Source organism: Streptomyces barringtoniae (genome assembly GCF_020819595.1).
Taxonomy (GTDB): Bacteria; Actinomycetota; Actinomycetes; order Streptomycetales; family Streptomycetaceae; genus Streptomyces; species Streptomyces barringtoniae.
Genome location: NZ_JAJHNP010000005.1, coordinates 396,954 through 488,613, shown reverse-complemented (window position 1 = coordinate 488,613; position 91,660 = coordinate 396,954). Strand labels below are relative to the sequence as shown.

Below are 91,660 nucleotides of genomic sequence, written 5' to 3'. Positions count from 1 at the left end.
CCGGGGGTGATCTCGAGTGGTACCGCGTCGACGGCAGCGACACTGCGCCGAACTCGCCCCAAGCCTTCACACGACCCCGAACCCGAACTCGCGTCGCCGACCGGGTGACACCGCCCGCCAGGCGGAGTCGCCGCTGACCTACCTGATGAACCGCGCGGGCCGGGTGGCGACGTAGAGCAGGTACTCGAGGGGGCCGCGCCGGAACAGCCGCGTCCACACGGCCGCCAGGAGCACGGCAGCCGCCAGGAAGCCGAGGAGTACCGGCAATGCGCTCATGGTTTCCCCCTCGATCGCGGGCACGTACCAGACGTCGGCGAAGAACCAGAGGGCGACGATGTGCAGGACGTAGACGGTCAGCGCGATCATGCCGACCGCCGCGATGGGACTGGCCAGACGTGTGAGACGCGGCATCCGGTCGGCGACGGTCAGACAGCCGGCCACCACCACCAAGGCGACGCCCGTGTTGCCGAGGATCGAGAAGGACGTCTGGCTGTGCGGTGCGGCGACCAGCAGCCAGGCGGGCGGGACGCCGTTCTCGGGTTCGCCGACGGTGTCGGACCACCATGCCGACGACGCCGATCCGCCCGTGGCGGCCGCGATGGCGGAAAGAGCGTGCGGGACCAGCCGCAGGGCCAACCAGGAGCCGCCGTAGCCCATCAGAGCGAGCGCCCCGCCCGCAACAGCCAACCGAGACCGGATGCCCGACCGCGAGAGATCCAGCCGGGCCACAGCCATGCCCGCGACCAGGAACGGCATCCAGGTCAGAACCGGATACGAACCGGTGAACGCTAGTTCGAGAATGCCGTCTGTGCCGCTGATCCGGGCCAGCGGGTCCCAGGCCGTGACAGCGTCTGCCCAGGTCCCGTCCTCGATCGACCTCCGTACCGCGTACAGGGCCTGGGGCAGGATCAACGCGCCCGCGGCGGCGATGAGCGCCAGCGTCCGCGCACGCAACCGGTACAGCGGGAGAACAACCAGGAAGAGCAGTCCGTAGAAGCTGAGGATCACGTTCACCGCTGTGTCGAGAGCGGTCAGGGCGTATCCGAGCGCCAGGAGGACAACGGCCCGGATGACGATCCTGGCCACTGCCTGACGGCCGGAGCGCCCGGTGCGGGGGTGCGGCCGGCCGGTGATGATGACCAGCGAGAAGCCGGCGAGCAGCGCGAAGAGGGCGGAGGAGCGGCCCCGCGCCGTCTCCAGCAGGAACCCCACCGGCCCGCCCACTGTCACGTCGGGGCCGACATGGGCGGAGTACATGCCGAAGACTGCGAGGCCGCGGGCCAGGTCAATGCCGATCAGCCGTCCGGTCGACGGCGTCTCACCGGCAGGGGCGGAGGAGCGCTCCGCCTCAAGGTCATGCGGCGCCTGCGTGGGCGCAGCCAGCGTTGCGTTCTGCGTCATGTCTTCAGGTCTTGCCAGGCCACCGCCCCACATCACCCGACGCGTTTCCGAAAGCCCCCCGCCAACCTGCCGAAGCCACTCCGGCCGACTGGCTGGGGCCGCGCCGCCAATCGGCGGGAATCGCCTCCGGCCCGACGAGGGACGGCTGCCGCGGTGGTACGCATCGAGTGGCGAGCATGTGAGGAGCGGAGCGCAGGTGATCCGGGTACTGGTGGTCGACGACGAGGCTCTGATCCGCACGGGCTTCACGCACATCCTGACTGCGGCAGACGACATCGAGGTAGTGGCGGCGGTCGACGGCGGCCGGGCCCTGCCCATGGTGCGCGAGTCACAGCCTGACATCGTTCTCCTGGACATCCGGATGCCGGACGTGGACGGCCTCACTGTCCTGGCCGACATCCGCCGCATGCCGGATCCTCCCGTGGTGGCCATGCTCACCACCTTCGACACCGACGAATACGTGGCGACCGCACTGCGCTCGGGAGCCGCCGGCTATCTGCTCAAGGACACCGACCCCGAGCAGCTGCCCTATCTGGTGCGAGCCCTGGCCGAGGGCGGGACGGTGCTGTCTTCCAAGATCACTCGCACCGTGGTGGACGGATACCTCGACCAGGACGGTCGCGAGCCCGCCGCCCGCCTCACCGCCCGGCTGACCGAGCGCGAGCGGGCCGTTCTCATGCTCATGGCCGAGGGCCTGGCGAACACCGACATCGGCGAACGTCTGCACCTGAGCACCGGCACGGTCAAAGGCCACGTCAGCACCGTGCTAGGCAAGCTGCAGGTCAGCAGCCGCGTTCAGGCCGCCCTGATCGCCGAACGCGCGGGGCTGCTGGCACCTTCCCAAGGCTCGGACGCCCGGTGAAACCGAGAAGACTGCCGGCTGCGCTACTGGACGCCTCCCTGGTCCTGGTCGCGCTGGCGGACACGTGGGTTCATGTCGACATCGAGGCACGGCCGGCCATGGTCTGGCCGCTCCTGGCCGCCCTCGCCCTTGCACTGCGCCGCCACCGACCCCTGCTGGCCTTCACGCTCACGATCCCCGCCGCCATGACCACCGACGCGGTGTTCGCCACCACGGCCGCGCTGTACACCCTCGCCTCGTTCAGCCGCCACCGCGTCCTGCTGGCGGGCTGCGCCCTGACCTACGCGATCACCGACTTCCTGCCCTGGCCGTGGTCGTCCCTGAAAGCCAACGAACTCACCCATCCCGGCGCGCTGTTGCACCTCACCTACACGTTGGCCACCGCAGCCGCTCCCGTCTTTCTGGGCCAGCTCGTACAGGCCCGCCGCGACCTCTCCCAGCGGCTCGCCGAGATCTTCGAGGCCCGCGAACACGAACGGCTGCTCACGGCCCAGAGCGTCCTCGCGCAGGAACGCGCACAGCTTGCCCGGGAGATGCATGACGTGGTCTCCCACCAGGTCAGCCTCATCGCTGTCCAGGCCGGAGCACTCCAGGTGGGCAGCCGGGACGCCGAGACCAGACACGCCGCAACCACGATCCGGCAGCTCAGCGTGCAGACCCTCGAGGAGCTGCGGCACATGGTGAGCGTGCTGCGCGCCTCCGGCAGCCGCCACACAGAACTCACCCCCCAACCGTCCCTCGCCACCCTGGAGCGGCTGGTCGAAACCAGCGGCATCGACGCGGAACTGAAGACGGACCTGCCTGACGACCTTCCTCCCACCGTCCAGCGCGCCGTCTACCGCACCGTCCAGGAGGCCCTGACCAACGTCCGCAAACACGCCCCCGGTGCCAGGGCCGTCGTCCGCGTCTGTCACGCGGACGGCACCATCCGCGCCACCGTCGCCAACACCGCCCCCACCCGGCCCGCGCTCCTCCTGCCCGGCGCCCATCACGGCCTCATCGGCCTGCGCCAACGCGCCGAACTCCTCGGCGGAACCATCAGCGCCGGGCCAACGCCCGACGGCGGCTACGAGCTCAACCTGGAACTGCCGGCCACCAACTCGCCATGACCGCTGCATGCGGATGAAGGCGTGATGGTCGCGGATGGTGTCCAAGACCTCGGCGCGCCGGCCGCGGGCCGCAGCCGAGCGCAGGTGGTCCAGGTAGTCGCGGGATCAACGTGAACGTTGATCCCGGTGGGCCTACGCCCCTATGTCCTCCTCCCGTCGGACGGCAAGCCGGTTCGCCTGCCGGGGCCATCGACCGGGTCGACCAGTATGTGTCGTTCGCCGGCTTCTCCTCCAGCGTCTCAACGATGGCCCGCTCCACATCGGCATCGGTGTTCTTCCTGGGAACGCCTGGCCTGGGCTCGTCGGGCAGGCCGTCCAGACCGCGGGCGAGGAAGCGGCTTCGCCAGGTGCGGACCGTGTCCGGAGCGGCCTTCAGCCGCCGTGACACCTCCATGATCGAATGCCCTTCGGCACACTCCGGAACGATCCGGGACCGCAAGGCCAGAGCCTGAGCCGTCGACCGTCGACGCACCCATCCCTCAAGCACAGCCCGCCGGGCATCCGTCACCGACAACGGCGGGATCTTCGGTCCACGACGATTCGCAGCAAACCAAGGACGAACCTCTGACGCAGGTCACTGGGCCTCCCGGGCCAGGGTGTCCGCCTGTGCGGTGTCGGCAGCGTCAGCGGTGCCGGCGGTGTCAGCGATGTCGAGTATCTGATCGCCGTACAGGTCCTGCAGCCAGTTGGTCTGGTAGACGGTGTCGAGGTAGCGCTCGCCGAGGTCCGGCGCGATGGCCACCGCGGTGACGACACTCCCGTCATGTCGTGCGAGCCAGTCCGTCGCTGCGCTGACCACCGTTCCGGTGGAGCCGCCGAACAGGAAGCCGCGTCTGGCCATGCGCTGACACATGCGGATGGTGTCCGTCTCCTCCACCTGGATCACCTCGTCCACATAGGACTCGTCGAGCAGTGGCGGGCGCATGCTCATGCCGAGGCCGGGGATCATCCGGCGGCCCGGCTCACCACCGAACGCCACGGAACCCACGCTGTCCACGGCGACGATCCGCACCGGCCGGTGCCGCTGCCGGAAGTAGCGCGCGCAGCCCATCAGGGTCCCGGTGGTGCCCGCCCCGACGAAAAGGACGTCCACTTCCGGGAACTGACGGGCGATCTCCGGGCCCGTCGTGCGGTAGTGCGCCCACCAGTTGCCCTCATTGGTGTACTGACTGAGCCAGACGTACCGGTCGTCGGAGGCGCACAGCGCACGGACGTACTCGATTCGCGTGCCCAGGAAGCCGCCGTTGGAGTCCTGGTCGGCAACGATGTGCACCTCGCTGCCGACCGCTTCCATCAGCAGCCTGGTCGAGAGGTTGCACCGGGAGTCCGTCACACACAGGAACCGGTAGCCCTTGCTCGCGGCGATCACGCTGAGCGCGACCCCCAGGTTCCCGGAGGACGACTCGACGAGGACGGAATCCGGTGCCAGGATTCCGTCACGTTCGGCGCTCTCCACCATCTCCTTCGCGGCCTTCAGCTTGATGGAGCCGGCGAAGTTGAACGCCTCGCACTTCAAATGGAGCGGGTATCCGCAGATCGACTCCAGATCGATGAAGAGATCGCTCTGGTTGAATTCGTACGGAGCCGAAACGACAGGCACGACGGACCTCCTGGTGCCGGGCCGAGGACGACAGCCTCAGCCGTAACGGCGAAGTTCGTGGAAGAAGTCATCGATGAGACGGAGGTTCCCCTCCTGGGACACCTTGTCGTAGACGTACTTGCCGACGGCGAGGTCGAGGACGCCGAGCCCGAACGGTGAGAAGACCACCGGCCGGCCGGGTGGTGGTGTGGCGCGCCCGGCCATGACGTCGCTGAGCGTTCCGTTCAGGAAGTCTCGGTTGCCGGTGAGCTGTTCCACCAGGTGGGGCGACGTGTCGGCCTTCAGGCAGTGCTCGACGTCGTCGACGAAGTTGGCCGAGCCCAGCAGGACCTCGGGGGCGAGGTCGCGCAGGGACACGTGCAGGACCAGGGGGTTGTGGCTGAACCAGGCCGGGTCGGTGACATGTGGCCGGCCGGCGATGGTGGCGAAGACCACGAGGTCGCTGGCGCGGACGAGGTCCTCGGCGCTGTCGTGGACCGTGATCGCTGCTGTGGTGCCGGCCTGCCGCAGATAGCCGCAGAATCCGCTGGCGCTGCCGGCGGACACATCGTGCACGCCGACCGCCTCGAAGGCCCAGCCGGTGGCGCTGAGGAAGGTGTGGATGTATCGGGCGATCAGGCCCGTGCCGAAGAAACCGATGCGGGTGGGGCGGGGACGGCTGCGGCTGAGCCAGTCGGCCGCCAGTGCCGCGGACGCGGCGGTCCTGGTGGCGCTGATGATCGAGCTCTCCAGGCAGGCGAACGGGTAGCCCGTGTCGTGGTCGTTGAGGATGAGCACCGCGGAGGCCCGCGGCAGCCCGGCACTCACGTTCTGCGGAAAGCTGGAGATCCACTTCAGACCGTCCACGGGGACCGACCCGCCGAGGGAAGCCGGCAGTGCGATGATCCGCGCAGTGGGACGGTCGGGGAAGCGCAGGAAGTACGACGGCGGGTTGACCGTGTCTCCGGCGTCGTGCAGCCGGTAGGCGGCCTCGACCAGTTCCACGAGCTGCTTCTCGCGCCCGCTCAGTGCTTGCTGCACCTGTTCACCACTGATCACGGCGAAGGTCGGCAGGGAAGCCGGTTCGGGCGTGGCCGGCCGGGTGGCGGTCGGCAGTACGTCGGTCATCGCTCGCTCGCCTCCGAAGCCGGGCAGCCGTCCGCCGGCCGGAGGGGCTCGGCCATGCCGACCAGCACCTGCCGCTCTCCGGTGAAGGCCTCTCGGCTGTGCGCGGTGCGGATGTTGTCCACGAGCAGCAGGTCACCGGCCTGCCAGGGTTCGCGTCGGGTGTGCGCCTCGTAGGTGGAGTTGATCAGCTCGACGACGTCCGCGCCGATGGGGCTGCCGTCGCCGTAGCGGGTGTTGAACGGCAGTCCGTCCGCGCTGTAGACGTCCACCAGGTACTCGCGCACCTCGGGGGCCAGCGTCCACTCGTTGAGGAAGGCGATCTGGTTGAACCAGCAGCGCCGGCCCGTGAGCGGGTGACGGACGACGGCGCTGCGGCGCTGCTCGGTGCGCAGTGTCCCGTCGGACTGCCAGGTGAAGTCGATGGCGTTGGCCCGGCAATAGCGCTCGATCTCGGAGCGGTCGCCGGTGCCGAACGACTCCACCAGGCTCGCCCCGATCTCGTCGTTGTAGGTACGGGTCAGGATCCAGCCCTCGCGCTCGAACCGTTCGGTGAGCCCGGTGGGCAGGGCCCGCAGCACCTCTTCGGCATCGGCCACCGCCGTCGCCCCGCCCTGCTCGGGCGCGGCCAGGCAGGCGAACAGCATCAGACCGGGCACCTCGAGCAGGTAGCTGAGCTCGTGGTGCATGCACATCGGCTGGTTGGCGGGCCAGGTCGTGGACGCGTACAGGCCGAGGCCGTGGGCCTGACGGGGTGCGAAGGCCTCCCTCTCCGCCATCAGGCCGTCGGCCAGACGCGCGAAGACGGCACCGACCTGGTCGACGTCCCGCAGCCCGAGCCCACGGACCATCAACGCCCCGTGTTCGGTGACCTGCGCGCGCAGCGCCTCGCGGAACTCGGCCGCCCAGCTGGCGGCGTCGTCGAGTGGGTCGACGTGCAGCAGCGCCGGTCTGTCCGGTCGCAGCTCCACATCGAGTGCTGATGTCAGGGATGAGAAGGGCAATTCGGATTCCTTTCGGTCGACCGCCGGGGATGCGACGGGTCTCAGGAGGAGGCAAGAGGTACGACGGTGCTCAGGACGGCCTGTGCCGCCTCGGCCGGACGGGTGCGAAGGAAGTGGTGGCCGCCGTCGGCGAGCTCGTACAGATCGACGTGTTCGGCCAGGAGCAGCCAGTCCATGTGGTGGGCGGCGTAGCCGGCGGTGTGCGGGTCGTCGGCGGCGACGACCACGGTGACCGGCGTGGAAAGCCTCACCTGCGGCGGCGCTTCGAGGACCTCGCAGAAGTAGCGGTGTGCGCCGAGGCAGTCGTGCCGGTAGGCGGCACCGATGTGTTCGGCGTGCCGCTCGTTCAGCTCCGCAAGTTCCGTGTGGCCGGTGTCCGCGGTCAGCCGCGCCGCGATCTCGGCGTCGCTGCGGCTGTCGAGTTCGCCGATGGCGGTGTGCCGGTCGGTGGCCGTACCGAGCAGGTGCGCACCGAGGAACACCCGCGTCACGCGCACGCCTCGCTGCAGGAGTCTCCTGGCCGTCTCCATGGCCGGCGCGGCGCCCGAGGAATGGCCCCACAGCATGACCCGGGTCAGGCCGCGCGCCGTGATCTCGGCGGCGACCTGCTCGGCCACCTGCTCGATCGACGCGAACGGTCCGGGGGGTTCGGCCAGGTTGTGACCGGGGAGGTCCACGGCGAGGACCGCCACTCCGCCGGCCGCCAACGCGCTCGCCATCGGCTGGTAGTTGACCGCGTTGCCGCCTGCGTAGGGGAAGCACACCAACGCGCACTCCGGCACACCGCGGCCGTCCGACAGGGGCACCAGCAGCTCTGGGCGCTCCCGGGCCGTGCCGTCGATCAGGGCGGCCAGGTCGGCGAGCACCGGGTGCCGGGTGATGTCCTTCAGGGACACCACGCGGTCGAGCGCGAGGGTGAGTCTGACCGCGGTCAGGGAGGTGCCCCCGGAGTCGAAGAAGTGGTCCGTGCGGCGAATCTGCTGCTCGGGCACCCCCAGCAGCTCGGCCCAGGCCGCGGCCAGCCTCCGCTCGGTGGGGCTGAGCGGGCCGGCGTCGTTCCCCGCCTCCCTTTCCGGTGCCGACTCCTCGGCCAGTGCGGTCAGGGCCTTGCGGTCGATCTTGCCGTTGGCGGTCAGCGGGAGGCTGTCCTGCCAGTGGAAGGCCGACGGGACCATGTAGGCGGGCAGCGCCGCGCCGAGGGCCTCACGGAGTGCCTCCGGCAGCTGCCGGCTGCCGGAGTAGAAGGCGATCAGCTGCTTGCCGCCGCCGGACCGCTCGGCGACGACCACCGCGCCGTCCCGTACTCCGTCCACCCGCAGCAGGCAGTTCTCGATCTCGCCGATCTCGATCCGGAAGCCGCGGATCTTGACCTGGCTGTCCCGGCGACCGAGGAACTCCAGCTTGCCGCCGGGGTGCCAGCGCCCCCAGTCCCCGCCCAGGTAGAGCCGTTCACCCGGCCGGTACGGGTCCGTCCGGTACGCCTCCCGGGTCCGCTCGGGATCGTTGACGTACCCCCGGCCCACGCAGACACCGGAGAACGCGATCAGCCCCGGGGCGCCGAGCGGTACCAGGGACAGGTACTCGTCCACGACGTAGACGCGCACGTTGTTCACGGGCCGCCCGAGCAGCACCCGGTCGGGCACCCCGCGAAGGATCTCGTGGTTGGTGTCGTCCGACGTCTCCGTGAGCCCGTAGGCATTGAGCAGAGCGATGCCCGGCTGGACCGCGAACCAGCGCTGGACCAGCTCCCGTTTGAGTGCCTCGCCGGTCACCGACACGCACCGCAGGTCCGGCAGCGTACGCGGATGCTGCTCCAGATACGAGACCACGACCTCGAGATAGGACGGCACGACCTGTGCCACACCGACCCGGCCGCGCTCCAGTGTGTCGACGAACCGCTCCACGTCCGTGATCACGTCCTGCTCGACCAGCAGGGTCCGCCCGCCGGCCAGCAGCGGGGCCATGAGCTGCCACAGGGAGATGTCGAAGCACTGCGGGGCGGTCTGCGCCACCACGCACCCCTCGCCGATCGCCAGGTCCTCGATCTTGGCGTGGAGATGGTTGAGCATGCCCGCGTGCTCGCACATCGCCCCCTTCGGCTCACCGGTGGAGCCGGACGTGAAGTAGATGTAGGCGAGTTGGCCGGGGTCGACCTGAACGCCGAGGTCATGGTCGGCGTGCGGTTCGGCGTACGCCGTGTCGACCAGCAGCTTCTCGACTCCCGGCAGGGTGGCCAGCGCCTGGTCGAGGGTGTGGGTGCTGCCGGATTCGGTCAGGACCAGTCGGCACCCCGCTCGCGACAGCGTCGCCGCGATACGGCCGGCCGGGAAGTGCGGCTCGATCGGCAGGTACACGCCGCCCGCCTTGAACACCGCCAGCACCGCCGCCGGCCAGTCGAGGTTGCGCTCGGTGACGACGGCGACCACGTCCTCCCGGCCCAGGCCCCTCGCCAGCAGAGCTCGCGCCAGTCTGTTGGCGCGCCGGTCGAGCTCGCCGTACGTCCACTGCTGCTCGCCGTGCACGGCCGCCACGGCCTGTGGATGCGCCCGCACCCGCTGCTCGAAAAGTTCGTGTGCCCGCGCGTCGGGCAGCGGCCGGCGGGGCCCTGCCAGACCTTCCAGCTGCTCCTGAACCTCGTCGGCCGACAGCAGGCTCTGCCGCGTGTGGTCGGCGTCCGGATCCGCCGTCATGAGCCGCAGCGCCGTCAGGTGGTAGCCGCCGATACGTGCCGCCGCCGCGGCGTCCAGCACGTCCGTGCGGTACCGCAGGCGCAGCGTCAGGTGTCCGCCCCTGTCGGACCAGCGCACGTGCAGGACACCGTCGTCGGCGTGGGTCTCGTCGGCTCCGATGGGACCGAACACGACCTCGTACGGCGGCTCCGTCAGCCCGAGCTCCCGCCGTAGCTTCTCCACCGGGAACTCCCGGTGCTCCAGCACCTCCGCCTCAGCCTGCTGGGCGGCCGACAGCAGTGCCAGCCAGGACCCCGGGGGGACGGCCGCCCGGCACGGCAGCGGCTCGCCTCGCACACCGGTGGTGTTACCCGTGACCACGTCCGGCTCGGCGGACGATACGGCCAGCACCTTGAGGTGTGCGGCCAGCATCAGAGCGCTGAGCGGCAGTCCCCGGTGCCGGACCAGTTCCCGTACCGCCTCCGTCACCTCGTCCGGCACCGCCATCTCGTGCTCGGCCGCTCCCGGAACCGGCTCCCGAACCCAGCGCGGCACCGTGGTGCCACTGCCGGCGGTCAGTACCCGGCTCCAGAACTCCTGGTCCGCTTCCACGCGCGTCCCCATCGAATGGCCTTCCTCAACTCTTCGTCGCTGTGGTGGAGTTGGATGTTGACGTTCCCCGGCCGACACCGGTGGACCGGTTGCCGCTCTCCGGCATGTCCACCGCGGGATTGCCGCCCCAGTGTGCGTTCCGGGGGACTTCCTCACCCTTCATGAGGAAGGAATCGGGTGCCAGCACCGAGCCGTCGCCCATGGTCACGCCGTAGTGCACATGGGCGCCGACGCCCAGCGTGCATCCGGCGCCGAGCGTGGTGCCGTCGGACTTGAAGGTGCCGTCCTCCTGCGAGTGGCACTGGATCTTGCTGCCGGCGTTGAGGGTGCAGTCGTCGCCGATGGCGGCGAGCGTCCGCTCGGTCAGATAGCAGCCGTCGTCGAACACCCTGATGCCGATGCGCACGCCCAGCAGCCGCCAGACCAGGCTCTTGAAGGGGGTGCCGTTGAAGAGGTTGAGGAAGTGGTCCGGGACCTTCCACAGCCGCTCGTGCCACCAGAAGTACGGGTCGTAGATGGAGCACAACCGGGGGCGCAGCGCACGGAACGACGTGATGCAGCGCTCCACCAGGATGAAGTACACGGTGGAGAAGCCGAGTGTGATCGCCAGGTATCCGGCGATCACCACGTGTCCGATCACGCCGTACAGGTCCACCGAGACGAGACCGAACAGGGTGAGCGCGAAGGTGTGCAGCCATCGCACGAGCAGCATGAGCGCCATGGAGCGAAGGTTGTAGCGGTTCTTCGCGGCGAGCCGGCGGCGGAATGTGTGGCCTGTCCTCAGATGGTCGAACCGTGCGTCCCGGTCCACCGTTCGGGGGATTTCGAAGCACGGTGAGCCGAGGAGCCCCACGCCTTCGCGGACCTCGCCGTCGAGGGGAATCATCACCTTGGTCGCGAGCAGGCAGTTGCCCCCCGTCCTGCCGCCTGCGGGATAGGCGATGTTGTTGCCCAGGAAGTTGTGCGGCCCGATCGACACCCTGGACAGCCGGAAGGACGTACTGGAGAAGTCCGCGTTGACGATCGAGAGTCCGTCGGCGACCATCGTTCCGCTGCCGACGGAGACCAGAAGCGGCGTCTCGTGCTGCACCTCGGTGCCGAAGTTCGACCCGGTCTGCTCGACCCGCGACAGGTCGTACCCGAGTCCGCGGAGGTAGTGCACGATGTAGGAGCTGTCACCGAAGAGCCAGGCGAAGAACCTGACGTTCGTCATGCGAGCCGTGGCCCGGTGCAGCGCGTAGTGGAAGCCGTAGAGCGGATAGACCTGGTCGGGCTTGACGAACAGACCCAGCAGACGCGGCACGGTGCACAGGACCACCAGCCCCAGGGCGGCGCACCCGAAGAACAGCACGAGGGAGAGCACCAGCGCGTCGGGGAGCAGTTCCGACCGGGACAGTGCGGCCGTCCGCGGGTCGAGTCGCTTGCCGATCGCCGGTACCTCGGTGAAGAACATGTACGCACCGCCGACGACCAGTGGGATGTACAGGAGGAACAGCTGCACCAGGGTGCCGAGGCCGAACCAGGCCCGGCGCGCGGTGCCGCATCCGGCCGGAGCGACCCTGACGTAGTCGACCCGCGTGGGCTCCGCCGGAGATCCGTGCCAGTGCTCACCGTCCGGGACCGCCTGGCCGCGGTGCAGGGCGGACGCATGGCCGAGCTGGGCACCGTGGCCCATCGACGTGTCGATGTCGAGGACGGTCTTCTCGCCGACGAAGGCATCGCGGCCGAGCGTGATCCGGCCGGTCTGGATGTGTCCCGCGTGGGCCCGGTAGCCGAGGAAGAACGAGTCCTTGCGGATCACCGTGCCCGCGCCGATCGTCAGCAGGTCGGTGCAGACCGGGACGGAGTGGGAGAGGATCGTGACTCCCTTGCCGATGCGTGCGCCGAGGGCCCGCAGATACAGCACGTACAGCGGAGTGCCGGTGAGGAAGACCATCGGGTTCGCGTGGAGCAGCGCCTTGACGAGCCAGAAGCGCAGGTACGTCAGGCCCCAGACGGGGAACTCGCCCGGTCGCCAACGGCCGATGAGAAGCCATTTCGCGAGGACCGGGAACGCACACAGCGCGACGAACCCGATGCCTCCGAACAGCAACGACCGCAGGTAGATGTGGACCAGGCCCGAACCGGTGGCGATCCACTCGTAACCCGCGGCGGTGACGAATCCGGAGACGAGGGAGTAGCTCAGGAAGACCAGCAACTGGAACGTTCCGCAGAGAAGATGGTTCCACCGGCGCCTGGCCGGCCCCGGAGTCGGCGACGGCACGTGCGCCGGCGACGGCGGGGCGTCCACCGCATCGACGCGAGCGGGAGCAGCCTCTCCGAGAGCCGCCGCGAGGCTTCGGATCGTGGGGTGCTGATAGATGTCCCTCATGGACGGCGACGGCAGATCCGCTCTCTTCCGTATCCGCGCGCAGAACTGGGCCATGACCAGGGAGTTGGCGCCGAGATCGGCGAAGAAATGACTGTCGACCGGAACACGCTCAGCGCCCAATAGGCCGGCCAGCGCCTGCGCGAGCTCCCGCTCGGTCTCCGTCCCTCTGGGGGCGGCGCCGCTCAGGACGACCGCAGGTTCGTCCGGCTCCGACAGGACTTCGGAGGACTGATCCGCCATGCGCTCTCCTCTGGAACGTGGATGTTCCTGATCACGAACCGGCGGGTCCAGTCTGTCTGTATAGGTGGCGAGTTGCCACTTATCTCCCTGATTCAACCCTGCGAGCCTCGGGGCGGTTGGGTCCTTTTCCCTTGTTCCGGGCGAGGACAGGGAGCCCGCACGTCATCCACTTGGCGGTCCCCCAGATGCCCCGGACGGATCCGGTGAGCGCCGTGATCGGGTTGGGCGGCGGCGCTGATCGAGCCGGGCAAGGGGTGCCGGTCCGGTCCGCCGCCCGTAAGCCGTCGATCGCCTTGCGGCCGAGGCAACTCAGCCGTCGGCTGCCGGGCGCCAGGTGGAGGTGGCGCTCCAGGAGTGAGCGGAGGTGCCGCACCGAGGCGGCAGCCAGGTGGTGGCGTCAGAGAACTCCGGGCGACAGCCAAGCGCTCCCTCGCGGCGACCGATGCCGGCGTTTCGCTGGCCGGAAGCCGCGCCGAGCGGCACTGACCTGTGGAAACGGCGGCGGAATTCGATATGTGGTGGAACTTCGCCGGACGCACCCAGGACGATACCCAACAGGCCCGGCAGGACTGGATGAGCGGGACACGTTTTGGGGAGGCCCGCATGTCGGCCAACAGATGCCGACACGAAACCCGCCCCGGATGACCAGGGCCATTTCCAGTTCTCACCAATTCCCCTTGGAGAGATGCAGATTACCTGGAGAACCGACCGAAAACGTAGGCCAATGCTTGCAACTTCTATGGTTGAAGCCTGCAGCAATTACCTGGTGTGCGGTTCTCGGTGGTGCATTCCGAATTGGCCGTCCGCGGGTCCGGAACCGCGGTGGAAGCAGGCTGATTTGAGCAGGTACCTGTGCCGACGTTCTCTTCAAACGACGCAAACGGCGATAGCTGATGTCGTCGTGAACGAAAGGATGTGTGGCCATGACGTACGAGCGTCCGACCCTCACCAAGGCCGGCGGTTTACGCAAGACGACGGGCCTGGCCGGCGGTACCGCCATGGACCTCACCGGCGGTCACCAGCTCATCTGACCGCTAGGCGAACGGGCCCTTCTCTCGTCCTTTTGGCGTGAGGTGACCGGGGCCCGTGCATGGCGGCGGAGGGTGGTCACCGACTGTCCGCCGCCGCTCCCCCCGGCCTGTCCATCCCGCATCGGCGGGCGCGCCCTCGGCCGGAGGTACGTGAGTCCATGAACAGCCCTGCGTTGCTCGCCGCGGTGCCCACCTGGTTCGTGGTGCTGCCCGATACGGACGAAGCGGCAGCCGTGGCGGCCACGGCTCTTCCACACGCCGCCGAAAGCCTCCCGCATGCGTCCGGCCGGCCGTGGTTGATGGGACGCTGGAATCCGGGGGAGCTGACTGCCGGCGAGTGCGGCGGAGTGCGTCTCGCGGTGTTGGGTGGGTGGTGCCGGGCGCCGGGATGCTACGCGGCCGGGGCGAAGGCCCTGCGCAGAGCGGGCGAGTAGGCGGACCACAGCTGCCACACGAGGCGCAGGATGATCGCCTCAGCGAGCGCAACCACTATCTTCATTGCCACGGTTGCCAGTATCTCGGCCATGTCTGCTGACTTTCTGTTCTGGATACGGATGTCCGGAACCAGACAATGCAGCCTTTTCCTGCGCTGCAGGTGCCCCCGAGACGCACTTTGGACGGACCCCGGGTAAACATGTGGTGACTCCAGCTCCGCCGGTGTGTGGGGCGGCCGTCGTCGGGCGTGGTGGGGAAGGGGTGCCGTCACGGTCCGGGCAGCACGCCGGGACCGGGTGCAAGGCGGCTGAGGCGGGACAGCGCGCCGCCCAGCCAAGTGACCGGAGTCGCGGCCAGTGCGGCGGTGGCCGACGGCAGTGGCGCCGCCTCCACGTTCTCGTCCGGCCCATCGGCCACAGAGGGCAGCCAGCCCGCGGCAGCCAGGCGCCACGAGAGCGTCTTCAGCGCCGGATGGAGGAGAGTGGCGGTCGTGATCGCCGCCAGGGCGATGCCCCAGCCGACGGGGCCGAGGGGTGTGGAGCCGAAGAACCGGCTGATGCCCGGTGTCTGGATGATGCCGACGAGAACGGCGGCCGATCCGATCGTGGCGGCGAGCACCTGGCGGTCCGCGCCACCGCTGGTGAGTGTCTGAGCGAGCTGGGTTCCGACCACGGCGGCCAGCGCGGCGGTGGCGGCACGGCGCTGGGTGCCGGTGAAGCGGGCGGCCGTCCAGGCCAGCCCCGCGCCGAGAGCGGTGGTGAGCCCGCGTTGCAGCATCTCCTCGGTGAGTGCGGTGCCCAGCGACTGGTGGGGGCCCTCCTGGAGCAGTTGTTCCCCGGTGCTTTCGGCCGGAGTGCGTACGGCGATGGAGAGCGCGGGGGCGAGGTCGGTGAGGAGGTTGACCAGCATGATCTGGCGGGCGCTCAGCGGTGAACTGCCGGCCAGCGCGGAGGCGAGGACGCTGAAGGTGACCTCGCCGAGGTTGCCGCCGATCAGAATGGCCAGCGCGGTCCTCACGGAGGTCCACATCGCCCGGCCCTCGGTCAGGGCGGTGACGATCGTCTCCAGACGGTCGTCACCGATGACCAGATCGGCGGCGGCCGTGGCCGCGGGGGTGCCACGCCGCCCCAGGGCGATGCCGACGTCGGCGAGGCGGATGGCGGGGGCGTCGTTGGCACCGTCGCCGGTCATCGCCACGACGCGGCCCAGACGCTGGAACGCCTCGACGATGCGGACCTTGTGGCGCGGAGTGCACCGGGCGACCACGCTCACCATCGGCAGCAGCGCATCGAGCGCGTCGTCGTCGAGCTCGTCCAACTCCGGCCCGGTGCACACGGTCTGGTCCGGATCGCCCGTGACCGAGGCCGCGATGGCCTCTGCGGTGGCGGCATGGTCACCGGTGAGCAGGATCGTGTGCACCCCGGCCGCGCGCAGCCGGGCGGTGGCCGGTGCCGCCCCGGGGCGCACCGGGTCGGCCAGCACGAGGAAACCGGTGAAGACCAGGTCGTGCACCGCGTCATCGGTGAGTTCTTCGTCCGGCCGCAGGGTTCGTTCGGCGACGGCGAGGACGCGGCGGCCGGCAGCGGCGAGCTCGTCGGTCGCCCGGGTGAGCGCCTTGTGCCCGGCGTCGTCCAGCACGGTCTCCGCCCCCTCCAGGCGTCTGCGGCGGCAGCGGGCCAGCACCGTCTCCGGTGCGCCCTTGATGCTGAGCAGGGTGGACCCGGCGGTACGGCCTGCCGTGGCGTGGTAGGCGCGGGACGGGTCGAAGGGCAGGGTGCCGGTGCGCCGCCAGCGGGGTGCGCCGCGGCCGGGCGATACCCGTGCCCGGCGGGCCCCCTCGTCCACCGCCCGGTCGGTCTGGTGGGCCAGGGGTTCGGAGTGCCGGGCGGCGGGGGTGGCACGGAGCGCGGCGGCCAGGACCGCCTTGTGCCGCGGGCCGAGCCGGCCGAGGGGGAGGGTCCGCTCCCCGTCGCCGACGGCGACGAGCTGGAGATGACCTTCGGTGAGGGTGCCGGTCTTGTCGAAGCACAGCACATCGGCCCGGCCCAGCGCCTCGATCGTGCGCGGGTTGCGCACCAGCGCGCCGTGCTCGGCCAGGCGTCGCGCGGAGGCCAGCTGTGCCGCGTTGACCAGGAAGGGCAGCCCCTCGGGGACCGAGGCGACGGCCAGGTTGACCGCCGAGGTCAGGCTCTCCGCCAGCGGGCGCCCGTGCAGCAGCCCGGCCCCGGCCACCGCCGCCGCGGAGGCCGCCGCCACGGGCAGACTGGCCCTGGTCAGCGACGACAGCCGTGCCTCGACCCCGGTCACCGGGGCCGCCTCCCGCGCACTGGCCATGGTGCGCCCGACCTCGGTGGCCGCCCCGGTGGCCACGACCACGACGACCGCCTGCCCGGCCGAGACGGTGGTGCCCTCGTAGAGCATCGAGGAGCGGTCGGTGAGCTGCGCGGCGGCCACCGGAGCCGGATCCTTGGGGACGGGCAGGGACTCGCCGGTCAGCGACGACTCGTCCACCTCAAGCCCTTCGGTCTCCAGCAGTCGGCAGTCGGCGGGCACCACGTCCTCGGGCCCGAGGAGGACGACGTCCCCCGGCACCAGGTCCTCCGCGGTGACCAGCCGCACGCGTCCCCCGCGTCGCACCCGTGCCCCGACCGCGGAGCGGGCGGTCAACTCGGCGAGAGCGCGCTCGGTCCGCACCCGCTGCACCCCGCCGACCAGCGCCGACGCCGCGGTGATCAAGGCGACCAGCGCCGCGTCCGCGCTCGATCCGACGGCGGCCGCCAGGGCCGCCCCGCCGGCGAGCACCGGTGTCAGCGGGTTGGCCAGCTCTTCGATGAACGCCGACGGCAGGGTGGTCCGCGGCGTGCCGGTTCGCCACGGCCCCTTGGCCCGCGAGGCCGCTTCCTCCTCCGGCAGCCCGTCGCTGCTCGAGCGCAGTCGCTCCAGGACCCGCGCGGACGGCATCAGATGCCAGGGCACGGTCTCCACGGCGGGAGTGACGGGGCGTGAGACCAGCTGCCGGGCGCGCCAGGCGCCCAGGCAGAAGGCGATTCCCCCGGCGGTGTTGCACGCCGCCTGTCCCCGCGAGCACGCCTGTGCGGCCGCTGCCCGCATCGCCGCGACCGCCCCGATGCCGCTGCCGCTCGCGGCCAGCAGCGCACTGTCCCGGTCGACCTGGCGGGCCACGCCGGCTCCGGTCAGGATCAGGGCGACCGTGTCCAGGTCGGTGCCGACGAGCAGGTGTGCGCCCCAGGCCGGCGGCTCCCCCTCCCGGTGGACCCCGATGCCGCAGTCGGACGCCCCGAGGGCACGGCGGTTCCCCGATACCAGCAGCACCACGGCACCGTCCGCCTGCAACGCGCGCACCGACGCCACCAGGTGGCCCCCCGTGGGCACCATCGCATCGGCGAATCCCAGCTCCGGGCAGGGCTGGTCGCCTGCGAGGACGACGCGGAGACCGGACCTGCGGGCCGCCGCCGCCAGAGCCTGCGCCCCCGGAAGCGTCTGCATCTCCACCCCCGCCACGGCGACCAGGCGGCGCCGGAGGGCCAGGCCCAGCACCCGTTCACTGCCGCGCTGCCGCAGCCGGTCCGCGGCCCGGCGCCCGGTGCGGCCGGCCAGATCCAGCTCCTCCAGCGGGCCGAGCGCCCAGCCCTCGCCGTCGCAGTGGACCTGCGCAGGCGCGGCCGGGTCGAAAAGGGCGAAGAGCCGGTCGGAGACCTGCTCGGGTCCGGCGCCGTCGAGCAGCACCAGTTCGGTCGGTTCGTAGCGGCGGCTGCGCAGCACGTCCGCGTCCAGGAGCACGGTGTCCACCTGCCCCAGGCGGCGCAGCGCGCTGCGGTCCATGGCCACGACGCCACGCAGGGCGAGGAACCTGCCCAGGGTGGTGGCGAAGCCTTCCCGTCCGGCGTGCGGCGCCTTCGGCATGCTGGACAGGGCCACCGCCAGCGCACGCCGCGGCCCGGCGTACGGCGTGGTCAGGGCGCCTACGGCCGCGCCGGCCCCCATGGCCTGTCGGGCGTAGCGCAGGGTCACGTCCTCGTGAGCCTGCGGCCGTTCCACCACGATCGGCTCGGCGCGTGCGTGCTCCGGCCCCGGCACCAGCCGCGGCTCCGCCAGGGACCACGCCTCCAGGGCGGCGTTCGCCTCCCGCCACTGCGCCACGCGCTGCACGACGTCGAGCACCAGCCCTCCGCCGCGCGTGGCCACGCCCTGGACCATGGCGTTCAGCACCGGCAGCACCGACTCCGTGCGCTCATGCCCGGTGAGGGCCGGCGTCACCAGCCTGCGCAGCCACGGGTGGCACAGCGCGGCACTGGCCAGCGCCCCCACCTCCGCCGGCAGCGGAGTCCACGGCGACACGCGCGTGGCAGCCGTGAGCAGGAGCCCCGCGATGTCCGCCGCCAGGACCGGAACCGCCGATCGCCAGCGCGGACCTTCGCACGGATGGAGCGGTTGGGGGCACCATTCGTCGTACGCTCCCGGCTCAGCGGGGGCGGCGGCCTCACGGGCCTCCGCCCGGACGACGATCTCGATCAGCTCCTGCTGCGGCGGGGGCGGCGAGGCCAGCTCCACGACGACCCGCTCCGCCGCGGCGTTCACTCGCGCCCACAGCACACCGGGGTGCTCCTCGAGTGCACGCTCCACGCTCCGGCCCACCGACATCCCGCGAGGACCCCGCACCCCCCGCACCTCGATGTGGCAGCGCCCCGAACGGGACCACACATCCCTCCGCTCCAGCCCGAGCAGCTTCGCGGCCACATGCGCGGCCGCGCGCACACCGGCGGTCACCCCACACCCCGAACCGCCGGTGAGCGGCGCCGACAGCGGCAGCGGCAGACGCACCTCTGACAGCAGCGACATCCGCGTGCCACCTCCGGAGCAGGCCGATCCCTCTTCCCCTTGCGATCATCCTCACCCGCCCCGGACACACCCGCCCGGCATGCTGATCCGAACGGCTTCCCGCGACTCGCAGGGCCAGGTGTCCGCCAGTAGCGTGTGCCGCGTCGGGGGGCAAAGTCCCGGACCCACGAACGGATGTGAACCGTGACCACGCCGAAGACCGCTGGGAAACGCACAAGCACACGGGGCACAGAGCCGTCGCGCCCCGCCTCCCGTACGAAGACGACGCAGCGGTCCGGCGCCAAGCCGACGACGAATCCACCGACGCAGGTACCTGCCGCGACCTCCGGCGGACGTACGATCACCATCACCCTGCCGGCGCTCGGCGAGGCAGCCACCAGGGTTGTGACCGCTGCGACGGTCCCCGTGGCCACCGTCCGCCGCCTGCTGCCCGCCGACGGCGGCCTGCCTCTGTACGCCGGCCTCGGTGTTCTGGCGGTCGCAGGTGCCCTCGAATGGCCGGTTGCGGCGGGTGTCGGCATCGGTTACGCCGTCCTCCGGTCAAACGGCCTGCTCACACGGCCCGGCTCCACCGGGTGAGGCGCCGCGCGGCACCTCACCCGACGCATCCGGTGCCGCGGCGAGCTGCTCACGTCAGCGGTGACAGCAGGTGAGCGGGCAGGCGTCCGGCGTGCCCCGGAACATCGGCCCGGCAAAAGCCTGAGCCCCACCGTCCAGTCAGTCCTGTCTGCAGCGACACCGAAGTGGTCCTGCGTGGCTACCTCCAGTGGGGAGAAGAGGTAGTCGAGCGGCTGAACGGCATGTACGCCTTCGCGATCTGGGACACCCGCACGGAAGAGCTCCTGCTGGTGCACGACCGATTGGGTGTCAAACCACTCTTCTACTGCCAGCTACCGTCGTCCTCGTCGCGGCCGCCGTCACGGACGTGTCGGCCTGGGTGTGCCTGGCCGCCGTCATCGCGTACGCCCACGCCGCCGTGCCGGTGCGGCTCGCCCTGCTTCCGCTGTACGCACTGGTCATGGTCGGCGTCATCTTCGGGGCGTTCGCTTTCGGGGCGACGGTGCCGCGCTCCGTGCCGTCATTGCTGCGCACGGGCATCGCCACCCGGATGCGGCAGACCGGCGGCCTGCTGTTGCCGCTGTACTTCTTCGTGGCGGGCAGCAAGGTCGCCATCGCCGGGTTCAGCAGCCAGACCGTCCTCACGCTCGGCCTCCTCGTCACCGTGGCCACCGCCACCAAGACGCTGGGCGCCTACGCAGGCGCGCACCTGTCCGGCGCCGAACCCCGTCAGTCCCTGATCGCCGCGGTCCTCATGAACACCCGCGGTCTCACGGAGATCGTCATCCTGTCCACCGGTCTGGAACTGCACCTCATCGACCAGACCCTCTACTCCCTGATGGTCCTGATGACTCTGGTCACCACGGTGATGACGGTCCCGGTCCTGAACGTACTGGCTCCGGCGGCCCCACTGTCGAGGAGAGGGCCGAGTCCTCCCCTTGCTCCGCTTGCTCCGCAGGGAGAAGTTCACCCGGTCGGACGGTGCTGCCGTGCCAGCCCCCCGCCAATGGGTGAACGCTGAGGTGCCACAGGAGGCCCGGCGAAAGCGAGAACGGCATGACGGCAACGGTCCGAAGCTCACTGCGCCGCACACTGCCCCTCCGGTTCGCGACGGCGGGATGCGCCGTCGCCGCCCTGTGCGCGACGACCGCCACCGCCCCTGCCGTGCCGGGTGACGCCGGCGCGAGCGGCGAGAAGCCGACCATCGTCCTGGTGCACGGCGCGTTTGCAGACGCCTCCAGCTGGAACGGAGTGATCGAACGGCTCGAACGCCGCGGTTACACGGTCATGGCCCCGGCCAATCCGCTGCGCGGCCTGTACAGCGACTCCGCATACATCGCCTCGGTTCTGAAGTCGATCAAAGGTCCTGTGGTCCTGGTCGGTCACTCCTACGGCGGCGCCGTCATCAGCACGGCCGCGGCGGGCAACCCGGAGGTGAGGTCCCTGGTCTACATATCCGCGCAGATGCCCGACGTCGGAGAGAGCGGCATGTCGCTGGCCGCCCGGTTCCCAAGTGCCCTCGCCACCGCCACCACCTCCGTGCCCTATCGAACGGGTAAGGCCAGTGGGACCGACCTGTACCTCAAGCGGGACAAGGTGTACCCGCTCTTCGCTGCCTGCCTGCCCAGGAGCCGGGCGAACCTGCTCGGGGTCACCCAGCGCCCGGCCGCGACGACCGCGTTCTCGCAGACCGCCAAGGTCGCGGCCTGGAAGGACATCCCGTCCTGGGCTCTCGTGAGCCGCCAGGACATGACCATCAACCCGGACCAGGAACGCTTCCAGGCCAGACGCGCCAAGTCCCACACCGTGGAGATCAACTCCTGCCATGTGTCACTCATCGCCCATCCCGACGCCGTCGCCGACCTGATCCTGCAGGGCGCGGCCGCTGCCGGCTCGGCGCGCCCCGGCTCGCGGACACCGGTTCCGACGGGTACCCCGAGCGCGCTGCCCCGCTCGGCGGTGTCGCGAGTCCGTTCCTGGCTGCCTGCGCGGCAGCTGTCCGCCCCGGCCGACGCCTGGGGGCACCGCGCGCGATGAAGCACGGAAACAGTCAGCGGTCGGTGCTACGCACCGCGTCGGGTTCTAACGACCTGGGGGACCTGAGGGTCGCGAGGGGCCTGCTGATGATCCGCGCAGAGTGGCCAGTCGGCGGTGGTACTCCTCGTCGTCGATCTCGCCGCGTGCGTAGCGTTCGGCGAGGATCTGCTCGGCTCCGCTGCCCGGGGCCGGCTGCCAGGCACCGTGCTCCACCCCGCGCGGGGTGGGGCGGGCCAGGGCCCGGAAGAGCAGCACACCGACAGTGATGATCAGCGCCCAGAACAGCAGCGTGCCGAGGGACATCACGACCCAGCCCCAACCGTGCATGCCGTGGCCGTACCAGAACATCATCCGTACCTCACCTTCCCAGGTCCTCCCTGGACGAGGAGCGCGTCAGCGGATCTCTCCCCGTCCATCGTCGCTCGCCGCCGGGCACCGGGCTAACGGCCGCGGCGGAGCAACTGCAGACGCCGGCGCTGGTCCAGGCGGGCGTGGCGATCGACCCTGCCGCCTCTTCGAGCCGCCGAACCTCATGCCGGCCGGCGAAGGGCCGATGGGCTCGGGAAGCCGGCCCCGTCGTCCTGACCGGCGGGCGCCCCAGCGCCGGCTGGGGACTCCCACTTGTCGGACCGGCGCCGTGGAGGCCCTGCCTGTCACGACGGACGGCGGACGGGAATCCCTGGCGCTCCTCGGCCCGCCGGGGCCCGCTCGTACGAGGACGACGGGACACGTGGCCTTCGCGACCACGCCCAGCGCGACCGAGCCGGCCACAAGCCGGTCTGCTCGGTACTGCTCCTCGGGGTGGGTCAGTCGTGCGGGACGACGGCGACGGGGGCGGCGGCGTGGTGCAGGACGGCATGGGTGACGGGTCCGACGTGGGCACCGGCGGGGGCCCGGCGGATGCGCCGGCCGACGACCACCAGCGAGGCCTCGCGGGAGGCGTCGATCAGGAGATTCGACGGGCTGCCGAAGCGCGACTCCGCGACGACCTGGACGTCCGGGAACTTCTGCCGCCAGGGGCCCAGCACTTCGGCCAGGGCGTCGGCGTCGCTGTCCGCCAGCAGCTGCTGTACCCCGGGGTCGGGGGCCATGCCGTAGGCGTAGTACGGCGTCGGGTTCCAGCCGTGCACGACACGGAGCGGCGCGTTGCGGCGGACGGCGGCGTCGAGGGCGAACCGGATCACGGTCTCGTCGGGGCTGCCGAGGTCGAGTCCGAGGACGACCGGGCGGAAGGAGGTGGCGGCGGACAGGTCACCGTCCGCGTCCGACTCGTGCTCGTCCGCCGCCTGCTCGCCGGCCCGGACCAGGACGACGGGCCGCTCGGCGTGCGCCACGACCGCGAGTCCGACCGAGCCGACCAGGAAACCGGCGATTCCGCCCAGCCCGCGCGAGCCGAGGACCAGCAGTTCGGCGTCCTTCGCCACGCCGACCAGGGCTTCGGCGGGCGAACCGCTGAGCTGCTCCGTGCTCACCTCGGCATCGGGGTGGCGCAGCCGCAGGCCCTCGGCGGACTCCCGCGGAATCCGCTCGGTCCAGTGCTGGTAGGTCTCGGCGCCCAGGAACGGGACGTGCGCCGTCGGGGCCGGTGCCGGCTCCCAGACCTGGACGAGCTTCACGGGCAGTCCGCGCAGCTCCGCCTCGCGGGCGGCCCACTCCGCGGCGGCGCGGCTCTCGGGCGAGCCGTCGAGACCCACGGTGATGGTGCGGGGCATGATCTCCACCTCCTGAATCGGGGGACCCGATTCCAGCGTCGTGTTCCGGATTGCGCGGACAGGGGCCGCTGCCCCTCGTCCCTCACTCACTCTCGTCCGGTGCGCGGCGTCCCGCCGGATGCCGAAGGTCTCCTTCGGATGGGCTGAACGTCCCTGTCCGACGGGCTGTTTGGGACGGGAGCCGGACATCGCGTCGCATGGCACGGCAAGGCTCCCGGGAGCCGAACTCAGCCACGATCTCGTACGCGGCGTCCAGGGCGCCGACGCGGCGGGGGGCCGAGCGCCGCACGACCCGCTCGGCCCACGCCGGCGGGCCCGTGGTCCGGCCGGTGTCACAGCGGGGCCTTCGGACCCTGGCCTGAGGGCCGTTCGGCCCTCTTCCCGGCAGCCCGTCCCGGTTCCACTCTCGTAGGCAGCAACCGCGGCAGTCCTCTCCGGACGCGACGTCAACCAGGCTGCGGTGCCACGTCCTTGCGACTCCGAAGAGGTGGGGCGATTCCTTCCCGCGGTCCCCCACGAGTGGCGAGGACGTCCGCGCGGGTCTCGTGTCGGGGGAGGCACGACGCTCGCACGACGGCCGTCGCCCTCGTCGGCACAGGGCGACGGCCGTTGTCGTCGGCGGCGTACGGGCGAGGGCGGTCGTCGTCGGCCGGACCCGCCGGCTGGTCCCGGCCGTTCGCATCCCACGTGTGGCATCTGGGCGCCGAGGCGGCGACCGCGACGGACCGTGGGCCGCAGCCACGGTCCGAGCGGACCGCGGCGACGACGAGGTGCGCGCCGCTAGGCGTCCGCCACCGGCACCCGCCAGACGATCGTGGTGCCGCCGTCGGGCGGGCCGGTGAACGTCAGGTCCCCGCCCAGCTGTTCGGCCCGCTCGGCCATGTTGCGCAGGCCACTGCGGCGGCCCTCGGGCGGGATTCCCACGCCGTTGTCGGAGACGGTGAGGCAGAGTTCGCGGCCGTCGGTCGTCAGGGCGACCTCGGCGCGGTCGGCATGCGCGTGCCGGGCGGTGTTGGTCAGTGCCTCCGACAGGACGGCCACCACGTGGTCGGCGACCTCCTTCGGCACATGGGTGTCCAGCAGGCCCTCCATGCGCAGGCTGGGCGCGAAGCCCAGGACCGGTGCCGCCTCGCCGGCCACGCGCACCGCCCGGGCCCTCAGGCCGGGGCCGTCGGCGCCCTCCCGTGTCCGCAGCCCGAAGATCGTCGACCTGATGATCTTGATGGTCTCGTCCAGGTCGTCCACCGCGCGCAGCACCCGCTCCGAGGCCTCGGGGTGCTCGATGAACCGGCCCGCGCTCTGCAGGGTCATGCCGGTGGCGAACAACCGCTGGATGGCCAGGTCGTGGAGGTCCCTGGCGATGCGGTCGCGGTCCTCCAGCAGCCTGATCTGCTCGGCGTGCTGCCGGCGCTGCGCGAGCTCCATCGCGACGGCCGCCTGCGCGGCGAATCCCTGCAGCGGCTGGGTCTCCTTGCCGGTGAACTCCGTCTGACCCGCCGCACGGACCAGCAGCACCACACCCCGCACACCCTCGCCGGTGCCGATCGGGACGGCGACGGCCGGACCGAGTCCGGTGAAGCGTGGCGGGGCGGCCGAGTCTGCGTCGCCGCGGGACACATCAGGGCTGGTGACGGGCGCGGCGGTGGCGAAGGCACGGCCGATCAGGCTGTCGTCGACCGGCAGTACGAGGCCGCTGTGGCCTTCCGCCTCCTGTCCGATCGCGAGTTCCACCGTGAGAGCGCCGGTGCCCTCCATGGGCACCGCGACCACGGCGAGCACCGCGTCGGTGATCTCCAGGGCGCGTTCGGCGATCAGTCCGAGGGCCTCACCGCGGCCGCTGCCGGACATGAGGCCGTGGGTGATCTCCGCACTCGCCTGCAGCCAGCGTTCCCGCAGCCGGGACTCCTCGTACAGGCGGGCGTTGTCGATGGCCACGCCCGCGGCGACGGCGAGGGTGGACAGGACCGCCTCGTCCTCCTCGTCGAACTGTGCCCCGCCACGCTTCTCGGTCAGGTACAGGTTGCCGAACACCTGGTCGCGCACCCGGATCGGTACGCCGAGAAAACTGTTCATGGGCGGATGGCCCGGCGGGAAGCCGTACGAGGCGGAGTGCTCCGAGAGCTTGGCCAGCCGCAGCGGCTCGGGGTGCCGGATCAACTGACCGAGGATGCCGTGACCTTCCGGGTAGGGCCCGATCCGGGTGATCTGCTCCTCGCCGACGCCGACGGTGAGGAAGTCCGACAGGCGATTCCCGTCCGGTCCGATCACACCCAGAGCCGCGTACTCGGCCTCGACCAGAACGGCGGCCGCTTCCACGATGCTGCGCAGTGCCTGCTTGAGGTCCAGCTCCCGGCCGACCGAGAGGACGGCCTCCAGCAGGCTGTGCACCCGGTCCCGAGTGCCGCGGGCCGCGTCCAGGCGCGCCTGCAACTCCGCCAGCAGTTCGTCCAACCGCAACTGCGGCAGTCGCACCCGCGTGCCCTCGGTGCTTCCCACCAGCGTGTCCTCCCAGCCCCTCGCTCGCCGTCGGCCCGTCGTTCCGGCCTGGGGCCACGGTAGCGGCCCACGCGGGGAGGCGGTACGAGGCCGGGAGCACCGGCCGGCTCGAGGACGCGAGGTGGGACGGCCGGAAACGAAACAGGGACGGGGAGACGGCCGTCTCGGGACTTCAGGAGCTTTCCTGCCGCTGCCGGTCCTGGACCTGGGTGGCGATGACGGCGGCCTGGATACGCCGCTCGACGCCGAGCTTGGCGAGCAGCCGGGAGATGTGGTTCTTGACCGTCTTCTCGGCAAGGTAGAGCCGCTGACCGATCTGGCGGTTGGTCAGCCCCTCCCCGATCAGGGCCAGGATCTCCCGCTCACGTTCCGTCAGGCCCCGCAGTTCGTCGGGCTCCTGCTCCTGCTGCTCACCGCCGCGCAGCCGGGCCATCAGCTTGGCGGTGGCGCTCGGGTCGAGCAGAGACTGGCCACTGGCGACGGTGCGGACAGCCGATACCAGGTCGGAGCCCTGGATCTGCTTCAGGACGTAACCGGACGCGCCCGCCATGATCGAGTCGAGCAGCGCCTCCTCGTCGTCGAAGGAGGTCAGCATCAGGCAGGCCAGCTCGGGCATCCGGGAGCGCAGTTCGCGGCACACGGTCACGCCGTCGCCGTCGGGCAGGCGTACGTCGAGGACGGCCACCTGCGGGCGCAGCGCGGGGACGCGCACCAGGGCCTGCTCCACCGTGCCGGCCTCGCCGATCACGCTGATGTCGGGCTCGTCGTTCAGCAGGTCGCGCACGCCGCGCCGCACCACCTCGTGGTCGTCCAGCAGGAAGACCCGGATCGTGCTGTCCTGCTCGCCGTCCGCCATCGAAGACTCCTTGTTCCGCGTTGCGCACCGATGTCCGCCGGTGGACAGGACCGCCCCTGCCCACCGGGATCCTTCTCGTTCCCGGGCCCAAGGACCAGGGCCGGTCGGCCCTGATGTCACCTTGCCACGACGGACCCACGGGGCGTGGGACGCCCGGCGCCGCCGTCGGGCACCCGCGCGGGGCTGGTCGGCCCTCTTTCCTGATACGTCCGGCCCTGTCTGCCGGCGCAGCCGACTGCGAGGCTGAAGGGGCGCCGGAGCGAGGAGGGCGAGCCCCATGAAGACACACATCGTCGGCGAGGTCATGAACGGCGATGTCGTTTGCGCGAGCCGGGAGACATCGTCGCAGGAGGTGCTGCGCCTGCTGAACCGGCACCGCATCCGTGCGCTTCCGGTCGTCGATCCCGACGACAAGGTGGTCGGCGTGGTCTCCGGCACCGACCTCGCGCGCGGACGGCCGGCCCGGACACGAACAGGCCGGGGCCGCCGGTTTCCGTTGCCCGGTCTGAGGCGCTCGACGCGTGGATCGGCGGCCACGGCCGTGGGAGAGCTCATGACGAGCCCCGCGGTCACGGTTCATCCGGAGCAACGTGTGTCGGACGCCGCACGGATGATGGAGCGTCATCGGGTCGACCGGCTGCCCGTGGTGGACGAGGAGGACCGCATCATCGGCATCGCCACCCGTCGTGACCTGCTGCGGTGCTTCGTGCGTACGGACGAGGAGGTTCGCCGGCAGGTGATCGAGGAGGCCCTGCCCGGCGCACTCGGCCTGGCATCCGGTGGGGTCACCGTCTCCGTCCGGGACGGCATGGTCGTACTGGACGGGTGCCTCCCCCGGCGCAGTGACATCCCGTCGGTGATCCGGTCGACCTGGCGGGTGGACGGGGTCGTCGGTGTGGTGAACCACCTGGAGTTCGAGGGCGACGGCTGCCGGCCGTGGCCGCACGGCGAGTCTCCCTGAACCGGACACCGGCCGGCGGCCGAGCGGGGCGGCGGGTCGTGCCGCGGACCCCGCTCACGCAAAGTCCGCCCGGCGCAAAGCAGGGCCGAACGGCCCTGGTGTGCGGAGCCCCGGTGCCGTTCCAATGACCTGATCGATCTGTCCATGGCCTCGGGCTCGCCGGCGCCGCGGACAGGCAGCCGCCCGCGACCAGGAGGACAGCGCACATGCCGTACCGGTACACCGCTCGTCTCGACGGCGGCAGGGCGCGTGGAAACCCCGCCGCGTCGGCCGGGGACACACCGCAGTGAGCAGCGAGTCCGTACGGAAGCCCGCCATGACCGCCGACAACGTCGGGACCGTTCCCCCCGGGCCGCGTCGCAGCGTCGAGCTCGACAGCGACGAGGCGCTGCGGCTGCTGGGCAGTGTCTCCCTCGGCAGGATCGTCTTCACCCGTCAGGCGCTGCCCACCGTCCGCCCGGTCAACCACGTCCTGGACGACGGCGACATCGTCATCCGCACGCATGAAGGTGCGGCCCTGACCTCACGCACCCGGCAGGCGGGCGCCCCGGGCGTCGTCGTCGCCTACGAGGCCGACACCATCGACCCGCACACCCATCTGGGTTGGAGCGTGGTCGTCACCGGCTACGCCCACCCCGTGACCGATCCCGAGGAACTGGCCCACTACCAGGGGCTGCTCCAGCCGTGGGTGAACGAGACCATGGACCACGCGGTGCGCATCCGCCCCGACCTGATCACCGGTGTCCGGCTCACCACGGCCGAAGAGCCCGGATCCGCCTGACCACGGTCGCCTGCCGTCGCTGCGGCGCCCTGCGGGCACGCGAAGAGGTGCGAGCCGTACATCCTGGCGGAACGGCGGCCGGCGCGATGACCGCCTACGGGAGCACCGGGAGCGGACCTGGGACGAAGGTGAGGGAGCCCGCCGACGGCTCGCGTCCTCGTCACCGGTTCCCGGTCAGCCACTCCGCCAGGACAGCGGCCTGGCTGTGGTCCACGTCCTTGGTGGCGGTCAGCAGCATGAGCTTGCCGTGCGCCGCCAGGTCCCGCAGGTGTTCGGCCGCCTCGCGGTGTTCCGTGTCGCGCAGCTCCGACAGGTAGCGGCGGCGGAACTCGGTGAACCGGCTGGGCTCATGGGCGTACCACTTGCGCAGTTCGCTCGACGGGGCGACATCGCGGAGCCACTCGTGCAGATCCGCGTCCTCCTTGCGCATGCCCCGTGGCCAGACGCGGTCGACGAGCACGCGCTTCCCGTCCTTGGGCGGGGTGTCCTCGTAGACCCTGCGATAGGCGATCCGTTCGGCCATCGCGCTGCCCTTTCCAGATCGGCCGCCCGGCCCGGCCTTGAGCGGCTGGACTGCTTCGCCCCCTGCTGCTTCGCCTCCTGCGGCGGAGCAGACACTCCCGACCAGTCCATTTTATCGGGACCGGTCCAGCCTCCTCGGCCGCCGTCGCCTTGCCGGGACGTTTCCGGTCGTGGGGTGACCGATGGACCATGGAGGGGGAGAGACACGGCGGGGGGCCGTATGCGTCGCTCCGTCGGTGGTGAATTGGCGATGAACGGTTCGATCAGGATCGGGAGTGTGCGGAGTGTGACGGTGCGCGCACACTGGAGCGTACCGTTGATCATGCTGCTGTTCGCGTACGGTCTGGCCGACCGGACGCTGCCCGCGTACGCGCCCGGTCTGGCGCCCCTTGCGTACGCGACGGCCGGGGTGGCCGGCGCTCTCCTGCTGCTCGCCAGCCTGGTGGCGCATGAGACGGCGCACGCGCTCATGGCCCGGCGGGCCGGGGTGCCGGTGCGGGACATGACGCTGTGGGCGCTGGGCGGGATGACCCGGATGGACCGGCCGACCACGGCGCGGACGACGTTCGCGGTCGCCGTCAGCGGACCGCTCGCCAGCCTGCTGCTCGGCGGGGCCGCCGTCGGCGCCGCGGAAGGAGTCCACGCGACGCTCGGCTGGCGACTCCCCGTCGCCGTACTGGGCTGGCTCGGCGCTACCAACCTGCTGCTGGGCGTCTTCAACCTGCTGCCTGCCGCTCCACTCGACGGCGGCCGCGTGCTTCAGGCCGCGCTGTGGTGGCGCTCCGGCGACCGCGAGCGGGCCCAGCGCGCGGCCGGGCGCACCGGACAGGTCATCGGCATGGCCCTGGCCGTGGTGGGGTGGCTGGCGTTCGCCAGGGGAATGACGGGCGGACTGTGGCTGATGGTCGTCGCGCTGTTCGTGGCGGGCGCCGCCGCGGCCGAACGCCGGTGGGCCCAGCTGGCCCTGGCGCTGCGCGGCGTGCGGGTCGCCGACGCGATGACCAGTCCGGTGGACACCGGCCCCGACTGGCTGACCGTGGACCGTTTCCTCGCCGACGTGGCCGCCCGGACACGGCATTCGGTGCTGCCGCTGCTGGACTTCGAAGGCCGGCCCAGCGGGGTCGTACAGCTGCGCCTGCTGACCGTCGCTCCGTCCGGCGAGCAGCAGGCGCGTCCTGTGCGGGAGCTCGCGACACCCGTGTCCCAGTGCACGATCGCCGCACCGGACGAGCAGCTCACCGCGGTCCTCGCACGGCTCGGCACCGGCGGCGGGCTGCCCGTCCTGGTCATGGACGGCGCCCGCCTCGACGGCATCATCACCGCACACGACATCCAACGGCTCTATCAGCAGAACACGACGGGCAAGCGCCACGGGACGAGCCACGGGACGGCAGCGCCCGGAGAAGGGGCGGGCCACGAGGGGATCGCCACGTAGCACGCAGGCACGCGGGCACGCGGCAGGTGGCTGGCACACAGCCCACGATCCGACCCGCCGGCCCCGGATGGCTCAGTGCACCGACACAGACGTACCGCACGCAGTGCCACCGCCTTCCCGCACTCCAGCACCACCAGGACCCAGGCCTTTGCGCCGAGTGCGGGATCCACCCGCGCCTGCACCCGCTCCCGTACGCCGGAGCGGAGGATGCGGGAGTGGCCGGTTCGGGGCACGGTGGGGGCGGGGCCGGATTCCGGCCGATTCCTCCCGAGCACCGAGCATCCGAAGGAACCTTGATGTCCGTAGCCACAGACTTGCTCGTTCCGGCGCTGCGCGAGGTCCGTGAGACCAAAGCGGCGCTCGCCGACCGCTTCAAGGCCCACCTCGCCGTCACGCCCCCCGGTGAACACCGGGATGTCCTGGAGCGCCGCCTCGGCGACGCCCGCGGCCACGTCTACCGCATCGACGAACGCCTGGGTACGTTGCAGCCCCGCGGGCTGATGCACAACGTCCTCGGCGGCGCCTGGCAGCTCACCGGGCACGCGGCCCGGCTGCCCCTCGACATGGCGATGTCGGTTCCGGCCGCCGTGTTCCGCGGCCGGGGAACGGCCACCCAGCTGCGGCTGCTGAAGAACGCCGAGGACGAGTACGCGGTCACCGCGCTGGCCCTCGCCGTCTGCCGGGCCGCCGAACGCATCGCCCAGGAGTCCCGGGACGCCGTCACCACCGAGCTGCTCAGCTCCATCCGCCATGACGACGAGGAGGCGCTGGAGGAGCTCGCCGAAGCTCTTGAGCAGCACGCGGAAGCCGCGGTGGCGGCCAGCGAGACCACCAACGGATCCGGTGTGGGCGGTGCGGCCCTGGCGGTGCGCGAGTGGAGCAGCTGGCTGCGGGAGACGGCTGAGCGCATGCCGGGTGCGGACCGGCTCCAGGGCGCCCCGCGGGGAGCCCTCATCAGCGAGGTCGAGCTGCCGATCCCCGACTACCGCAGGCTCAGCACCAGGATGATCATCGACCGGCTGCCGCACCTGACGCAGACGGACCTGGCCATGGTCGGCGCCTACGAGCGGTCCCACGCGGGCCGCCCGGCTGTCCTGAGCCGGATCGCCGCCCTGCTCGGGCCGGTGCCCTGGCCCGGTTACGACGGCATGACCGCGGAGGAGGTCGTCAAGCGGCTCAATGACGCCGAACCCAGGCACTGCCGGCGGGTCCTCGAGTACGAGCGGCGCCACCAGGGACGTTCCACCGTCCTCAAGGCCGCGGAGAAGGCCTCCGAGCGAGTACTCGCCTGACCAGCGAGGGCCCGCCGGACCAGTGCCGCTCGCGCAGGGACACCCCGGTACCGCCACCCTGGACGGCCCCGCGGTCGCGACCGCCGGACTCACGCGGTCGGCAGCGGGGCTCGGTGGTGCTCCCGCCGGTAGGTCCACAACCGGTCGACAAGGGTGAAGCCGAAGGAGCCGAAGAGCCGGGCGGCGGCTTCGTTCTCCGGGGTCCGGGGCGGGACGTCGTCGATGACGAGGGCGACCTCGCAGGCGCCCTGTTCGGCCAGCAGGGCCAGGGCCTGGCCGAGAAGCCTGCGGCCGAGGCCCCGGCCACGGTGGGTGGGACGGGTCTCGATCCAGTACACGGTCGCGGCGCGGCCGGGTCCGGCACCGACCACCGCCTCCGCGACCGGCTCGATCCCGTCACGGATGATCAGCCGGTGTCCCGGGGGGACTTCGCAGGGGAAGACGTCGGCGACCAGCTTGGCGGGCCACGGCTCGCCCGGTAGCGCGCAGTACAGGTAGGCACCCTGGCAACGGCCGGTGAATCCGGCCTCCACCAGAGCGTCGTGGGTGGCGGCGCGGCGGGCGCGGGGCAGGCCGCCCGGCCCCAGAGGACCCGGCGGGGCGCCGACGAACGCGTCGATCTTCGGGCAGTGGGCCAGTTCGGCGCACGCATGGCCGAGGAGGGTACGCAGCACGGGCGGCTCCTCGCGGCCGTACGCCCAGCAGATCACGCCGGTGCGGACATCCACCCAGGACACGTACGCGACGACGCCGCGGGGGCGCTCGTCCGCGTCGGCCAGGACGCCGATACCCGGCCGGGCCGACGTGGCCCAGCCGGCCAGGGCAAGCCGACCGTGACGCGCGGCGGCCAGCTGTTCCGGTGTGCAGCGCTGCTGCCCCGGGAGCCGGTCCGCGTCGATCAGCTCTTGCACCCCTGGCTCGTCCTCGGGGCGATACGGACGCATGGTCGCGCCGCTGTCGGGGTTGGGTGAAGAGGCCATGGTGTGGGTCCGCACAGGTGCTGACGTTCTTACCGCCTACGTTCGTTCCTACCCGCTACATCCCAGCGTTCCCCGATTCGTCGCCGATGTCACGGGCGGGCGGAGCCGATGTCACGGGCGATGCGGAGATCATGCTGCGGCCACGGCCTGGCCGGCGGCGGTCAGCAGTGAGCGCATCTGGTCGATGACCGGCTGGTGCAGCGGGAGGGTCAGATGTCCGACACCGGGCACGAGCACGTTGCGGGCCTTGAGGTGGGGATGGTCGATGCGGCCCCTGGCGGCCGGTACGACGGCCTCGTCCAGGTCGCTGTAGAAGGCCACGAACCGGGTACGGCACCGGGTGGCGGGCCCGGCGAGCTCTGTCAGCACGTCGCTGCCCGGCCGTAGCTGGCGCAGCAGCGGATGGGGCGGAGCCAGCAGGGCCGTCGCGGTCCCGGAGTGCGGGGTCGCCAGGGTGATGAGCAGGGGCACGCACCGGTCCCCGCCGAGGCGCTGCACGTAGTAGCGGGCGATCAGCCCGCCCAGGCTGTATCCGATCAGGACCACGGGCCGGGCAGCACTGCGGGCATGCACCATCTCCACCTGGTCACCGAGGACCCGGGCCGCCGTGCGGATGTCCGGGCTGAGCGCGTTGTAGCTGACCGTGACGAAGGGGCCCGCGCCGCAGCCGTCCAGGCCGCGCCGGAGGGACGAGGTCACCCACTCCCGGTCGGCCAGGCCGTGGACCAGCAGTACCGGGATCGTCGCGTCGGCCGCCGGTGGCGTGCTCCACTCCGCCGACGGCGCGGGCCGGGTATGACCGATCCATCCGGTCAGCTGGCCCACGCCCTCCACGGCGATATCGACCGGCAGCCTGACCAGGCGTACCGCCGCCCGGCCGGCCTCGGCACCGAGACCGTGCACCGGCGAGAGCCCCGGCACCGACAGTTGCGTGCTGAAGGGAGTGCCCGTAGCCCTCACCTCCCGATGTACGCCCCCGTTGTGCTCCATCTATTCCCCATGTTCCCCCAAAACGTTGCACGCGCCTCTCTGATTCCCTTCCGCCACCCTGGCTCCACCGTCGGTGCCGGTCCGGACGGCGGGGCCGTGGCGGAGGAGGTCCATCCGGCTCCACCTCGGTCCTTCCGGCGCGGCTGTGCTGGTCGGGGACGGCTCAGGCACCGGATCGGGTCGGCATCGGGGCGGGGCTCGACACCGTGGCCCGGGAACTGGGCAGCGTGCTCGGTGTCGCCGTGGTCGGCACGGCCGTCGCGGCCGGCTTTCCCGCCCGTCTCCCGGCGCCGACAGCAGTCGCCGGAGCGACGACGGCACCGGCCCGGGCCTTCGCCGTGGCCGCACGTACGGGAGCGCCGGCCCGACCCGGGACCGGGGGAGGCCTCACCCCCGCACGTCGAAGCCGCCCCGCCCGTCGAACCGCACCTCCCGGACCTGGTCGAATCCGTCCGCCGGCGAGGGCTTGCGCAGCCGCTTCAGTGTGGCGAGAACGCCGGCGTCCGGGACGCGCTCACGGCCCTCACGTGCGGCGTTGCGTCGCAGCGAGTCGGCCGCGTCCGGCGGGAACCAGTAGGCCGTGACGGTCGCCCCGTGCAAGTGGGCCAGCTCCACCAGCGGGCCCCACTCCTGTGGCGAGGGGTTGGTGTTGTCGACCGCCACCGGCCGCCCCGCCGCGAGGTGCTCCTCCACCAGTCGCATCTGCCGCCGCTGCTTGTTCTTGGCGCCCCGCGGAAACAGATCCTTGCTGACCAGCGCGTACTGGCCGGACAGGCACCGGGTGTAGAAGGTGGACTTTCCGGAAGCCTGCAGCCCGACCAGGACGGCCACGTCCACGCCGATCGTCATGACCGCCACGATGACATGCGAGAACCAGCGCCCAACAGTCCACCTGTCCAAAGGCGCTCGCGGTGTCGGGGATGCCGCCCGGGGTACGCGTCGTGGTCCGAGCCGAACAGCCCGGATTCGTCCGAGCCACAGCCCGGATTCGTACGAGGGGAGCGAACCGTCATGCCCCGTCCGGTCGGTGATCGGCGCGCGCCCGGCAGACGGCTGCGGACACAGCCGCCGACAGGCCGGTCGCCGTTGCACCTGCCGCACCCGTCACGGGAGGCGGTCCGGCGTCCGGGCTGGGGAATGGCGATGGGAGCGCTGTCCGTGTCGGCCTCGGCCGTCCTGCTCGACCTGGCACACACCACGCCCGGAACGGCCTCGTTCTACCGGTGTGTCCTGGCGCTGCCCGCCCTGGCGGTGCTGGCCGGTGCGGAGCATCGGCGTGAGGGTGCCCCGCCGCGTCGGCGGTACGGGCTCGCGTTCGCGGCGGGCGTGCTGTTCGCCGGGGACATGCTGCTGTGGACACAGGCCATCGGAGAGGTGGGCGCCGGGCTGTCGACGGTGCTGGTGAACGTGCAGGTGGTTCTGGTGCCGTTGATCGCCTGGGCGGTCGACCGGGAGCCCGTGCCCGCTCGCTTCCTGGGGTGGCTGCCGCTGCTGCTCCTGGGCGTCGTGCTCACCGGCGGTGTGCTGGACCAGCGCGTGTCGGTCGGCACCGACCCGCGCTGGGGCACGGTGCACGCCGTACTGGCGGCCGTGTGCTACTCCGGGTTCCTGTACCTGCTGCGTCGCGGCGGCCACCGCGGGCAGGTGCGGCAGACGTACACGGTGGTCATCGCGGCGGCCGCGGTGGTGTCGCTCCTCGCCGGACTGGCGTGGTACGGGTTCGACATCGCGCCCGGCCTGCGGGTGCTGGGCTGGCTGCTGGCGGTGGCGGTCTGCAGCCAGGTCGTGGGCTGGCTGCTGGTCGCGACCGCCTCGCCGAAACTGGCCAGTCACGTCGGCGCGGTCCTGCTTCTGCTCACACCGGTGGGCGCGGTGGTGTTGAGCGCCGTGGTCCTGGGCGAACGCCCCACTCCGCTGCAACTCGCCGGGTGCGGACTGATCCTCATCAGCGCCTACTTCACCACCGCCCGCAGGCCCCCGGCGGCAAACGGCCGGGGCGGGGGCGGGAGGGCGACACGGCGGCCGGGCGGCTACCGCTCGGAGGATGCCCACGCCGCCCCGCGCCGCCCCGGGCGGCGTACGGACGCAGGGGGCTGAACGCCGTATCCGTCCGCCGCTGGTTCGCGGGAATGGCTGCGTTCCCCGGGGGTACGCAGCCGGGGTGGCCGGTGCCGCTGTGAGTCTGTTGCGGACGGTGCCCGGGGCCCGGAAGGGCGGCTCGCCGCGCACCGTACTGGTCGTGATGTGTGTCGGCTACTTTCTGGTGCTGCTCGACGTGACGATCGTGAACGTCGCGCTGCCGCGGATCGGTTCCGGGCTCGGCGCCGACGTGAGCGGCCTGCAGTGGGTGGTCGACGGCTATGCGCTGGCGCTGGCGTCGCTGATGCTGACCGCCGGCACGCTGGGCGATCTGCACGGCCACAAACGGATCGCGCTGATCGGGCTGATCGTCTTCGGGGCGGGCTCGCTCGCCTGCGGCCTGGCCCCCGGCGTCGCGGTGCTGGTCGCCGCCCGCGTCGTGCAGGGAATCGGGGCCGCGCTGCTGCTGCCCGGCACCCTGGCGATCATCAGTGACGCCTTCCCCGAGGGGGCCGGGCAGGCGAAGGCCATCGGCGTGTGGGCGGGCATCGGCAGCCTCGCCCTGCCCGCGGGGCCGCTGCTGGGCGGGGCTCTGGTCGACGGCTTCGGCTGGCGTGCCATCTTCCTCCTCAACGTGCCGATCGTGCTGGTGGCCCTGGCCTGGGCCGGGGCGATCGTCCGGGAGAGCAGGGAGCCGCAGGCCAGGGGTCTGGACCTGCCCGGATTGGTGCTGGCGAGCCTGCTGTTGCCGGCGACCACGTTCGCGTTCATCCAGGGCGGGCGCCCCGGCGGCGGGTCGGCGCCGGTCGTCGCGACCGCGGTGGTGGCCCTGGCGGCGCTCGTCGCGCTCGCCCTGGTCGAGCGGCGCCGCGGGGATGAGGCCATGCTGCCGCTGGCGCTGTTCCGGCGCGCGGGATTCAGCGTGGCGAACACGGCGGCCGGGACGATGAACCTGTGCACCCTCGGCACGCTGTTCGTCCTGATGCTGTTCCTGCAGTCGCTCCAGCACCGCCCACCTCTCGAAGCGGGCCTGGCGATCGTCCCCCTGTTCGCGCCGCTGGCAGTGCTGGCACCGTTCGGCGGGCGACTGACCGGCTGGATCGGGGCCCGCCTGCCGGCCGGTGCCGGGCTGCTCATCGCCGCGGCGGGGCTGGCGCTGCTGACCGGGGTGACGCCGTCGTCGGGCTACGGCGCCCTGCTGCCCGCGTTCCTGCTGTGGGGCGTCGGACTGGGCCTGCTGACCCCCGCTGTCGTCGCCGCGGCCATCGCCTCCGTGCCCGGCGAACGCTCCGGACTCGCCTCGGCCATCAACAACACCGCGCGCCAGGCCGGCGGCGCCATCGGCATCGCGGTGGCCGGTGCCATCGCCGGCCGGCCCGGCAGCGGCGCGCACTTCGTGCACGGCTTCCACACCGTCGCCCTGGGCTCGGCACTGCTCTACGTCGTCGCCGCCGTCCTGGCGCTCCGCCTGCTGCCCGGTCACCTGCTCCCCCGGGCGAGCCACGACCGGCGGCCCGCCGACGGACGGACGCGGCAGTCACCCCGCCGACGAACGGGCAGGCGGAACGGGGAAGTGACGAAGCGCCATGCCTGGCCCGGGAGGATGAGCGCCACCTGCGCCCGGCGGCCGAGGTCCTCTCCCCCAGGACGAAGCGATGGTGGACGTCCGGCGTGCGCTCGTCGCCGGCCAACCGCACCTGGTCGCCTACTCCGCCCGTAGAACGCGTCGAGCGGCTGGTGCCCGGCCGCGTGTGCTGCGTCGAGCCCGGCGACGACCACGTGGCTCACCCGAGGCCGCAGGCCCGCGTCCTCGTCGTCGAGCGCAAGGACAGCGCCTGACCGCCCTCAGCTCTTCATGTCCGGTCTTCATGTCCGGTCTTCATGTCCGGCGTCGCCGATCACTGGGAGCGCACCTCCAGGTCAGGTGGCGTGGTGGCTGAGTGCCGCGTGGGGGTCGCCGCTGTCGGCAGTGGGGTGCGGGTCGGTGTGTACGGTGGCGGCGGTCAGCCGGGGCACCGCATGGATCAGGGCGTGTTCGGCTTCGACAGCGATGGCGTGGGCCCGGGCGACACTGAGCCGCGGGTCGACGACGATGTCGGTCTCGGCGCGCAGGGAGTGGCCGATCCAGCGCATCCGCACCGAGCCGACGTGCTCGACGCCCTCGACGGTGCGCAGGGCCCGCTCGGCGCGGTCGACCAGTGCGGGGTCGACGGAGTCCATCAGGCGCCGGTAGACCTCGCGGGCGGCGTCCTTGAGCACCATGAGGATCGCGGCCGTGATCAGCAGCCCGACGGCCGGGTCGGCCCAGCGCCGGCCGAGAGCGGCGCCGCCGGCCCCGAGGAGGACGGCGAGGGAGGTGAATCCGTCGGTACGGGCGTGCAGGCCGTCGGCGACCAGCGCGGCGGAACCGATCTTGCGGCCGGTGCGGATGCGGTAACGGGCCACCCACTCGTTGCCGACGAAGCCGGCCAGCGCGGCGAGGGCGACGGCCCACAGGTGGCTGACGTCGCGGGGGTGCAGCAGGCGGTCGACGGCCTCGTAGGCGGCCAGCGCGGACGTGGCGGTGATGGTCAGCACGATGACGATGCCGGCCAGGTCCTCGGCGCGACCGTATCCGTATGTGTAGCGGCGATTGGCCACCCGCCGCCCGATGACGAACGCGATGCCGAGAGGTACGGCGGTGAGCGCGTCGGCGGCGTTGTGGATGGTGTCGCCCAGCAGTGCGACCGACCCGGATACGGCCACGATCACCGCCTGGACCACGGTGGTCGCCCCGAGGACGGCAAGCGACAGCCACAGCGTGCGCATCCCCTCGCGGGAGGTCTCCATCGCGGAGTCGACCTTGTCCATGGCCTCGTGGCTGTGCGGAGTGACCAGGTGAGCGAGTTGGTGGCGCACCTTCGGCCACCGCCCGCTTCCGTGCGGGTGTTCATGGCCGTGATGATCATGGTCACGGCCACCATGGTGGTGCCCGTGAGCGTGCCGGTGCCCGGGCGGCTGATGGGTGTGGGTCTGCTCGTTCACGGTGCACCTTTCGCGGACGGCGGGCGGGTCGGAGGTGGACGCCGGTACTGCTGCTCCCCCATTATGTGCACATGAACGCACGCATGCATCTATCAGGTGCGCACCCCTCGCAACAAGTGGACGAAGGCGAACGCCTCGCCGTCGCCGTGGAGGTCCTCGGCCTGCTGGCCGACCGCACCCGTCTGGCTCTGCTGCGGCGGCTCGGCGAGGGGGAGGCCGACGTCACGACGCTGACCGGGGCGACCGACGCCACACGGACGTCGGTCAGCCAGCATCTGGCCCGGCTGCGCCTGGCCGGACTCGTGACCACCCGGAAGGAGGGGCGCCGGGTCGTGTACGCCCTGCGGCACGGGCATCTGCGCCGCCTGGTCGACGAGGCACTGAACATCGCCGACCACCAGATCGGCCATCTCCCGCCGCACGACTGACCCTCCGCACCGCAGGGGGCGTCGCGTGAAATGTCAGGTGTGGACACAGGGCGGCCCCCGTATCCTTCGGGCAGGCGAACAGACTGCTGGGGGAGGCGGGTTCCGTGGCGGATGACCGGACCACCACCGTGAGCGTCGCCGGTCGGGCCGGTGCCGGGCGCGGGCGCACGGACGCGGTGGCGGGGTTCTTCCGGCCGCTGCCCCATCCGATACGGCGACGACCGCCCCGCGCCCTGGACCACTGCCCCCGCATACCCGGCGCACCGGGTCGCGCTTCGTGAGCGCGGCAGCGGACGCCGCCCCCGCCCCGGCCCCCGAGTCCACCCGGCGGCTGTTGCTCGAGTACGTGCGGCCGCACCGCGGGATGCTGCTGCTGGGTGCCGTGCTGTCGCTGATCACCGGGGGCACCGGGCTCGTCCTTCCCCTGGTGACCCGCTCCCTCATCGGGGCCCTCGCGGACCACCGCTCCGTCACCGGCGCGCTGCTCGGTATGTCGGTGCTGGTGGTGACCAACGCGGCGCTCGGCGCGCTGGGTTCCTACGTACTGCGGCGCACCGCCGAGTCGGTGGTGCTCGGCGCGCGGCGCACCCTGTCGTCGTATCTGCTGCGGCTGCGCGTCAGCGCGGTGGACCGCACCGAGCCGGGCGACCTGATGGCCCGCGTCACCTCCGACACCACGCTGCTGCGCGAGGTCACCACCGAGTCGCTGGTGGGCCTCGGCACCGGCGGGCTCACCCTGGTCGCCACGCTGGTGATGATGGGTGTCGTCGACCCCGTGCTGCTCGGTGTGACCATCGGCGTGCTGGGCGGGGCGGGCACGGTGATCGGGGTGATCGTGCCCCGCATCAACCGCGCCAGCCGGCAGGCGCAGGACGCGGTCGGGGCGATGGGCGCCTCGCTGGAGCGCGTCCTCGGCGCACTGCGCACCATCAAGGCGTCCGGTGCCGAGCACCGCGAGGAGCGGGCCGTCCACGACGCGGCGGAGCGGTCCTGGCGGGAGAGCGTGCGGGCGGCCAAGTGGTCGGCCGCGGCGGGCAACACGGCGGGGCTGGCCCTGCAGCTCGCCTTCATCACCGTACTCGCGGTGGGCGGCGCCCGGGTGGCCACCGGCGCCATCGGCGTCGGCACGCTGATCGCGTTCCTGCTGTACGTCTTCTATCTGATGTCGCCGATCCAGGAGGTCGTCGGCGCCGTCACGCAGTACCAGGCGGGAGCGGCCGCACTGGCCCGGATCCAGGAGGCGCTGCGCCTGCCCGCCGAACCTGCGGCGGAGCCCGCGCCGCTGCCCGAACCCGGTGCCCCACCCGCCGCCGTCGTCTTCGACGACGTCCGCTTCCGCTACGGGGACGACCTGCCCCATGTCCACCACGGCGTGAGCTTCGCGGTGCCCGCCCTCGGCATGACGGCCTTCGTGGGCCCGTCCGGCGCGGGCAAGACCACGCTCTTCTCGCTCATCGAGCGGTTCTACGACCCCACGTCGGGCCGTATCACCGTCGACGGCCGCGCCCTCGCCGACTGGCCCCTGCCCGAACTGCGGTCGGCCATCGGCTATGTCGAGCAGGACGCCCCGGTGTTGTCCGGTTCCCTGCGCGACAACCTGCTGCTCGGCAATCCGGGCGCGGACGAGGCGGAGCTGACCCGCGTGCTGAAGACCACCCGTCTCGACGGCCTCGTCGCCCGCCTCCCCAGAGGCCTGGACACGCTGGTGGGACACCGGGGCACCAAGCTGTCGGGCGGCGAACGCCAGCGTGTCGCCATCGCCCGTGCGCTGTTGCGCCGCCCCCGCCTGCTCCTCCTGGACGAGGCCACCAGCCAGTTGGACGCGGTCAACGAGGCGGCGCTGCGCGACACGGTCACCGAGGTCGCCCGCGCCACGACCGTGCTGGTGGTCGCGCACCGGCTCTCCACCGTCACGATGGCCGACCGGATCGTGGTCATGGACGCGGGCCGGGTCCGCGCCGTGGGCACCCACCGCGAACTCGTCGCCCACGACCCCCTCTACGCCGAGCTCGCCGCCACGCAGTTCCTCGCCTCCGGCTGAAGCAGAGGCGGGGACGCCCCTGCGGATGCCGTGTCGTTTCAGGCTCCGGCGGCGGTCACCACGGCGTCCGTGGCGAAGCCGAGGAGCAGACCGAGGAGGACGCACCAGGTGGTGAGCGTCTTCAGATTGGCCTTGCGGGCTACGGCGAGCAGTTCGATGACGACATAGAGGATGGAGCCGGCGGCCAGCCCCAGGAACGCGATGGAGAGGGTGTCGTTGACGAGGTGCTGGCCGACGAGGGTGCCGAGGAAGGTGGGTCCGCCGCCGATCAGGCCGAGCCAGAAGAGGTTGGTCCAGGTGGGGCGTTCGCCCTCGGCGGCGAGCGGCGCGACGATGCCGAAGCCCTCGGTGGCGTTGTGCAGGCCGAAGCCGATGATGAGCAGCACGGCGAGGGAGAGTTCGCCCTTGGCGGCGGAGTTGCCGATGGCCAGGCCCTCGGCGAAGTTGTGCAGGCCGATGCCGGTCGCGATCATCAGGGCGAGGGAGGCCGCCTGGCTGCGGGTCTTCGGCGCGAGCTCCGTCGCCGCGGCGGCACCGGGACCGGCGGGACGCCCGGCGGCGGCTCGGCGGCGGGCGGTCCAGGCGTCGTAGTACACCAAACCGGCGAGTCCGACCGTGAGTCCGGCGGCCAGGACGAGTCCGCCGGAGGCAACCGTCGCCCAGCGGTGGTCACTCAGCGCTTCGTCGACCGGTTCCCAGGCGTGGGTGAGCACGTCCCAGACGAGGAAGACGAGGATGCCGATGGCCACGGCGTTCAGCCCGGCCTTCAGGCGAGGCGTCGGGGTACGCAGCCGGCCGAGCGGGAGGCCAAGGTAGATGGTGAGGCCCGCGATGGCGCCGAGCAGGGCGATGTTGCCGCTGGACATGGGGAGAACTCCGGGTCGTGCTCTGATGGCGGCCTGGTGGGGGTGGGCTGCCTGGGGACGACCACAGCATAGGGTTAGGTGAGCCTTACCTAATAGATCCTCTGCGGCACTTGGGTGAATCTTGACGGATCCGTTGTCGGTCGGTGTCCCTTCGCCGCCGGGCCGATGCGGGCGGCGGGTCTTCGTCCGCCCTCGTCCCACGCCTCCCGTGAGCCGTCATTCGAGGCATCCGGTGAGCCGCTCGTAGGCGTGATGGGCGTCGCTGATCAGGTGCTCGGCCTCGGCGCGGGTGCCGCAGTCGATGACCTCGCCGACGGCCCGGCGCTGCAGGCGCGCCAGAACGGCGGCCCAGGCGTCGCCCTCGGCATGCCAGCGTGACAGGTCGTCCGTGTCGACGAGGCCGACGAAGGAAGGGTCCTCGGCCACGCACAACAGCACGGGGGCGGCGGGCACGGCCTGTGCCCCGATGCGGTGCAGGACGCCCAGCGGCCAGGCGGGCACGGTGGTGCCGGCCAGGGCGGGTTCGGGCATCAGGACCAGGGCGTCCAGGGGCAACCCGTCGGCGTCGAGGGTGTCGGGGACCCGTCCGTGTCCGACCGGCCAGCCCGTCGAGGTCAGGCGGCCGGAGGCGCCGTCGTCGGACGTACGGATGGTGGAGGAAGCGGTGGCGTCGATGTCGACGGTGATCCGGGGCATGGCCCTGACCTCCTCAGACGTGAGCACGGTCAGCGGGTAGAGGCCATCGGCACCGCGTCGGTGCGGTTGGCGGCGAGCCCCATCGCCGGATACGAGCAGTCTCCTGCCGGACGTCCGCCTCGGCAACCAGGCGGGACCGGACCCCCGAAGCCCGGCGGCCGGCCAGCCCCGGTGGCCGGCCCGGAACGGCTCGAGGAGCACACTGGAAGGGCACACCCCGTGCGGACATGCCGGTGATGGGGCTCACCGACGCAGACCCGCTGGAGGTCCGGACGCACCCGGACCGACCGCCGGTCTACGACCGATGGAGGACGACGTGGAGTTCTTGGTGACCGTGGAGATCCCCCAGGGTTCCCGCAACAAGTACGAGATGGACCACACCCTGCACCGCATCCGCCTGGACCGTCTGCTGTTCACCTCCACCAAGTACCCGGCGGACTACGGCTACATCGACGGCACCCTCGGCCGCGACGGCGACCCGCTCGACGCGCTCGTCCTGACCGGCGATCCCACCTTCCCCGGCTGCACCGTCGAGTGCCGGGCCGTCGGCATGTTCTGCATGACGGACGAACACGGCCCCGACGAAAAGGTGCTGTGCGTCCCCGCGCACGACCCGCGCTACGCGGACCTGCAGGACATCGGTGACATCTCCGAGTTCGACCGGCTGGAGATAACCCACTTCTTCGAGGTCTACAAGGACCTGGAACCCGGCAAGTCCGTCGAAGGCTCTCACTGGGAGGGCCGGGACGCGGCGTACGAGGAGATCGAAGCATCCCGGCGGCGCGCGGTCACGAGCGAACGGGCGTGAGCCGCCCCGGCCCTGCACGACAGGGTTCGCCACGGCAACTCCCCCGCCCTTGTGTCAGCGCCGGCTGCTCCTGGTGACCAGCAGCAACACCACCGCCAGGGCCTCGACGGCCACAACCACCGTGATCAGCACGGGGATCGAGTAGCCGTACAGCCCGCCGGTCAGCGCGCCGCCGGCCAGACTCGCCGCGCCGACCACGCCGGCGAACAGGCCGTACGCGGTCGCGCGTCGCCCGCTGGGCACCAGGTCCGCGACCGTGGCGCGCAGGGTGGACTCCTGGATGCCCATGGCCGCGCCCCATACCAGCGACCCGACCACCGCGACGACGACCGTGTCGGTGAACGCCAGCGCCACCACACCCGCCGTGAGGACGGGCAGGGCGATCAACACCCGTGGGCCGTGCCGGTCGTACAGCCATCCGGTGGCGAGCGCGGCGAGCGCGTCCACGGCCATCGCCGCGGCGTACAGCACCGGCACCCACGCGGTGGACAGCAGATGGCGCTGGACCAGGTGGTAGGAGAGCACGCCGAAGGTCGCGAACCCGCTCGTGGTCGCCGCGGTGAACGCGGCGTAGGTCCAGAACGCCCTCGGCAGTCGCCCGTTCTGCCCCTCCTGCCCGTCCGGTGTCGTGGGTGCTGCGCCCGTCACCTCGCGTTCGTAGGCTTCCGGGTCCGGCACCCGGGCCCGCAGCCGGAACAGCAGCAGCAGTACGGCAATGCCGGGCACGGCGAGCACACCGAGCGCGGGTCCGTAGTCGTTCCCGGTCAGCGCGAGCACGCCCGCCACCAGCAGCGGGCCGACGAGGGCGCCGATCTGGTCCATCGCCTCATGGACGGCGAAGCCGCGACCGCGCCCGGTGGCGGCGGTGGCATGCGACAGCAGGGTGTCCTTCGCCGGTGAGCGCACCGCCTTGCCGACCCGCTCGGCGATCACCAGGGCGCACGCGGCCCACAGCACCCCGGCGACGCCGAGCAGCGGGACGGAGACGACCGTCAGGGCGTACCCGGCGATCGCCAGGCCCCAGAAGCGGCGAGTGCGGTCGGCCAGCGGGCCGGAGACCAGCCGCAACCCCAGCGCCGCCGCCTCCCCTGCGCCCGTGACCACGCCGACGACGAGGGCGGACGCGCCCAGCGAGGCGAGCAGCGGGCCGGTGATCGAACGGGCGCCCTCGTACACGAAATCGGCGAGCAGACTGACCGTGCCGAACCAGACCACGAACCGCCACGGCCCCATCCGCAGCGACGACCGGTCCGCCTCCCGCTCTCCCACAGCGCCTCCGCAACCGACACCCCGACGAACGCCGCCCCCGGCCCGGCCATCACGCCGGCGCCGTGTACGCCGCCAACGTACTCAACGCGCCCAGGACTCCGGTACCGGAGAACTGCCGCACGAGCCGACGCGCCGACCGCACACCGGTGATCAGTCCCACGCACACGCCGATGACCACGCGCCCGACGGCATCGACCCGCCACACCATCCACCCCAATCCACCCGCCGCGACCCACCGGCCACCTGCGACACCAACGACCGCCTCCCCACCGCCGACCTGACCACCTTCCGCGCCACCGCAACCGACGAAGCCGGCCGGGACCCCGACGTCCACGCCCACGACACTCCGGCCCGCCGCCTCTTCGTCGCCGCCGAATCCGGCTGGGTCCCCACCGCCGACAACCGCAACCGGCACCCGACCGTCACCGGCCGCGCGCACCTGGCCGACGGCGCCCACGTCGTCGCCGTCGATCCCACCACCCACCGCTACTACCCCGTCCCCGACGGCTCCGACGGCCATCCGGCCCTGCATGTCCGCCGGCCGGCTGCGAGAATGCTCCGATGAGTGCCGAGACCGCCTACCACGGCGAGATGGGCGACCAGTTCGCCTCGCAGGCCACGGACAGCGCGTACAACGCGCATACGGATCGGCCCGCCATGCTGAGGCTCGCCGGTGATGTGACCGGACTTCGGGTCCTGGATCTCGGGTGCGGGGCCGGCCACTACGCCGCGGAACTCCTGGAACGGGGGGCTGCCCGGGTCGTCGGGGTGGACGGGAGCCAGAGCCTTCTGCACTCCGCGCGGGGGCGGCTCGGGGTCGACGCCGTCCTGCACCATCACGATCTGGAGGAGCCGCTGCCCTTTCTGGCGGACGAGTCGTTCGACCTGGTCGTCATGGCTCTCGTCTACCACCACGTCGACGCGCGCGGACAACTGCTCGGCGAGATCCGGCGCGTCCTGCGGCCGGGTGGCACCCTGCTCGTGTCCACGACCCATCCCACCGGCGACTGGGGCTACTTCGGCGGCTCCTACTTCGCTCACGAACGCGTCGAACTGCCCTTCGGCAACGGTTTCTCCCTCAGCTACTGGAGGATGACGCTGGAGCGGTTCCTCGGCGAGCTCCTGGGGGCCGGGTTCGCACTGGAGGCGCTGGAGGAGCCGCGAGCGCAGGAGGCGGCCCGGTCGGCCGATCCGCGCCGCTACGAGAAGACCCACCAACAGCCGCACTTCCTGGCCGTCAGGCTCCGTCGCCCATAAGGGGGCAGGCGCTTCCGAACCGGTTGGCCGGGACAGGGGGGAGGTGGTCAGCATCCGGGCGATGAGCAGCGGCACCGGCCAGGGCCTACGACGGATCGGGCGGCCGTGCTCCGCTCTTGACCTTGCCCCCAGGGGCAGGGTTTACGCTGCCACGGGCTGCCGGGGGGCGGGGGACGGCGGGCCCGACCATCAGCAACACGCCTGCCGAGCTGCCGATCCTGGAGTAAGTGTGTCCGACATGAACGCCGTAGCCCTGCGCGGCGCCACCCTCCACTACGACGACCTCGGGCCCTCGGCCGGGCTGCCGGTCCTGCTGATCCACGGACACCCCTTCAACCGCACCCTGTGGGCGCCCCAGGCCAAGGCACTGGCCGAAGCCGGGTACCGGGTCATCACCCCCGATCTGCGCGGGTACGGCCGCAGCAGCGTCACCCCGGGCAAGGTCTTCCTCTCCGACTTCGCCGACGATCTCGCCGCGCTCCTCGACCACCTGGACATCGGGCGGGCGGTGGTCGGCGGTGTGTCCATGGGCGGTCAGATCACCATGGAGTTCCGGCGCCGCCACCCGCAGCGGGTGCACGCCCTCGTGCTGTCCGACACCTCCGCCCCGGCCGAAACCGACGAGGGCAAGGCGTTCCGCAACCGGCTGGCCGACAGGCTCCTCGCCGAGGGGATGGACGGCTACGCAGGTGAGGTGATCGACAAGATGCTCGCCCCGTACAACGTCACCGCGATGCCGGACGTCGCGGAGCACGTCCTGGGCATGATGCGCGCCACCGACCCCCACGGCGCGGCGGCGGCACTGAGGGGACGGGCTGAACGACCGGACTACCGGGACACGTTGGCCGCCGTACGGGAGCCGGTCCTGATCGTCGTCGGCGCGGACGACGTCTACACGCCCGTCGCGGACGCCGAGGCGATCCACCGTCTCGTCCCCCACGCAACCATGGTCGTCATCGAGAAGGCCGGGCATCTGCCCGGCGCCGAGCAGCCCGAGCGCTTCAACTCCGCCGTGCTGGACTTCCTGACCACACAGGTGGCCACCCAGGGGTGACGCGTCGGTGTCGCGGCGCGAACCACGGTGGCGGACCGCGGCTCCCAGCCGGCCGCATCGCTCGCCCCGAAAAACAGTAGCCATGTACATAGTAGCCATGTACTGTATCTGCCATGAGTGAGGCTCCCGAAGGAGCCACACCCGGTTTCCTGGTGTGGCGGCTGTCCATGAAGTGGCGGGTCGCGGTGGACCGCGCCGTGGCCCCGCTGGGGCTGACCCACGCCCAGTACGCACTGGTCGCGTCGCTGTACGGCATGCACCGCTCAGGTCTGCGGCCCAGCCAGCGACGCCTCGCCGATCACACCGGCCTGGAGGCGCTCTACGTCTCCAAGCTCGCCCGCGGCCTGGAGTCGGCCGGCCTGGTCGAGCGCACCCGGGACCCCGCCGACCCGCGCGCCGTACAGCTCGAACTCACCGAGCAGGGCCGCGAGGTCACCCGGAAGGCGATCGATGTGGTGCAGGGGCTGCTGCGGCAGCTGCTGGCGCCGCTCGGCGGTCTCGGCAGTGCGCGCACACGCGAGTTCACCCGGGAGCTGACGGTCCTGCTCGACGCACCGCTTGACCCGTTCGGCACCACCGATCACGAGACGGAGCAGTCATGACCACCACCGCACCCCTTGTCGACCCTCGGACCATCGCCCTCGCCCACTACGCCGCGCGCGCCGTCCTGGAGCGCGTACTGGCCCGCCACGGCACCACGTTCCAGCAGAACGTCACCCTGCGCCTCGTCGCCGTGGCGGATGCGCCGGTCGAGCGCGCCACGCTGGTCGACGGCGTCACCGGCGCGTTGAAGGTCCACGCGGCGGACGCTCACGGGACGATCGACGAGCTGATCGCCGCCGGGCTGCTCGTCGCGGCGGAGGGGTCCCGTGTCGACATCACCGACGCGGGCCGGGAGTTGTACGCCAAGGCCTCGGCCGACACGGCACCGGTGACAGCGCGGATCTACGCCGGCATCTCCGAGGAGGACCGCGCCGTGACCGGCCGCGTGCTGACCCTGATCAAGGAACGCGCCGACACGGAGCTGGCCGCCCTGGAGACCCGACAGAGTTAGTGGAATATTGAACAAATGCGTTCCGTTGTGGCCGTCGAAGGAGGTCACGAGTGGAGACGCAAGTGGAGACCACGTACTACGACCACGGCACACCGGCCGAGCGCTGGGAGCGCGCGCGGCAGTTCTTCGACGCCAAGGACTACGCGGGCGCGGCGCGGGTGCTGACCGGGCTGGTCGAGGAGGTGCCGGAGCAGACCGGACCCCGGCTGCTGCTGGCTCGCGCCTACTACCACTCGGCCCAACTGAGCCGCGCGGAAGCGGAGTTGCGGATCATCGTCCAGCGTGACCCGGTGGAGCACTACGCCCGGCTGATGCTGGGCCGTACGCTCCAGCGGCAGGCCCGGCACGAGGAGGCGGAGCGGCATCTGCGGATCGCCTCGGCGCTCGCGGGCGACCTCCCGCGGGAGTGAGCCGCGGCGGTGGGCCGCAGTGGTCAGCCTCGGGGCGAGGGCCCGGTTCCCGTCAGGGGGCCGGGCCCTCGGCATGTCTCAGGCGGACGGCCGTACCGTGTGGGTGACCACCCAGTGGTTCTTGCCCAGCCGCCGGGCACGGGTGAAGCCCCGGCTCTCGAACAGGGCGACCGTGCCGTTGTGCAGGAAGGACGCGGACACCCGGGTGCCCTCGGTGTCCTGCGGGAAGCTCTCCACCGTGCCGCCGCCGAGCCGGGCGATCTCGCGCAGGGCGCCGTCGAGCGCGGCCGAGGCCACACCCGTGCGGCGTCTGGCACGGTGCACGAAGAAGCAGGTGATCCGCCAGTCGGGCGGGGACGGGGCGGCCGTCTCGTAGGCGCGGCGGTGTTTGATCCTGGGCAGCTCGGCGGGCGGCCCGAACTGGCACCAGCCGACGCAGTCGGGGCCGTCGTACACCAGGGCCGCGTGTGCCCTGCCCTCGCGGACCCTGGCCGCCTTCTCCGCCCGGTTCTGCTCGGGCGTCCTGGTGCGGCCGACGCCCTCCTCGTGGAACGCCATGCACCAGCAGCCGCCCCAGACCCCGTCGTGCTCGGCCACCAGCCGTGCGAAGTCGGGCCAGGTGTCCGGGGTCAGGGACCGTACCGAGAACGCCATCCGTGTCCTCCGGGTCGCAGTGGGGGCCGTGGTGCGCGCAACCTCGTCGCGCGGTACGGCACCCCCTGTCCGGGGGCCGGACCAGCCGCCCGGCGGCGGTTGCCGGGCGGACAGCGACAGCACCAGCGGCAGGAAGACGAAGACCGCCATGGGCCGTCAGTCTTCCGTACGGCCCTCCCCCGTGTCCGTGAACCGCGGCGGACCGGGGGGAGACGACGTCCTCGGCCGGCCGCCTGGTCGGGACGGTGACGACGACGGTGCGGGCGAGGTCGTCCCCGAGGCACTGCTGCTCCCGGGCCCGCGGCCACCTGCCCGTCCCCTCGCGCAGCGCGCCCAGAAGCCGGCCCTCCGGCTCGCACCGGACGCCAAAGCCGCAGCCGGCGCGCCGGACCGGGCCGCTTCGCGGCGTCCCGACCCGGTGTGTCCGTGGGCGGCCAGGTGGCGTGGCATGCTGGCGCGATGGCCCCTTTCCATGATCACGCGCCGCTGGCCGAGCGGGTCGAGGAACTCCTCGCCGCCGGCGGCCCCTTGCCCATCGTCGCGGCCGGGCAGCCGGTGCTGCGGCGCGGGACCGAGCCGTACGACGGTCAGCTCGGCCCCGCCCTGCTGGCCCGTTTCATCGAGGCCCTGCGCGCCACCATGCACGCCGCGCCCGGCGTGGGCCTCGCCGCGCCGCAGGTCGGAGTGCCGCTCAGGATCGCGGTCATCGAGGATCCGGCGCCGGTGCCCGAGGAGGTCGCGGTGGCCCGGGGCCGGGTGCCGCAGCCGTTCCGTGTCCTGGTCAACCCGGTCTACGAGCCGCTGGGCACCGCTCGTGCCGCCTTCTTCGAGGGCTGCCTGAGCGTGCCGGGCTGGCAGGCGGTGGTGGCCCGGCACGCCGAGGTACGGCTGCGCGCCGAGGACGAGCACGGGCGCGCGCTGGACGAGGTGTTCACCGGGTGGCCCGCCCGGATCGTCCAGCACGAGACGGACCACCTGGACGGCACCCTCTACCTGGACCGCGCCGAACCACGCTCGCTGTCCACGAACGAGGCGGTCGCCGCGCTGTGGAACCGGCCGACACCCGAGGCGGCGGCCGAGGCGCTCGGCTTTGAACTGCCGTAACTCCCCTTGACGGCTGGTCAGTTGTCCCGGAAGGCCTCCAGCAGTCGCAGCCACACCTCGCTCAGCGTGGGGTACGACGGGACGGCGTGCCACAGGCGGCTGACCGGGACCCGGCCCGCGACGGCGACGGTCGCCGAGTGGATGAGCTCGCCGACGCCGGGGCCGACGAAGGTGACGCCGCGCAGGATCTCGTCCTCCAGGTCGACCACCATGCGGGCGCGGCCCTTGTAGCCGTCGCCGTACAGGCCCGCGCCCGCGACGGCGGAGAACTCCACGTCGACGGCGCGGACGCGGTGGCCGGCCTGTTCGGCCTCGGCGAGGGAGAGCCCGACCGCTGCGGCCTCGGGGTCGGTGAACACCACCTGGGGTACGGCGTGGTGGTCGGCGGTGGCCACGTGCGCGCCCCAGGACTCGTCCGCCACGGAGTCGCCGGCCGCGCGGGCTGCGATCGCGGCGCCCGCGATGCGGGCCTGGTACTTGCCCTGGTGGGTGAGGAGGGCGCGGTGGTTGACGTCGCCGACGGCGTACAGCCAGTCGGTGCCGGTGACGCGGAGGGTGTCGTCGACGTCCAGCCAGGAGCCGGGTTCCAGGCCGACGGTGTCGAGGCCGATGTCGTCGGTGTGCGGGATCCGGCCGGTGGCGAAGAGGATCTCGTCGCCCTCGATGCGGTCTCCGTCGGCGGTGACGGCCACGACCGTGCCGTCCTTCCGGGTGACGGACTCCACCGAGGTGCCGGTTCGGACGTCGGCGCCCGCCTCGGTGAGCGCCTCGGCGACCAGTTCCCCGGCGAACGGCTCCATGCGGTTCAGCAGCCCCTTGCCGCGCACCAGCAGGGTGACCCGGGAGCCGAGGGCCTGCCAGGCGGTGGCCATCTCGGTGGCAACGACACCGCCGCCGACGACGATCAGCCGGGCCGGGGCGGCCTTGGCGCTGGTGGCCTCGCGGCTGGTCCACGGTTTCACCTCGGCGAGGCCGGGCAGGTCGGGCAGCTGGGCGCGGGTGCCGGTGGCGACTGCGACGGCGTGCCGGGCGGTGAGGGTGGTGACTGTGCCGTCGGGGGCCGTCACGGTGACCGTGCGGGGGCCGGCGAGCCGCCCGTGGCCGCGGTACAGGTCGGCGCCGATGCCGTCGAGCCAGCCGACCTGGCCGTCGTCCTTCCAGTGGGAGGTGTACTCGTCCCGGCGGGCGAGCACGGCCGGGGTGTCGAGCGGGCCCTGGACCGCCTGGGCGAGACCGGGCAGCCGGCGGGCGTCCGCCTGGGCGAGGACCGGCCGGAGGAGGGCCTTGCTGGGCATGCACGCCCAGTACGAGCACTCGCCGCCGACCAGCTCGCTCTCCACGACCGCGGTGGTCAGACCGGCCGCGCGGGTGCGGTCGGCGACGTTCTCCCCCACGGGCCCGGCCCCGAGCACCACGACGTCGTACGCGATGGATTCCGATTCCGTCGTTTCCGTCATGGGGTCAGTCTGGTGGGTGGTGTGCGCGACGGCCACATGGGTACGTGCGCGGAACACAGACGTGCACGTGTGGAATAGGCGGTCCGACGGCCGTGTTTCCGCCGTCGGCACACCCCACACCAGGAAGAGGGACTCACGCCATGAGCAGCACCGTGGAGCTGACCAAGGACAACTTCGACCAGACGGTCACCGACAACGACTTCGTTCTGATCGACTTCTGGGCTGCCTGGTGCGGGCCGTGCCGTCAGTTCGCACCCGTGTACGAGAAGGCCGCCGTGGACAACCCGGACCTGGTCTTCGGCAAGGTGGACACCGAGGCCCAGCCGGAGCTGGCGCAGGCCTTCGGCATCCAGTCGATCCCGACGCTGATGATCGTGCGGGACAAGGTCGCCGTCTTCGCCCAGCCGGGCGCCCTGCCCGAGGCCGCGCTGACGGACCTCATCGGGCAGGCCCGGAAGCTGGACATGGACGAGGTCCGCAAGAGCATCGCGGCCCAGGAGGCCCAGGGCGGCACCGCCCAGTAGCCCCTGGCGCGGGTAAGACCGCCCCTAGAAGGGGTACGGCGCCACGTCGCCGCGTACGGTCGTCCAGCGCAGCGCGGTGAAGGCGTCCAGGTTGGCCTCGCCGCCGAAGCGGGCGCCGGTGCCGGACGCGGCGACGCCGCCGAAGGGGGCCACCGCCTCGTCGTTCACGGTCTGGTCGTTGACGTGGACGATGCCGGTGGGGATCCGCTCGGCCAGGTCGAGGGCCCGCGCGGTGTCCCGGCTGACGATGCCGAGGGAGAGGCCGTACGGGCTGTCCGCGGCGAGCGCGGCCGCCTCGTCGGCGGTGCCGAAGGAGCGGACCGGCGCGACCGGGCCGAAGACCTCTTCGGCGTAGGCCGGGGTGTCGTCGCCCGCGTCGGCCAGTACGGTCGGCCGGTAGAAGAGCTGTTCGTGACTGCCGCCCGCGGCGAGTCTCGCGCCGCGGGCCGTGCTCGTGCGCACCAGGCCGTCGATCTTGGCGAGTTGTCCCGCGTCGATGACAGGCCCGAGGTGGACCTGCTCGCGGTGGGGATCGCCGACGGTCAGCGAGTCGGCCTTGGCAGCGAGCCGTTCGACGTACTCGTCGTAGAGCGAGGCGTGCACGAGATGACGGCCGGTCGTCATGCAGATCTGCCCCTGGTGGAAGAACGAGCCCCAGGCGGCCGTGGAGACCACGGCGTCGAGGTCGGCGTCCGCCAGCACGATCAGGGCCGAGTTCCCGCCGAGTTCGAGGTGGGCCCGCTTCAGGTGGCGGCCGGCCGCCTCGCCGACGGCGCGGCCCGCCGCGGTGGATCCGGTGAAGGAGATGACGGGGACGAGCGGGTCCTCGACCAGCGCCCGGCCCGCCTCCGCTGCGCCGGGCAGCACCTGCAGCAGGTCCTCGGGCAGGCCGGCGGCCGCGAAGACGGCGGCGAGGGCGAGGCCGCCGCAGACGGCTGTGCGCGGATCCGGCTTGAGGACCACGGCGTTGCCGAGCGCCAGGGCCGGCGCGACGGAGCGGATGGACAGGATCAGCGGCGCGTTGAACGGGGAGATCACGCCCACCACGCCGACCGGGACCCGGCGGGTGTACGACAGCCGGGGCGCCTCGCTGGGCAGCACCTGGCCGGTCGGCCGGGAGGCCAGGGCGGCGGCCTCGTAGCACTCCTGGGCGGCCACATGGAGCTCGAAGTCCGCCTTGCCCGGCACGGATCCGGACTCGCGCACGAGCCACTCGCGCAACCCGTCGGCGTGCTCGGTGAACAGGTCCCCCGCCCTGCGCAGCACCCGGGCCCGCTGGAAGTGCGGTGTGCGGGCCCAGTCGGTCTGGGCTGCGCGGGCGGCCTGCGCCGCGCGGCCGACGTCCTCGGGGGCGGCGAGGGTGACGGTGCCGAGCGCGTCGCCGGTGGCGGGCTCGGTGACGGTGTGGGCGGGTCCGGCAAGGCTGCGTTCCTGCCAGGTCTTCGGGTCGAGCAGCGGCATACGGCTCTCCGATCGATCGCCGGGCGGTACGGAACTGCCGCCTCGACGCTACTTGGTTGAGCGCGAAACTACATCGCTATGACGCCCCTCCGGAACCCCGTCACCACCGGGAGGTGTGTCCCCGTCGGCGTCGCCCGCGCTCCGGCTGCCACCGAGGTCCGCCGTCAGGTGGACTCGCGCCGGATCACCGAGGCGCCCAGGACCTTGTGCACCTCCGGCACGCCGCCGGGGTCGCGGACCGCCCGGTCGACCAGCTCGGCGAGCTCGCGGCCCGAGGGCAGTTCGATGTGCACCGTGCTGAGGCGAGGCCGCAGCAGCCGCCCGAGCATCAGGTCGTCGGCGCCGATCACGGCCGCGTCCTCGGGGATGCGCACACCCGCGTCCTGCAGGGCGCGCATCAGGAGCATCGCGTACTCGTCGTTGTAGGCGAACACCGCATCCAGTTCCAACTCCCCTACGCGCGCGGCCAGTTGCGTGGCCGACTCCTCCGTGTACGCGAGCGGAAGCTCGGTGACGACGGCGTCCGTGCCGTGCAAAGCCTGGCGCACACCGGCGAGCCGGGGCCGGGAGTACGCCTCCAGGCCGGACTCCTCGGGCACCACCACACCGATCCGGCGCCGGCCCCGAGCGTACAGATGGGCGCCCGCGCACGCACCGACGGCGTCGTGGTCCATGAGCAGGGCGTGCGCGCCGTCGACGCGTCCGGGGCCGAGGGTGAGCACGGCCCGGGCACCGGAGCGCTTGAGCACCCCGACGCCCTGCGGCCCGAGTCCCGCACCGGGCACCAGGACGGCGACCGGCCGCAACTCCGCCCAGGCGCGGGCGGCTTCGTCTCCATTGAGGCCGACGGTTCCGTACTGCACGACGGTGTAGTCGAGCCGGCCGAGCTCCCACTGCAGCTCGTTGAGGAACCTGCTGTAGAGCGGGCCCACGGGGATCGCCGGGGCGGGCATGAGGACCATACGGCTGTGTCCGGCGCGCAGGCTGCGGGCGGCGGCGTGCGGGACGTACCCCAGTTCCCGCGCGGCCTCACGCACGCGGCGCCGCGTCGGTTCGCTGATCCGGACGGCGCTGGTGTTGTTGAGGACGTAGGACACGGTCGCGCGCGAGACGCCCGCCAGGCGGGCCACATCGGCACTCGTGGGCGTGTTCGGTATCTGCACCATGACAGACCGCATCTTGGCAGAGGGGCGGAGGCCGGGAAGAGGCGGGGCGATGTGGTTCACCGTTCACCGTTCGACGAATCAGGCGCAGCGGCCTCCTGAGATCTCCTGAGTGAACCGGTGGACGGCCGGGACGAACATGTTCGTAACGTACTTGTTCGCGACGAACATGTTCGTTACCGTGGAGACATGAGCACTGCTCCCCGCTCGCGTCGCGCGCGCCCCGCCAAGCCCGCCCTGACCCGGGAGGGCATCGTCACCGCCGCCGTCGCGATCCTGCGCGCGGAAGGGCTGCGCAAGGTGACCATGCGCCGACTGGCACAGGAGCTCGACACCGGTCCGGCCTCGCTGTACGTCTACGTCCGCAACACCGACGAACTGCACGCGGCCGTCCTGGACGAGCTGCTCGGCACGGTCGCCCCGGCCCCGGCCGAGGGCGACTGGCGGGAGCGGCTGGAGAAGGTGCTCACCGCCTACACGGCGATGCTCCTGCAGCATCCGAGCCTGGCACGCTCGGCACTGACCGCGTGGCCGAGCGGCCCGAACTACCTGCGGCTCATCGAGACCCTGCTCGACCTGCTCCGGTCTGGCGGCGTACCGCGCGAACAGGCCGCGTGGGGCGTCGACCTGCTGTTGCAGCACGCCACCGCGACCGCCGCCGAGCACGCCGGAGGGGACTCCCAGGGCGACCGGCAGGCGCTGACCCGCGCCCTGCGCGAGGCGCCGGCCGACACCCATCCGCACATCGCCGCGAGCGCCGACGCGCTGCTCTCCGGCACCCCCGAGGCCCGCCTGTCCTGGGCCTTCCAGGCCTTGATCAACGGCATCGAGCACACCGCCGTACCCCACTGACCCGCCAGGAGGCCCCATGACCAGCCACCGCCCTCACCATCCGATCGCCGTCGTCGGCGCGGGCCTCGGCGGGCTCGCGCTCGCCCGCGTGCTGCACGTGCACGGCATCGAGGCCGCCCTCTTCGACCTGGACCCCGGGCCGACCGCCCGGACCCAGGGCGGCATGCTCGACATACACGACGACTCCGGGCAGGAGGCGCTGCGGGCGGCCGGGCTGCACGAGGACTTCCTGAAACGGGTCCACAGCGGCGGCCAGGCCATGCGTGTCCTCGACCGGCACGCCACCGTCCGGCGCACCGAGGACGACGACGGCTCCCGCGGCCGGCCCGAGATCGACCGCGGCGACCTGCGCGAGCTGCTGCTCGGCTCGCTGCCCGAGGGCACGGTCCGCTGGGACGCCAAGGTCACCGGCGCGCGCCCGCTGGGCAGCGGCCGGCACGAGGTCACGCTCGAGGACGGCACCGGGTTCACCACGGACCTGCTGGTCGGCGCGGACGGCGCGTGGTCCCGGATCCGTCCGCTGCTCTCCCCCGCCCGGCCCTCGTACACGGGCGTGTCCTTCGTGGAGGCCGACCTGTCGGAGGCGGATCTGCGCCATCCGGCGAGCGCGGCGGTCGTCGGCGGCGGGATGCTCTTCGCGCTCGGCGCGGGCCGGGGCTTCCTCGCGCACCGCGAGACCGACGGCAGTCTGCATGTGTACACGGCCGTCGAGGCGCCGGAGGACTGGCTGGACGGCATCGACTTCGGCGACACCGAGGCGGCGAAGGCGGCGGTGCTGAAGGAGTTCGACGGCTGGGACGAGAGCCTGCGGGCCCTGGTCGCCGACGCGGACGGGCCGCTGGTGCCCCGGCGGATCCACGCGCTGCCGGTCGGTCACCGCTGGGACCGGGTGCCCGGGGTGACCCTGGTCGGGGACGCGGCTCACCTCATGTCGCCGTTCGCGGGCGAGGGCGCGAATCTTGCACTCCTCGACGGCGCCGAACTGGGCCTCGCAGTGGCCGCGCACCCCGAAGACACCGAGGCCGCGCTCACCACGTACGAAGACCGGATGTTCCGGCGTGCGGAGGTGTCCGCGGCGGAGTCCGCCCAGAACACCACGCTCCTGTTCCGCGCCGACGCGCCACAGGGGCTGCTCGACATGTTCCCCAGCACGGCTGACGGGCGCTGAGCAGGGCGGCCATGGGCGGGCAGGGGTGGGTGGCGGAGCCAGGACCCGGCGAGCGACCGCGCGGTGACCAAGCCCGACGGTCGGTGGGGGCCATGCAGCATGGGGGACGGGGCGTGGGTCGCCGGTGGCGCCAAGCGGGCGGCTGACGCACAGTGGGCGCGATCGCGTGGTGGCCGAGCGGGGGCTCAGCGGGACGGCTGGGTGCGGATCACCGACCGGGGCCCGGGCCCACCCCCAGCTGGTCGGCTGCCTACGGATCGTCGGCCGGGGCTCGGCGAGTGCGCACGCGATGGCCACGGCGTCACTCGGCGAGGCGGCCATGGGGTTTCGGCTTTCAGGCCCAGCGTTCGGTGGGGCAACCACGTGATGGGCAGGCCGGTGCTCGACGGGGCAACCCCGGTGTGAGGCTTGTTCGGCGGCCGCACGTTCGCCAGCAGGGCCCGCATCCGGGTGGGCCGCGTGCGAGGCGTTGCTCGGGGCTCGAGGAGCGGCCGCGTGAGGCGCGCGGCCGGGGCTTGGCGAAGGATCCGGGTGGGTTGTCGAGAAGAGCTCAGCCTGGGGTTAGGCGCGGGTCCAGCGGGGGGTCCGGTGCGGGTCCAGCCGCAGGCGCGGGTGCGGGTCCGGCCGGAGGCGCGGGCGCGAGCTCAGCCAGGAGCCGGAGCGGGTACAGCCGCAGGCACGGGGGCGAGCTCAGCCAGGATCCGGTGTAGGTCCAGCCGCAGGCGCGAGCGCGAGCTCAGTCAGGAGCCGGTGCAGGTCCCGCCGGGTCGGGCACAGGCCAGCCAGAATCCGGAGCAGATCCAGCCGCAGGCGCGAGCACGAGCCCCGCCAGGAGCCGGTGCAGGTCCAGCCGCAGGCGCGAGCACGAGCCCCGCCAGGAGCCGGTGCAGGCCCCGCCGCAGGCGCGAGCACGGACTCAGCCAGGAGCCGGTGCAGGCCCTACCGCAGGCGCGAGCACGAGCTCAGCCAGGATCCGGCGCAGGTCCCGCCGCAGGCGCCAGCACGAGCCCCGCCAGGAGCCGGTGCAGATCCAGCCGCAGGCGCGGGGGCGGGATCAGTCAGGGGCGCGGGTGCCCGTGACTCGGGCGACCAGGTCGATCCAGCCGGACTCCAGCCGCTCCATCGGCATGCCGCACTGCCTGGTCTGGTGGTGGATCAGGGCCGGGTCGAGCGAGTTGAGCAGGGTCTGGGACAGCAGCTCGCAGTCGGCTTCCGGCACGATCTGCCGCAGCAGCATCGCGATGTGCGTGCGCAGCGCGGTGACCGCCGGGTGGGAGAACCGGCGGGTTGGTTCCATCTGGGCGGCCAGATGCAGGTCGAGCTGCTCGACGCGGCGGTACAGCACCGCCACGCCGAACGCCCGCAGTCGCTCCAGGGGCAGCGCTCCGGGCCCCAGCGGCGGAGGCCCGCCCAGGAAGTCGGCCTGCAGTTTCCGGTCGGAGTGGTCGAGCAGCGCCATCAGCAGCCCCGTGCGGTCGCCGAAGCGACGGAAGACCGTCCCCTTGCCCACCTGAGCCGCCGCCGCGACGGCCTCCATGGTGACCCCGGCCACCCCGTGTTCCGCGATCAGCCGCGCGGCGGCCTCCAGCAGCCGGGCCCGGTTGCGCGCGGCGTCGGCACGCAGGCACGGCTCCTCGGGCCCCATGCCGACCTCGAGCAACTGAGGGATGTCGAGGGGTTCTTGAGAGGGCGGGAAGGGCGGCAGAGCGCTGGACATGAAGCAAGCGTAAAGCATGGGGAACAAAACTGGACCGCGGTCCGGTTAAGGTGCTAGAAATTAAGCGGACCTCGGTCCGGATCGTAACGGCGATGTTTCAGCTTCTTGGAGTTCCCATGTCTGTTCGCATCCTCGCGCTCGTCGGCAGCCTTCGTGCCGGTTCGACCAACCGTCGCCTCGCCGAGGCCGCCGTCAAGCTCGCTCCGGAGGGCGCCGAGGTCGTGCTGTTCGAAGGCCTGGCCGACGTCCCCTTCTACAACGAGGACATCGACGTCGAGGGCAGCGTCCCGGCCGCCGCCGCCAAGCTGCGCGAGGCCGCGCAGGCCGCCGACGCCTTCCTGCTCTTCTCCCCCGAGTACAACGGCACCATCCCGGCCGTCCTGAAGAACGCCATCGACTGGCTGTCCCGCCCGTACGGCGCCGGCGCCTTCGGCGGCAAGCCGGCCGCCGTCATCGGCACCGCCTTCGGCCAGTACGGCGGCGTGTGGGCGCAGGACGAGGCCCGCAAGGCCGTGGGCATCGCCGGCGGCAAGGTCATCGAGGACATCAAGCTGTCCATCCCGGGCTCCCTGACCCGCTTCGCCGAGACCCACCCGGTCGACGACGCCGAGGTCGCCGCCCAGCTGACCGAGGTCGTCGCCCGTCTGCACGGCAACGTCGGCGAGGCCGCGGCCGCCTGAGTCGCAGCACCGGGAGCCGTACACACGTACGTACGCGCACGCACCGTGCAGAGGGGCCGGACGGCATCCGGCCCCTCTGCACGTTCGCGTGCCGCACGGCCCGGCCCGGGAACCGCCACGCACCCGGATCAGTCCAGGTCGGCCAGTCGCTCCACCGCCGGGGCCGCGAAGCGCTCCATCCACGCGGAGGTCGTGCCGAGCCGCGGGCAGAGGATCACCGTGTCGATGCCCAGCTTGGTGTAGCCCTCCATGTCCCGCAGGAAGGCGTCGAGGTCGCCGGCAGTGGCGTGCTCGCCGGTGTAGGCGACGGTCTTGCGGATGGTGTCGTGGTCCCGCCCCACGCTCTCGCAGTGCCCGCGCAGTACCTCCAGCTTGTGGCGCAGTTCCTCGGGCGAGGACGGGATGAGGTTGCAGGCGTCGGCGTACCGGGCCACCAGCCGCAGGGTCTTCTTCTCTCCCCCGCCGCCGATCATGATCTCCGGGTGCGGGGTGCTGACCGGCGCGGGGAACGCACAAGGTCTCCGCCAGCCGGTAGTGCCGGCCCTCGAACGGGCCGTTGTCCTGCGGGTCCCACATCCGCAGACAGATCCGCAGCGTCTCCTCCAGCCTCTCGAAACGCTCGGCGAGCGGCGGGTACGGCACGCCGAGACCGTGGCGTTCGCGGTCGTACCAGGCGGCACCGATGCCCAGCGTGGCCCGGCCGCCGGACAGTACGTCGAGGGTGGTGACGATCTTGGCGAGCAGTCCGGGATGGCGGTACGTCACCCCGGTCACCAGAGCGCCGAGCCGGACCGTGGAGGTGTGGGCGGCGAGGTGGCCGAGCGTGGTGTAGGCCTCCAGCATGGGGGCCTCGGCGCCGCCGTTGAACTCCATCTGGGAGCAGTGGTCCATCACCGACAGCCGGCTCACCCCGGCCGCCTCCGCGGCGGCGCCGGCCGCGGCGAGTTCTGCGCCCAGCGCGGGCCCGCTGCCGGGATGATCGAACCGGTTGATGTGCACACCCACGCGCATGGCCGCCTCCGTCCGTCCGGACCGTCTGTCGCCTGCCGCCCGTCGAGCCACCGACGCCAGGCGCTGGAGCGCGCTCGAAGTCAACCCGACACGGTGGACTCCCCCCGGCCGGACAGGAGCCGGACAAGAGCCGGACAAAGGCCGGATCCGCAGCCGGACAAAGGCGGCCTTCACGTGTGCCATGCACGCCCGTCAGCGCCCGACCAGGCGTTCCGCCAGTGCGCTGCGCCGGTACAGCACCCGTCGGCCGTCCCGGGTGCGGGTCACCAGGCCGGTGGCGTCCAGTACCCGCAGGTGCTGGGAGACGGCACTCGGGGTCACGCCCAGGCGGCGGGCGAGTTCCACCGTGGGCAGGGGTTCCGCGAGCAGCCGCAGCAGGGTGGTGCGGGGTGCGCCGAGCAGGGCGGTGAGCGCGGAGGCGTCGGGCGGGGGTTCGGGCTCCCACAGGGTGGCGGTGCCCCGGCCCGGGTAGGCGAGCATCGGCGGCGCGCCGGCGCTGATCGGGGGCGCCGGTTTGTGCGCGAACACCGAGGGGACCAGCCGCAGGCCCCGTCCGGCGCCGTCGACCGCGTGCCGGCCGATCATCTTGTCGATGGTCAGGACGCCGTCCCGCCAGCCGAGGTTCGGATGGAGACCGGTGAACAGCGACCGCGCACCGCCGGTGGCCAGCAGCCCCGCGCGGTGTGTGATGTCGGCCTCCAGCACGAGCCGGATCCGGGGCCAGTGGGGCTGCAGGGCCGTCTGCCAGTAGCGGTGCAGCAACGAGCAGACGGTGTCGAGGAGTTCGAGGACGGGATCGTCGCCGGGCGCGGTGGCCCGCCGCAGTGCGCCCGGGAGCGGGCGCGGGGCGTGCGCGGCGCGCAGGTCACGTCGTACGACCTCCGGGTGCGTGGCCCGTACGACGGTCAGCTCCTCGTCCAGCGTGGCGGCGTAGCGGGCGGGCCGGGGCGTCAGGAAGTCGGGAAGGGCCAGGGCCGGACCGACCAGGGCCGACAGCAGCGGCAGATCGGCGGGGTCGAGGGCGGCGAGCACGGCGCGGCGCCAGCCGCGGTGCAGGGGGTGCAGGGCGGGGGCCCGCAGGACACGCAGGCTCTCCATCAGCTCGCCCAGCGGGGAGATCGCGAACCGGGTGTCGGCGAGGTCGTCGACCCCGAGCCGGAAGCTGATCATTTAGCCCCCGTCTACATCCTTCGCCAATCGCCCGCACAGGGCGTGGACTTCGGTACATGACGGATCACCACACCGGGCAGCGTACCCCGCGGCTCGTCGCGCTGCTGGCGCTGGCCTGCGGGGTCGCGGTCGGCAATGTCTACTTCCCACAGGCCCTCGCCCCGCTCGTGGCGGCGGGTCTCGGCGTCTCCCCCGGCACGGCGGCCGGGGTGGTGACCGCGACCCAGTTCGGATACGCGGCCGGCATCTTCCTGCTCGTCCCGCTCGGCGACCGGCTGCCGCCGCGCCCGCTACTGGTCACCCTCCTCACCCTGACCGGCCTCGGCCTGTGCTCCGCCGCCGCCGCGCCCGCGCTGCCGGGCCTGCTCGCGGCGAGCGTGCTGGTCGGCGCGAGCACGGTGATCGCTCCGCTGGCCGGCCCGCTGGCGGCCGGACTGGTCCCGCCGGAGCGGCGGGGCGTGGTCGGCGGCACACTGCTGAGCGGGGCCCTCGCGGGCATGCTGCTGTCCCGCACGGCCGGCGGCGCCCTCGGCGACCGGCTGGGCTGGCGGGCGGCGTACGTCCTGGCGGCCCTGCTCTCCCTCGCGGTGGCGCTGCTCCTGGCCCGCACGCTCCCGAGCGCGGCGACGCCGTCCCGGCAGCGCTACCCGCGGTTGCTGACCGAGCCCGTCCGCCTCCTGTTCGCCGAACCGGCCCTGCGCCGCTCCTCCTTCTACCAGGCGACGGTGTTCGCCGGCTTCTCCGCCGTGTGGACCGCTGTGGCGCTGCTGCTGACGGGCCCGGTGTACGGCCTCGGCGCGGACGCGGTCGGACTGCTCGCGCTGGTCAACGCGGTGACGATGCTCGTCACGCCGGTCGCGGGCCGGCTGGTGGACCGGCGTGGCGCCGACGCGGTAAACCTCGTCTGCTTCCTGCTGGTCCTCGCGTCCGCGGCGATCCTCGCCCTCGGCGCCCTCGGCGGCACCCCCGGCCTGCTGTCCCTGGTGGCGGGCACGCTGCTGCTGGACGTCGGCATGCAGTCCGGCATGGTCGCCAACCAGGTGCGCGTCTACGCCCTCGCCGCGAACGTCCGCAGCCGCCTCAACACCGCCTACATGACCTGCGCCTACCTGGGCGGCAGCCTCGGTTCCTGGCTCGGCTCCCGGGCGTACGCGGGGTGCGGTTGGTCCGGCGTGTGCGCTGTGGTGGCGCTGCTGACCGGACTGGGCCTGGTACGGCACCTGGGCGCCGGGCAAGGCATCGGGGCGAAACCCGTACGGCAGCCCGGTTGTGACGTTACCGTTCGGTAGACATCGGTCCCGGAGGCTCCCGGAGGTGCCCGCCCATGACGCACGACCGTTCCGCCGGCCTCGTGGAGACCCGGCGTGCGCTGGCCGACGGGGAGGTGACCTCCCGCGCGCTGGTCGAGCGGGCGCTGGCCCGGATCGAGGCCACGCAGGGGACGCTGAACGCCTTCCGCATCGTACGGGCCGAGGCCGCGCTCGCCGAAGCGGACGCCGCCGACCGGGAGTTGGCCTCCGGCGGGCGCCGTCCGCTGCTCGGGGTGCCGTTGGCGGTGAAGGACGACATGGACGTGGCCGGGGAGCCGACCGCGTTCGGCTGCGCCGGCGAGTTCCCCGCGGTCGCCGAGGACGGGGAGGCGGTACGGCGACTGCGCACGGCCGGCGCCGTGATCGTCGGCAAGACCAACACGTGCGAGCTGGGGCAGTGGCCGTTCACCGAGGGACCGGCGTTCGGTGACACCCGCAACCCGTGGCACCCCGGGCACACGCCCGGGGGTTCGTCCGGGGGCTCGGCCGCCGCCGTCGCCGCCGGGCTCGTCCCCGCGGCGCTCGGCTCCGACGGCGCCGGCTCGGTGCGCATCCCGGCCGCGTGGACCGGCCTGATCGGCATCAAGCCCCAGCGCGGCCGCATCTCCACCTGGCCCCGCGGTGAGTCCTTCCAGGGCATCACGGTCAACGGCACCCTCGCCCGCACGGTCGCCGACGCGGCCCTGCTGCTGGACGCGGCGAGTGGCAACCACGACCGGGACCCGCACCGGCCGCCCGCGCTGACGGTGGCGGACGCGGTCGGCCGCGACCCGGGCCGGCTGCGGATCGCGCTGTCCCTGAAGCCGCCGTTCACGGCCGTTCCGGTCCGGCTGGACCCGGAGATCCGCGCCCGGGTCTTCGAACTGGCCGAGAAATTGGCGCAGTTGGGGCACGACGTCGAGGAGGCCGACCCGCCGTACGGGCAGATCGGGCTGACCTTCGTACCGCGCGCCACGGCCGGTATCGCCGAGCACGTGCGCGAGGCGCCCGACCCGGCACTGCTCGACCCGCGCACCCGGGACGCGGCCCGGCTCGGCCGGCTGCTCGGCGGAGCCCCGCTCAGGGCGGCCCGCCGCGCGGAGGCGGTGCTGCACAGGCGGATAGGCCGGTTCCTCTCCTCGTACGACCTGATCCTCGCGCCGACGACAGCCGCTCCCCCGCCCCGGATCGGCGCCCTGTACCGACTGCGCGGGCTGGCCACGGACCGGGCGATGATCGCCGCCTGCCCGTACGCCTGGCCGTGGAACGTGCTGGGCTGGCCGGGCGTGAACGTGCCCGCCGGGTTCGTCGGTGACGGCCTGCCGGTGGGCGCGCAGCTGCTCGGCCCCGCCCACAGCGAACCCGTACTGGTCTCCCTCGCCGCCCAGTTGGAGGCGGAGCTGCACTGGCACGACCGCTGGCCGCCAGAGCCCGCGCCGGCAACGCGGGCCGCCTGACGGCCACTTCGCCCGCACCAGGGGTTCCGGACCGCGCGACGGAGCGACCACCTGGACTTCCCAGACGCCCACCCCTTCCCCGACCGGCCGACCACCAGCACGTCCCAGACGCCCGCCCCCTCCCAACCGGCGGACGACCAGCACTTCCCCAGCCATCCCCCCACTCCCACAAGGCGACCACCAGGGTCCCGACCGCCCAACCCCATCCGGCCAGCGGGTCACAGGGGTTCCGCCTCCGCCCCACCCCACGTCGGCCGACCTCCAGCACTTCCCAGTCACCCACCCCCCTCCCGACCGGCCGACCACCACCACTTCCCCAGCCACCCGCCCGCCTCCGGCAAGGCGACCACCGCGTCCCGGCCGCCCAACCCCATCCGGCCGGGCGGTCAGCTGGGTTTCGGCGGGCCGCCCGGCCGCTCCCGGTCAGCCGGGCGTCGACGCCAACGTGGTCCGGCTCGCCCCGGGCGAACGGATCACGGCGCACACCGAGCCGCAGCTGGACGTGATGCTGCTGGTCGTGTCCGGGGACGGCGTGCTCGGCACGGGCCCGGAGAACGAACCGCGGCCGCTCACCGAGGGCGCCCTGGCCTGGCTGCCGCACGGCGCACAGCGCAGCCTCACCGCCGGCGAGGCGGGCGTGACGCCCGGGCATGCGGATCGGCACCCGCCCCGGCACCTGACAGACCTCACCGCCCGCCTCCTCGGCCCCGGCAGCCTCCCCCGTCTCCGTCGCCCGGGCCGGCTTCCTCCACCCGTCCTTGTGGCCCGGGTCGTCGGTCAGCCTCCACCGATCCCCACGACCCGGGCCGACAATCTCCGTCAAACTCCGCGCCTCGGCCACCACCGCTCAATCCGCTGTCCCTCTGCCCGCCCGCCCCCACAACGCACAGATGACGGGCGCCCCTTGCGCCCCGCGAGCCGCCCACTAGGGTGCCCCCGTGACCATGCTTACCGATGAGAACGTCCCCGGCCGCTACGGCCCCCACGCGACCACCGAGGCCGACCCGCGCCAGGTCGGCCGGGTGCGCACCGAGTACTCCCCCGCCCACGACGGCGACCCCGACCCCGGCGAGATCGTGTGGACCTGGGTGCCGTTCGAGGAGAACGACGGCCGGGGCAAGGACCGCCCGGTGCTGGTCGTCGCCCGGGAGGCGGCCGGCACCTTCCTCGCCGTACAGCTGTCGAGCAAGCGGCATGACGGCGACCGGGAGTGGGTCGCGATCGGCAGCGGGCCGTGGGACCGGTCGGGCCGGGACTCGTGGGTGGACGTGGACCGCGTGCTGCGGCTGCACGAGGAGGGCATGCGCCGAGAGGCGTGCGCGCTGGACCGGATGCGCTTCAACCTCGTCCGGCAGCGGCTGCACGAGCGCTACGGCTGGACCTGACCGGCGTACGGCACTCCGGTCCGGGATTCCGGGAACGCCCGGATGAACGCCTCCCGGACCACCGTTCCCGGCGTCCGGTCCAGCACCCCGAACACCACGTGCTCGAACGTGTGGGCGAACCGGCCGCCGGGGCCGAGCAGGGCCCGGAACGCGCCCGCGACCTGCGCCGGGTCGTTCTGGAACACCCCGCAGCCCCAGGCGCCGAGCACCAGCCGGCCGTAGCCGTGGGCGGCGGCCGTCTCCAGGACCCGCTCGGCCCGCACCGCGAGCGCGCCCGGCAGCTCGGCGGCGCGCTGCGGTTCCGTACGCCGTACGACGCCCGCGTTGGGGGCGGCCGCGGTCAGGAAGCCCGCGAGGTACGGCTCGGCCAGCAGGCGGCCCCGGTCGTCACGGAACACCGGGACGGAGGGGCTGTGGATCACCCGGTCCGTGTACAACGGGTCGCGGTGGGCGCGGTGGTGGTCGTAGAACTCCCGGGCCTCCAGCAGGCAGGTGTACAGCGCGGAGGCTCGGCACAGGGCCTCCTCCTGGGCCTGTGCGCCGTTGAGGTAGCCGCCGCCGGGATTGCGGGCGGAGGCGAAGTTCAGGACAGCGACCGGGGCGCCGGCCAGCCGGCGGGCGGCCTCCAGGCTGCTCTCCCCGGTGACCTCGACAACGGTGTCCGCCGCGGGCTCCGAGCCGGCCACCGCCTCACCGAAGGCGCCTGTTCCGCCCGGCTGCCGTACGGAAACCGGTTCCGGGCCGAACATCCGCGTACCGGCCCGCGCGGCCTCGATCCGCGGCGCGAGGGACACCTCGCGACCGTCCGGCGCGCGATAACGGCCCGCCGCCACGATCTGCTCCGTCTGCGCAGCGATCCCGCGCAGGCGCGCGCTCATGGCGCCACCCCCGTGGGCGCCGTGTCCGCGGCCTGCGCGGTCTCCCCCGTCGTGCTCATGCACGCATCCTGAGCGATGCTGGTGATGCGGTGCAACGGAGTTTCCCGCCCCCGGAACGGCCCGCGAACGCCTACGGAAACGGAGATGACCGAATCAGAACGTCCCGAGGGGCACCCTTGTGCGAATCGGCTCGAGGGTCTTGGGTGGAACGCGCGCCTGCCCGGCCCCATGTCCGAACCGGGCCGGTGGCATGGTGGAATCTCAGGAGGATCCCGACATGTCCGATGCACAGAGCGACGGTGGCGACTGTACGGACCACCGTACCGCCGTCGCCGAAGCCGAGGTGGAGGCCCTGGTCCGGGGCATCTGTTTCAAGACCGGGCCGCCCCGCGCGCTCGGTGTCGAACTGGAGTGGCTGGTCCATGAGCTGCGGACGCCGCAGCTCCCCGTGTCACCCGAACGACTCGGAGCGGTGTACGCCGCACTGCGGGCCCTGCCCCTGCGGTCGCCGCTCACCGTGGAACCCGGCGGCCAGCTGGAGCTGAGTTCGCCGCCCGCCGCCTCCCTGATGGAGTGCATCGGCACCGTCTCCGCCGACCTGGAGACCGTACGCGCCGTGCTCGCCGGGGAAGGGCTCGGTCTGGTCGGCATCGGCCACGATCCCTGGCACGCCCCCCGCCGACTCCTGCACGAGCCGCGCTACGACGCGATGGAGACCTGCATGGACCGCACCGGTCCGGCGGGCCGCCACATGATGTGCGCCTCCGCCTCCGTGCAGGTCTGCGTGGACGCCGGCCACGAGGAGCCGGGCCCGCTCGGCTACCGGCGCCGCTGGTGGCTGGCCCATCTGCTGGGGGCGGTCCTGGTGGCCGCGTTCGCCAACTCCCCGCTGATGGGCCGCGAGCCCACGGGCTGGCAGTCCACCCGGCAGTTGATGTGGATGGAGATCGGCGCAGGGCGCGCGGGCGCCCCCTCACTGGACGGCGAGCCGCGCGCCGCCTGGGCCCGGCACGTGCTCGACTCACCGGTGATGTGTGTGCGCCGGGACAGCGGGCCGTGGGAGGTGCCCGAGGGGCTCACCTTCCGGCAGTGGACCCGTTCCCGCTCGCCCCGGCCGCCCACCCGGGCGGACCTGGAGTACCACCTGACCACCCTGTTCCCGCCGGTCCGGCCGCGTGGCCATCTGGAGTTGCGGATGATCGACGCGCAGCCCGGCGACGACGGCTGGATCGTACCGCTCGCGGTGACGGCGGCGCTGTTCGACGACCCGGCGGCCGCCGAGACGGCGTACCGGAGCGTCAAGCGCCTGGCCGAACGGGCCATGAACCTGCCCGCCCCGCACAACCCGCTGTGGGCCGACGCGGCCCGAGTGGGCCTCGCCGACCCGGAGCTGCGCGAGGCTGCCGCCGTGTGTTTCGCGGCGGCCCTGGAGGCCCTGCCCCGGCTCGGCGCCACCGCCGAGGTGACCGGCGCGGTGGCCGCGTACCTGGACCGCTATGTCGCGCGCGGCCGGTGCCCGGCCGACGACCTGCTGGACCGGCCGGCGGGCAGGGATCTGCCCCCGTACCGGCCCGGCCGCACGAACCACGGGAGGAAGGACATCCGCACATGACCGCGCCCGAGACCGACACCGCGACGACCGAGGTGGACACCGAGACGCTGCGCGAGCGGGTGCTGGCCTCCCTCACCGCAGCCCGCGACCGCACCATGCTGCTGACCAGTTGTGTCGAGGAGCCCGATCTCACCACCCAGCACTCGCCGCTGATGTCCCCGCTGGTGTGGGACCTCGCGCACATCGGCAACCAGGAGGAGCTGTGGCTGCTCCGGGCGGTCGGCGGCCGGGACGCCATGCGGCCCGAGATCGACAGCCTGTACGACGCCTTCGAGCATCCGCGGGCGGAGCGGCCCTCGCTGCCGCTGCTGCCGCCCGCCGAGGCCCGCCACTACGCGGCCGAGGTGCGCGGACGGGTCATGGACCTGCTGGCGGGCGCGGACTTCCACGGCACCCGGCTGACCGAGGCCGGGTTCGCCTTCGGGATGATCGCCCAGCACGAACAGCAGCACGACGAGACGATGCTGATCACCCATCAGCTCCGAAGGGGTCCGCAGGCCCTGACCGCCCCGGACCCGGAACCCGCTCCCCTGTTCACGGGACCGGCCGAAGTCCTCGTCCCCGGCGGCCCGTTCACGATGGGCACCTCGGCCGAGCCGTGGGCCCTGGACAACGAACGCCCGGCGCACGCCCGGGAGGTGGCACCGTTCTGGATCGACACCACTCCGGTGACGAACGCGGCGTACCAGGCGTTCATCGAGGACGGCGGCTACGACACCGAGCGCTGGTGGACCCCGCAGGGCTGGGCCCACATCAGGCAGCACACGATCACCGCGCCGCTGTTCTGGCGCCGGGACGGCGACCGCTGGCTGCGGCGCCGCTTCGGGGTCACCGAGGCGGTCCCGCCCGACGAGCCGGTGCTGCACGTGTGCTGGTACGAGGCCGACGCCTACGCCCGCTGGGCCGGGCGGCGGCTGCCCACCGAGGCGGAGTGGGAGAAGGCCGCCCGGCACGACCCGGCCACCGGCCGCTCGATGCGCTATCCGTGGGGCGACGCGGACCCGGCACCGGAGCACGCCAACCTGGGCCAGCGGCACCTCAGGCCCGCGCCCGCGGGCAGCTACCCGGCCGGTGAGTCACCCCTCGGCGTACGGCAGTTGATCGGTGACGTGTGGGAGTGGACGGCGAGCGACTTCCTGCCCTACCCGGGCTTCCGGGCCTTCCCGTACAAGGAGTACTCGGAGGTGTTCTTCGGCTCCGACCACAAGGTGCTGCGCGGCGGTTCGTTCGCCGTGGACCCGGTGGCCTGCCGGGGCACGTTCCGCAACTGGGACTACCCGATCCGGCGGCAGATCTTCTCCGGTTTCCGCACCGCGCGCTCGGAGTCCGTCTGATGTGCCGTCACCTGGCCTATGTGGGGCCCGAGGAGCCGCTCGGCCGGCTTCTGCTGGAGCCGGAGCACGGCCTGGTGCGCCAGTCGTGGGCGCCCCGGCGGCAGCGCTACGGAACGGTCAACGCCGACGGTTTCGGGGTCGGCTGGTACGCCCAGGGCGACCCCCTCCCGGCACGCTACCGGCGGGCCGGGCCGGTCTGGGCGGACCTGTCCTTCGCCGACCTGGCCCGGGTGGTGCGCTCCGGCTGCGTCCTCGCCGCCGTACGGGACGCGACGCTCGCGGGCGCCGACGCCGAGGCCGCAGCGGCGCCCTTCGCCTCGGGCCGGTGGCTGTTCAGCCACAACGGCGCCCTCGCGGGCTGGCCCGACTCGGTCGCCCCGCTGGTCTCCGAGCTGCCCCCGGTCGAACTGCTGTCGCTGCAGGCCCGCACCGACTCGGCGTTCGTCTGGGCACTGGTACTGCACCGGCTGCGCTCGGGCGACGAGCCGGAACAGGCCCTCGGCGAAACGGTTCGTCAGCTGGCCGGGGCGGCCCCGGCCTCGCGGCTCAACCTGCTGCTGACGGACGGCACGACGATCGCCGCCACCGCCTGGGACGACACCCTCTGGTACCGCACGGAGCCCGGCCTGAGCACGGTCGTCGCCTCCGAGCCCTACGACGACGACCCGCTCTGGCAGGAGGTCCCCGACCACACCGTGCTCACCGCGAGCCGCGCCGGCGTGCTGCTCGCACCACTGGAGGATCCCGCGTCCTGCCCCACTCTCGACTCCGCTCGAGCGGGGGGACCCCCATCATCGAAGGAGCCCTGTACGTGAGCCCCCTGCACGTCACCCGCACCCTCCCCGAGGACGCGACGGACGCCGCGCTGCGCGCCGACGTCCTCGACGGCCTCACCGTCCACCCCAAGTGGCTGCCGCCCAAGTGGTTCTACGACGCCCGCGGCAGCGAGCTGTTCGAGCAGATCACCGAACTGCCCGAGTACTACCCCACCCGCGCCGAGCGGGAGATCCTCGCCACCCGGTCCGGCGAGATCGCCGCGGCGAGCGGTGCCCGTACGCTGGTCGAACTCGGCTCGGGCTCCTCGGAGAAGACCCGCTTTCTCCTCGACGCGCTCTCGCCCGCCGCGTACGTCCCGGTCGACGTCAGCGAGAGCGCCCTCACCCAGGCCGGCAAGGCGCTGGTCGTGGAGCGCCCGGACCTCGAGGTCCACGCGCTGATCGCCGACTTCACCGCCCCGCTGGCCCTGCCCGCGACGCCCGGCCCCCGGCTGCTGGCCTTCCTCGGCGGCACGATCGGCAACCTGCTGCCCGCCGAACGCGCCCGCTTCCTGGCCTCCGTACGCGAGCTGCTCGCCCCCGGCGACGGGCTGCTGCTCGGCACGGACCTGGTCAAGGACGAACGGGTGCTGGTCCGGGCGTACGACGACGCGGCCGGGGTGACGGCGGCGTTCAACAAGAACGTGCTGGCCGTGGTCGACCGCGAGCTGGGCGCCGACTTCGATCCGGACACCTTCGACCATGTGGCCCTCTGGGACCCCGAGCGCGAGTGGATCGAGATGCGGCTGCGCTCCCGTACCGCGCAGACCGTGAAGGTGCCCGCACTGGACCTGGCCGTGCACTTCGCGGCCGGCGAGGAACTGCGCACCGAGGTGTCCGCGAAGTTCCGCAAGGAGGGCGTGACCGGCGAACTGGCGGCCGCCGGGCTCGAATTGACCCACTGGTGGACGGATGCGCAGGACCGCTTCGCGCTGTCGCTGAGCGTGGTGCGGTGAGTGTGGGGGCCGTCTGCCAGTGCGCCGCGCCTGCGGCCACGCGCAGGCGGCCCCCGGCCGTGTGTTGTTCTATGCCCCACCGACCATGGCGGCGGGCCGGACGATGCGGTCGAAGTCCTCGGCGCTGACGTAACCGGAAGCCAGTGCGGCGGAACGCAGGGTGGTGTCCTCGTCGTCGGCCTTGTGGGCGATCGCGGAGGTCTTGTCGTAACCGATCACGGGAGAGAGGGCCATGACCAGCATCAGGGACCGGTCGACGTAACTGTCGTGGAGTCGGTCTCCCGCCGGGTGCCGGTCGTGTGCAGGCCGATGGGGATGTCGAGGATCTTCGGGCCTTCGTCCCGCCCGGCCGACCCTGCGCGGTCGGCGGCGGAGTGTCGCCTGTTCATGCTGCTGCTCCGTCGGTGTAGACCGGCTGCCACATGGCCTGGCGGACAGCCTCTGCGATGTCGACCGGTTTGGAGGTGGCCACGCCGTCGTCGAGGGCCGCCTCGACCACCGCGGTCGCGGTGATCGCGGACGACTCCCGCAGATCGTCCACGGCCGGTAGCAGGGAGGCGCCCGGCCCCGACGGGTCGACCTGGTCGGCGACCGCCCGAGCGGCCGCGAGCAGCATGCCCGCCGTCACCTGGGACGCACCGGAGACGATCGTCCCCAAGCCCAGGCCCGGGTACAGCAGCGCGTTGTTGGCCTGCCCGATCCGGTAGGTCACGCCGTCGTATTCGACGGGCTCGACAGGAATGCCGGTCGCGACGAGCGCCTTCCCCCTGGACCAGGTGATGACGTCGGCGGGCATGGCCTCGATCCGGGAGGTGGGGTTGGAGATCGGGAAGATGATCGGCCGCTCGGTGCCCTCGGACATGGCCTCGACGACCTCACGCGTGAACGCGCCATGCGCGGTGGAGGTGCCCAGCAGTATGGTCGGCTCGACCCTGCGCACCGTTTCCAGCAGTGAGACCTGACCATCGCTCCGCTCCCAGTCCGCGACCTCGGCCGGATCACGCGCGTAGGGCTGCTGGAAGTCGCGCAGGTCGGTCATGTCCCGGATGAGCAGCCCCTGTTTGTCGACGAGCCACACCTGTGCGGCGGCGTGCTCCGCGTCCGCGCCGTCGCGGATCATCGTGTCGCGCAGTTGGTCGGCGATGCCCACGCCGGCGGTCCCGGCGCCGAAGACGACCAGTTTCTGGTCACGCATCCGCACACCGCTGACCTTGACGGCGGACAGGGCCGCGGCCAGTGTGATGGCTCCGGTGCCCTGCATGTCGTCGTTGAAGATCCGGTAGCGGCCGCCGTACTGCTCCAGGATCCGCCGTGCGTTGCTGGGACCGAAGTCCTCGAAGTGCAGGAGCGCGTCGGGGAACGCGGACGACGCCGTCTCCAGGTACTTCTCGATGAACGAGTCGTAGTCGGCGCCACGGACGCGGGGATGCCGGTTGCCCAGGTACAGCGGGTCCTCCTGGAGCGATGCGCGGTCCGTACCCACGTCCAGCGACACGGGAACGACACGGCTCGGGTCGATGCCCGCGGCCGCGGTGTAGACCGCGAGCTTCCCGACCGATATCTGGATCCCGTTCACACCCCAGTCCCCGATGCCCAGGATCTCCTCCGCGTCGGTGCACACGATCAGGTCGACGTCCTCGGGCCCGAGTTGAAGCGTGGCGAAGGCCTTCTCCATGTCGTCGGGCCGGTCGACGGACAGGAAGATGCCGCGCGGGCGTCGGTACTCGTGGGAGTACTTTTCGATCGCTTCGCCCACGGTGGGGTCGTAGACGATCGGCAGCAGTTCGGCGAGGTGCTCGGTGAGTACCTTGAAGTACAGGGTTTCATTGCGGTCGTGCAGCTGTTCCAGGTACACGTTCTTGGCGAGGTCGCTGCTCTGAGCCTGCATCTGCTGGTAGGCACGCTGAGCCTGCCGGTCGAGCGTGAGCACTGCGGAGGGCAGGCGCCCCGTGAGGCCGAGGGCTTCCCGTTCCTCGGGTGTGAAGGCCACGCCGCGGTTACGCAGTGGATCGACGAGGACGCCGGGGATGGCCGGGGTCCGCGTGTGGCTGTCGGTCATGACGATCTCCCTCTGTGCGAAAGCCGAGTCGGCTCTGCCCGGGGTGACTGCGCGGACTCGCTCCATGCGGGAGTGCGATCTTGATCGGAACCTGCGACGGTCGGACCGACCCCGGGGCCCGGCGGAATATGGAGGTCTGAGGCCGGCGTCCCCATGGGACGGTCGCTCGCCGACGCGCGCGGCCCGGCGGGGCCCGCCCCACACATCGGTGGGGACCTCATCGGTGCCAGAGTATGAATTCAGGCTAACGACTCGCCGACGGGGTGCGCGACTTCGCTCTTCGACGCGTCGCACGACCAGCACCGTCACATCGTCGTGGTCGTCCACCGCGGACGCGGCATCGAGTACGCGGTCCGCGGTCGCCTCGGCGTCCAGCCCACCGCGCAGGGCCTGGGCGGCGGGCCGTCCGGCCCGCTCCAGTCCGGTGTCGAGCGCCGGGCAGCCGCGCCTCTCGTGGCCTTGGGGCATCTCCGATCCCCAGCGCCACCGCACCGTCGGGCATGACGAAGGCGTCGCAAGGCCTCCGACCGGGCTGAGGGGAAAGATCGGCCTGGCAAGGTCATGGCGAAAGGTGCTGCGCCTCTTGCCGCAGCTCCTGCTCGGTGGTCGGCGGGGCACGCCAAAGCCGGCTGGATCCGAGGGGCCCGAGCGCGCGAGCCGTCGCGGGGAGTCCCGCTCAACCGGGTGCGGCAGTCGTGTGGATCGCGTCAGCTCCTCACGACGCCGTGCAGGAGCAGGTCGATGAGTCTGGTGGCCAGGTCGCGTCGTTCTTCGCTGGCGGCCATGAGGCTGATTCCGCCGAGGGCCATCAGCACGTCCTGCGCCTCGACCCCTGGCCGTGCCACCGACTGCCCCTCCGCGGCGCCGAGCAGGTGGGCGATGGCATCGGCGAGCAGCGACCGGGTGTGTACTTTCTCGCTCTCGTCGGTGAGGACCACGGCCAGCGCGTCGGCCATGCCCTGCTTGGCGGCCATGAAGTCGATGAAGCGCTCCATCCAGGTCCGCAGCGCGTCCACCGGTGACTGTGTGGCGGTGAGGTGCTCTGCCGCCTCGCACAGGCGCTGTACTTCTTGCCGGTAGATCGCCTCGATCAGCAGTTCCTTGGAGGGGAACCGGCGGTAGAGGGTGCCGACGCCGACACCTGCCGCACGGGCGATGTCCTTGACCGAGGCGCCCGCTCCCTCACGGGCGAAGGCGTCCGCTGCCGCCTCCAGCAGTCGGTCCTCATTGCGTTGCGCGTCGGCGCGCAGCGGCCTGCTGGGCCGCGCCGCGCCCCCCTCGATGCCGGTCACCGCCGACTCCCTTCCTCGTCACACTTGCAACCGGAACCGGTTCCGGTTACCTTCGAAGGCGTAACCGGAACCAGTTCCGGATATGAGGGTACGACACCCCCTGGCCGCGCGCCATCGGACGCGCACTCGCCTCCCGATCCCGTCGCCTTCCTGGAGAACCCATGCCCGAGAACCTCCTCACGACCCCGTTCGGGGCGCAGACCACCGCCGCCGAGGTACTGGCAGGCACCGACCTGAGCGGCCGGCGCGCCATCGTCACCGGGGGCGCTTCCGGCATCGGACAGGAAACCGCCCGGGTCCTGGCCGCCGCCGGCGCCGAGGTGACCATCGGCGTCCGCGACCTTGCCGCGGGCGTGCAGGTCGCGGAGGAGATCACACCGGCAAACGGTCCGGGAACGGTCGACGCCGCGCCGCTCGACCTCGCCGACCAGAAATCGGTGCACGCCTTTGTGGCGGCGTGGCGGCGGCCGCTGCACATCCTGGTCCTCAACGCGGGCGTGATGGCCTCGCCGCTGGAGCGGACGATGGAAGGCTGGGAAATGCAGTTCGCCACCAACCACCTGGGTCACTTCGCCCTCGCCACCGGCCTGCACAGCGCCCTGACAGCAGCCCACGGTGCACGCGTGGTCGCCGTCAGTTCGGTCGGCCACGTCAACGGCGGCGTGATCTTCGACGACATCCACTTCGAGCAGCGCCCCTACGACCCGTGGGCTGACTACAGCCAGTCCAAGACCGCCAATGTCCTGTTCGCGGTCGAGGCGGGCCGCCGCTGGGCAACCGACCTCATCGCCGTCAACGCCCTCAACCCGGGCCGCATCACCAGCACCCGGCTCGGCCGCCACATCGGGGACATCTCCAACAGCCCGGCCTCGTTCGACCCCACCAGCACCGACGTGTCCTGGAAGAACATCGAGCAGGGTGCCGCGACCTCGGTGCTGCTCGCCGCCTCTCCGTTGGCCGAGGGTGTCACCGGCCGGTACTTCGAGGACTGCAACGAGGCCGGCCCGCACCGGCCCGGTGTGCGCCGGGGAGTCGCCGCCCACGCGGTGGACCTCCACAACGCGGCCCGCCTGTGGCAGGTCTCCCTCGACATGCTCGCGACCGTCTCTACGGCTGCCTGACGGCACCCTCCACCACCAGCAGCCGCGGGCCCGCAACGGGCACCGGGCGGCCACCTCCGCATCGCCGCCGTCACACATTCCCACCCCCAGTTTCGATCTCGATCCAGATCAAGGAGACAGTCATGTCCGCACGTCTGCAGAACACCGTTGCCCTGGTGACCGGCGCCAGCAGCGGCATCGGCGAGGCGACCGCCCTGAGCCTCGCCGCGGAGGGCGCCGCCGTCGCCCTGGTCGCCCGGCGCCGTGACCGGCTCGAGGAGCTGGCCGGGAAGATACGCGCCGAGGGCGGGGCTGCCCTCGTGGTGGATGCCGACATCACGGACCCGGAAGAGGCGACGGCCGCCGTGGAACGTGTGGTGGTCGAACTCGGCCGCCTGGACATCCTCGTCAACAACGCTGGTGTGGGCATGGCCGGACCGGTCCTGAACGCGCCGGCCCAGGAATGGGAACGCATGCTGACGGTGAACCTCCAGGGCCTGCTCCACGTCACCCACGCGGCGCTGCCCCACCTGCTGAGCGCGGCGGAGGACTCGCCCCGCCGGGTCGCGGACCTGGTCAACATCAGCTCCACCGCGGGACGTGTGGCACGGCCGGGCACGGCGGTCTACAGCATGACCAAGTTCGGTGTGAACGGGTTCACCGAGGCCCTGCGCCAGGAGGTCATGCGGCAGCGACTGCGCGTGAGCGTGATCGAACCCGGAACGGTGGACACCGAGTTCGTCACGCACTCGCGGGACGAGATCAGGGCGTCGTTGGACCAGCAACTGGCCGGAATGGAGATGCTGCGCCCCGAGGACATCGCGGACACGGTCGCCTTCGTCGTCACGCGTGACCGCAGGGTGTCCGTCAACGAAGTCCTCGTCCGCGCTTCCGAGCAGACCTGGTAGGTCCCTGGCGGCGCGGCACCGGTCAGAACCCGTCGACTTCCACGACAGCCGCCGCGAACCCCTGCGGGTCCTCCTGCGGAACGTTGTGTCCTACGTCCAGGGTCCGGTGCGCGTACTTGCCTGCGAACTTCTTGCGATAGGCGGATCCGTTCCCCGGAGGGGTGAACGGATCGTGCGCTCCGTCGATGGTGATCGTCGGCACCTTGATGACCGGCGCCGCGGCCAGGCGCCTTTCCAGCTCGTCATACCGCGGCTGACCCTTCGCGAGCCCAAGGCGCCAGCGGTAGTTGTCGATCACGATGCCGACGTAGTCGGGGTTGTCGAATGCCGCTGCCGTCCGATCGAAGGTCGCCTCGTCGAAATTCCAGGTCGGAGAGTTGAACTTCCAGACCAGTTTGGCCAGATCGCGCCGGTACTCCTGAAGGCCGAGTACGCCTCTTTCGGTGGAGAAGTAGTACTGATACCACCACGCCCATTCGCTCTTCGGCGGCGTCGGCATCTTGTTGGCCTCGACATTCACAATGAGGTAGCCGGTCACCGAGATCAGCGCTTTGCAGCGCTCCGGCCAGAGGGCCGCAATGATGTCGCCCGTCCGCGATCCCCAGTCGTACCCGGCGAGAATGGCCTTTTCGATCTTCAGGGCGTCCATCAGCGCGATGATGTCGACGGCGAACGCCGACTGTTGTGCGTTCCTGGGCGTTTTGCTCGACAGGAATCGCGTGGTGCCATGGCCGCGCAGATAGGGGACGACCACCCTGTACCCCTTGGCCGCGAGCAACGGCGTGACCGCCTCGTAGCTGTGAATGTCGTAGGGCCAGCCGTGCATGAGCAGGACCGCCTGCCCATTGGCCGGTCCTGCTTCGACGTACCCCACGTCGAGTTCCCCGGCGTGGATCTGCTTCACCGGGCCAAAGGACGTCCGCTTCGCAGGATCGACCCCTGGATGAGCCATATGCTCTCGCGATTCCGGCTGTGCCTGCACACTGTCCCCCATGCCGAACTGGGCCGTCACAGCGGTTGCGGCTGCGGCTCCGAGAAATTGACGACGGCTATGCATGGGTCCGCGCATTTCCATCGGTGAATCTCCTTGTTCGAGGAGGGCGCAGGCAGGCCACGGACGGCGTGACGCCGAGGGAGGGGGCCGGCAGTCGGATGCGTCTGATCTCCGTGGTCGAGGACCTTCGTGACTGGGCCCTCACGCCGCTTCGCTCCTCTGCCATGGAACACTCGCATGGCTGACGGCGCAACGTGACGGGACAGGCGCACATTGCTCCATCTGGGTGATTCCAGCGGCCGCCCGGCATGCATTCGACATAGTGCGCACACGGACGCCGGCCCAGCCACCTGGCTGCTCAACTCCTCGGACCGGCGGCCCGGTTCACCGTTGGCGGCGTGGAGCCCGAGCCGCGCGTCATGGCCCTGGATGCGGACACGCGCCCCGGCTGACGGTCGACCCCGCGCGCACCGGGGCTCCTCACAGACCGCGGTCGACACCGCACCCGTGCCCGCCTGCCATGGCTCACACGTCCGGCGCGAGTTCCTCGGTGATCTTCGCGGAGGCCCGGCGGGCCTCCCTCGCCGGATCCCCGCCGGACAGCACCCGGGTCATGTACTCCTTGATCGGGTTGTCAGCCTCGACGTCGGCCCACTGAGGGGTGCTGGGGGTCGCCCGCCCGTGTGCCGCGCCCGCGGCCATGGCGGCGACCCCCTCCTCTCCCTGTACCCTGCTCGCCAGCGTGGTCTTGTTGGGCACGTAGTTCATGGTGCGGGCGAGTTCGGTGTCCCACTTGGCGCCGACGAGCGCCCCGACGACGGCGGTCGCCGCGAACTGGTCCTTGGTGCCGGCCGGGACGACGAGGTCGGAACCGCCGGTGAAGACGGTGCCGGGCCGCACGGCGGTCTTCCCGGGCACCGGGAAGAAGCCCAGCTTGCCCTTCAGGTCCGGGTTCTGCCGCACGATCGCCTGGGCGAGCCCCGGTACGGCGATGATCTGCGCCACCTTGCCGCCGGCGAACACCCCGGCCTGGGGCGGGTGTTCCTCGTCGGCGCCGACCGGGCCGCGGCCCAGTGCCTGCAGCCGCCGGTAGAAGTCCATGCCGCGCAGCGCGGCCGGGGTGCCGAGGGCGCCCTCCCACCTGTAGTCCTTCTGCCGGGCGAGGTCGCCGCCCTCGTCCCAGACGAAGCCGGAGAGGGTGTACCAGTCCTGTCCGGCCAGGTAGATGCCCTGGTTGCCACCGGAGTTGAGCTTCTCGCTGTCGGCGAGCCACTCCTCGCGGGTCCTCGGCGGGCGGGTGATGCCGGCGGCCTCGAAGAGGTCCGTGCGGTAGATGACGACGCGGTTGGCCGCGTACCAGGGGATCCCGTACTGCGCGTTGGCGTCCTTGCCGGGCTCGGCGAGGGCGGGAAGCCACTGGTCCTTGCCCCAGTCGCGCATCGACTCCAGCGTGAGGTCAGCGAGCTTGCCGCCGTCGGCGTACAGCGGCACCTGCGTGTTGCCGACCTCGATGACATCCGGTCCGTGGCCGGAGTCGTCCTTGAGCGCCGTGCGGACCTTGTCGACGATGCCGGTCCATTCCTGGATGCGGATGTCGAGGCGCAGGTCCTTGTGGGTGCGCTCGAAGTCCGCCGTGAAGCGCCGCAGGAAGTCCGCGGAGGCGCTGTCCTTCATCAGCCACACGGTGACCGTCTTGCGCTCGTGGCCGCCCGGGAGCATCCCGCAGGCGCTCACGAGGGAAGCGGTGACACACACCAGGGCGAGCAGACGACGTCTCACGAGGGGTCCTCTTCTGTCTGGCAGGGATGCGGACAGGCGTGGGGGCCCGACGTGGGGGGACGAGCGGTACCGCTCGCACGGGTGTGCTGGATTTTGGTATGGACCAATACGGAGGGTCAAGGGGGCACGAGGGCCACCCGACCCGCGGTACGCCCGGGACACCGTGCGGTCGGGGCGGGGATGGGGCACGGTGGAGTACGGCGTGACACGAGAGGAGCACCCTCATGTCGAATCACACCTACCGGGTAACCGAGATCGTCGGCACGTCGCACGAGGGCATCGACCAGGCCATCCGCAACGGCATCGCCCGCGCCGACCAGACCCTGCGCAACCTCGACTGGTTCCAGGTCACCGAGGTCCGCGGCCAGATCGAGAACGGACGGATCGAGCACTACCAGGTGGGGCTGAAGGTGGGCTTCCGCATCGAGGACGCGGACTGACCGCCTCCGGCGTCAGGTGCGGCCCTCCCGCTCCTGAGCCTCCTCGAGCGCCGCGGACTTCGCGGCCCAGCGGGCGCGTACGACGGTGAACCCGGCGCGCTCGGCGTCGTCGCAGACCATCTCGTCGTCGTCCACGAGGACACGGACCTCGCGGTCCTGGGCGAGCCGGCGCAGGACCTCCAGCTTGGTGAACCGGGCGGGCCTGCGGTCGGCGTTGCCGCGCATGTACACGCGCCCCTCGGGCAGCCCGTGGGCCGCGAGCCAGTCCAGCGTGTCGCGCCGGCACCGCTCGGGGCGGCCGGTCAGATACAGCACCTCGCACTCGCGGGCGCTGTCCACGGCGAGCGCGATGCCCTCGGCGAGGGGCGGGTCCGCGGGCGCGGCGGCGAAGAAGGCGGCCCAGTTCTTCGGCCGTACCTCCAGAAAGTGCTGCCGGTGGGCGGTGTCGGCAAGGGTGTTGTCCAGGTCGAACACGGCGAGCGGGCGCCTGTCGCTGTCGGTCACGGGGCCACCTTAGCCAGGCGCCGGCGGGCCAGGAATTCCCGGCTCGCCAGGGCGTTGAACCCTGCGTGAGCAGCACAGTGATCGCCCGGACCCGGTTCTCCGTCCTCGACCGTTCCCGCACCCGCGAGGGGCACCCGCCCGCCGCGGCGCTGCGGGACACCGTCGCGCTGGCGCGAGAGGCGGAGGCGCTCGGCTACCACCGCTTCTGGGTGTCCGAGCACCACGGTGTGCCCGGAGTCGCCGGATCCGCCCCGACCGTGCTGGCCGCCGCGGTCGCCTCGGCCACCCGCGCGATCCGGGTCGGCACCGGCGGGGTGATGCTGCCCAACCACCAACCCCTGGTCGTCGCCGAGCAGTTCGGCGTGCTGGAGTCCCTGTTTCCCGGCCGGATCGACATGGGGCTCGGCCGTTCCGTCGGCTTCACCGACGGCGTGCGCAAGGCCCTCGGCCGGGACCGGGAGGTCGCCGAGGACTTCGCGGCACAGCTCGGCGAGCTGCTGGGCTGGTTCGAGGGCGGCTCGCCGACCGGGGTGCGGGCGCGTCCCGCCGAAGGGCTGCGGGTGCCGCCGTTCGTGCTGGCCATGGGCGAGGGCGCGCGGATCGCGGCCCGAGCCGGACTGCCGATGGTGATCGGCGATCTGCGCGGCCGGGAGAAGATGCTGCGCGGCATCGAGCAGTACCGCTCCCTGTTCCGCCCCTCCCGCTGGGCGTCGGAGCCGTACGTCGTGATCTCCGGGACGGTCGCGGTCGCCGGCACCGAGGAGGAGGCGCGGCGGCTGCTGGTCCCCGAGGCCTGGTCGATGGCGTACTCGCGCACCCACGGCACCTTCCCGCCGCTCGCTCCGGCCGGGGACGTCGAGGCCCGCCCGATGACCGCGAAGGAGCGCGGCTTCTACGAGGCCTCTCTCGCCGGGCACATCGCGGGCACCGGGGACCAGGTCGCGCACGAGCTGGAGACGGTGCTGAAGGAGACGGGCGCCGACGAGGTCCTGGTCACCACCAGCACGTACGACCGTACGGCCCTGCTGGACTCCTACCGGCGGCTCGCCGCGCTGTTCACGCCGGGCCAGTGAAACCGGGCCGCCCAAGGCCCCGGGTCCCGAGATGCGAACCCGGCCGGGCGCCGTGACCCTGGGAGGGCAGACCGCGAGCGACGAGGAGGGCTGCCATGTCCTTCATGGACAGGATCAAGGGCATGCTCAAGGGCCATGAGGGCATGGCCGACAAGGGCATCGACAAGGGCGGCGACTACGTCGACCAGCGCACCGGGAACAAGTACCGGTCGCAGGTGGACACCGGTCAGGACAAGGTGAGGGACGAGTTCGGCACCCGGCCGAACCGGGACAACCCGCCGCAGTCGTAGCGCACGGGGGCGGATAGAGTGTCCCCCCATGCACAGCCCCCACGAGCCGTACGATCCTTACGTCCGCGTCCGGGGCGCCCGTGAGCACAACCTCAAGGGCGTGGACGTCGACATCCCGCGGGACGTGCTGGCCGTGTTCACCGGTGTCTCCGGCTCGGGGAAGTCGTCCCTGGCGTTCGGCACGATCTACGCCGAGGCACAGCGGCGGTACTTCGAGTCGGTCGCGCCGTATGCGCGCAGGCTGATCCACCAGGTCGGGGCGCCCAAGGTCGGCGAGATCACCGGGCTGCCGCCCGCGGTCTCGCTGCAGCAGCGCCGCGCGGCCCCCACCTCGCGCTCCTCGGTGGGCACGGTCACCAATCTGTCCAACTCCCTGCGCATGCTGTTCTCCCGGGCCGGGGAGTATCCGCCGGGCGCGGAGCGGCTCGATTCGGACGCGTTCTCGCCCAACACGGCGGCCGGTGCCTGCCCGGCGTGCCACGGCCTCGGCCAAGTGCACGGCACCACCGAGGAGTTGCTGGTTCCGGATCCCTCGCTGTCCATCCGCGAGGGTGCCGTCGCCGCCTGGCCCGGCGCCTGGCAGGGCAAGAACCTGCGGGACATCCTCGACGCGCTCGGCCACGACGTGGACCGGCCCTGGCGCGAGCTGCCCGCGCAGGCGCGGGAGTGGATCCTGTTCACGGACGAGCAGCCGGTGGTCACCGTGCACCCCGTCCGGGACGCCGACCGCATCCAACGGCCCTACCAGGGCACGTACATGAGCGCCCGCCGGTATGTGCTCAAGACCTTCTCGGAGACCAAGTCGGCGTCGCTGCGGGCGAAGGCGGAACGATTCCTGACCAGCGCGCCCTGCCCGGTGTGCGGGGGCAGCCGGCTACGGCCGGAGGCGCTGGCGGTGACCTTCGGCGGCCGGACCATCGCCGAACTGGCCGCGCTGCCGCTGACCGACCTGGCCGCGGCTCTGGACGGCCCCGCCGACCGCACCGAGACCGCACGTGTCCTCACCGAGGACCTGACGTCCCGGATCGCGCCGGTGGTCGAACTGGGCCTCGGCTACCTCAGCCTCGACCGCTCCACCCCCACCCTGTCGGCGGGTGAGCTGCAACGGCTGCGGCTCGCCACACAGTTGCGCTCCGGGCTGTTCGGTGTGGTGTACGTCCTGGACGAGCCGTCCGCCGGACTGCACCCGGCGGACACCGAGGCCCTGCTGACCGTGCTGGACCGGCTGAAGACCGCGGGCAACTCGGTGTTCGTGGTGGAGCACCACCTGGAGGTGGTGCGCGGCGCCGACTGGCTGGTGGATGTGGGCCCCGGCGCGGGTGAGCACGGCGGACGCGTGCTGTACAGCGGGCCGCCGGCCGAGCTGGCGTCGGTCGAGGAGTCGGCGACGGCCGCGTTCCTCTTCGACGAGTCACCCGGCCCGGCGCGTGAAGTCCGCTCCCCGCGCGGCTGGTTGAAGGTGGGGCCGGTGACCCGGCACAACCTGCGCGCGGTGACGGCCGGGTTCCCGCTCGGCGCGTTCACCGCCGTCACCGGGCTCTCCGGTTCCGGGAAGTCCACGCTCATCGGCGAGCTGACGCAGGAGCTGGAGGGCGTGGACCGGCTGGTCCGGGTCGACCAGAAGCCGATCGGGCGCACCCCGCGCTCCAACCTGGCCACCTACACCGGCCTGTTCGACGTGGTGCGCAAGGTGTTCGCCGGCACCGAGGAGGCGCGGGCGCGCGGGTACGGCGTCGGCCGGTTCTCCTTCAACGTGGCCGGAGGGCGCTGCGAAACCTGTCAGGGCGAGGGGTTCGTCAGCGTCGAGCTGCTGTTCCTGCCGAGCACCTACGCGCCCTGCCCGGACTGCGGCGGCGCCCGCTACAACCCCGAGACCCTCGAAGTGACCTATCGGGAGCGGAACATCGCGGAGGTGCTGGATCTGACGGTCGAGGCCGCGGCGGCGTTCTTCGCCGACATTCCGGCCGTCGCCCGCAGCCTCGGCACGCTGCTCGACGTCGGCCTCGGCTATCTGCGGCTCGGGCAGCCGGCGACCGAGCTGTCCGGCGGTGAGGCACAGCGGATCAAGCTGGCGAGCGAACTGCAGCGCGGCCGGCGCGGCCACACCGTCTACCTGCTGGACGAGCCCACCACCGGGCTGCACCCGGCCGATGTGGAGGTGCTGATGGACCGGCTGCACGGGCTGGTCGACGCCGGGCACACGGTCGTGGTGGTCGAGCACGACATGACGGTGGTCGCGGGCGCCGACTGGGTCATCGACCTGGGCCCCGGCGGCGGCGACCGGGGCGGCCGGATCGTGGCGTCAGGTCCGCCGGAGCGGGTGGCGACGACGGCGGGCAGCGCCACGGCACCGTATCTGGCGCGGGTCGTGCCCTGAGCGGGGCCTCAACCGTCAGCTGCGCCGGTCGAGCCAGACACCCAGGACCGCCGCGAGGGCGCCGGGTGTTCCCGCGCCGTAGGCGACCACCGTGGACGCGCGGCATCCGCGGAGCCCGCACGGCCACGTGCGCTGGTTCGAAAGGGGCACCTTGCGGCGTCTGCTGAAGAAGGACACCGCACAAGACCAGGCGGAGCCCCCGACCGGTCACCTCGCGGGCACCGTTGCGGGGCTACGGCACCAACACGGCGTGCGTCCAGTCCGGTTCGCCCACGCGGCCGGGCTGTGCGGCCCCGGCGAGGGACTTGCGGGTGGTGTGGCGGCCGGCCGGGATGACCGGCAGTACGTCCACCTCGGCGACCAGGCCCCGGGTGCGGGCCACCCGCCACAGGGACGCGAGCAGGGTGTCCTCGCCGACGAACGCCGCCGCCGTGCTCGGCCCGCCGCCCTCCTGCCGGTAGCGCAGGCCGACCGGCTGCACGGGTACGCCGGCGTCGAGCGCGGCCTGGAAGACGGCCCTGCGGAAGCGGCCGTGGGCCCGCCCGCACCAGGTGCTGCCCTCGGGGAACGCGGCGACGGCCGCCCCCTCGCGCAGCGCCTCGGCGATCCGGGCGACCGTCTCGGGCAGGGCGCGGATCCGGTCCCGCTCGATGAACAGGGCCCCGCCGCGTGCCGCCAGCGGGCCCGCGACCGGCCACTGCCTGATCTCGGTCTTGGCGAGCATCCGGGCGGGGCGTACGGCGGTCAGCAGCGGGATGTCCAGCCACGAGACGTGGTTGGCCACCAGCAGCAGCCCGCCGGCCGGTGCGGTGCCCCCGGTGAAACGGACCGTGACCCCCATGGCCCGCACGATCGCCCGGCACCACCGCCTGACCCACTCGGCGGGGATCCTCCCGCCGAGCGGGGCCAGCGCGATCCCGGCCAGCACCAGAACCACGACCGCGGTCAGCCGCAGCACGGCCCGGGGTACGGCCGTGGCGGCCCGGGCCTGCTCCACACAGGCGCCCGGGGTGCAGGGCGCGCTGGGCAGCCAGACGCTCATCAGGCCGGCACGAGGGAGAGGAAGTGCCGCAGATAGCGCGGGTTGACCCGGCGCATCGACAGCAGCACGTACAGGTCGGCGACCCCGAAGTCCGGGTCGTGCGCGGGCTCGCCGCACACCCAGGCGCCCAGGCGCAGGTAGCCGCGCAGCAGGGCGGGCAGCTCGCTGTGCCCGGCCGGGGCCTCGGCGTTCGGGATCCACGGCAGCAGCGGCCGTACCCGGAACTCCTCGGGTGCCAGGTGCTTGGCGCGCACCCGCTCCCAGGTCGCCGTCGCGAGGGCGCCGCCGTCGGCGAGCGGCACCGAGCAGCAGCCCGCCAGCCACTCGTGCCCGCGGTCGACCATGTAGCGGGCTATCCCGGCCCAGATCAGGCCGATGACGGCGCCGTCGCGGTGGTCGGGGTGCACACAGGAGCGGCCGACCTCGACCAGACCGGGCCGGATCGGGTCGAGCGCGGCCAGTTCGAACTCGCTCTCCGAGTAGAGCCGGCCGGCGACCGAGGCCCGCTCCGGCGGCAGCAGCCGGTAGGTGCCGACGACCTGACCGGTGGCGGTGTCGCGCACGAGCAGGTGGTCGCAGTAGGCGTCGAAGGCGTCCACGTCCAGTCCGGGCTGCGGCGTGGTCAGCAGGGCCCCCATCTCACCGGCGAAGACGTCGTGCCGCAGCCGCTGGGCGGCCCGCACGTCGTCCTCGTCACGGGCGAGAGTGACGGTGTAGCGGGTCGGTGCCGCGGGCTGCGGGGGGCGGTCGAGGGTGGAAACGCCGGTCATGGCTCTCTCCTGGTCACGGGCCGGTTCGGCGACGGCGGCGAGCGGGTGCGTACGGCTCGTCGCTCCTGTTCTTCCGATGCCGGTTGGCCGGGGTGTGACAGCCGGCCGGAGAGCGGATGTGGGGATGCTGAACGCCGGGGGCGCGGTCGCCCGGCCATCGTCACGGGACCGCTTCGAGCTCGGGCAGTTCGTCGCTGGCGTCGGGTGTGCGGGTGGGGTGGACGAGCGCGGGGCGGCCGGCCAGCAGTCCGCAGACGGTCTCGGGCAGCACAAGGGCCAGCAGGACCAGCAGGGACGCCGTCCATCCGCCGGTGAGGCCGTGCAGGAGGCCGATGGTCAGCGGTCCCGCCGCGGCTACGAGGTAGCCGCCGGTCTGGGCCATGCCGGACAGCCGGGCCGCGATCTGCGGGGTCGGTGAGCGCAGGCTCAGCAGGGTGAAGGCGAGCGGGAAGGCACTGCCGGTGGCGAGTCCGAGCACGCAGATCCACAGCCATGCGGCGTGCGGTGCGAAGAGCATGCCGAGGAGGGCGACGGCCTTCGACGCGGCGACGGCGGTGACGAGCGGGCGCTGTGAGGTCAGCCGGGCGGCGACGACGGGGACGGCGAAGCCCAGCGGGACGCTGATGATCTGCAGGACGGAGACCATCAGCCCGGCCTCGGCGGGGGCGAACCCGTCGGCGTGCATGATCTCGGGGAGCCACGCCATGAGTGCGTAGAACATCAGGGACACCAGGCCGAGGAATCCGGCGACCGCCCAGGCGAGCGGCGAGCGCAGCAGTGAGCCCGTGTCGTCGGCCGGGGCCGTGCGGGGGGCGGGGTCGGGCCGGCCGCGTGCCGCGAGCGGGGTCCAGGCGAGTGCGGCCAGCAGGGACGGAAGCGCCCAGGCGGCCAGCGCGATGCGCCATCCGAGGGCGTGGGTCAGGGGGATGGCGAGGCCCGCGGCGATGGCTCCGCTGGATGCCATGAGCATCATGGCGAGGCCGGTCAGGGAGCCGACCCGGCCGGCGAAGTGGCGTTTGATGACGACGGGCATGAGGACGTTGCCGAAGGCGATTCCGGCGCCGGTCAGGACGGTGCCGGTGAACAGCAGCACCGTCGAGGGCAGGGCGCGCAGCAGGATTCCCGTGGTGAGCAGGATGAGCGCCGCGGTGATGGTGGTTTCGGCGCCGAGGCGCCGGGCCGTCGGCGGGGCGAGCGAGGCGAAGACGCCGAGGCACAGCACAGGCAGCGTGGTCAGGATGCTGACCTGGGTTCCGGTGAGCTGGAAGGCGTGCTGGAGCCGGCTCAGGACGGGTGAGATGCCGGTGATGGCGGCTCGTAGGTTCAGTGCGAGGAGTACCAGGCCGCAGAGTGCCCAGAGTCTGGCCGCGCGGTGGATGACGGATGAGTTCTTCACTGTTCCCCCTGGACATGCCCGAAGGCTTCCCCCTGGGCGGAGACGGTGTCCGCGTGCGGGGGAAGCCTTCGGTGTGTGGCACCGGGCCGGTGGGTGCTCAGACGAGGGCCGGGGTGGCCGCCGACCTGTTGTGGAACGGGCAGACGAGCTGGTTGGTCTGCCCCTTGGTGAGCGCGGCGGCACCGGAGGCGGTGGCGCCGCTGCCGAGGAGGCGCAGGATCTCGGTGGACAGGAGGTCCTGCCTGCCCTTGAGGGCGTCGGCGGTGGTCTGGTCGGCGGCGAAGACCATTTCGGCGGCGATGTTGTCCTGGACGATGCGCGCGAGGTTGTCCAGGGCGACGGCCACGGGGTCTGCGGGGGTCTGGGCGGTCATCAGGTCGATCAGATGCGAGCCGGCCATGTCCTGGTTCATGTAGTTCTTGATGATGATGCTGTTCTGGTTGAGCTCGTAGGTGGTCCACAGCGACAGCACCACCACGTACAGGCCGGACCAGGCGTCGTCGCCGACCTGCTTGCGCCAGCGCGTGAGAAGGTTGCCGACGCCCTGGATCTGCACCTTGGACGACCAGTACATGTTGGTGCGGATGCTCGGGTAGACCGCGCTCGAGAAGGCCTCGAAGGACTTCATGTCGAACTCGCGGGTGCGGATCGTGTCCGCGATGTAGTCGTGCGCGTGGTCGAGGATGAACGCGCAGGAGTCGTGCAGGTCGGCGGGAAGGCCGGCCTCCTCCAGCGTCGCGCGGGCGGCGTCGAGGGTGTTGGCGAAGGCCTGGAGCGGCATGGTCCAGCCGGTGTCCTTCGGCCCGGTGAAGGCGACCATGGCGAGGTCGTGCGGATCGATGTACTTCGCCTGCGACGCCGGGATGTTCTTCGGGTCCAGGTAGGGCGCGCAGATCGAGTAGATGCCGAGCGGGGTGTGGGCGATGGACTTGGCCAGCTCGAAGACCTCGTCCACGGGCCGGATCCGCTCCAGCACGGTGCCGTTGTCGACGAGGTGGTAGGTGCCGCCCACCATGTCGTTGTTGACGATGATGACGGGACCCAGGTGCTTGGTCAGGTTGGCGCGCAGGGTGTCGTAGTTGCCGCGCATGCCCGTGTCGACGGCACGGATGTTGTCACGAGCGGCGGTCTTCCGGTCGGCGTCCGTGCCGGCGCGCGCGGTGCCGGCCGTGGTCAGGTTGGTGAGAGCGGCGGCGGCACCGGCAGCGGCGGCGGCGCCGAGGACGGTTCTTCGGGTGGGCACTTTCGGTCTTCCCCCTCTGGAATGGCGCGCGATATCCCCATCTACGCGCGTTGTGTCCGGCACCTGTCCCCCGGGCACGGGGGACAAGCACCGTTCTCCGTAACGGAGTTCACATGGTCCGGCGTCAGCGGAGGGACGCGGCGGACGGTACGACGACGCCGTACAGGTCGGCGATCGTCGCCAGGGCGCTGTGGTGGAGCTGCTCCGCGGACACCTCGGCCACGTCCGTCCGCAGGGCACGGGTGGCAGTGGCGTCGGCCACCACCGTGGGCCGGTTGCCCCGCAGGAACGCCCCCTGGGCCGTGAACGCGATGCACATGTGCGTCATGAAGCCGGCCAGCACCACATCGGTGTTCCCGGCTGCGTCCACCAGTTCGCCCAGGTCGGTGCCGTGGAAGGCGTTGGGCGCCTGCTTCGTGACGACCGGCTCACCGGCGACCGGCACGACCTTCTTGTGGATCCGGCCCACCTCGGCGTCCAGGTCGTACGGGCTGCCCTGCCCGCCGTCGTGCTGGACGTGAATGACCTTGGCGCCCGCCGCTCGGGCCTGCTCCAGCAGCTCGGCCGCCCGGTCCAGGGCGGGCTCCCAGCCCTCCAGCTCCATGACGCCCTGGGTGTACGTGTTCTGGATGTCGATCAGGATCAGCGTCGAGTTCGCGAGCGACGCCGGGGCCTGGTCGAGGGCGCTGAGGTCGCGCAGGGTCTTCGAAGGCACAACTATCCCTTCTTACAAAGGCACATCGGAAGTTTCTGGCCATCTGTGGTGGCCGAGTAGACGCTACGATCCGGCACAGTTGGCGGCAATGTCGTACTACTTGCAGAAAATGACGTGCTGCCCGGACGTCCGCGGGGGAACCGAATGAGCCTGATCCGAAGATTCATCGTCATCGTGCTGTTCGAGGGCGTCGACCTGCTCGACGTCACCGGGCCGCCCGAGGTCTTCGCGCTGCTGCGCCGCGAGCTGGACGGTGACACCGGCTACCACGTCGTCCTGGCGGCCGAGACCCTGGCACCCGTCACCACGGCGGCCGGGGTACGCGTCCTGCCCGACATGACCTTCGACGAGGCGGCCACTCGTCGCATCGACACCCTGATGGTCCCGGGCTCCGTCGAGGTCGACGACCGGCGTCAGGTGCACGCCCTGGTGGACCCTGCCGTGGTGGTCCGGGTGAAGGAACTCGCCGGCCGGTCGCGGCGTATCGCCTCCGTCTGTGTCGGTGCGCATCTCCTCGCCGCCGCCGGCCTGCTGGACGGCAAGCGGGCCACCACCCACTGGTCGACCGCGCAGCAGCTCGCCGCGGATCATCCGTCGGTCGAGGTGGACGCCGACCCGATCTTCATCCGGCAGGGCAACGTCTGGACCGGCGCCGGGCTGACGGCCTGCCTCGACCTGTCCCTCGCCCTGGTCGCCGAGGACTTCGGCGAGCCCGCGGCCATGCGCGTCGCCCGTCAGCTCGTGATGTACCTCAAACGCCCCAGCGGGCAGAGTCAGTTCAGCGTGCCCATCGAAGCCGGCTCCACCTCCCGCCGCATGGACGACCTGCGCCTGCACATCGCCCGGAACATCGCGGGATCGCTCTCCGTCACCGATCTCGCCGCCCACGCCAGCATCGGCGAACGACAGCTCAACCGGCTGTTCCGCGACGAGCTCGGCACCACACCGGGTGCCTACGTCGAGTCCGCCCGCCTGGAGGCGGCGCGCAACCGGCTGGAGACGACGGACGACACCCTTGACCGCGTGGCGGCACTCTGCGGCTTCAACACCATCGACACCCTGATACGCGCCTTCCGCCGCCGCCTGGACACCACCCCGACCGAGTACCGGAACCGGTTCCGCCGCCCGGAGACCGCCCGCTGAGCGAGAAAGTGATCCGCCGGGGAAAACCAGACAGGGCCGGGAGAGCACCGTCCCGACCCCGCCCGCCCGCCGCTTCGGCGAACGTCCGTTCCCCCGACGGTGCTACCTCTTCCCCGCCTTCCGGGTGGCCCTCAGCCACTCCTTGTTCATGTTCGTGATCGACACCAGCGGGATGCCCTTCGGGCAGGCGGTGGCGCACTCCCCCGTCAGCGTGCAGCCGCCGAAGCCCTCGGCGTCCATCTGCGCCACCATGTCCAGCACCCGGGTCTCCCGCTCGGGCGCGCCCTGGGGCAGCACGTTGAGGTGGTTGACCTTGGCGGAGGTGAACAGCATCGCCGCGCCGTTGGGACACGCGGCCACACACGCACCGCAGCCGATGCACTCCGCGTGCTCGAAGGCGAAGTCCGCGTCGGCCTTCGGCACCGGTGTGGCATGCGCCTCCGGCGCGGACCCGGTGGGCGCGGTGACGTAGCCGCCGGCCTGGATGATCCGGTCGAACGCGGACCGGTCCACCACCAGGTCCTTGATCACGGGGAAGGCCGCCGCCCGCCACGGCTCGATGTCGATCGTGTCGCCGTCCTCGAAGGACCGCATGTGCAGCTGGCAGGTGGTGGTGCGCTCCGGCCCGTGTGCGTCGCCGTTGATCACGAGGGAGCACGCACCGCAGATGCCCTCGCGGCAGTCGTGATCGAAGGCGACCGGCTCCTCACCGGCCAGGATGAGCTGCTCGTTGAGGACGTCCAGCATCTCCAGGAAGGACATGTCGGACGAGATGCCGTCCACCTCGTATGTGGACATGGCACCTTCTGCGTCGGCGTTCTTCTGGCGCCAGACGCGCAGGGTGAGCTTCATGCGTAGCTCCGCTGGGTGGGGTGGACGTACTCGAAGACCAGGTCTTCCTTGTGCAGGACGGGTGCCGCACCGGTGCCGGTGAACTCCCAGGC

The 91,660-nt window shown here is 72.1% G+C and carries 81 protein-coding genes, 2 pseudogenes and 1 riboswitch (1 of these 84 running past the window's edge); of the genes and pseudogenes, 41 read left to right on the top strand and 42 right to left on the bottom strand.

What is annotated here, in order from left to right:
* Positions 1–138: 138 nt before the first annotated feature.
* Entirely contained in the window at positions 139–1,401 is a 1,263-nt protein-coding gene (locus tag LMU33_RS11545; protein ID WP_228619742.1) for a DUF418 domain-containing protein, read from the bottom strand.
* Positions 1,402–1,597: 196 nt separating this feature from the next.
* Here LMU33_RS11545 and LMU33_RS11540 point away from each other — a divergent pair, with 196 nt between their 5' ends.
* Both LMU33_RS11540 and LMU33_RS11535 read left to right on the top strand, forming a co-directional pair.
* Positions 1,598–2,263 carry a response regulator gene (locus tag LMU33_RS11540; RefSeq protein WP_228619740.1) on the top strand — a complete coding sequence of 222 codons (666 nt, stop codon included), beginning with the start codon at positions 1,598–1,600 and terminating at the stop codon, positions 2,261–2,263.
* Positions 2,260–3,372: a sensor histidine kinase gene (locus tag LMU33_RS11535; protein ID WP_228619738.1), complete on the top strand. Its 1,113-nt coding sequence runs from the start codon at positions 2,260–2,262 to the stop codon at positions 3,370–3,372. Before LMU33_RS11540 ends, LMU33_RS11535 begins: the two co-directional genes overlap by 4 nt.
* Here the strand turns inward: LMU33_RS11535 and LMU33_RS11530 are convergent.
* The 6 genes from LMU33_RS11530 to LMU33_RS11505 all read right to left on the bottom strand — a co-directional run bounded on the left by LMU33_RS11530 (position 3,338) and on the right by LMU33_RS11505 (position 12,972).
* A complete protein-coding gene (locus LMU33_RS11530; RefSeq protein ID WP_228619776.1) occupies positions 3,338–3,844 on the bottom strand; it encodes a helix-turn-helix domain-containing protein in 507 nt (168 codons plus the stop codon). The genes LMU33_RS11535 and LMU33_RS11530 overlap by 35 nt on opposite strands.
* Positions 3,845–3,946: 102 nt before the next feature.
* Positions 3,947–4,972, bottom strand: coding sequence for a 2,3-diaminopropionate biosynthesis protein SbnA (gene sbnA / locus LMU33_RS11525; RefSeq protein WP_228619737.1), 1,026 nt, complete (start codon positions 4,970–4,972; stop codon positions 3,947–3,949).
* Between the two features lie 36 nt (positions 4,973–5,008).
* Positions 5,009–6,079, bottom strand: a complete 1,071-nt coding sequence (sbnB, locus tag LMU33_RS11520; protein ID WP_228619735.1) for a 2,3-diaminopropionate biosynthesis protein SbnB — start codon at positions 6,077–6,079, stop codon at positions 5,009–5,011.
* A complete protein-coding gene (locus LMU33_RS11515; RefSeq protein WP_228619734.1) occupies positions 6,076–7,080 on the bottom strand; it encodes a TauD/TfdA family dioxygenase in 1,005 nt (334 codons plus the stop codon). Before LMU33_RS11515 ends, sbnB begins: the two co-directional genes overlap by 4 nt.
* Positions 7,081–7,121: 41 nt before the next feature.
* Complete coding sequence (locus tag LMU33_RS11510; RefSeq protein WP_228619732.1) at positions 7,122–10,373, bottom strand: non-ribosomal peptide synthetase; 3,252 nt, start codon at positions 10,371–10,373, stop codon at positions 7,122–7,124.
* 13 nt (positions 10,374–10,386) lie between these two features.
* Positions 10,387–12,972, bottom strand: a complete 2,586-nt coding sequence (locus tag LMU33_RS11505) for a Pls/PosA family non-ribosomal peptide synthetase (protein WP_228619731.1) — start codon at positions 12,970–12,972, stop codon at positions 10,387–10,389.
* Positions 12,973–13,895: 923 nt separating this feature from the next.
* Here LMU33_RS11505 and LMU33_RS11500 point away from each other — a divergent pair.
* Positions 13,896–14,003 (top strand): keywimysin-related RiPP, encoded by a 108-nt coding sequence (locus tag LMU33_RS11500; protein WP_228619729.1) that lies wholly within the window; start codon positions 13,896–13,898, stop codon positions 14,001–14,003.
* A gap of 702 nt (positions 14,004–14,705) precedes the next feature.
* Here LMU33_RS11500 and LMU33_RS11495 read toward each other — a convergent pair.
* Complete coding sequence (locus LMU33_RS11495) at positions 14,706–19,298, bottom strand: cation-translocating P-type ATPase (protein WP_228619727.1); 4,593 nt, start codon at positions 19,296–19,298, stop codon at positions 14,706–14,708.
* A 384-nt stretch (positions 19,299–19,682) separates the two neighbouring features.
* Between LMU33_RS11495 and LMU33_RS11490 the strand changes: the two genes are divergently transcribed.
* The 4 genes and pseudogenes from LMU33_RS11490 to LMU33_RS11475 all read left to right on the top strand — a co-directional run bounded on the left by LMU33_RS11490 (position 19,683) and on the right by LMU33_RS11475 (position 21,893).
* Positions 19,683–19,877, top strand: a complete 195-nt coding sequence (locus tag LMU33_RS11490) for a hypothetical protein (protein ID WP_228619726.1) — start codon at positions 19,683–19,685, stop codon at positions 19,875–19,877.
* A 152-nt stretch (positions 19,878–20,029) separates the two neighbouring features.
* Positions 20,030–20,182, top strand: a pseudogene (locus LMU33_RS11485) (hypothetical protein); the annotation flags it as partial.
* Positions 20,183–20,223: 41 nt separating this feature from the next.
* Complete coding sequence (locus LMU33_RS11480) at positions 20,224–20,877, top strand: cation:proton antiporter (protein WP_228619724.1); 654 nt, start codon at positions 20,224–20,226, stop codon at positions 20,875–20,877.
* Between the two features lie 35 nt (positions 20,878–20,912).
* Positions 20,913–21,893 carry an alpha/beta fold hydrolase gene (locus LMU33_RS11475; protein WP_228619722.1) on the top strand — a complete coding sequence of 327 codons (981 nt, stop codon included), beginning with the start codon at positions 20,913–20,915 and terminating at the stop codon, positions 21,891–21,893.
* Positions 21,894–21,938: 45 nt separating this feature from the next.
* Here the strand turns inward: LMU33_RS11475 and LMU33_RS11470 are convergent, their stop codons facing one another.
* From LMU33_RS11470 to LMU33_RS11455, 4 genes are all read right to left on the bottom strand, one after another.
* Positions 21,939–22,244, bottom strand: coding sequence for an SHOCT domain-containing protein (locus LMU33_RS11470; RefSeq protein WP_228619721.1), 306 nt, complete (start codon positions 22,242–22,244; stop codon positions 21,939–21,941).
* Positions 22,245–22,699: 455 nt separating this feature from the next.
* A complete protein-coding gene (locus LMU33_RS11465; protein WP_228619719.1) occupies positions 22,700–23,605 on the bottom strand; it encodes a universal stress protein in 906 nt (301 codons plus the stop codon).
* 780 nt (positions 23,606–24,385) lie between these two features.
* On the bottom strand, positions 24,386–26,101 hold the full coding sequence (locus LMU33_RS11460; protein ID WP_228619717.1) for a sensor histidine kinase: 1,716 nt from the start codon (positions 26,099–26,101) through the stop codon (positions 24,386–24,388).
* Between the two features lie 172 nt (positions 26,102–26,273).
* The gene (locus LMU33_RS11455; RefSeq protein WP_228619715.1) at positions 26,274–26,957 is read right to left on the bottom strand and encodes a response regulator; all 684 of its coding nucleotides are present in this window, start codon (positions 26,955–26,957) and stop codon (positions 26,274–26,276) included.
* Between the two features lie 277 nt (positions 26,958–27,234).
* Between LMU33_RS11455 and LMU33_RS11450 the strand changes: the two genes are divergently transcribed.
* Together LMU33_RS11450 and LMU33_RS11445 are read left to right on the top strand one after the other, a co-directional pair.
* Positions 27,235–27,918: a CBS domain-containing protein gene (locus LMU33_RS11450; protein WP_228619713.1), complete on the top strand. Its 684-nt coding sequence runs from the start codon at positions 27,235–27,237 to the stop codon at positions 27,916–27,918.
* 316 nt (positions 27,919–28,234) lie between these two features.
* Positions 28,235–28,699, top strand: a complete 465-nt coding sequence (locus LMU33_RS11445) for a pyridoxamine 5'-phosphate oxidase family protein (protein WP_228619774.1) — start codon at positions 28,235–28,237, stop codon at positions 28,697–28,699.
* Between the two features lie 160 nt (positions 28,700–28,859).
* Here the strand turns inward: LMU33_RS11445 and LMU33_RS11440 are convergent, their stop codons facing one another.
* A complete protein-coding gene (locus LMU33_RS11440; RefSeq protein ID WP_228619711.1) occupies positions 28,860–29,222 on the bottom strand; it encodes a DUF488 domain-containing protein in 363 nt (120 codons plus the stop codon).
* A 249-nt stretch (positions 29,223–29,471) separates the two neighbouring features.
* Here LMU33_RS11440 and LMU33_RS11435 point away from each other — a divergent pair, with 249 nt between their 5' ends.
* The gene (locus tag LMU33_RS11435) at positions 29,472–30,656 is read left to right on the top strand and encodes a site-2 protease family protein (RefSeq protein ID WP_228619709.1); all 1,185 of its coding nucleotides are present in this window, start codon (positions 29,472–29,474) and stop codon (positions 30,654–30,656) included.
* 296 nt (positions 30,657–30,952) lie between these two features.
* On the top strand, positions 30,953–31,948 hold the full coding sequence (locus tag LMU33_RS11430) for a hypothetical protein (RefSeq protein WP_228619707.1): 996 nt from the start codon (positions 30,953–30,955) through the stop codon (positions 31,946–31,948).
* 89 nt (positions 31,949–32,037) lie between these two features.
* On the opposite strand, the gene LMU33_RS11425 is transcribed toward LMU33_RS11430, so the two are convergent.
* From LMU33_RS11425 to LMU33_RS11415, 3 genes are all read right to left on the bottom strand, one after another.
* The gene (locus LMU33_RS11425) at positions 32,038–32,928 is read right to left on the bottom strand and encodes a GNAT family N-acetyltransferase (protein WP_228619706.1); all 891 of its coding nucleotides are present in this window, start codon (positions 32,926–32,928) and stop codon (positions 32,038–32,040) included.
* A 129-nt stretch (positions 32,929–33,057) separates the two neighbouring features.
* Complete coding sequence (locus tag LMU33_RS11420; protein WP_228619704.1) at positions 33,058–33,849, bottom strand: esterase/lipase family protein; 792 nt, start codon at positions 33,847–33,849, stop codon at positions 33,058–33,060.
* Between the two features lie 456 nt (positions 33,850–34,305).
* Complete coding sequence (locus tag LMU33_RS11415; RefSeq protein WP_228619702.1) at positions 34,306–34,767, bottom strand: ATP-binding protein; 462 nt, start codon at positions 34,765–34,767, stop codon at positions 34,306–34,308.
* 294 nt (positions 34,768–35,061) lie between these two features.
* Between LMU33_RS11415 and LMU33_RS11410 the strand changes: the two genes are divergently transcribed.
* Both LMU33_RS11410 and LMU33_RS11405 read left to right on the top strand, forming a co-directional pair.
* On the top strand, positions 35,062–36,015 hold the full coding sequence (locus tag LMU33_RS11410; protein WP_228619701.1) for a DMT family transporter: 954 nt from the start codon (positions 35,062–35,064) through the stop codon (positions 36,013–36,015).
* A 97-nt stretch (positions 36,016–36,112) separates the two neighbouring features.
* Positions 36,113–37,717 (top strand): MFS transporter, encoded by a 1,605-nt coding sequence (locus LMU33_RS11405; protein WP_228619699.1) that lies wholly within the window; start codon positions 36,113–36,115, stop codon positions 37,715–37,717.
* Between the two features lie 200 nt (positions 37,718–37,917).
* Here LMU33_RS11405 and LMU33_RS11400 read toward each other — a convergent pair whose 3' ends face one another.
* Positions 37,918–38,895 (bottom strand): cation diffusion facilitator family transporter, encoded by a 978-nt coding sequence (locus tag LMU33_RS11400; protein WP_372477926.1) that lies wholly within the window; start codon positions 38,893–38,895, stop codon positions 37,918–37,920.
* A gap of 197 nt (positions 38,896–39,092) precedes the next feature.
* Between LMU33_RS11400 and LMU33_RS11395 the strand changes: the two genes are divergently transcribed.
* Positions 39,093–39,449, top strand: coding sequence for an ArsR/SmtB family transcription factor (locus tag LMU33_RS11395; RefSeq protein ID WP_228619697.1), 357 nt, complete (start codon positions 39,093–39,095; stop codon positions 39,447–39,449).
* Between the two features lie 277 nt (positions 39,450–39,726).
* Positions 39,727–41,490, top strand: coding sequence for an ABC transporter ATP-binding protein (locus LMU33_RS11390; RefSeq protein ID WP_443728964.1), 1,764 nt, complete (start codon positions 39,727–39,729; stop codon positions 41,488–41,490).
* Between the two features lie 38 nt (positions 41,491–41,528).
* Here LMU33_RS11390 and LMU33_RS11385 read toward each other — a convergent pair whose 3' ends face one another.
* Together LMU33_RS11385 and LMU33_RS11380 are read right to left on the bottom strand one after the other, a co-directional pair.
* Entirely contained in the window at positions 41,529–42,356 is an 828-nt protein-coding gene (locus tag LMU33_RS11385) for a ZIP family metal transporter (protein WP_228619695.1), read from the bottom strand.
* A 216-nt stretch (positions 42,357–42,572) separates the two neighbouring features.
* A complete protein-coding gene (locus tag LMU33_RS11380; RefSeq protein WP_228619693.1) occupies positions 42,573–43,052 on the bottom strand; it encodes an inorganic diphosphatase in 480 nt (159 codons plus the stop codon).
* Positions 43,053–43,082: 30 nt separating this feature from the next.
* A riboswitch (Fluoride riboswitch) is annotated at positions 43,083–43,148 on the bottom strand.
* 220 nt (positions 43,149–43,368) lie between these two features.
* Here LMU33_RS11380 and LMU33_RS11375 point away from each other — a divergent pair.
* Positions 43,369–43,860 (top strand): inorganic diphosphatase, encoded by a 492-nt coding sequence (locus LMU33_RS11375; protein ID WP_228619692.1) that lies wholly within the window; start codon positions 43,369–43,371, stop codon positions 43,858–43,860.
* Between the two features lie 54 nt (positions 43,861–43,914).
* Here the strand turns inward: LMU33_RS11375 and LMU33_RS11370 are convergent, their stop codons facing one another.
* Together LMU33_RS11370 and LMU33_RS11365 are read right to left on the bottom strand one after the other, a co-directional pair.
* On the bottom strand, positions 43,915–45,129 hold the full coding sequence (locus LMU33_RS11370; protein WP_228619690.1) for an MFS transporter: 1,215 nt from the start codon (positions 45,127–45,129) through the stop codon (positions 43,915–43,917).
* 49 nt (positions 45,130–45,178) lie between these two features.
* On the bottom strand, positions 45,179–45,649 hold the full coding sequence (locus tag LMU33_RS11365) for a hypothetical protein (protein WP_228619689.1): 471 nt from the start codon (positions 45,647–45,649) through the stop codon (positions 45,179–45,181).
* 41 nt (positions 45,650–45,690) lie between these two features.
* Between LMU33_RS11365 and LMU33_RS11360 the strand changes: the two genes are divergently transcribed.
* From LMU33_RS11360 to LMU33_RS11340, 5 genes are all read left to right on the top strand, one after another.
* Entirely contained in the window at positions 45,691–46,386 is a 696-nt protein-coding gene (locus tag LMU33_RS11360; RefSeq protein ID WP_228619688.1) for a class I SAM-dependent methyltransferase, read from the top strand.
* A 238-nt stretch (positions 46,387–46,624) separates the two neighbouring features.
* Positions 46,625–47,440: an alpha/beta fold hydrolase gene (locus LMU33_RS11355; protein WP_228619686.1), complete on the top strand. Its 816-nt coding sequence runs from the start codon at positions 46,625–46,627 to the stop codon at positions 47,438–47,440.
* Between the two features lie 113 nt (positions 47,441–47,553).
* Positions 47,554–48,042, top strand: coding sequence for a MarR family winged helix-turn-helix transcriptional regulator (locus LMU33_RS11350; RefSeq protein ID WP_228619684.1), 489 nt, complete (start codon positions 47,554–47,556; stop codon positions 48,040–48,042).
* Positions 48,039–48,494: a winged helix DNA-binding protein gene (locus LMU33_RS11345; protein ID WP_228619683.1), complete on the top strand. Its 456-nt coding sequence runs from the start codon at positions 48,039–48,041 to the stop codon at positions 48,492–48,494. Before LMU33_RS11350 ends, LMU33_RS11345 begins: the two co-directional genes overlap by 4 nt.
* A gap of 62 nt (positions 48,495–48,556) precedes the next feature.
* A complete protein-coding gene (locus LMU33_RS11340) occupies positions 48,557–48,904 on the top strand; it encodes a tetratricopeptide repeat protein (RefSeq protein WP_228619771.1) in 348 nt (115 codons plus the stop codon).
* Between the two features lie 78 nt (positions 48,905–48,982).
* Here the strand turns inward: LMU33_RS11340 and LMU33_RS11335 are convergent, their stop codons facing one another.
* Entirely contained in the window at positions 48,983–49,708 is a 726-nt protein-coding gene (locus LMU33_RS11335) for a GNAT family N-acetyltransferase (protein ID WP_228619681.1), read from the bottom strand.
* Between the two features lie 309 nt (positions 49,709–50,017).
* On the opposite strand from LMU33_RS11335, the gene LMU33_RS11330 reads away from it, so the two are divergent.
* Complete coding sequence (locus LMU33_RS11330; protein WP_228619679.1) at positions 50,018–50,662, top strand: peptide deformylase; 645 nt, start codon at positions 50,018–50,020, stop codon at positions 50,660–50,662.
* Between the two features lie 17 nt (positions 50,663–50,679).
* On the opposite strand, the gene LMU33_RS11325 is transcribed toward LMU33_RS11330, so the two are convergent.
* On the bottom strand, positions 50,680–52,119 hold the full coding sequence (locus tag LMU33_RS11325) for a dihydrolipoyl dehydrogenase family protein (protein WP_228619677.1): 1,440 nt from the start codon (positions 52,117–52,119) through the stop codon (positions 50,680–50,682).
* 140 nt (positions 52,120–52,259) lie between these two features.
* On the opposite strand from LMU33_RS11325, the gene trxA reads away from it, so the two are divergent.
* Positions 52,260–52,643, top strand: coding sequence for a thioredoxin (gene trxA, locus LMU33_RS11320; RefSeq protein ID WP_228619675.1), 384 nt, complete (start codon positions 52,260–52,262; stop codon positions 52,641–52,643).
* Between the two features lie 24 nt (positions 52,644–52,667).
* Here trxA and LMU33_RS11315 read toward each other — a convergent pair whose 3' ends face one another.
* A complete protein-coding gene (locus LMU33_RS11315) occupies positions 52,668–54,104 on the bottom strand; it encodes an aldehyde dehydrogenase family protein (protein ID WP_228619674.1) in 1,437 nt (478 codons plus the stop codon).
* 164 nt (positions 54,105–54,268) lie between these two features.
* Positions 54,269–55,282 carry a LacI family DNA-binding transcriptional regulator gene (locus LMU33_RS11310; protein ID WP_228619672.1) on the bottom strand — a complete coding sequence of 338 codons (1,014 nt, stop codon included), beginning with the start codon at positions 55,280–55,282 and terminating at the stop codon, positions 54,269–54,271.
* 174 nt (positions 55,283–55,456) lie between these two features.
* Between LMU33_RS11310 and LMU33_RS11305 the strand changes: the two genes are divergently transcribed.
* Entirely contained in the window at positions 55,457–56,119 is a 663-nt protein-coding gene (locus LMU33_RS11305) for a TetR/AcrR family transcriptional regulator (RefSeq protein WP_228619671.1), read from the top strand.
* Positions 56,120–56,135: 16 nt separating this feature from the next.
* The gene (locus LMU33_RS11300; RefSeq protein ID WP_228619670.1) at positions 56,136–57,287 is read left to right on the top strand and encodes an FAD-dependent oxidoreductase; all 1,152 of its coding nucleotides are present in this window, start codon (positions 56,136–56,138) and stop codon (positions 57,285–57,287) included.
* A gap of 1,054 nt (positions 57,288–58,341) precedes the next feature.
* Here the strand turns inward: LMU33_RS11300 and LMU33_RS11295 are convergent.
* Positions 58,342–59,022 carry a TetR/AcrR family transcriptional regulator gene (locus LMU33_RS11295; RefSeq protein WP_228619668.1) on the bottom strand — a complete coding sequence of 227 codons (681 nt, stop codon included), beginning with the start codon at positions 59,020–59,022 and terminating at the stop codon, positions 58,342–58,344.
* A 98-nt stretch (positions 59,023–59,120) separates the two neighbouring features.
* Here LMU33_RS11295 and LMU33_RS11290 point away from each other — a divergent pair, with 98 nt between their 5' ends.
* Complete coding sequence (locus LMU33_RS11290) at positions 59,121–59,684, top strand: NAD(P)H-dependent oxidoreductase (RefSeq protein WP_228619667.1); 564 nt, start codon at positions 59,121–59,123, stop codon at positions 59,682–59,684.
* 128 nt (positions 59,685–59,812) lie between these two features.
* On the opposite strand, the pseudogene LMU33_RS11285 reads toward LMU33_RS11290, so the two are convergent.
* Positions 59,813–60,578 (bottom strand): annotated as a pseudogene (locus tag LMU33_RS11285) (LLM class F420-dependent oxidoreductase).
* On the opposite strand from LMU33_RS11285, the gene LMU33_RS41940 reads away from it, so the two are divergent.
* Positions 60,526–60,663: a hypothetical protein gene (locus LMU33_RS41940; protein ID WP_372477927.1), complete on the top strand. Its 138-nt coding sequence runs from the start codon at positions 60,526–60,528 to the stop codon at positions 60,661–60,663. The pseudogene LMU33_RS11285 and the gene LMU33_RS41940 overlap by 53 nt on opposite strands.
* Positions 60,664–60,887: 224 nt before the next feature.
* On the opposite strand, the gene LMU33_RS11280 is transcribed toward LMU33_RS41940, so the two are convergent.
* Positions 60,888–61,865 carry an ArsR/SmtB family transcription factor gene (locus LMU33_RS11280; protein ID WP_228619665.1) on the bottom strand — a complete coding sequence of 326 codons (978 nt, stop codon included), beginning with the start codon at positions 61,863–61,865 and terminating at the stop codon, positions 60,888–60,890.
* A 56-nt stretch (positions 61,866–61,921) separates the two neighbouring features.
* On the opposite strand from LMU33_RS11280, the gene LMU33_RS11275 reads away from it, so the two are divergent.
* From LMU33_RS11275 to LMU33_RS11265, 3 genes are all read left to right on the top strand, one after another.
* Positions 61,922–63,154, top strand: a complete 1,233-nt coding sequence (locus LMU33_RS11275) for an MFS transporter (RefSeq protein WP_228619664.1) — start codon at positions 61,922–61,924, stop codon at positions 63,152–63,154.
* Between the two features lie 35 nt (positions 63,155–63,189).
* Positions 63,190–64,611: an amidase gene (locus LMU33_RS11270; RefSeq protein ID WP_228619662.1), complete on the top strand. Its 1,422-nt coding sequence runs from the start codon at positions 63,190–63,192 to the stop codon at positions 64,609–64,611.
* Between the two features lie 938 nt (positions 64,612–65,549).
* The gene (locus LMU33_RS11265) at positions 65,550–65,996 is read left to right on the top strand and encodes a type II toxin-antitoxin system PemK/MazF family toxin (protein ID WP_228619660.1); all 447 of its coding nucleotides are present in this window, start codon (positions 65,550–65,552) and stop codon (positions 65,994–65,996) included.
* Here the strand turns inward: LMU33_RS11265 and LMU33_RS11260 are convergent.
* A complete protein-coding gene (locus tag LMU33_RS11260; RefSeq protein WP_228619659.1) occupies positions 65,981–66,874 on the bottom strand; it encodes a TIGR02452 family protein in 894 nt (297 codons plus the stop codon). The genes LMU33_RS11265 and LMU33_RS11260 overlap by 16 nt on opposite strands.
* 277 nt (positions 66,875–67,151) lie before the next feature.
* Between LMU33_RS11260 and egtA the strand changes: the two genes are divergently transcribed.
* From egtA to egtD, 4 genes are read left to right on the top strand one after another with little or no spacing between them, the layout of a single operon-like run.
* Positions 67,152–68,486, top strand: coding sequence for an ergothioneine biosynthesis glutamate--cysteine ligase EgtA (egtA, locus tag LMU33_RS11255; RefSeq protein ID WP_228619657.1), 1,335 nt, complete (start codon positions 67,152–67,154; stop codon positions 68,484–68,486).
* On the top strand, positions 68,483–69,820 hold the full coding sequence (gene egtB, locus LMU33_RS11250; protein WP_228619655.1) for an ergothioneine biosynthesis protein EgtB: 1,338 nt from the start codon (positions 68,483–68,485) through the stop codon (positions 69,818–69,820). Before egtA ends, egtB begins: the two co-directional genes overlap by 4 nt.
* A complete protein-coding gene (gene egtC / locus LMU33_RS11245; RefSeq protein ID WP_228619653.1) occupies positions 69,820–70,635 on the top strand; it encodes an ergothioneine biosynthesis protein EgtC in 816 nt (271 codons plus the stop codon). The genes egtB and egtC overlap by 1 nt, the downstream gene beginning before the upstream one ends.
* Entirely contained in the window at positions 70,632–71,591 is a 960-nt protein-coding gene (egtD, locus tag LMU33_RS11240; protein ID WP_228619652.1) for an L-histidine N(alpha)-methyltransferase, read from the top strand. Before egtC ends, egtD begins: the two co-directional genes overlap by 4 nt.
* 69 nt (positions 71,592–71,660) lie before the next feature.
* Here the strand turns inward: egtD and LMU33_RS11235 are convergent, their stop codons facing one another.
* The 3 genes from LMU33_RS11235 to LMU33_RS11225 all read right to left on the bottom strand — a co-directional run bounded on the left by LMU33_RS11235 (position 71,661) and on the right by LMU33_RS11225 (position 74,942).
* A complete protein-coding gene (locus tag LMU33_RS11235; RefSeq protein ID WP_228619651.1) occupies positions 71,661–71,825 on the bottom strand; it encodes a hypothetical protein in 165 nt (54 codons plus the stop codon).
* Between the two features lie 151 nt (positions 71,826–71,976).
* Complete coding sequence (locus tag LMU33_RS11230) at positions 71,977–73,650, bottom strand: NAD-dependent malic enzyme (protein ID WP_228619650.1); 1,674 nt, start codon at positions 73,648–73,650, stop codon at positions 71,977–71,979.
* A gap of 707 nt (positions 73,651–74,357) precedes the next feature.
* Positions 74,358–74,942, bottom strand: coding sequence for a TetR/AcrR family transcriptional regulator (locus LMU33_RS11225; RefSeq protein ID WP_228619648.1), 585 nt, complete (start codon positions 74,940–74,942; stop codon positions 74,358–74,360).
* Between the two features lie 161 nt (positions 74,943–75,103).
* On the opposite strand from LMU33_RS11225, the gene LMU33_RS11220 reads away from it, so the two are divergent.
* Together LMU33_RS11220 and LMU33_RS11215 are read left to right on the top strand one after the other, a co-directional pair.
* Positions 75,104–76,063, top strand: a complete 960-nt coding sequence (locus tag LMU33_RS11220; protein ID WP_228619647.1) for an SDR family NAD(P)-dependent oxidoreductase — start codon at positions 75,104–75,106, stop codon at positions 76,061–76,063.
* A gap of 122 nt (positions 76,064–76,185) precedes the next feature.
* Positions 76,186–76,950 carry an SDR family NAD(P)-dependent oxidoreductase gene (locus LMU33_RS11215; protein WP_228619645.1) on the top strand — a complete coding sequence of 255 codons (765 nt, stop codon included), beginning with the start codon at positions 76,186–76,188 and terminating at the stop codon, positions 76,948–76,950.
* 22 nt (positions 76,951–76,972) lie between these two features.
* On the opposite strand, the gene LMU33_RS11210 is transcribed toward LMU33_RS11215, so the two are convergent.
* Together LMU33_RS11210 and LMU33_RS11205 are read right to left on the bottom strand one after the other, a co-directional pair.
* Positions 76,973–78,025 (bottom strand): alpha/beta fold hydrolase, encoded by a 1,053-nt coding sequence (locus LMU33_RS11210; protein ID WP_228619644.1) that lies wholly within the window; start codon positions 78,023–78,025, stop codon positions 76,973–76,975.
* A gap of 444 nt (positions 78,026–78,469) precedes the next feature.
* The gene (locus LMU33_RS11205; RefSeq protein WP_228619642.1) at positions 78,470–79,723 is read right to left on the bottom strand and encodes an extracellular solute-binding protein; all 1,254 of its coding nucleotides are present in this window, start codon (positions 79,721–79,723) and stop codon (positions 78,470–78,472) included.
* A gap of 224 nt (positions 79,724–79,947) precedes the next feature.
* Here LMU33_RS11205 and LMU33_RS11200 point away from each other — a divergent pair, with 224 nt between their 5' ends.
* Positions 79,948–80,163, top strand: coding sequence for a dodecin (locus LMU33_RS11200; RefSeq protein WP_228619641.1), 216 nt, complete (start codon positions 79,948–79,950; stop codon positions 80,161–80,163).
* A gap of 12 nt (positions 80,164–80,175) precedes the next feature.
* Here the strand turns inward: LMU33_RS11200 and LMU33_RS11195 are convergent, their stop codons facing one another.
* A complete protein-coding gene (locus tag LMU33_RS11195) occupies positions 80,176–80,667 on the bottom strand; it encodes a phosphatase domain-containing protein (RefSeq protein WP_228619639.1) in 492 nt (163 codons plus the stop codon).
* 65 nt (positions 80,668–80,732) lie between these two features.
* Here LMU33_RS11195 and LMU33_RS11190 point away from each other — a divergent pair, with 65 nt between their 5' ends.
* The 3 genes from LMU33_RS11190 (at position 80,733) to LMU33_RS11180 (ending at position 84,407) form a co-directional block, all read left to right on the top strand.
* On the top strand, positions 80,733–81,740 hold the full coding sequence (locus tag LMU33_RS11190) for an LLM class flavin-dependent oxidoreductase (RefSeq protein ID WP_228619638.1): 1,008 nt from the start codon (positions 80,733–80,735) through the stop codon (positions 81,738–81,740).
* A 95-nt stretch (positions 81,741–81,835) separates the two neighbouring features.
* Positions 81,836–82,030, top strand: a complete 195-nt coding sequence (locus LMU33_RS11185) for an antitoxin (protein ID WP_228619636.1) — start codon at positions 81,836–81,838, stop codon at positions 82,028–82,030.
* Between the two features lie 28 nt (positions 82,031–82,058).
* Positions 82,059–84,407 carry an ATP-binding cassette domain-containing protein gene (locus LMU33_RS11180; protein ID WP_228619635.1) on the top strand — a complete coding sequence of 783 codons (2,349 nt, stop codon included), beginning with the start codon at positions 82,059–82,061 and terminating at the stop codon, positions 84,405–84,407.
* A 232-nt stretch (positions 84,408–84,639) separates the two neighbouring features.
* Here LMU33_RS11180 and LMU33_RS11175 read toward each other — a convergent pair whose 3' ends face one another.
* The 5 genes from LMU33_RS11175 to LMU33_RS11155 form a co-directional block, all read right to left on the bottom strand.
* Positions 84,640–85,449: a lysophospholipid acyltransferase family protein gene (locus LMU33_RS11175; protein WP_228619633.1), complete on the bottom strand. Its 810-nt coding sequence runs from the start codon at positions 85,447–85,449 to the stop codon at positions 84,640–84,642.
* Positions 85,449–86,219: a GNAT family N-acetyltransferase gene (locus LMU33_RS11170; RefSeq protein WP_228619632.1), complete on the bottom strand. Its 771-nt coding sequence runs from the start codon at positions 86,217–86,219 to the stop codon at positions 85,449–85,451. The genes LMU33_RS11175 and LMU33_RS11170 overlap by 1 nt, the downstream gene beginning before the upstream one ends.
* Positions 86,220–86,379: 160 nt before the next feature.
* Positions 86,380–87,615 (bottom strand): CynX/NimT family MFS transporter, encoded by a 1,236-nt coding sequence (locus LMU33_RS11165; protein WP_228619630.1) that lies wholly within the window; start codon positions 87,613–87,615, stop codon positions 86,380–86,382.
* Between the two features lie 97 nt (positions 87,616–87,712).
* Positions 87,713–88,858 carry a hypothetical protein gene (locus LMU33_RS11160; protein WP_228619628.1) on the bottom strand — a complete coding sequence of 382 codons (1,146 nt, stop codon included), beginning with the start codon at positions 88,856–88,858 and terminating at the stop codon, positions 87,713–87,715.
* Positions 88,859–88,982: 124 nt separating this feature from the next.
* Positions 88,983–89,573 (bottom strand): cysteine hydrolase family protein, encoded by a 591-nt coding sequence (locus LMU33_RS11155; RefSeq protein ID WP_228619626.1) that lies wholly within the window; start codon positions 89,571–89,573, stop codon positions 88,983–88,985.
* A 144-nt stretch (positions 89,574–89,717) separates the two neighbouring features.
* Here LMU33_RS11155 and LMU33_RS11150 point away from each other — a divergent pair, with 144 nt between their 5' ends.
* Positions 89,718–90,716: a GlxA family transcriptional regulator gene (locus LMU33_RS11150; RefSeq protein ID WP_228619625.1), complete on the top strand. Its 999-nt coding sequence runs from the start codon at positions 89,718–89,720 to the stop codon at positions 90,714–90,716.
* Positions 90,717–90,818: 102 nt separating this feature from the next.
* Here the strand turns inward: LMU33_RS11150 and LMU33_RS11145 are convergent, their stop codons facing one another.
* Positions 90,819–91,568 (bottom strand): succinate dehydrogenase/fumarate reductase iron-sulfur subunit, encoded by a 750-nt coding sequence (locus LMU33_RS11145; RefSeq protein ID WP_228619623.1) that lies wholly within the window; start codon positions 91,566–91,568, stop codon positions 90,819–90,821.
* Positions 91,565–91,660 carry the 3' end of a fumarate reductase/succinate dehydrogenase flavoprotein subunit gene (locus tag LMU33_RS11140; protein ID WP_228619621.1) on the bottom strand. The gene runs 1,854 nt beyond the window's last position, so only the last 96 of its 1,950 coding nucleotides appear in the window; its start codon lies off the right edge, out of view — the gene reads right to left on this strand; its stop codon occupies positions 91,565–91,567. Before LMU33_RS11140 ends, LMU33_RS11145 begins: the two co-directional genes overlap by 4 nt.

Coding starts and splice junctions, on each gene's coding strand:
- LMU33_RS11510 (WP_228619732.1), bottom strand. CDS start 10,373: ATGGGGACGCGCGTGGAAGCGGACCAGGAGTTCTGGAGCCGGGTACTG.
- LMU33_RS11345 (WP_228619683.1), top strand. CDS start 48,039: ATGACCACCACCGCACCCCTTGTCGACCCTCGGACCATCGCCCTCGCC.
- LMU33_RS11290 (WP_228619667.1), top strand. CDS start 59,121: ATGTCTGTTCGCATCCTCGCGCTCGTCGGCAGCCTTCGTGCCGGTTCG.
- LMU33_RS11235 (WP_228619651.1), bottom strand. CDS start 71,825: ATGGCCCTCTCTCCCGTGATCGGTTACGACAAGACCTCCGCGATCGCC.
- LMU33_RS11210 (WP_228619644.1), bottom strand. CDS start 78,025: ATGGAAATGCGCGGACCCATGCATAGCCGTCGTCAATTTCTCGGAGCC.
- LMU33_RS11180 (WP_228619635.1), top strand. CDS start 82,059: ATGCACAGCCCCCACGAGCCGTACGATCCTTACGTCCGCGTCCGGGGC.
- LMU33_RS11455 (WP_228619715.1), bottom strand. CDS start 26,957: ATGGCGGACGGCGAGCAGGACAGCACGATCCGGGTCTTCCTGCTGGAC.
- LMU33_RS11450 (WP_228619713.1), top strand. CDS start 27,235: ATGAAGACACACATCGTCGGCGAGGTCATGAACGGCGATGTCGTTTGC.
- LMU33_RS11545 (WP_228619742.1), bottom strand. CDS start 1,401: ATGACGCAGAACGCAACGCTGGCTGCGCCCACGCAGGCGCCGCATGAC.
- egtB (WP_228619655.1), top strand. CDS start 68,483: ATGACCGCGCCCGAGACCGACACCGCGACGACCGAGGTGGACACCGAG.
- egtC (WP_228619653.1), top strand. CDS start 69,820: ATGTGCCGTCACCTGGCCTATGTGGGGCCCGAGGAGCCGCTCGGCCGG.
- LMU33_RS11380 (WP_228619693.1), bottom strand. CDS start 43,052: ATGCCCCGGATCACCGTCGACATCGACGCCACCGCTTCCTCCACCATC.
- LMU33_RS11505 (WP_228619731.1), bottom strand. CDS start 12,972: ATGGCGGATCAGTCCTCCGAAGTCCTGTCGGAGCCGGACGAACCTGCG.
- LMU33_RS11230 (WP_228619650.1), bottom strand. CDS start 73,650: ATGACCGACAGCCACACGCGGACCCCGGCCATCCCCGGCGTCCTCGTC.
- LMU33_RS11275 (WP_228619664.1), top strand. CDS start 61,922: ATGACGGATCACCACACCGGGCAGCGTACCCCGCGGCTCGTCGCGCTG.
- LMU33_RS11415 (WP_228619702.1), bottom strand. CDS start 34,767: ATGACGATCGGCGTGGACGTGGCCGTCCTGGTCGGGCTGCAGGCTTCC.
- LMU33_RS11150 (WP_228619625.1), top strand. CDS start 89,718: ATGAGCCTGATCCGAAGATTCATCGTCATCGTGCTGTTCGAGGGCGTC.
- LMU33_RS11175 (WP_228619633.1), bottom strand. CDS start 85,449: ATGAGCGTCTGGCTGCCCAGCGCGCCCTGCACCCCGGGCGCCTGTGTG.
- LMU33_RS11295 (WP_228619668.1), bottom strand. CDS start 59,022: ATGCTTTACGCTTGCTTCATGTCCAGCGCTCTGCCGCCCTTCCCGCCC.
- LMU33_RS11445 (WP_228619774.1), top strand. CDS start 28,235: ATGACCGCCGACAACGTCGGGACCGTTCCCCCCGGGCCGCGTCGCAGC.
- LMU33_RS11395 (WP_228619697.1), top strand. CDS start 39,093: ATGAACGCACGCATGCATCTATCAGGTGCGCACCCCTCGCAACAAGTG.
- sbnB (WP_228619735.1), bottom strand. CDS start 6,079: ATGACCGACGTACTGCCGACCGCCACCCGGCCGGCCACGCCCGAACCG.
- LMU33_RS11440 (WP_228619711.1), bottom strand. CDS start 29,222: ATGGCCGAACGGATCGCCTATCGCAGGGTCTACGAGGACACCCCGCCC.
- LMU33_RS11360 (WP_228619688.1), top strand. CDS start 45,691: ATGAGTGCCGAGACCGCCTACCACGGCGAGATGGGCGACCAGTTCGCC.
- LMU33_RS11385 (WP_228619695.1), bottom strand. CDS start 42,356: ATGTCCAGCGGCAACATCGCCCTGCTCGGCGCCATCGCGGGCCTCACC.
- LMU33_RS11145 (WP_228619623.1), bottom strand. CDS start 91,568: ATGAAGCTCACCCTGCGCGTCTGGCGCCAGAAGAACGCCGACGCAGAA.
- LMU33_RS11310 (WP_228619672.1), bottom strand. CDS start 55,282: ATGCGGTCTGTCATGGTGCAGATACCGAACACGCCCACGAGTGCCGAT.
- LMU33_RS11305 (WP_228619671.1), top strand. CDS start 55,457: ATGAGCACTGCTCCCCGCTCGCGTCGCGCGCGCCCCGCCAAGCCCGCC.
- LMU33_RS11325 (WP_228619677.1), bottom strand. CDS start 52,119: ATGACGGAAACGACGGAATCGGAATCCATCGCGTACGACGTCGTGGTG.
- LMU33_RS11430 (WP_228619707.1), top strand. CDS start 30,953: ATGTCCGTAGCCACAGACTTGCTCGTTCCGGCGCTGCGCGAGGTCCGT.
- LMU33_RS11465 (WP_228619719.1), bottom strand. CDS start 23,605: ATGCCCCGCACCATCACCGTGGGTCTCGACGGCTCGCCCGAGAGCCGC.
- LMU33_RS11335 (WP_228619681.1), bottom strand. CDS start 49,708: ATGGCGGTCTTCGTCTTCCTGCCGCTGGTGCTGTCGCTGTCCGCCCGG.
- LMU33_RS11500 (WP_228619729.1), top strand. CDS start 13,896: ATGACGTACGAGCGTCCGACCCTCACCAAGGCCGGCGGTTTACGCAAG.
- LMU33_RS11280 (WP_228619665.1), bottom strand. CDS start 61,865: ATGATCAGCTTCCGGCTCGGGGTCGACGACCTCGCCGACACCCGGTTC.
- LMU33_RS11260 (WP_228619659.1), bottom strand. CDS start 66,874: ATGAGCGCGCGCCTGCGCGGGATCGCTGCGCAGACGGAGCAGATCGTG.
- LMU33_RS11300 (WP_228619670.1), top strand. CDS start 56,136: ATGACCAGCCACCGCCCTCACCATCCGATCGCCGTCGTCGGCGCGGGC.
- LMU33_RS11200 (WP_228619641.1), top strand. CDS start 79,948: ATGTCGAATCACACCTACCGGGTAACCGAGATCGTCGGCACGTCGCAC.
- LMU33_RS11365 (WP_228619689.1), bottom strand. CDS start 45,649: ATGGCCGTCGGAGCCGTCGGGGACGGGGTAGTAGCGGTGGGTGGTGGG.
- LMU33_RS11330 (WP_228619679.1), top strand. CDS start 50,018: ATGGCCCCTTTCCATGATCACGCGCCGCTGGCCGAGCGGGTCGAGGAA.
- LMU33_RS11435 (WP_228619709.1), top strand. CDS start 29,472: ATGAACGGTTCGATCAGGATCGGGAGTGTGCGGAGTGTGACGGTGCGC.
- LMU33_RS11170 (WP_228619632.1), bottom strand. CDS start 86,219: ATGACCGGCGTTTCCACCCTCGACCGCCCCCCGCAGCCCGCGGCACCG.
- LMU33_RS11355 (WP_228619686.1), top strand. CDS start 46,625: ATGAACGCCGTAGCCCTGCGCGGCGCCACCCTCCACTACGACGACCTC.
- LMU33_RS11495 (WP_228619727.1), bottom strand. CDS start 19,298: ATGTCGCTGCTGTCAGAGGTGCGTCTGCCGCTGCCGCTGTCGGCGCCG.
- LMU33_RS11410 (WP_228619701.1), top strand. CDS start 35,062: ATGGGAGCGCTGTCCGTGTCGGCCTCGGCCGTCCTGCTCGACCTGGCA.
- LMU33_RS11425 (WP_228619706.1), bottom strand. CDS start 32,928: ATGGCCTCTTCACCCAACCCCGACAGCGGCGCGACCATGCGTCCGTAT.
- LMU33_RS11470 (WP_228619721.1), bottom strand. CDS start 22,244: ATGATGTTCTGGTACGGCCACGGCATGCACGGTTGGGGCTGGGTCGTG.
- LMU33_RS11350 (WP_228619684.1), top strand. CDS start 47,554: ATGAGTGAGGCTCCCGAAGGAGCCACACCCGGTTTCCTGGTGTGGCGG.
- LMU33_RS11475 (WP_228619722.1), top strand. CDS start 20,913: ATGACGGCAACGGTCCGAAGCTCACTGCGCCGCACACTGCCCCTCCGG.
- LMU33_RS11315 (WP_228619674.1), bottom strand. CDS start 54,104: ATGCCGCTGCTCGACCCGAAGACCTGGCAGGAACGCAGCCTTGCCGGA.
- LMU33_RS41940 (WP_372477927.1), top strand. CDS start 60,526: ATGGGGGCCTCGGCGCCGCCGTTGAACTCCATCTGGGAGCAGTGGTCC.
- trxA (WP_228619675.1), top strand. CDS start 52,260: ATGAGCAGCACCGTGGAGCTGACCAAGGACAACTTCGACCAGACGGTC.
- LMU33_RS11215 (WP_228619645.1), top strand. CDS start 76,186: ATGTCCGCACGTCTGCAGAACACCGTTGCCCTGGTGACCGGCGCCAGC.
- LMU33_RS11270 (WP_228619662.1), top strand. CDS start 63,190: ATGACGCACGACCGTTCCGCCGGCCTCGTGGAGACCCGGCGTGCGCTG.
- egtA (WP_228619657.1), top strand. CDS start 67,152: ATGTCCGATGCACAGAGCGACGGTGGCGACTGTACGGACCACCGTACC.
- LMU33_RS11220 (WP_228619647.1), top strand. CDS start 75,104: ATGCCCGAGAACCTCCTCACGACCCCGTTCGGGGCGCAGACCACCGCC.
- LMU33_RS11185 (WP_228619636.1), top strand. CDS start 81,836: ATGTCCTTCATGGACAGGATCAAGGGCATGCTCAAGGGCCATGAGGGC.